Origin of the sequence: Lentzea alba (genome assembly GCF_047445655.1) — a bacterium.
GTDB lineage: Bacteria > Actinomycetota > Actinomycetes > Mycobacteriales > Pseudonocardiaceae > Lentzea > Lentzea alba_A.
The window spans coordinates 1-115,343 of sequence record NZ_JAJAEG010000022.1 but is presented as its reverse complement, the minus strand read 5'-3'; the positions used below and the strand labels follow the sequence as shown (position 1 = coordinate 115,343).

97 protein-coding genes, 1 tRNA gene and 1 pseudogene (1 of these 99 running past the window's edge) are annotated in these 115,343 nt (G+C 67.6%); 64 read left to right on the top strand and 35 right to left on the bottom strand.

Annotated elements, in window-relative coordinates; genetic code table 11:
* Nucleotides 1-1,386: the 5' portion of a phytoene desaturase family protein gene (locus LFM09_RS32465; protein ID WP_414100393.1), read on the bottom strand. Its footprint begins 192 nt before the window's first position; the window shows 1,386 of its 1,578 coding nt (coding positions 1-1,386); it begins with the start codon at nt 1,384-1,386; the stop codon falls past the left edge of the window.
* Between the two features lie 111 nt (nt 1,387-1,497).
* Between LFM09_RS32465 and LFM09_RS32460 the strand changes: the two genes are divergently transcribed.
* Nucleotides 1,498-3,249 (top strand): LuxR C-terminal-related transcriptional regulator, encoded by a 1,752-nt coding sequence (locus LFM09_RS32460; RefSeq protein WP_414100392.1) that lies wholly within the window; start codon nt 1,498-1,500, stop codon nt 3,247-3,249.
* Between the two features lie 196 nt (nt 3,250-3,445).
* Here the strand turns inward: LFM09_RS32460 and LFM09_RS32455 are convergent, their stop codons facing one another.
* From LFM09_RS32455 to LFM09_RS32440, 4 genes are read right to left on the bottom strand one after another with little or no spacing between them, the layout of a single operon-like run.
* The gene (locus tag LFM09_RS32455; protein ID WP_414100391.1) at nt 3,446-4,006 is read right to left on the bottom strand and encodes a LuxR C-terminal-related transcriptional regulator; all 561 of its coding nucleotides are present in this window, start codon (nt 4,004-4,006) and stop codon (nt 3,446-3,448) included.
* A gap of 21 nt (nt 4,007-4,027) precedes the next feature.
* Nucleotides 4,028-4,744, bottom strand: coding sequence for a MaoC/PaaZ C-terminal domain-containing protein (locus LFM09_RS32450; RefSeq protein ID WP_414100390.1), 717 nt, complete (start codon nt 4,742-4,744; stop codon nt 4,028-4,030).
* Entirely contained in the window at nt 4,744-5,913 is a 1,170-nt protein-coding gene (locus LFM09_RS32445) for an acyl-CoA dehydrogenase family protein (RefSeq protein ID WP_414100389.1), read from the bottom strand. Before LFM09_RS32445 ends, LFM09_RS32450 begins: the two co-directional genes overlap by 1 nt.
* 13 nt (nt 5,914-5,926) lie before the next feature.
* Nucleotides 5,927-7,072 (bottom strand): acyl-CoA dehydrogenase family protein, encoded by a 1,146-nt coding sequence (locus tag LFM09_RS32440; protein WP_414100388.1) that lies wholly within the window; start codon nt 7,070-7,072, stop codon nt 5,927-5,929.
* Between the two features lie 40 nt (nt 7,073-7,112).
* Between LFM09_RS32440 and LFM09_RS32435 the strand changes: the two genes are divergently transcribed.
* The 7 genes from LFM09_RS32435 to LFM09_RS32405 all read left to right on the top strand — a co-directional run bounded on the left by LFM09_RS32435 (nt 7,113) and on the right by LFM09_RS32405 (nt 14,233).
* Nucleotides 7,113-7,712, top strand: a complete 600-nt coding sequence (locus LFM09_RS32435; RefSeq protein ID WP_414100387.1) for a TetR family transcriptional regulator — start codon at nt 7,113-7,115, stop codon at nt 7,710-7,712.
* A 9-nt stretch (nt 7,713-7,721) separates the two neighbouring features.
* Complete coding sequence (gene ligD / locus LFM09_RS32430; protein ID WP_414100386.1) at nt 7,722-8,732, top strand: non-homologous end-joining DNA ligase; 1,011 nt, start codon at nt 7,722-7,724, stop codon at nt 8,730-8,732.
* A gap of 31 nt (nt 8,733-8,763) precedes the next feature.
* Entirely contained in the window at nt 8,764-11,346 is a 2,583-nt protein-coding gene (locus LFM09_RS32425) for an NACHT domain-containing protein (protein WP_414100385.1), read from the top strand.
* A gap of 30 nt (nt 11,347-11,376) precedes the next feature.
* A complete protein-coding gene (locus LFM09_RS32420) occupies nt 11,377-12,183 on the top strand; it encodes an aminoglycoside phosphotransferase family protein (protein ID WP_414100384.1) in 807 nt (268 codons plus the stop codon).
* A gap of 55 nt (nt 12,184-12,238) precedes the next feature.
* Nucleotides 12,239-12,457: a hypothetical protein gene (locus LFM09_RS32415; RefSeq protein WP_414100383.1), complete on the top strand. Its 219-nt coding sequence runs from the start codon at nt 12,239-12,241 to the stop codon at nt 12,455-12,457.
* A 90-nt stretch (nt 12,458-12,547) separates the two neighbouring features.
* A complete protein-coding gene (locus LFM09_RS32410; RefSeq protein ID WP_414100382.1) occupies nt 12,548-13,462 on the top strand; it encodes a DUF1996 domain-containing protein in 915 nt (304 codons plus the stop codon).
* A gap of 87 nt (nt 13,463-13,549) precedes the next feature.
* On the top strand, nt 13,550-14,233 hold the full coding sequence (locus LFM09_RS32405) for a DUF6319 family protein (protein WP_414100381.1): 684 nt from the start codon (nt 13,550-13,552) through the stop codon (nt 14,231-14,233).
* A gap of 697 nt (nt 14,234-14,930) precedes the next feature.
* Here LFM09_RS32405 and LFM09_RS32400 read toward each other — a convergent pair.
* A complete protein-coding gene (locus LFM09_RS32400) occupies nt 14,931-15,797 on the bottom strand; it encodes an EamA family transporter (RefSeq protein WP_414100380.1) in 867 nt (288 codons plus the stop codon).
* A gap of 121 nt (nt 15,798-15,918) precedes the next feature.
* Here LFM09_RS32400 and LFM09_RS32395 point away from each other — a divergent pair, with 121 nt between their 5' ends.
* Nucleotides 15,919-17,421, top strand: coding sequence for an alpha/beta fold hydrolase (locus LFM09_RS32395; protein WP_414100379.1), 1,503 nt, complete (start codon nt 15,919-15,921; stop codon nt 17,419-17,421).
* A 315-nt stretch (nt 17,422-17,736) separates the two neighbouring features.
* Here LFM09_RS32395 and LFM09_RS32390 read toward each other — a convergent pair whose 3' ends face one another.
* Both LFM09_RS32390 and LFM09_RS32385 read right to left on the bottom strand, forming a co-directional pair.
* Complete coding sequence (locus LFM09_RS32390; protein WP_414100378.1) at nt 17,737-18,801, bottom strand: ATP-dependent DNA ligase; 1,065 nt, start codon at nt 18,799-18,801, stop codon at nt 17,737-17,739.
* A gap of 17 nt (nt 18,802-18,818) precedes the next feature.
* Nucleotides 18,819-19,472, bottom strand: a complete 654-nt coding sequence (locus tag LFM09_RS32385; protein ID WP_414100377.1) for a dihydrofolate reductase family protein — start codon at nt 19,470-19,472, stop codon at nt 18,819-18,821.
* A 66-nt stretch (nt 19,473-19,538) separates the two neighbouring features.
* Here LFM09_RS32385 and zapE point away from each other — a divergent pair, with 66 nt between their 5' ends.
* The 3 genes from zapE to LFM09_RS32370 all read left to right on the top strand — a co-directional run bounded on the left by zapE (nt 19,539) and on the right by LFM09_RS32370 (nt 22,526).
* Complete coding sequence (gene zapE, locus LFM09_RS32380; RefSeq protein ID WP_414100376.1) at nt 19,539-20,543, top strand: cell division protein ZapE; 1,005 nt, start codon at nt 19,539-19,541, stop codon at nt 20,541-20,543.
* Between the two features lie 93 nt (nt 20,544-20,636).
* Nucleotides 20,637-20,882, top strand: a complete 246-nt coding sequence (locus LFM09_RS32375) for a DUF3040 domain-containing protein (RefSeq protein ID WP_414100375.1) — start codon at nt 20,637-20,639, stop codon at nt 20,880-20,882.
* A 48-nt stretch (nt 20,883-20,930) separates the two neighbouring features.
* Nucleotides 20,931-22,526 carry an ABC-F family ATP-binding cassette domain-containing protein gene (locus LFM09_RS32370; RefSeq protein WP_414100374.1) on the top strand — a complete coding sequence of 532 codons (1,596 nt, stop codon included), beginning with the start codon at nt 20,931-20,933 and terminating at the stop codon, nt 22,524-22,526.
* Here the strand turns inward: LFM09_RS32370 and LFM09_RS32365 are convergent.
* From LFM09_RS32365 to rocD, 3 genes are all read right to left on the bottom strand, one after another.
* Nucleotides 22,523-22,930, bottom strand: a complete 408-nt coding sequence (locus LFM09_RS32365) for a GNAT family N-acetyltransferase (RefSeq protein ID WP_414100373.1) — start codon at nt 22,928-22,930, stop codon at nt 22,523-22,525. The genes LFM09_RS32370 and LFM09_RS32365 overlap by 4 nt on opposite strands.
* Nucleotides 22,931-23,688: 758 nt before the next feature.
* The gene (locus LFM09_RS32360) at nt 23,689-25,068 is read right to left on the bottom strand and encodes a DUF2252 domain-containing protein (protein ID WP_414100372.1); all 1,380 of its coding nucleotides are present in this window, start codon (nt 25,066-25,068) and stop codon (nt 23,689-23,691) included.
* Nucleotides 25,069-25,147: 79 nt separating this feature from the next.
* Nucleotides 25,148-26,392: an ornithine--oxo-acid transaminase gene (gene rocD, locus LFM09_RS32355; RefSeq protein ID WP_414100371.1), complete on the bottom strand. Its 1,245-nt coding sequence runs from the start codon at nt 26,390-26,392 to the stop codon at nt 25,148-25,150.
* 140 nt (nt 26,393-26,532) lie between these two features.
* On the opposite strand from rocD, the gene LFM09_RS32350 reads away from it, so the two are divergent.
* The 9 genes from LFM09_RS32350 to LFM09_RS32310 all read left to right on the top strand — a co-directional run bounded on the left by LFM09_RS32350 (nt 26,533) and on the right by LFM09_RS32310 (nt 35,518).
* Nucleotides 26,533-27,363 carry a PPK2 family polyphosphate kinase gene (locus LFM09_RS32350; protein ID WP_414100370.1) on the top strand — a complete coding sequence of 277 codons (831 nt, stop codon included), beginning with the start codon at nt 26,533-26,535 and terminating at the stop codon, nt 27,361-27,363.
* Nucleotides 27,364-27,484: 121 nt separating this feature from the next.
* Nucleotides 27,485-28,564 (top strand): lactonase family protein, encoded by a 1,080-nt coding sequence (locus LFM09_RS32345; protein WP_414100369.1) that lies wholly within the window; start codon nt 27,485-27,487, stop codon nt 28,562-28,564.
* A gap of 77 nt (nt 28,565-28,641) precedes the next feature.
* Nucleotides 28,642-29,343, top strand: a complete 702-nt coding sequence (locus tag LFM09_RS32340) for an SGNH/GDSL hydrolase family protein (protein ID WP_414100368.1) — start codon at nt 28,642-28,644, stop codon at nt 29,341-29,343.
* Between the two features lie 75 nt (nt 29,344-29,418).
* On the top strand, nt 29,419-30,186 hold the full coding sequence (locus LFM09_RS32335) for a HipA family kinase (RefSeq protein ID WP_414100367.1): 768 nt from the start codon (nt 29,419-29,421) through the stop codon (nt 30,184-30,186).
* A complete protein-coding gene (locus tag LFM09_RS32330) occupies nt 30,170-30,556 on the top strand; it encodes a DUF3037 domain-containing protein (protein ID WP_414100366.1) in 387 nt (128 codons plus the stop codon). Before LFM09_RS32335 ends, LFM09_RS32330 begins: the two co-directional genes overlap by 17 nt.
* A 75-nt stretch (nt 30,557-30,631) precedes the next feature.
* Nucleotides 30,632-31,648, top strand: coding sequence for an LCP family protein (locus LFM09_RS32325; RefSeq protein WP_414100365.1), 1,017 nt, complete (start codon nt 30,632-30,634; stop codon nt 31,646-31,648).
* Between the two features lie 291 nt (nt 31,649-31,939).
* Entirely contained in the window at nt 31,940-32,671 is a 732-nt protein-coding gene (locus tag LFM09_RS32320; protein ID WP_414100364.1) for a 3-hydroxybutyrate dehydrogenase, read from the top strand.
* Nucleotides 32,672-32,681: 10 nt separating this feature from the next.
* Nucleotides 32,682-33,974, top strand: a complete 1,293-nt coding sequence (locus tag LFM09_RS32315) for an MFS transporter (RefSeq protein ID WP_414100363.1) — start codon at nt 32,682-32,684, stop codon at nt 33,972-33,974.
* The gene (locus LFM09_RS32310) at nt 33,971-35,518 is read left to right on the top strand and encodes a helix-turn-helix domain-containing protein (protein WP_414100362.1); all 1,548 of its coding nucleotides are present in this window, start codon (nt 33,971-33,973) and stop codon (nt 35,516-35,518) included. The genes LFM09_RS32315 and LFM09_RS32310 overlap by 4 nt, the downstream gene beginning before the upstream one ends.
* Here the strand turns inward: LFM09_RS32310 and LFM09_RS32305 are convergent.
* The 5 genes from LFM09_RS32305 to LFM09_RS32285 all read right to left on the bottom strand — a co-directional run bounded on the left by LFM09_RS32305 (nt 35,498) and on the right by LFM09_RS32285 (nt 41,395).
* Nucleotides 35,498-36,979, bottom strand: a complete 1,482-nt coding sequence (locus LFM09_RS32305) for an APC family permease (protein WP_414100361.1) — start codon at nt 36,977-36,979, stop codon at nt 35,498-35,500. The two genes, LFM09_RS32310 and LFM09_RS32305, sit on opposite strands and share 21 nt — an antisense overlap.
* Nucleotides 36,979-38,451, bottom strand: a complete 1,473-nt coding sequence (locus LFM09_RS32300) for a GMC family oxidoreductase (RefSeq protein ID WP_414100360.1) — start codon at nt 38,449-38,451, stop codon at nt 36,979-36,981. The genes LFM09_RS32305 and LFM09_RS32300 overlap by 1 nt, the downstream gene beginning before the upstream one ends.
* Entirely contained in the window at nt 38,448-39,890 is a 1,443-nt protein-coding gene (locus LFM09_RS32295; RefSeq protein WP_414100359.1) for an aldehyde dehydrogenase family protein, read from the bottom strand. Before LFM09_RS32295 ends, LFM09_RS32300 begins: the two co-directional genes overlap by 4 nt.
* Nucleotides 39,891-39,974: 84 nt before the next feature.
* Nucleotides 39,975-41,078 (bottom strand): NAD(P)/FAD-dependent oxidoreductase, encoded by a 1,104-nt coding sequence (locus LFM09_RS32290; protein WP_414100358.1) that lies wholly within the window; start codon nt 41,076-41,078, stop codon nt 39,975-39,977.
* A complete protein-coding gene (locus LFM09_RS32285; RefSeq protein ID WP_112272160.1) occupies nt 41,075-41,395 on the bottom strand; it encodes a bifunctional 3-phenylpropionate/cinnamic acid dioxygenase ferredoxin subunit in 321 nt (106 codons plus the stop codon). The genes LFM09_RS32290 and LFM09_RS32285 overlap by 4 nt, the downstream gene beginning before the upstream one ends.
* A 120-nt stretch (nt 41,396-41,515) precedes the next feature.
* On the opposite strand from LFM09_RS32285, the gene LFM09_RS32280 reads away from it, so the two are divergent.
* Complete coding sequence (locus tag LFM09_RS32280) at nt 41,516-42,286, top strand: IclR family transcriptional regulator (RefSeq protein ID WP_414100357.1); 771 nt, start codon at nt 41,516-41,518, stop codon at nt 42,284-42,286.
* Here the strand turns inward: LFM09_RS32280 and LFM09_RS32275 are convergent.
* Both LFM09_RS32275 and LFM09_RS32270 read right to left on the bottom strand, forming a co-directional pair.
* Entirely contained in the window at nt 42,271-43,248 is a 978-nt protein-coding gene (locus tag LFM09_RS32275; RefSeq protein WP_414100356.1) for an acyl-CoA dehydrogenase family protein, read from the bottom strand. The two genes, LFM09_RS32280 and LFM09_RS32275, sit on opposite strands and share 16 nt — an antisense overlap.
* Nucleotides 43,241-43,582: an MmcQ/YjbR family DNA-binding protein gene (locus LFM09_RS32270; protein WP_414100355.1), complete on the bottom strand. Its 342-nt coding sequence runs from the start codon at nt 43,580-43,582 to the stop codon at nt 43,241-43,243. The genes LFM09_RS32275 and LFM09_RS32270 overlap by 8 nt, the downstream gene beginning before the upstream one ends.
* A gap of 96 nt (nt 43,583-43,678) precedes the next feature.
* Here LFM09_RS32270 and LFM09_RS32265 point away from each other — a divergent pair, with 96 nt between their 5' ends.
* The 5 genes from LFM09_RS32265 to LFM09_RS32245 all read left to right on the top strand — a co-directional run bounded on the left by LFM09_RS32265 (nt 43,679) and on the right by LFM09_RS32245 (nt 49,667).
* Nucleotides 43,679-44,635, top strand: a complete 957-nt coding sequence (locus LFM09_RS32265) for a DUF4037 domain-containing protein (protein WP_414100354.1) — start codon at nt 43,679-43,681, stop codon at nt 44,633-44,635.
* Between the two features lie 143 nt (nt 44,636-44,778).
* On the top strand, nt 44,779-47,145 hold the full coding sequence (locus LFM09_RS32260; protein ID WP_414100353.1) for a GcvT family protein: 2,367 nt from the start codon (nt 44,779-44,781) through the stop codon (nt 47,143-47,145).
* Nucleotides 47,142-48,248, top strand: coding sequence for an N-methyl-L-tryptophan oxidase (gene solA, locus LFM09_RS32255; RefSeq protein ID WP_414100352.1), 1,107 nt, complete (start codon nt 47,142-47,144; stop codon nt 48,246-48,248). Before LFM09_RS32260 ends, solA begins: the two co-directional genes overlap by 4 nt.
* Complete coding sequence (locus LFM09_RS32250) at nt 48,245-49,357, top strand: aromatic ring-hydroxylating oxygenase subunit alpha (RefSeq protein WP_414100351.1); 1,113 nt, start codon at nt 48,245-48,247, stop codon at nt 49,355-49,357. The genes solA and LFM09_RS32250 overlap by 4 nt, the downstream gene beginning before the upstream one ends.
* 43 nt (nt 49,358-49,400) lie before the next feature.
* The gene (locus LFM09_RS32245) at nt 49,401-49,667 is read left to right on the top strand and encodes a hypothetical protein (protein WP_414100454.1); all 267 of its coding nucleotides are present in this window, start codon (nt 49,401-49,403) and stop codon (nt 49,665-49,667) included.
* A 55-nt stretch (nt 49,668-49,722) separates the two neighbouring features.
* On the opposite strand, the gene secA2 is transcribed toward LFM09_RS32245, so the two are convergent.
* The 5 genes from secA2 to LFM09_RS32220 form a co-directional block, all read right to left on the bottom strand.
* On the bottom strand, nt 49,723-52,008 hold the full coding sequence (secA2, locus tag LFM09_RS32240) for an accessory Sec system translocase SecA2 (RefSeq protein ID WP_414100350.1): 2,286 nt from the start codon (nt 52,006-52,008) through the stop codon (nt 49,723-49,725).
* A gap of 69 nt (nt 52,009-52,077) precedes the next feature.
* Nucleotides 52,078-52,470, bottom strand: coding sequence for a hypothetical protein (locus tag LFM09_RS32235; RefSeq protein ID WP_414100349.1), 393 nt, complete (start codon nt 52,468-52,470; stop codon nt 52,078-52,080).
* Nucleotides 52,467-52,787 carry a hypothetical protein gene (locus LFM09_RS32230; protein WP_414100348.1) on the bottom strand — a complete coding sequence of 107 codons (321 nt, stop codon included), beginning with the start codon at nt 52,785-52,787 and terminating at the stop codon, nt 52,467-52,469. Before LFM09_RS32230 ends, LFM09_RS32235 begins: the two co-directional genes overlap by 4 nt.
* A 53-nt stretch (nt 52,788-52,840) precedes the next feature.
* Complete coding sequence (locus tag LFM09_RS32225) at nt 52,841-54,136, bottom strand: MFS transporter (protein WP_414100347.1); 1,296 nt, start codon at nt 54,134-54,136, stop codon at nt 52,841-52,843.
* A gap of 10 nt (nt 54,137-54,146) precedes the next feature.
* Entirely contained in the window at nt 54,147-57,218 is a 3,072-nt protein-coding gene (locus LFM09_RS32220; protein ID WP_414100346.1) for a carboxyl transferase domain-containing protein, read from the bottom strand.
* A gap of 136 nt (nt 57,219-57,354) precedes the next feature.
* Between LFM09_RS32220 and LFM09_RS32215 the strand changes: the two genes are divergently transcribed.
* Nucleotides 57,355-58,134, top strand: coding sequence for a sporulation protein (locus LFM09_RS32215; RefSeq protein WP_414100345.1), 780 nt, complete (start codon nt 57,355-57,357; stop codon nt 58,132-58,134).
* An 87-nt stretch (nt 58,135-58,221) separates the two neighbouring features.
* Nucleotides 58,222-58,494, top strand: a complete 273-nt coding sequence (locus tag LFM09_RS32210) for a GlsB/YeaQ/YmgE family stress response membrane protein (RefSeq protein ID WP_414100344.1) — start codon at nt 58,222-58,224, stop codon at nt 58,492-58,494.
* Here LFM09_RS32210 and LFM09_RS32205 read toward each other — a convergent pair.
* Nucleotides 58,491-59,114: a TetR/AcrR family transcriptional regulator gene (locus tag LFM09_RS32205; RefSeq protein ID WP_414100343.1), complete on the bottom strand. Its 624-nt coding sequence runs from the start codon at nt 59,112-59,114 to the stop codon at nt 58,491-58,493. The two genes, LFM09_RS32210 and LFM09_RS32205, sit on opposite strands and share 4 nt — an antisense overlap.
* 92 nt (nt 59,115-59,206) lie before the next feature.
* On the opposite strand from LFM09_RS32205, the gene LFM09_RS32200 reads away from it, so the two are divergent.
* The 8 genes and pseudogenes from LFM09_RS32200 to LFM09_RS32165 all read left to right on the top strand — a co-directional run bounded on the left by LFM09_RS32200 (nt 59,207) and on the right by LFM09_RS32165 (nt 68,676).
* A complete protein-coding gene (locus LFM09_RS32200) occupies nt 59,207-60,352 on the top strand; it encodes an acyl-CoA dehydrogenase family protein (RefSeq protein WP_414100342.1) in 1,146 nt (381 codons plus the stop codon).
* 10 nt (nt 60,353-60,362) lie between these two features.
* Nucleotides 60,363-61,558, top strand: a pseudogene (locus LFM09_RS32195) (acetyl-CoA C-acetyltransferase).
* Nucleotides 61,558-62,316, top strand: a complete 759-nt coding sequence (locus LFM09_RS32190; RefSeq protein ID WP_414100341.1) for an SDR family NAD(P)-dependent oxidoreductase — start codon at nt 61,558-61,560, stop codon at nt 62,314-62,316. The pseudogene LFM09_RS32195 and the gene LFM09_RS32190 overlap by 1 nt, the downstream one beginning before the upstream one ends.
* Nucleotides 62,317-62,345: 29 nt before the next feature.
* Complete coding sequence (locus LFM09_RS32185; RefSeq protein WP_414100340.1) at nt 62,346-62,888, top strand: exonuclease domain-containing protein; 543 nt, start codon at nt 62,346-62,348, stop codon at nt 62,886-62,888.
* Nucleotides 62,889-62,938: 50 nt separating this feature from the next.
* Complete coding sequence (locus LFM09_RS32180) at nt 62,939-63,394, top strand: YbaB/EbfC family nucleoid-associated protein (protein ID WP_414100339.1); 456 nt, start codon at nt 62,939-62,941, stop codon at nt 63,392-63,394.
* Nucleotides 63,395-63,408: 14 nt separating this feature from the next.
* Entirely contained in the window at nt 63,409-63,720 is a 312-nt protein-coding gene (locus tag LFM09_RS32175) for a type VII secretion target (protein WP_414100338.1), read from the top strand.
* Nucleotides 63,717-68,186, top strand: a complete 4,470-nt coding sequence (locus LFM09_RS32170) for an RHS repeat-associated core domain-containing protein (RefSeq protein WP_414100337.1) — start codon at nt 63,717-63,719, stop codon at nt 68,184-68,186. Before LFM09_RS32175 ends, LFM09_RS32170 begins: the two co-directional genes overlap by 4 nt.
* Before the next feature lie 19 nt (nt 68,187-68,205).
* Complete coding sequence (locus tag LFM09_RS32165) at nt 68,206-68,676, top strand: hypothetical protein (protein WP_414100336.1); 471 nt, start codon at nt 68,206-68,208, stop codon at nt 68,674-68,676.
* A 46-nt stretch (nt 68,677-68,722) separates the two neighbouring features.
* On the opposite strand, the gene LFM09_RS32160 is transcribed toward LFM09_RS32165, so the two are convergent.
* Nucleotides 68,723-69,772, bottom strand: coding sequence for a DUF2855 family protein (locus LFM09_RS32160; protein WP_414100335.1), 1,050 nt, complete (start codon nt 69,770-69,772; stop codon nt 68,723-68,725).
* A 38-nt stretch (nt 69,773-69,810) separates the two neighbouring features.
* Here LFM09_RS32160 and LFM09_RS32155 point away from each other — a divergent pair, with 38 nt between their 5' ends.
* Nucleotides 69,811-70,386: a TetR/AcrR family transcriptional regulator gene (locus LFM09_RS32155; RefSeq protein ID WP_414100334.1), complete on the top strand. Its 576-nt coding sequence runs from the start codon at nt 69,811-69,813 to the stop codon at nt 70,384-70,386.
* On the opposite strand, the gene LFM09_RS32150 is transcribed toward LFM09_RS32155, so the two are convergent.
* Nucleotides 70,367-70,819 carry a MaoC family dehydratase gene (locus tag LFM09_RS32150; RefSeq protein WP_414100333.1) on the bottom strand — a complete coding sequence of 151 codons (453 nt, stop codon included), beginning with the start codon at nt 70,817-70,819 and terminating at the stop codon, nt 70,367-70,369. The genes LFM09_RS32155 and LFM09_RS32150 overlap by 20 nt on opposite strands.
* Nucleotides 70,820-70,821: 2 nt before the next feature.
* Complete coding sequence (locus LFM09_RS32145) at nt 70,822-71,574, bottom strand: SDR family oxidoreductase (protein WP_414100332.1); 753 nt, start codon at nt 71,572-71,574, stop codon at nt 70,822-70,824.
* Nucleotides 71,575-71,705: 131 nt separating this feature from the next.
* Here LFM09_RS32145 and LFM09_RS32140 point away from each other — a divergent pair, with 131 nt between their 5' ends.
* Nucleotides 71,706-72,506, top strand: coding sequence for an SDR family NAD(P)-dependent oxidoreductase (locus LFM09_RS32140; protein WP_414100331.1), 801 nt, complete (start codon nt 71,706-71,708; stop codon nt 72,504-72,506).
* Nucleotides 72,507-72,508: 2 nt separating this feature from the next.
* Nucleotides 72,509-73,480: a quinone oxidoreductase family protein gene (locus LFM09_RS32135; protein ID WP_414100330.1), complete on the top strand. Its 972-nt coding sequence runs from the start codon at nt 72,509-72,511 to the stop codon at nt 73,478-73,480.
* Between the two features lie 61 nt (nt 73,481-73,541).
* On the opposite strand, the gene LFM09_RS32130 is transcribed toward LFM09_RS32135, so the two are convergent.
* The 5 genes from LFM09_RS32130 to LFM09_RS32110 form a co-directional block, all read right to left on the bottom strand.
* Nucleotides 73,542-73,979 (bottom strand): DUF6319 family protein, encoded by a 438-nt coding sequence (locus LFM09_RS32130; RefSeq protein WP_414100329.1) that lies wholly within the window; start codon nt 73,977-73,979, stop codon nt 73,542-73,544.
* A 99-nt stretch (nt 73,980-74,078) separates the two neighbouring features.
* Entirely contained in the window at nt 74,079-74,294 is a 216-nt protein-coding gene (locus LFM09_RS32125; protein ID WP_414100328.1) for a hypothetical protein, read from the bottom strand.
* 1 nt (nt 74,295) lies between these two features.
* Entirely contained in the window at nt 74,296-75,453 is a 1,158-nt protein-coding gene (locus LFM09_RS32120) for a S8 family serine peptidase (protein WP_414100327.1), read from the bottom strand.
* A gap of 63 nt (nt 75,454-75,516) precedes the next feature.
* Complete coding sequence (locus tag LFM09_RS32115; RefSeq protein ID WP_414100453.1) at nt 75,517-76,668, bottom strand: cation:proton antiporter; 1,152 nt, start codon at nt 76,666-76,668, stop codon at nt 75,517-75,519.
* A gap of 26 nt (nt 76,669-76,694) precedes the next feature.
* Nucleotides 76,695-77,168 carry a cation:proton antiporter regulatory subunit gene (locus LFM09_RS32110; RefSeq protein ID WP_414100326.1) on the bottom strand — a complete coding sequence of 158 codons (474 nt, stop codon included), beginning with the start codon at nt 77,166-77,168 and terminating at the stop codon, nt 76,695-76,697.
* Nucleotides 77,169-77,186: 18 nt separating this feature from the next.
* On the opposite strand from LFM09_RS32110, the gene LFM09_RS32105 reads away from it, so the two are divergent.
* The 6 genes from LFM09_RS32105 to aroH all read left to right on the top strand — a co-directional run bounded on the left by LFM09_RS32105 (nt 77,187) and on the right by aroH (nt 83,925).
* A complete protein-coding gene (locus LFM09_RS32105; protein ID WP_414100325.1) occupies nt 77,187-78,290 on the top strand; it encodes a DUF1015 family protein in 1,104 nt (367 codons plus the stop codon).
* Between the two features lie 63 nt (nt 78,291-78,353).
* Complete coding sequence (locus LFM09_RS32100) at nt 78,354-79,298, top strand: hypothetical protein (protein WP_414100324.1); 945 nt, start codon at nt 78,354-78,356, stop codon at nt 79,296-79,298.
* Nucleotides 79,298-80,044, top strand: coding sequence for an ATP-binding protein (locus LFM09_RS32095; RefSeq protein WP_414100323.1), 747 nt, complete (start codon nt 79,298-79,300; stop codon nt 80,042-80,044). Before LFM09_RS32100 ends, LFM09_RS32095 begins: the two co-directional genes overlap by 1 nt.
* Before the next feature lie 8 nt (nt 80,045-80,052).
* The gene (locus LFM09_RS32090; protein ID WP_414100322.1) at nt 80,053-80,373 is read left to right on the top strand and encodes an STAS domain-containing protein; all 321 of its coding nucleotides are present in this window, start codon (nt 80,053-80,055) and stop codon (nt 80,371-80,373) included.
* An 80-nt stretch (nt 80,374-80,453) separates the two neighbouring features.
* Entirely contained in the window at nt 80,454-83,552 is a 3,099-nt protein-coding gene (locus LFM09_RS32085) for a S8 family peptidase (protein WP_414100321.1), read from the top strand.
* Nucleotides 83,553-83,562: 10 nt separating this feature from the next.
* Nucleotides 83,563-83,925, top strand: coding sequence for a chorismate mutase (aroH, locus tag LFM09_RS32080; protein ID WP_414100320.1), 363 nt, complete (start codon nt 83,563-83,565; stop codon nt 83,923-83,925).
* On the opposite strand, the gene LFM09_RS32075 is transcribed toward aroH, so the two are convergent.
* Nucleotides 83,903-85,885, bottom strand: a complete 1,983-nt coding sequence (locus tag LFM09_RS32075) for a hypothetical protein (protein WP_414100319.1) — start codon at nt 85,883-85,885, stop codon at nt 83,903-83,905. The genes aroH and LFM09_RS32075 overlap by 23 nt on opposite strands.
* 216 nt (nt 85,886-86,101) lie before the next feature.
* On the opposite strand from LFM09_RS32075, the gene LFM09_RS32070 reads away from it, so the two are divergent.
* Nucleotides 86,102-92,161: an RHS repeat-associated core domain-containing protein gene (locus tag LFM09_RS32070; RefSeq protein WP_414100318.1), complete on the top strand. Its 6,060-nt coding sequence runs from the start codon at nt 86,102-86,104 to the stop codon at nt 92,159-92,161.
* Nucleotides 92,139-92,444, top strand: a complete 306-nt coding sequence (locus LFM09_RS32065; protein WP_414100317.1) for a hypothetical protein — start codon at nt 92,139-92,141, stop codon at nt 92,442-92,444. The genes LFM09_RS32070 and LFM09_RS32065 overlap by 23 nt, the downstream gene beginning before the upstream one ends.
* 190 nt (nt 92,445-92,634) lie before the next feature.
* Here the strand turns inward: LFM09_RS32065 and LFM09_RS32060 are convergent, their stop codons facing one another.
* Entirely contained in the window at nt 92,635-93,567 is a 933-nt protein-coding gene (locus tag LFM09_RS32060) for a homocysteine S-methyltransferase family protein (RefSeq protein ID WP_414100316.1), read from the bottom strand.
* A 137-nt stretch (nt 93,568-93,704) separates the two neighbouring features.
* On the opposite strand from LFM09_RS32060, the gene cmk reads away from it, so the two are divergent.
* From cmk to LFM09_RS32030, 6 genes are all read left to right on the top strand, one after another.
* Nucleotides 93,705-94,391, top strand: a complete 687-nt coding sequence (gene cmk / locus LFM09_RS32055) for a (d)CMP kinase (RefSeq protein WP_414100452.1) — start codon at nt 93,705-93,707, stop codon at nt 94,389-94,391.
* The gene (locus LFM09_RS32050; protein WP_414100315.1) at nt 94,388-95,023 is read left to right on the top strand and encodes a lysophospholipid acyltransferase family protein; all 636 of its coding nucleotides are present in this window, start codon (nt 94,388-94,390) and stop codon (nt 95,021-95,023) included. Before cmk ends, LFM09_RS32050 begins: the two co-directional genes overlap by 4 nt.
* On the top strand, nt 95,020-96,441 hold the full coding sequence (gene der, locus LFM09_RS32045) for a ribosome biogenesis GTPase Der (protein WP_414100314.1): 1,422 nt from the start codon (nt 95,020-95,022) through the stop codon (nt 96,439-96,441). Before LFM09_RS32050 ends, der begins: the two co-directional genes overlap by 4 nt.
* 43 nt (nt 96,442-96,484) lie before the next feature.
* Complete coding sequence (locus tag LFM09_RS32040; protein WP_414100313.1) at nt 96,485-97,117, top strand: response regulator; 633 nt, start codon at nt 96,485-96,487, stop codon at nt 97,115-97,117.
* Nucleotides 97,111-98,226, top strand: coding sequence for a sensor histidine kinase (locus tag LFM09_RS32035; protein WP_414100312.1), 1,116 nt, complete (start codon nt 97,111-97,113; stop codon nt 98,224-98,226). Before LFM09_RS32040 ends, LFM09_RS32035 begins: the two co-directional genes overlap by 7 nt.
* A 173-nt stretch (nt 98,227-98,399) precedes the next feature.
* Nucleotides 98,400-98,473: transfer RNA gene (locus LFM09_RS32030), tRNA-Pro, on the top strand.
* Nucleotides 98,474-98,555: 82 nt separating this feature from the next.
* Here the strand turns inward: LFM09_RS32030 and LFM09_RS32025 are convergent.
* A complete protein-coding gene (locus LFM09_RS32025; protein ID WP_414100311.1) occupies nt 98,556-99,728 on the bottom strand; it encodes a tyrosine-type recombinase/integrase in 1,173 nt (390 codons plus the stop codon).
* A 237-nt stretch (nt 99,729-99,965) separates the two neighbouring features.
* On the opposite strand from LFM09_RS32025, the gene LFM09_RS32020 reads away from it, so the two are divergent.
* The 10 genes from LFM09_RS32020 (at nt 99,966) to LFM09_RS31975 (ending at nt 115,054) form a co-directional block, all read left to right on the top strand.
* On the top strand, nt 99,966-100,484 hold the full coding sequence (locus LFM09_RS32020; protein ID WP_414100310.1) for a WXG100 family type VII secretion target: 519 nt from the start codon (nt 99,966-99,968) through the stop codon (nt 100,482-100,484).
* Nucleotides 100,484-101,278: a hypothetical protein gene (locus tag LFM09_RS32015; RefSeq protein ID WP_414100309.1), complete on the top strand. Its 795-nt coding sequence runs from the start codon at nt 100,484-100,486 to the stop codon at nt 101,276-101,278. The genes LFM09_RS32020 and LFM09_RS32015 overlap by 1 nt, the downstream gene beginning before the upstream one ends.
* Entirely contained in the window at nt 101,275-102,720 is a 1,446-nt protein-coding gene (locus tag LFM09_RS32010; RefSeq protein WP_414100308.1) for a lipase family protein, read from the top strand. Before LFM09_RS32015 ends, LFM09_RS32010 begins: the two co-directional genes overlap by 4 nt.
* Nucleotides 102,717-103,169, top strand: a complete 453-nt coding sequence (locus LFM09_RS32005) for a hypothetical protein (protein WP_414100307.1) — start codon at nt 102,717-102,719, stop codon at nt 103,167-103,169. Before LFM09_RS32010 ends, LFM09_RS32005 begins: the two co-directional genes overlap by 4 nt.
* A gap of 61 nt (nt 103,170-103,230) precedes the next feature.
* The gene (locus LFM09_RS32000) at nt 103,231-103,683 is read left to right on the top strand and encodes a hypothetical protein (protein ID WP_414100306.1); all 453 of its coding nucleotides are present in this window, start codon (nt 103,231-103,233) and stop codon (nt 103,681-103,683) included.
* Between the two features lie 4 nt (nt 103,684-103,687).
* Nucleotides 103,688-104,086, top strand: a complete 399-nt coding sequence (locus tag LFM09_RS31995; protein ID WP_414100305.1) for a YbaB/EbfC family nucleoid-associated protein — start codon at nt 103,688-103,690, stop codon at nt 104,084-104,086.
* 169 nt (nt 104,087-104,255) lie between these two features.
* Nucleotides 104,256-104,714: a hypothetical protein gene (locus LFM09_RS31990; protein ID WP_414100304.1), complete on the top strand. Its 459-nt coding sequence runs from the start codon at nt 104,256-104,258 to the stop codon at nt 104,712-104,714.
* A gap of 177 nt (nt 104,715-104,891) precedes the next feature.
* Nucleotides 104,892-107,801, top strand: a complete 2,910-nt coding sequence (fxsT, locus tag LFM09_RS31985; protein ID WP_414100303.1) for an FxSxx-COOH system tetratricopeptide repeat protein — start codon at nt 104,892-104,894, stop codon at nt 107,799-107,801.
* Between the two features lie 15 nt (nt 107,802-107,816).
* Nucleotides 107,817-109,043: a glycosyltransferase family 4 protein gene (locus tag LFM09_RS31980; RefSeq protein ID WP_414100302.1), complete on the top strand. Its 1,227-nt coding sequence runs from the start codon at nt 107,817-107,819 to the stop codon at nt 109,041-109,043.
* Between the two features lie 1,019 nt (nt 109,044-110,062).
* Nucleotides 110,063-115,054 (top strand): LamG-like jellyroll fold domain-containing protein, encoded by a 4,992-nt coding sequence (locus tag LFM09_RS31975; protein ID WP_414100301.1) that lies wholly within the window; start codon nt 110,063-110,065, stop codon nt 115,052-115,054.
* Nucleotides 115,055-115,343: the final 289 nt, after the last annotated feature.

The window sequence follows — 115,343 nt, the reverse complement described above, 5'->3', positions numbered from 1 at the left end:
GCCGAACGGTGCGCCGGGGCCGCTGTTGACGTTGTGCGCCTTCAGCTCCGCGGGGGAGATGACGTGTCGGCCGAGGACGGCGCCCGGCAGGTTCGGCACGTGCTGACCGCAGATCTCCACGATCCGGTCGGCGAACCTGTTCTTCAGGTCCTCGGTCCACTCGCCGTCGGCGTCGATCTCGCCGGTCGCGTCACCGCGCGGGACCGTCGGCACCTCCAGGATCTGCAACCGCGCCACCGCCCGGCCTTCCGGGCACCTCGACGGGTCGAGACTTGAGGGCACGTCGAACGAGATCGTCGGAGAGGCGGGCAACAGGCCGCGCACCGCCTCGTTGAGCGCCTTCGACACCCCGTCGAGCCCGGTCGTGAAGTGCGGCTGGCCGACGCCTTGCAACGGTTCCGGATAGCAGGGCGGTTCCGACAACGCCAGGTGCACCTGCACGACACCGAGTCCGTAGCGGTACCGCTCGGCCTGCCTGCGGATGAGCGGCGGCACGGCGTCCGGTTCGTGCGCGAGAAGCCGCAGGTAGAGCTGGTCCGGGTTGACGCTCGCGACCACGGTGTCGCCGCCGACGAACTCGCCGTGCGCGGTCTCGACGCCGATCGCCCTGCCGTGCTGCAGGATGATCTTGTTGACCGGCGTGCTGGTGCGGATCTCCCCGCCGTTCTTGGTGATCACCGTGCTCAGGGCGTGGACGAGCTGCTCGGCGCCGCCCGCCGGAGTCGGCATTCCCGCCTGCTGCAACGCCAGCAGCACGAGGATCACCCACAGGCCGCTGTTCGCGTCGTCGACGCCGCGGCCGAGGTGCGTGGCCCACGGCGCGAACATCGCGCGCACGAGCGGTGAGCGGAAGCGCTCCTCCAGCAGGTGCCGCGCGGACATCATGAACAGGTACGCGAACTCGTTGTCCCCCATGAGTTCGCCGATCTCCTTGCGCGACTCGGCGAGGTCCTGCGCGAAGAGCCCGAACACCGGCCCGATGTACGGTCCGAAGTCCTCCAGCAACGTCGCCAGCGCCGCGCCGTCTCCGGGTGCGACCCGGTCGAGCTCGGCGACCGTCTCCTCGACGTTCGTGGACATGAACGTCGCCTCACCGCTGGGGAACGACACCCCGGTCGGCTTGGCGGTGTTGCGGAACTCCAGCCCCGCCCTGGTCAGGTCCTCGCCGAGGTCCGCCCACGCGGCCCCGGAGAGGAACAACGGCATCGCCGTCGCGTAGGTGTCGTGCCGGAAGCCCGGCAGCGTCAGCTCGTCGGTGCGGACGAACCCGCCGGCCCTGTCATTGCTTTCGAGGACCACCACACTTCGTCCGGCCCGCGCCAAGCACGCCGCCGTGACGAGCGCGTTGTGCCCTCCACCCACCACAACCGCGTCATAAGTGCTCACATTTCGAACGTATCCACGCCTGACGTTCTGATCGGATGCATTCCGCTCACCGGAACTTCTGCCGGTGCTTCTGCATGGCCCTTTCGGGCAACGGCCGATTACCTGGATGGCATGGTCGTCCCACGTCACAGCCTCGTCGGGCGCGAGCGCGAGGTCGCAGCCTTGACAGAGGCGCTCGGGAGCGGAGTGGGTTCGTGCCTGGTGCACGGTGCGGCGGGGATGGGCAAGAGCGCGCTGCTGTCCGTCGCGTCGTCGATCGCGGTGCGCAGCGGGTTGCGGCCGGTGCGCGGGCTGGGGCCGGGCACGTTGCTCGTGGTGGACGACGTCGAGCAGCTCTCGGCCGACGAGATCGAGCGGCTTTCGCGGTTCGAGGGCGCGGTGCTGCTCGCCGGTGACGTCGATCCGGTGTCGCCGCCGGAGGGGCTGGCGGATCTGCTCGCGGACGCCGTGCGGGTGCCGTTGCGGCCGATCGGCTCCGACGCGGTGGCCGAGATGGTCCGGCGCCGGTTCGACGTCGACTCACCGGAGCTGGCCGGCCTGCTTCTCGCGTACAGCGGTGGTGCGCCGGGCGTGGTGAGCGACGTGCTGGACCTCGTCACTTCCGCGGACTGCTTGCGCGACCGGCTTTCCGGGCTGCGGCTGCCGAGGTTGCTGCGGGCGGTGCGGCGGTACTGGCAGGGGTTGGACGCGGAAGCCGTGGCCGTTGCCCGAGCGTTGGCCGTGCTGGGGGAAGCGCCACTGGACCTGCTGGGCGAGGTAGCCGGGATGGGATCTTTTCAGGCGCTCGCGGCCTTTGAACGCCTTGTGGACGCACGACTCGCGGTGGATCAGCCGATGCGGCTCCGGTCGCCCGCCTTGGGGCATGCGATCCGGCACGAGGCGGCTCCTGAGGCTCGGGAACGCTTGCACCGCACGGCTGCTGAGGTGATGTACCGGCGGTGTGATCCGGTGACCGCGGTGGCCGAGCACGTTGTGGCGTGCGCCAGACCCGTTGGGGCGCAATGGGTGGCGCCGGTGTTGGGTGCGGCTGCGCGGTTGCACCGGGCTGCTGGAAGGCCGGAACACGCGGTGCGGTGTCTGCGGGCAGCTCTGCGTGAGCCGATGAGCGGCGAGACGGCCGCGCAGGTGGCGGAGGGAATGGCGGATCTCCATCTGCGGTGGGGGATTGCGCCGCACGCCGATGAGCTCACGAGGTTGTGGCGGTGGGTGCCCGACGCCGCGGACCTGCTCGCCGCTGTCGTGGTCGAGTGGCAGTGCGACGAGGACGTGCTCGGTGCCCTGGGCGGCGACGTGGGCGTCGGTGACTGGCCGGTGGCAGAGGAGATGTGGGCGCGCCGTGGCGACCACGCCGAGGTTTCCCGGTTGATGCAGGACCTCGCTGGTGACTCACCTTTGCGCGGCTGCGTGGCGCTGGGCGCGGCGGCGTTCGTCGCGTCCTGTGTGGACAGTGGAAGACCCGATGAGGCACGGGAAATGCTGGTGCGGCTCGGCTACCTGGGCACGTTGCCGCCGGCGCCGGTGTGCACGGTGTTGTTGCACCAACGGGCCCGTATGCATCTCGCGCTCGGGTCGCCGCGGGCCGCGCTGGCCGATGCGGAACGGGCCGGGGCGGCTGAAGTCGCCGAGCAGGCGCGGATTGCGTTGCAGGTGCCGCGGAAACCGGTGCGCGGGGCGGCGTGGGGGAAGCTGACGCCGCACGAGGCGAGGATCGTGCGGCTGGTGCTGGAGGGGGAGACGAACCGGGCGATCGCCACCCGGTTCAACGTTACGCAGCGCGCGGTCGAGCTGCACCTGACGAGGGTCTACCGCAAGGCCGGGATCTGCCGGCGGGTTCAGCTGTCCGCGGTCTTCGGCGCCATTTGAGACTCGTTGTCACCCAAACGGATGTGAACCGGGAGCCGTCGTCTCGTCGTTCTTCGCTTTCAACAGCGCCAAAACGACAGGAGCCGACGATGTCCGGTCAGAACGACGAACAGACCACGATCGTGCCCGCCGCGCCCGAACACGACGTGCACGACGTGCTGCTGGGCACCATCACCTGGGAGCAGTACTACGCGTCCTAGAGCAGTCCGGAGCGGAGCGCCCACGCGACGGCGTGCACCCGGTTGCGCAGCCCGAACCGGTCGAGCAGCTGGTGCAGCGCGTACTTCACGGTCCGCTCCGAGCAGAACAGCCGCGCGGCGACCTCCGCGATCGTCGCCCCGTCGGCCAGCAACCGCAACAGCTGCAGGTCGCGATCGTTCAGCACCCTGGCAGGTTCCTGCACCGCCGGACCGTTGACGAGCAGCTTGATCAGGCGTTCGGGGTTGACGTCCGCGCGCCGCAAGGGAACCGCGAGACCGGCCTGTGCGGCGATCGACGGCGTGAGGTCGTGCACCCGTGCCGCGATCACCACGATCTTGGGCGATCCGGTGGCTTTCAGTCGTGCCGCCTGTTGCGCACACAGCTCGTTGACGACGGCGAGCAACACGTGTGCGTCTGTCCGGTCCGGCACGACCCGCACGCGCGGTGTGTTCCTCAGCAGGTGCGTCACGCCGGCGGCGCTGATCAGGTCGCGGGACTCCACCGCCACCCGCACCGGTTCGATTCCGGAGTCCAGGGTTGCCAGGGCACTACTCATGTGGCCGATCGTGCGGGTTTTTCACGGCCGTCCACTTCGGAAAACCGAACCAATCAGCACCTGCCGATCGCCCGCCCACGTGCGGAACTCGCCGGTCGGCCAGTGCTCGATCCGCAGCTCGTCGCCGGGGAACACCGGGGCGGTGAACCTCGCGTGCAGCCCGATGAAAGCCTTGCCGCGCACGGTGATTCCCAGCGTGCACAGGCCGTGCAGGATGGGTTTCGGGAAGCCTGCTCCGCGTGCGAACTCGGCGTCGTGGTGCATCGGGTTGACGTCGCCGGTCTCGCAGTAGCGCAGCGCCTGGTCGTGGGAAGTCTTGAAGATGCTGGTTTCGGGCGTCTCGTTTGGTACCTCGAAGCGGTTTGTTCCTCCACGTGAACCGCCGAATCCGCCTTCGCCCTTGATGAAGCACGACGAGCGCGTTGTCGCGTACTCCGACTCCCAGGTGCTCACGACGAGTGCGCCGGAGCCTTTGTCGAAGAGATCGGTCACGGTCTTGGTGACGACGGTCGAGCCGTGTGCCGGGAGTTTTTTGTGCAGCCACAGCGACTGTTCGGCGTGCAGGACCTGGGTCATGTCCGCGCCGGTGAGGCCGAGCTGCGGACCACCCTGTTGCAGCAACGGGATGGCGAACGCGGGGGAGTAGCCGCCGACTGCTCTTGCGTACACCTCGGCGTCGTCGGCCGACCAGGTGCGGACCTGTCGTTCGACGACGCCGAGGACGGTGTGGTCGAGCATTAGCCCAGCGTGCCTCGAACGTTCGCGTGACCCTTGAGGAGGTTGCGGGCGATCGTGCGGCGCTGGATCTCGTCGGTGCCCTCGTAGATCCGCAGCAGCCGCAGCTCGCGGTACCAGCGCTCGATCGGCAGCTCGCGGGTGTAGCCCATGCCGCCGTGGATCTGCAGGACGCGGTCGACGATCTCGTTGGCCTTGATGCCGCCGTAGAGCTTGGCGATGGACTGCGCCTGCCGCGAGTCCTGCTTCTGGTCGACGAGCCACGCGGCGTGCAGCACGAGCCAGCGCAGCGCCTCGATCTCGACCGCGGAGTCGGCGATCATCCACTGGATGGCCTGGTACTCGGCGATGGGCTGGCCGAACGTGACGCGGTTCTTGGCCTGCTCGATCGACATCTCCACCAGGCGTTCGACGCTGCCGAGCGCACGGGCGGGCAGCAGGTAGCGGCCCTGGCCGATCCACTGCATCGCGAGGTTGAAGCCCTTGCCGAGCTCGCCGAGAATGTTCTCCTCGGGCACCCGGACGTTGTCGAACACGAGTGCCGCCGGGCCCCACTGGCCCATCGTCGGGATGGGCTCGGACTTCCATCCCATGTCGCGGTCGACGAGGAAGCACGTGACGCCGCCGTCGGCGCCCTTCTCCTTGTCCGTGATGGCGAAGACCATCACGAAGTCGGCCTCGTTGCCCTGCGTGATGAACGTCTTCTCGCCGTTGATGACCCACTCGTTGCCGTCCTTGACGGCAGTCGTGCGGATGGCCTTGGCGTCGCTGCCGGCACCGGGTTCGGTGATCGCGAAGCACGACACCCGTTCGCCGGAGATCGTCGGCAGCAGGTAGCGCTGCTTCTGTTCCTCGTTGCCGTGGAACAGGATGTTGTCCGCGTAGCCGCCGAACCGGAACGGCACGAACGACCTGCCGAGCTCCGCCTCGATGAGCGCGGTCATCATCGCGCCGAGGCCCATGCCGCCGTACTCCTGCGGTGTGAGGACACCGAAGAAGCCCGCGGCCTTCGCCTTCTCCTGCAAGGCTTTGAGCTCTTCCTTGGGCAGACCCGGCTGGCCGGCGCGTTCGCGGCGCAGCACCTCCGGCTCCAGCGGGATGATCTCCTTGCGCACGAAGGTCCGCACCCAGTCGCGGATCTCCTTCTGCTCTTCGTCGAGCGTGAAGTCCATGTCTCTCGTTCCTTTACTGGAATGCGTTGATGCCGGTCAGCGCGCGACCGATGAGCAACTTCTGGATCTGGCTGGTGCCCTCGTAGAGGGTGGTGACGCGGGTGTCGCGGAGGTACTTGCCCACCGGGTACTCGTCGATGTAGCCGTAACCGCCGAAGACCTGGATGGCGTTGTTGGCGACCCGGACCGCGGCTTCGCTGGCGTAGAGCTTGGCCATGCTCGCCTCGGTGCTGAACTTTTCGTTGCGGTCGGCGAGGTCGGCGACGCGCCAGGTCAGCAGCCTGGCCGCGTCGGTTTCCACAGCCATGTCGGCCAGGAGTTCCTGCACGAGCTGGAAGCCCGCGATGGGCTTGCCGAACTGCTCGCGTTCCTTGGCGTACTTGAGTGAGGCCTCCAAGGCGCCTCTCGCTGCTCCGACGCAGCCTGCGGCCACCGACATGCGGCCCTTGTCGAGCGCCTGCATGGCCAGCTTGAAGCCTTCGTCGCTCAGCAGGGCGTCGTCCGGGACCTCGACGTCTTCGAAGGTGATCTCGGCGGTGGCCTGGCCGCGCATGCCGAGCTTGCCCTTGATCTCGGTGGCGGTGAAGCCCTTGGTGTCCGTGGGCACGAGGAAGGCCGAGATGCCTTTCGGGCCTGGTCCTCCGGTGCGGGCGAAGGTGAGTGCCACGTCCGCCCAGGTGCCGTTGGTGATGAAGACCTTGCGGCCGTTGAGCAGGTAGCCGTTGTCCGTCTTGGTGGCCTTGGTGGCGAGGCTGCCCGCGTCGCTGCCGGTGCCGGGTTCGGTGAGGGCGAAACAGCCGATCTGGGTGCCCGCGGTGAGTCCTGGCAGCCAGCGTTGTTTCTGCTCTTCGGTGCCGTGTTTCGCGATCGACTTGGCGACCAGTCCGAGCGAGACCGAGATGATGCCGCGGACTGCTGAGTCGCCTCTGGCGATCTCTTCGAGCACCAGGCAGTACGCCAGGTTGTCGCCACCCGATCCGCCGTACTTCTCGTCGATGCCGAGCCCGAGGAACCCGGTGGCGCCGAGCATGGGGACCAGCGCCTTGTCGATCGCCTCCTCGCGATCCCAGCGCAGGGCGTGGGGGACGATCCGCTCCTCCGTGAAGCGGTGCGCCAGCTCCCTGAGCTGCCGGTGTTCGTCCGAAAGCGTCAGATCCACGGGTCCTCCCGATTAACCGAACAGTGTTAGGTTAACCCACATGCCCCGGCCGAGCACCCCTCTGCTGAGCCCCGATCGCATCCGGTCGGTGGCTCTGGACATCATCGACCGGGACGGCCTGGACGGCCTGTCCATGCGCAAGCTGGCGGCTTCGCTGGGCGTGCAGGCCGCATCCTTGTACGGGCACGTCCGCACGAAGGACCAGCTCCTGAACGACATCGCGTCGTCGATCCTGGCGTCCGTCGACGTCTCGGGTTTCTCCGTCGACTGGCGTGAAGGACTGCTCCGGTGCGCGCGCTCATATCGTGCGGCTTTGTCCTCACACCCGAACATCGTGCCTTTTCTGGCTTACGGCCCGGCCGGTCGTGACGAGTCTCTGCAACGGCTCGACCTGCTGCACGGCGCCCTGGTCGACGCTGGCTGGTCACGCCGCGAGGCCACGATGATCGCCGCCGGCCTCATGTACATCGTGTTCGGTTCGGCGCTGTCGTCGTTCTCCTCGGGCTTCTCCGCCGATCCCGCCGACTACTCCGGCCGGTATCCGCACCTGGACCGCGCCCACTTGCTGCCTGGGGTTGCCCGCGAGCTGGACCGCGACAGCTTCGAGTTGGCGCTCGCGGCGTTCGTCCGGGGCCTTTAGTGTTCTGGCGTGGCTGCTGCGAAGTCGAAGGCGATCGAGCTCCAAGTCGGTGACCAGCTCGTGCGGGTGTCCAACCCGGACAAGCCGTACTTCCCCGCGCGGGGCATCACCAAGGGGCAGGTGGTCGAGTACTACCGCACCGTCGCGCCCGTGTTGCTGTCCGTGCTGCGCGACCGGCCCGTGGTCTTGAAGCGGTACGTCGACGGTGTGGAGGGCGAGGCGTTCTACCAGAAGCGTGTGCCCAAGGGCGCGCCTTCGTTTGTGGAGACCGTGCAGGTTCGCTTTCCGTCCGGCCGCCCTGCCGACGAGATCTGCCCGACCTCCGAGGCCGTGATCGTGTGGGCCGCGAACCTCGGCACCTTCGACTTCCACCCGTGGCCGGTGCGTCGTTCCGACGTCGATCATCCGGACGAGCTGCGCATCGACCTGGACCCGCAGCCCGGGACGGATTTCGGTGATGCCGCTCGTGTCGCTGGAGTGTTGCGCGAGGTGCTGGCTGACGCCGGGCTGACCGGGTACCCGAAGACGTCCGGTGGCCGCGGAATCCACGTCGCCGTGCGGATTCGGGCCGAGTGGGACTTCATCGACGTGCGCCACGCCGTGATCGCTCTGGCTCGTGAGGTGGAGAAGCGGGCACCAACGCTCGCCACTTCGGCCTGGTGGAAGGAAGAACGCGGTGAGCGGGTCTTCATCGACTTCAACCAGGCCGCCCGTGACCGCACGATCGCTTCCGCGTGGTCGGTGCGGGGAACTCCCCGGGCCACCGTGTCGACGCCGGTCACCTGGGACGAGCTGTCCACTGTGGACCCTGATGACTTCGACGTGCTGACCGTGCCTCAGTTCCTGGAGGAGCGGGGCGACCTGCACGCTTCGCTGGACTCCGAGGCGTTCGGGATCGAGACGTTGCTGGAGTGGTACGCGGCGGATCCCCGTGGGGAGATGCCGTATCCGCCGGACTACCCGAAGATGCCGGGCGAGCCGATGCGGGTGCAGCCGTCCCGCGCCCGCAAGCAGGAGTAACGCCGGTCCGTTTGGTGCCGATCTTTTCGGCATGGTCGCAATCTCGTCCGTTGCCGCGGAGATCGCCGAGGCGGCGATCAAGCGCATGCCCGTCATGGGTGTCCCGCTGTCCGCGCTCGCCCGGCAGCGGGCAGAGGCCTACCTGCGCGGACCCAGTTGCAGCGGCCTGGTCGAGCTGCTCTGCAACTACCGCCACTCGCGGTTGAAGGTGCCCAGGAACGAGGGCGACGAGACACGTCTCCGCTCCGCGTTCCAGCACGAGTTCACCGGTGCGACGAAGCTCGCGAACGACGAGTCGCGCAGGTTGGCTCACCTGTTGTGGGAGGAAATCGAGGTGCTCGTAGTCGCCAGCACCGGCCGGATCGACCCGAGCGACAAGATCGTGATCAGGGTCTGCGGGCCCGAGCGGCCTCTCTCCGAACGCCTCGGCCTCGCGCTCAACCCCAAGCGCAGGGACTCGGCACTCGATGTGGCCGCGTCGATCCGGGAAGCGACGGCCGCGGCCGGGGAACGGATGGTGATGCCGCACGCCAAAGCGGACTACCGGTTCGCGATGTCGCAGATCTACGTGCCTCGCAAGGTGAGGCGTAAGAACCGACCTCCGATCGACGAGAACGCGGTGACCGCGCGCAGGTTCGTCGTCGTGGGTAATCCCGGCGCCGGCAAGAGCACGTTCATCCGCAACCTGATCCGCCGGGTGGCCCGTGACGACAGCGGTCTGGTGCCGATGCTCGTGATGTTCAAGCAGCACCAGTCGTTGACCGAGGATTTCGTCACGATCATCGCGCGAGAGCTCCGGCCGCTCGTGCAACGCGAGGTGCCTCGGCAGCAGGTGGCCGATCTGTTCGAGGTCGGGCGTGGGCTGGCGGTGTTCGACGGTCTCGACGAGGTCGGCGACGTGAACTCCCGCCGAGCCGCGGTCACCGCCATCGAGGCGTTCGCCGCGCGGTTTCCGTTGGCGCGCATCGTGGTCACGTGCCGGGAAGAGAGTTACCTGATCGCGAAGCTGGACGACGCGGCGTTCCCCGTCTTCTGGCTGCCCGACTTCGACGACGACCAGGTGGCCGAGTACATCCGGACCTGGTTCGAGCTGGTGCCGCATCACCTCGTCACCTCGGAGGAACGGGCGGCGGCGTTCCTGCGCGACAGCACCCATGTGCACGACCTCAGGTCGAACCCGTTGATGCTGTCGTTGCTCTGCATGCTTTACCAGCGCGAGGGTTATATCCCGGAGAACAGCGCGGACGTCTACCGCGAGTGCGCCGAGCTGATGCTGGTTCGCTGGGACTCGGTGTCGCACGTGCCCTCGACGACCCGGTCTTCGGTGCGGCTGGCGAAGCTTCTCGTGCAGGAGTTGGCCCAGCACTTTTTCTTCGCGCTGGACGGCCAGGGAGCGGAACAGGAATCTGCGTTGAAACGGCTCGTCGTTGCGCATCTGATGGAGCACGAGGAGGAGGACTCGCGCACGTATCACCAGCAGGCGCAGGACTTTCTCGACTACTGCGCCGAGCGCGCCTGGGTGCTCACGCAGGTCGACACCTCGCCTGACGGTGAGCGGATGTTCGGCTTCACCCACCGGACGTTCATGGAGTACTACACGGCCAACCACGTCTTACGCACGTGTGCGACCGCTGAGGAGCTCGTCTCCTGCCTGCTGCCGATGATCACGACGGCCAAGAGCCATGTTTTGCCCCGCGTTGCCTTGCAGCTGCGTGACGTCTTCCGCGCTGACGGCGGTGACGAGTGCGTGCAGGCGTTCCTTGAAGCGTCCGACGCCGAGTCGCTGCGGGTGCGGGTGGTGATCCTGCTCTTCTGCGTGTCGTACTTCGAGCACTACCCGCTGCGCACTGCCACCGCTGAGGCGCTGGTGGAGCGCGTCTTGGACGCACTTGGCGCCACCGGCAACATGGACCTGGCGGTGTCGATGGGAGGTATGCGCGGCAGGAAACTCGACAGGGTCACAGCCGTGATGGGCGACGTGATCAAGCGAACGTCGGCGGAACGCAAGCGGCACACGGACATCAGGCTCGGTGCCGGTCTGCTCTCTGGCGACCCCGCCCTGACGTATGAGGTCGTGCTGGGCAGAGTGCGGCACCTTGACGTTGATCCGGAGCCCTTCGTCCAGCACCACGGTGCAGGAGATCTGCTGTACGCCGAGCTTTCCAACGGGGAACTGGTGGCGGGCCCGCTCGTCCACGCCATCAGTGTGGTGACCGGCTCCTGGTCTCACCGCCTCGGCCGCGCTCTGGAGTTGCTGGCACCGGTGCTGCCCAACCTCGTGCCGATCCCTGCTTCGGTGCTCCCGGACATCATCGCCGCGCTCGGCAAGCCGGGGGTGAGCAATCTGTCGACCACGTTCGGGATGGGCAATCAAGGGTTCTGCGACCTGGTCGCAGTGGTCACGGCGGCAGCGGTGGAGGCAGGGCACCACTGGCCGGTGGCGGCGGAGTTGGTCGCGCTGTCCGGTGTGCCCTTCACCGGCGAATCGCTTTCGGAGGTCGGTGCGGCGCTGTCGAGGTACTGCCAACTGGCGGACCTGACTGACCGGCCGTTGCTGGCCTGCCTGGTGCGGTGGGCGGCCGGGGAGATGTCGTTCGTCGACTACACCCGGTAATTCGGTTGAGCGGTGGGTGAAGATCGCGGCATGGAACCTGACGGTGAACTGTTGCGTGATCGCCTCGGTCTGCGTGGTGACGTCACGCGGTTCTCGGAAGGCTCGCTGCCCGTGTTCGCCATCGGCGACGACCTCGTGCTGAAGCTGTGGCCGCCGGAGCACCACGACGAGGTGCCGACCGAGGTCGCGGTCATGGAGGCGTTGCACGGCAGGCTGCCCGTGCCGACCCCACGGCTGCACGCCACGGGTCTGCTCGATGACTGGGCGTACGTGCTGATGTCGCGATTGCACGGTGAGGAACCTTCCGTGCGAGATGTCGCGATCAGCGGGCAGGTCGGGGAGATGCTGGCCGCGCTGCACTCGGTCGAGCCGCCTGTCGTGTTGGGGCCGCAGGACTGGGATGCGTTCGTGGCTCGGCAACGCCAGGGATGCGTTGAGCAGCAACGGAAGCACAAGCTGGCCGAGCACTGGTTGGAGCAGATCCCGGAGTTCCTCGACAGCGTGGACCTTCAGGCGTCTTCTGGGGTGTTGTTGCACACCGAGGTCATGTCCGGGCACCTGGTGCAGCAGAACGGGAAGTTGTCCGGGCTGTTCGACTTCGAGCCGGCGATGCGCGGGGCGTTCGAGTACGAGTTCGTCGGCGCGGGCGTCTTCGTGACCAAGGGCGACCCGAAGTGTTGGAAGGCGCTGGTGGAGGCGTACGGGCGGACGCCTGACCCTCGGCGCGTGATGGCGTACACGTTGTTGCACGTGTACAGCAACATGACGTGGTTCATGGAGGGCATGCCCAAGGCGGACACGCTGGACGAACTCGCCATCCGGTGGTTCGGAGTGTGAGCCAACCGGCTGTATCGGAGGCTGATCTACTCGCCGACCTCGTACTATGGGAGGAATGCGAGAGGAGGTCGCCTTGTCCCAGCCCTATGTGGTGCGGTACGTCGGCGGTCCTCTCGACGGCCGGGTCGACTCGCTGCCGTGCGTGCCGGAGGACCCGAAGCAGACGGTGACGTACGTGCACCTGCACGGCGGTCCGAAGATCGTGCACGTCTACGACCTGTCGTACGCGGTCGAGTACGGATGCGAGTACCGGCTGCGCGCCGAGGAAGCCTGAGCAACCCTCACGTGGACACGCACTGGCAATGGGGTTTACCGTACCTGTCATGAGAGCGCTCTCACACACCGAGGTGCGAGAGGAGTTTCCATGCACGTGCGGATTCGAGGGGCGATCGGCATCGCGGCGGTGGCGGTGTCGCTCGTGGCGGCCGGCCTTGTCATAGATCAGCCGGGCGTGTCCCATGCGGGGCACAGTCACGTCTACAGCGCTGAGCAGGCGCAGGCGATGGTGGAGCAGCAGGCGATTCCGGGCTCCGAGTTCCGGGTGACGTGTGCGGCCAGTCATCGCAGGCAGGACGACCCGATCGTGTTCCAGAACCAGTCGGGTGTGTCGCACATGCACGAGTTCTTCGGCAACCGGACGACGGACGCGCGGTCGACTTTGACGTCGCTGCGGGCCGGTTCGACCAACTGCAATCCCGTGTCGGACAAGTCGGCGTACTGGGTGCCGACGCTGTACAAGAACGGGCAGGCCGTCGCGCCGGACAGCGTGACGATCTACTACCAGGGCATTCACGACCGGCAGAGGGCGGTCGCGCACCCGCAGGGGCTGCGGTACGTCGTCGGCAACTCGAAGGCGACGTCTCCGGACCAGAACCCGGCGGCGCGGTGGTCGTGCACCACGCAGTCGCCGTCGGACCGCAACTTCCTGAACTGCCCGCCGGGCACCAAGGTCGAGACGTATCTGGACTTCCCGACCTGTTGGAACGGCCGGGACCTCGACTCGGCGAACCACCGGGACCACATGGCGTTCGCGGTGGGTCTCGTCTGCCCGGCCTCGCACCCGGTCGTGGTGCCGCGGCTGGAGTTCCTGATCACCTATCCGGTGAACGGCACCGGGCTGTCACTGGGAGGCACGATCAACGGGGCGAACGTGACGAGCGCGCCCGGCTACACGTTCCACGGCGACTTCATGAACGCGTGGGAGCCCGCCGAGCTGGAACGTCGCGTGCGGAACTGCATCAACGCGGGCTACATCTGCGGGACCGACGGAAACCCGTAGTGATCTTGTCGTCGACCCGGTGCTCAGAATTGTCAGGGGTGTAGGGCATGCTGGGGCACAGGTGTTCGAACGGCGGGAGGCAGCGCGATGGCGAAGAAGAGCGGGCTGTCGGCGGAGGACGTCGACAGCCTGCGCTCGCAGCTGGACGGAGGTACCCAGCCGCTGGTGTGGTTCACGGCGGCCGCGGTGGGCATGGAGGCGGGGAAGTCGGCGAAGCTGCTGGCGTTCACCGATCCTCCCGAGGGCGATTTCATCCAGGTTCGCCCCACGGGGTCGAAGGACGAGATGACGTTCTCCCCGGCCGAGCTGACGCTGGAGAAACCGCCGCCGCGCAAGAAGCCGGCGGCCCCTCCTCCTGCGCCGCCCGAGCCGCCGCGCGAGACTGAGATCCTCTACCCCTACGTTCCGGAGGCGCCGGTGAAGCCCGCGGCCCCCAAGCCGAAACCCGCGGCTCCCGCCGAACCTGTGGTGGCGAAGCCCGCACGCAAGCCGTCGGCCAAGAACGCCGTGCCCGAGGTCACCGTGACACTGGTGTCCGCCGGCGAGGGCGAGTGGACCGTCGAGGTGCTGCAGGGCACGCGCAAGACCGTCCGCCCGACCCCGGTGTCGCCGGCGGCGGTCGCACAGGCCGCGAAACTGCTCACGCCCGAGGTCGCCGAGATCGTCGAGGGCGTCCTGAACGCGGCGCGTGCACAGCAGCTCGCCCGCGTGGAGCAACTGCGCGCCGAACTGGAGGCTGCTCAGAAGGCTTTGGACGACCTGGGCGCGTAGCGAGATCACGCGCTGCGACGCCTCGGTGGTTGTGCCGACGCGTTCGGGTGAGGGGGCTTCCCAGGGCTGGTGCCGGGGCGGACCGTGGGGTGCGCGGATGTCCCGCGCAGGTCCGGCTTGTGGAGGACGGGGAGGCCCTGATGGGTACGTGTGGGTGCTGTTCCGGGTGCACGGGGCCCGGCTGCGGCTGCTGTTCGAGCTGCTGACATCGAATTCGGGCAGGGAGCTTCCCCGCGCTTCACGGGCGGGGGAGGCTCCCTGCGTCGCGTCTGCCCGCGTTGTCGGACTCCTGAGCACGTTGGGCTCCACCGATCTGGTGACCTGAGCGTGGTTGCTTTTGGCGTCTGCGAGTACCGCCAACTCATGATCGAATCGCCTGTAACCACACCCAACCAGCTGGCGTTCGTCGACGAGTTGGGGTGTGGCTACAGGTCAGTTGATGTTGGGTTGGTGGTACTTGCAGACACCACAGCGGACTGCGCCGGAAAGCGCTTGCGAATCAGACGGTCTGCGGATCATGACGACCCGAAAGACCGATGCCGCCCAACCGGCCGGGCGTCCTGCGCCGCACACCCCTGGCAACGCCGAACCCGTGTGGTCCCAACGCATTCTGGAGCCCACCCTCGGGATCTCCCGCGCCGCCACGTTGGCGATCTACCGTCTCGGACAGGCCTGCCCGGCAGCCGGTGGTCCGAGACTAGACGTCCGGCCGAGCCGACCGGGTCGCGCCGACGGAAGCGATGACCACGCAACAAACAGCGACCCACTGCGCCGGCTTGAGGTGCTCGCCCAGCACCACCAGACCGGCCAGCGCGGCGACCGCTGGTTCCAGCGACATCAGGATTCCGAACACGCGCGGCGGCATCCGGCGCAGCGCCTCCAGCTCCAGCGAGTACGGGATCACCGACGACATCAACGCCACCGCGAACCCCGCCGCCAGCACGATCGGGTCGAACATCGCCGCGCCCGCCGACGTCACGCCGAACGGCAGCGCGATCAGCGAGCCCACGACCATCGCGAGCGCGAGGCCCTTGCCGTCGGCGGTCTTGCTGCCGAGTTTCGCCGCCAGCAGGATGTACGCCGCCCAGCACGCTGCCGCGGCCAGAGCGAACAGCACGCCCGTCCACATCAGACCGCCCTGAGCGCGGGTCAGCAGCAGCACTCCGGCACCGGCGAGCAGCACCCACACGCCGTCGAGCCAGCGCCGTGAACCTGCCACGGCCACCGCCAGCGGGCCGAGGAACTCGATCGTCACCGCCGCGCCGAGCGGGATGCGTTCGAACGCGTGGTAGATGCACAGGTTCATCGCCGCGAGCACCGTGCCGTAGCTGACAACGACCACGAACGTGCGGCGGTCCATCCGCAACGACGGGCGCCAGATCGCGAGCAGCACCAGCGCGGCGAAGACCAGGCGCAGCGTCACCGTGCCGGCCGCGCCCGCGACCGTGAACAGCTGCTTCGCGACGGCCGCGCCGACCTGGAGGCTCACGATGCCCAGCAGCACGAGCGCCGGCGGCGGGATCGCGCCCATGAGGCGGGCGGGGACCCGATCAGCGTGAGCCATGGTTCCAGTGTCGTCGCTTGACTCACCTTGTTCTCACCTGGGGCGTGCGAGGCTCATCGCACCCGGATCGTGAACGAGAGTGAGGACATCTGTGCGTCGCGCTGCCTTGGCCCTACTGGCAGTGAGCGTGCTGACGGCGTGCAGCGCGGGACCTTCGACCCGGCCGGTGATCGCGGTCAAGGGCGAGGAGAACCAGCCCGTCGACCAGAGCGCGCTCGCGGGGCCGCAGCCCGTGCCGCCGCTCGGCGAGTACCGGACGGACTCGCTGGGCTGGTCGCCGTGCAACGAACAGATGAAAGACCGCCTCGGCACCGACGTTCCACAAGGCGACCAGAAGTACGAGTGCGCGCGCATGACCGTCGTGCTCGACCCGCCAGGACGCCCCGGCCGCGGCACGCTCGGGGTCGCGTTGATGCGCGTCGGCACGGGCAAGAGCGCGCTGGTCGTCGTCAACGACCCCGGCGGCGAACCCGGCACGATGAAGGCCGCCCGGCTCGCCGCGACGTTGCCGAAAGAGCTGCTCAGCACGTACACGATCATCGGCATGGACCGCCGCGGCACCGGCCGCTCGGACGGCATGGCGTGCGTGCCGGCCGGAACCCGCGCGCAGCTCGTCGAGTACGACCCCGCCGAGACCGAGCAGTCGAACCTCGTCGTCGCCGCAGGTGAGGCATCGCAGGAGTGCGTGCTCGACCTCGAAGGCAGGCTGACCGCGTTCGACTCGTGGCGCGCCGCCGCCGACCTCGAACGCCTCCGCGACTACATCGGCACCGAGCGCCTCAACGCCATCGGCATCGGCGAGGGCTCGCGCGTCCTCACCACCTACGCCCAGCGCTTCCCGACCCGCATCGGCCGCATGGTCATGGACGGCGCCCCGGACCCGACGCTCGACCAGGTCGGCGTCCTGGAGTCACGGGCCATCGCCGCCGAGGCGACGCTCGACGCGTTCGCCCGCGACTGCAAGACCCGCGGCTGCGCGCTGGCGAACCCGCGCGAGGACGTCCGGGCCCTGCTGAACCAGCTGCGCACCAACCGGATCCGCGGCGAGTACGTCGACCTGACGCCCGGCTCCGCCCTGAACGCGATCGTGGCAGGCCTGGCCGAACGCTCCCGCTGGCCCGCGCTGGCCGACGCGATCGTGAAGGCCCGCGCCGGCGACGGCAGCGGCCTGTTCACCCTCCTCGACCCGATGGTCAACGACCTCGACGAGAACCCGCCACGCTTCGACTCCGGCCTGGTCATCGGCTGCAACGACACCGCGACCCGCATCCCGCCGGACCGCGTGAAGGCCCTCACCGCCGACTGGGCCAGCAAGCACCAGATGTTCGGCGCGCTGTTCGCCCGCCAACTGCTGCACTGCAACCCCTTCCCGCCGCCCAAGGCCGAGAAGGTCGACCAGCTCAAGAGCGCGCCGCCGATCGTGCTGCTCAGCACGGCCAACGACGTCGCCACCCCCGCCTCCGGCACCGAACACGCGGCGCAGCGCCTGCCGGGTTCGGCGCTGATCGGCTGGCAGGGCAGCGGGCACGGCGCGTTGGGGTTGTCGAGCTGTGCGACGACGGCGGTCCGCGAGTACCTGATCGACGCGAAGGTGCCGTCGAACGGCACGGTCTGCCCGCCCTGACCCGCCTGATAACGAAAACCACGGCGCCTGCTGGGTTCCCCGTGGGCGCAGCGTGCCGAGCTCCATCTGCTGGGCCTGCGCCCCGTCGCGCAACAACGGCAGCGCCTTCTCGTCGGACGAGGTCGCGTACTCGGTGAGCTCGCGGGAGCCGCACCGCGTCAGCGCGCAGGTCGGCCAATGCAGTGAGGTGATCGGCCGGCGCGGAGGAGCGGTCTGCCCGCCTCGACTCGCCCTGATAGCGACGCACCACACACACGGCGCCTGCCGGGTTCCCCCAATTTCGATTCTAGTGGCGGGGTCTGACAGCGAGCTCGGTCAGCGCGCCTTCAGCTCGCCCTTCAGCACCGACGCCACGTCGTAGCGCGCCGGGATCTCCAGCTGGTCGTAGCGGCACGACAACGGCTCGCGGTCCGGCCGCCACCGCGCGAACTGCCCGTTGTGCCGCAGCCGCACGGGCTGTTCGCCCTCGGTCTGGGTGTAGTGGATCTCCAGCACCCGCTCCGGCCGCAGCGCCACGTACTCCGCCTGCTTGCCGCGCCACCGGTTGATCTCGCCCGGAATCCGTTGCCCCGGCACAGGATTCGCCCACGGATGCGAGTCGGACTGGGTGATCAACGGCGCGAGCTCGGCGGCCAGCGAGCGGCGTTCAGCGGCCTTGAACGAGCCGCAGACCCCGATGTGGTGCAACAGGTCGTTGGAGTCGTAGACACCGAGCAACAACGAACCGACCGCGGTGCCGGGCTCGGTGTCCTTGTGCCAACGCAGGCCCGCCAGCACGACGTCGGCCGTGCGCGCGTGCTTGACCTTGATCATCGAACGCTTGCCCGGCGTGTACGGGCCGTCCGACGGCTTGCCCATCACGCCGTCCAGCCCGGCGCCCTCGAACAGCGTGAACCACTGACGCGCGGTCTCGACCGAAGTCGTCGCGGGCGTGATGTTCAACCCCGGTAGCTCCAGCAACCGCGAACGCCGCTCCACCGTCGGCGACTCCAGCAGCACGTCGGAACCCAGCGCCAGCAGGTCGAACGCGACGAACGTGGCCGGCGTCGACTCGGACAGCATCGTCACGCGCGACGCGGCAGGGTGGATGCGTTCGGACAGCGCGTCGAAGTCCAGCTCGTCGTTCTTCGCCACCACCAGCTCGCCGTCGACCACCGCCTTCGCAGGCAGCACCTCCAGCATCGAGGCGACGACCTCGGGGAAGTAGCGGTTGAGCGGCTTGCCGCTGCGGGACTGCAGGAAGACCTCGTCGCCCGAGCGGAACACCACGCAGCGGAAGCCGTCCCACTTCGGCTCGAACAGCAGGTCCGACGAGTCGGGGATGCCGTCCACAGCGGTGGCGAGCATGGGCTGCAACGGTGGCGTCAGCGGTAGGTCCACGCGTGCATCCTGCCCCTTCAGCTGGAATTTCGCCGCTGATACCGCAGCAACAGCACGTCGTCCGCGCGCAGCACGGACGCCAGCGTCAGATCCACGGGCGGGATCACCGCACCGTGCGCGATCCGCGACGAGTCCCCCACCGCCAGCAACGGCGACACCGTCAGGTTCAGCGCGTCCACCAGCCCTGAAGCGACCATCGTCCCGAACAACCGCGGCCCGCCCTCGAGGTTGATCCGGTGCAGCCCCCGCGCCGCGAGCTCGGCCACCGCCACCTTCAGATCGACCTCGGTGTCACCGGCGATGATCACGTCGGCGGGCAACGGCGGAAGCTGAGCAGACGCACAGGTGATCACGATCGGCGGCACCGAGGTGTCGGTGAACAGCGGCAGGTCCGCGGTCAAAGTTCCGCGCGCAGTCACCACGGCGATCGGCAACGGCTTGGCACGTCGCGCGCCGCGGTAGCCCTCGATCAACACGGTCCCCGCGCCCACCAGCACGACGTCGGAGAGCTCGCGGCCGAGCAGGTAGATCTGCTTGTCGGCGGGCGAGCCCAGGCCGGCCGAGCGGCCCTCGACCGACACCGCACCGTCCACGCTGGACACGAAGTTCGCGGTCACCCACGTGCGGTCCGGCGGATACGCGTAGAGCGACTCCAGGGCTGTGTCGGTCATCTCAACGCCCGGTGAGGGCCACAACATCTGCACGAACCCATCCCATCACGCCGATAGGCTGCGGGCATGCGCTTGTCCGACCGGGATCCCCAAGTCGGGGCCGACGAGTTGATCGAGAACCTGGTGCCGCCGCCGAGGTTCGACACCGTCAGCTTCGACAGCTACATCCCCAACCCGGACGAGCCCAGTCAGGCGGCCGCGGTCGAGGCCGGGCGCCTGTTCGCCGCCCGCGTGAGCGTGAAACGCAGCAAGAAGTGGTCGCTGTTCGGCTCCCGAACGGAAGACGAGGGCAAGCTCGGCCTCTACCTCGACGGCGGCTTCGGCGTCGGCAAGACCCACCTGCTCGCGTCGCTGTGGCACGCGGTGCCGGGTCCCAAGGCGTACGGCACGTTCGTCGAGCTCACGAACCTCGTCGGCGTCCTGACGTTCCCCGAGGCCGTGAAGCGTCTGTCAGGCCACAAGCTGCTAGCCATCGACGAGTTCGAGCTCGACGACCCCGGCGACACCATGCTCGTCACGCGCCTGATCAAGGAACTGATCGCGGCCGGCGTGTTCGTCGCCGCCACCTCGAACACGCTGCCGGACAAGCTCGGCGAAGGCCGGTTCGCCGCTGCCGACTTCCTGCGCGAGATCCAGTCGATGTCCTCGAAGTTCGACGTCGTGCGCGTCGACGGCCCGGACTACCGCCACCGCGGCCTGCCCGACGCCCCCTCACCGATGTCAGACGGTGAACTGGTTGTTAGAGCCTCTAACACCGAAGGCTCGACCATCGACGACTTCGACGACCTGTGCAAAGCGCTCGCCCGCATCCACCCGTCGAAGTACGGCCGCCTCGTCGACGGCGTGACCGCGGTGCACCTCAAGGACGTGAAGTCAGCACCGGATCAGTCGGTGGCGCTGAGGCTCGTGGCGTTCGGAGATCGGCTCTACGACCGCGACATCCCGGTCGCGGTGTCGGGGCAGCCGCTGTCGGAGTTGTTCACCGAGGAGATGCTGCGCGGCGGCTACCGCAAGAAGTACCTGCGCGCGGTTTCCCGATTGGTCGCGCTGAGCCGTGCAACACATGACTGATTGAACGATGCTTAGTTTGACTCCGGCGGCGTTCGAGTATCCACTGGGTGATGAGCGGGAATGATGACGTCCCGACGTCTTCCGGAGGCACCGATGCTGAGTGAAGCCGAACGCCGCTCGCTCGAGGAGATCGAGCAGCGGTTGCTGGCGGACGAACCGAGACTCGCCCGCACGATGAACCGCCAGGTGCGGCCCTGGCTGTTTTACGCCCTCCTGCTCGTCTTCGGCGGCCTCACGGTGTTGCTGACGGTGATCGGCGCGGTCGGCCCCGCCTTCGAGTGCCTGCTGGTCACGGCCGGCGTGCTGGTGCTGCGCAGGTTCCCGCTCAAGCTCCGCTAGCCGGAAACTCGCTGGCGTTCATGACCGGCGACCCACGACCATCGCCCAGTGGGTTATCTGGAAGCGAACGGGCTGGCGTACGCCCTGCCGGACGGCAGGGAGCTGTTCCGCGACGTCTCGTTCAAGGTGAGCGGCGGGACCGTGGTCGCGCTCGTCGGCGCGAACGGTGTCGGCAAGACGACGCTGCAACGGATCCTGTCCGGTGAGCTCACCCCCAAGCAGGGCAGCGTCCACGTGCAGGGCGGGCTCGCGGTGATGCCGCAGTTCATCGGCTCGGTGCGGGACGACAGCCTCGTCAGGGACCTGCTGCTCTCGGTCGCGCCCGAAGCGCTGCGCACTGCGACGAAGGAGCTCGACGAAGCCGAGCTCGCGCTGATGGAGACCGACGACGAAGCCGCCCAGATGCGGTACGCCAACGCCCTCACCGGCTACGGCGAGGCCCACGGGTACGACATCGAGGTCCTCTGGGACACCGTCACCGTCGCCGCGCTCGGCCTGCCGTACGACCGCGCGAGGTTCCGCGAGGTCCGCACCCTGTCCGGCGGCGAACAGAAACGCCTCGTGCTGGAAACCCTGCTCAGGGGCCACGAACAGGTCTTGCTGCTCGACGAGCCGGACAACTACCTCGACGTCCCCGGCAAGCGCTGGCTCGAAGAGCGGCTGAAGACCACCGACAAGGCCGTGTTCGTCGTCAGCCACGACCGCGAGCTGCTCGCCAACGCCGCCACGCACGTCGTCACGGTCGAGGCGCACTCCGCGTGGACGCACGCCGGCTCGTTCGGCACGTGGCACGCCGCGCGCCACAAGCGCATCGAGAAGCTCAAAGAGGATCACCGCCGCTGGAACGAGGAGCACGAGCGCCTCAAGGAACTCGTGCGAACGCTCCAGCAGCAGGCGAAGTACTACGAGTCGATGGCGCCGAAGTACCGCGTCATGTGTGCGCGCCTGGAACGGTTCGAGGAAGCCGGCCCGCCGCCGGAGATCCCGCAGGACGAGAAGGTCAACCCGCGGCTCAAGGGCGGCCGCACCGGTGTTCGTGCGATCACGTGCGAGCAGCTGGAGCTGACCGGGCTCATGAAGCCGTTCTCGCAGGAGATCTTCTTCGGCGACCGGGTCGCGGTGCTGGGGTCGAACGGCTCCGGCAAGAGCCACTTCCTCCGGCTGCTGGGCGGCGACGACGTCAACACCACCGGCGCGTGGAAGCTCGGCGCGCGCGTGGTGCCGGGGCTGTTCGCGCAGACGCACGAGCACCCGGAGTGGATCGGCCGCACGCTCGTGGACATCCTGTGGCACGGCGACGATCAACGCAGAGGCAAGGACCGCGGTGCCGCCATGTCCGTGCTCAAGCGCTACGGGCTCGACAAGGCAGGTGACCAGCGGTTCGAGAACCTCTCCGGCGGGCAGCAGGCGCGGTTCCAGATCCTGCTGCTGGAGCTGTCCGGGGCCACGCTGCTGCTGCTCGACGAGCCGACGGACAACCTCGACCTCGCGTCGGCGGAGGCGTTGCAGGACGCGTTGAACGACTTCGAGGGCACGGTCGTGGCGGTCACGCACGACCGGTGGTTCGCCAAGTCGTTCGACCGGTTCCTGCACTTCCGGGCGGACGGCAGGGTGTCCGAAGTGGACGAACCAGTCTGGACCTAGTCGAGGTCCCAGCTGACGAAGGCGCCGTCGTCGATCGACCCGCCCGCCTTCTTGTAGGTGGCCTGCGCCGCCGCGTCACCCGCGGCGGTGCCGGTCCACATCGCGTAGCAACCCCGTTCGGCCGCAAGGGCTTTCAACGCCTCGACCAGAGCGGTGCCGATGCCGCGGCGCAGGAACGCGTCGTCCACGCCCAGCTCGTAGAGGAACATCTCGGTGCCCTTGTCCGGGTGGGTCGTCTCCACTCCGGACACGAACCCGGCGGGCTGGTCGCCGACGTAGGCGATCAACAGGTGGCTGTGGTCCTGGGCGAGGAACCGCGCGGTCGCCTCCGGCACGGGAGGCGCGTCGAACAGGTGCCCGGCGGCGAACACGTCGTCGGGGGAGGCGGCGCGGCGGATCTTCATAACGCCAGGCTATGCAATTTTTCTGTTCACCTGCGTCGGGTACTACCGCTGGCGTGTCGGTTGACGCCTGCTGCGAACGCCTCGGGCCCGGGATCTGGGCCGAGCCGCTCAACGCGCTGACGAACCTCGCGTTCCTGATCGCCGCGCTCCCGAGCAAGCCGCGCCAACCCTGAAAGCACTCCCGATCCTGCCGCCGGCAGCAGGCCTCGCGAGCCTGGGCTTCCCGCACTCGCGACGCAGCTGACCAGGCCCGTGGAAGCGCGTTCATCGCGGTCTTCGTCCGGTACCACGCGGCGGTGTCCGCCCACTGCCGCCGGCAGATCCGCCGGCTGCTGGCGTGGATCGCGGCACGGTGCTCGTCGTAGTCGCGCGGGCTTGCTCGCGCGCGGCTTCCGGAATNGCCCGTGGAAGCGCGTTCATCGCGGTCTTCGTCCGGTACCACGCGGCGGTGTCCGCCCACTGCCGCCGGCAGATCCGCCGGCTGCTGGCGTGGATCGCGGCACGGTGCTCGTCGTAGTCGCGCGGGCTTGCTCGCGCGCGGCTTCCGGAATTGTCAGACCTGCCTGAGACGATTGGAGTGGGGACCCGATCCCCCCAGGGGGCCTGCCAGTCGGAATCGATTCCGCGCACGGTGGAGCGTGGGTGCGGTCGCTCGTCCTCAGCACGCTCGATGGCGCGCTCGCGGTAATCGACCCGTCGACGCCGCTTCCACATGGCACTCGCTCGGCGCCATGACGGTGCTCCTGTCTCCGAAGCGATCATTCGACGAGCGCGGGCAGCTTCCCGTTCTTGACCAGGTCGACCAGGGAGGCGTGGTCGGCCTCGGTCTGGTCGGCGTAGTCGAACGCGTACTTCGCGAACGCCTCGTCCAGCGCCTCGCCGTCGCCGTTCTGGAAGTACCCGGCCAGCAGCCGCGGGTCCAAGGACCGCGTGTGCGCGCGGGCCAGCAGAGCGCCGGCGAACCGGCCGTAGTCGTCGAGGTCGTCGCGCTTCAACGTGGTCGCGTCGATCTCGCCCTTGCGGTTGCGGAACTGCCGCACGATGAACGGCCGGCCCTCGATCGTCGTCCAGCCCAGCAGGATGTCGCTCTCGGCCTGCACGAGCCGCGCGCCGTGCACGATCCGCTTGCCCTCGTGCTTGGCGGCCTCGACGTCCAGGAACGGCTGCAGCGCCGACGGCCGGGCTTCCTTGGCCTGCAGCACGAGAGCCTCGGAGCCGTTGCCGTGCAACAGGATCAGGTAGTTGCGCAGGCCGACGCTGCCGGTGCCGACGACGCGGAACGCCACGTCCGACACGCCGTAGCGCATGATCAGGTTCGTCCGCGACTCGCGCAGGGTGTCCACGTAGGACGGCAGCGCGGCGATCACGGCCGCCTCGGTCTCCGGGGTGACGTCCGTGAACGTCGGCGGGTTCGTGATGAACCGCCACTTCTCGCCGTCGTGCGCGGTCCACTTCGCGGCGAACCGGGCGCTGGTGTTCTTGCGCGACTTCTCCGCGGCCTTGGAGAAGTCGTTGATCAGGTCGTCGGCCTTGACCTTCGACAGCGTCGACTCGTCGCCCAGCGCGGTCCACGAGTCCATGAACGGGATCTCCGCGAGGTGCCGGATCGTGCCGCGGTACGCCCGCACGGCGTCCTCGGCGGCGTCGCGGCAGCCCTTGTCGGACACGCCGCCGACCCGGCCCGCGAGCACCAGCGAGGCGACGAGCCGCTTGAGGTCCCACTCCCACGGGCCGGGCAGTGTCTCGTCGAAGTCGTTGATGTCCATGACGATCTGGCCCTCGGGCGTGCCGTAGAGGCCGAAGTTCGCTGCGTGTGCATCACCGCACAACTGAGCGTGCACGCCGGTCGCCGGTGCGGAGGCCAGGTCGCCCGCCTGAAGCCCGGCTGCACCGCGGAAGAACGCGAACGGGTTGGCGAGCATCCGCCCCACCCGCAACGGGATCAGGTGCTCCAGCCGCCCGTCGTTGCTGGCGTTCATGAACTCCAGCACGGAAGGGCGGCGAGCAGCGAGCGACGCGGACCGGTGCGCCTTGAAGTCCACAGAGGACCGCAGCGCCCGGCCCTGCGCGTAGATCTCCTCGGGCTCGGTCCACCTGCCCAGCGCGACAGCGGCCTCAGTACGCACCCGTTCACCCATACGGGTAACTATGCCTGCGGCGGACGAGCCACGTGGCCCGTCCGCCGCATTTGTGACCTACCAACGGAACAAAATCACCCTAAACGGGACGAACGACCTCAGCGATCGCCTGCACGCCCAGGTCGATCTCGTCACGGGTGATGACCAGCGGGGGAGCGACGCGCAGCGTGGTCGCCTGCGTCTCCTTGCACAGCACCCCGCGCGCGGCCAAGGCCTCGGACGCGGAACGCCCGACCGGACCGCCCGGCGCGATCTCGACACCGGCCCACAGCCCGCGCCCGCGCACCTCAGCGACCCCGGAACCGATCAATGAGCCCAGTGACGAGTGCAGGTACGCGCCCAGCTCGCGCGAACGCTCCTGGAACTCGCCGGTCTCCAGCAGTCGCACGACCGCGCGACCGACCGCGCAGGCGAGCGGGTTGCCGCCGAACGTCGACCCGTGCTCGCCGGGCTTCAGCACACCCAGCACGGCCTTCGACCCGACCACGGCGGACACCGGCATGATGCCGCCGCCCAGCGCCTTGCCCAGCGTGTAGAGGTCGGCGCGGATGCCCTCGTGGTCGAGCGCGAACAGCTCTCCGGTGCGCCCGAGCCCCGACTGGATCTCGTCGGCGATGAACAGGACGTTGTGCTCGTCGCACAGGCGGCGGATGCCGGCCAGGTACCCGGCGGGCGGCACGACGACGCCGGCCTCGCCCTGGATCGGCTCGATCAGCACGGCGGCCGTGCGCGGGGAGATCGCGGACTCGATCTCGTCGAGGTTGCCGTACTTCACGACCTTGAAGCCGGGCGTGAACGGCCCGAAGTCGTTGCGCGCCGTCTCGTCGGTCGAGAACGACACGATCGTCGTGGTGCGGCCGTGGAAGTTCGACCCGGCCACGATGATCTCGGCGGTGCCCTCCGGCACACCCTTGACCTGGTACGCCCACTTGCGCGCGACCTTGATCGCGGACTCCACGGCCTCCGCGCCGGAGTTCATCGCGAGCACCATCTCGGTGCCGGTCAACGACGCGAGCTCACGGCAGAACAGGCCGAACTGGTCGTGGTGGAACGCGCGGCTGGTCAGCGTCACGCGGCCGAGCTGCTCGACGGCGGCGGCCACCAGGGCGGGGTGGCGGTGGCCGAAGTTCAGCGACGAGTAGCCGGACAGGAAGTCCAGGTAGCGGCGGCCTTCGACGTCGGTGACCCACGCTCCCTCGCCGTGCGAGATGACCACCGGCAGCGGGTGGTAGTTGTGGGTGCTCCATTCTTCGTCGAGGGCGACGTAGTCAGCGCTAGCCAAATCAGTGGTTCCCGCGGTGTGGTGGTCAGCGATGGCGGTCATCCTCCAAGGCTAGGGGGCTGAACAAGCGATTTCATCCGCGATGCGTTGCAACGAGCCGTCAAACGTTGCGTAGATTCACTGGACAGTGGGTGATCTTTGCGCAACGGGCGGATACAACGGTTCATCGCTACGCTCCGGTGATGGCGAAGAAGTCGGTTCGTGAAGCCCTCCGCCTCGATGAGGTGGATCTCTCCACCCTCGACCCGGCCGGCCGTCCGATCGGTCCCAAGAACAAGAAGGAGGCGGCCGAGGACCTCACCGCCACCGGGGCCGAGCTGGACGAACTGCAGGAAGCGCTCTACGCGGAGAACTCTCGCGCGGTGCTGCTCGTGCTGCAAGGCATGGACACCTCGGGCAAGGGCGGTGTGGTCAGGCACGTCGTCGGCCTGGTGAACCCGCAGGGTGTGCGGATCGCGTCGTTCAAGAAGCCGACTCCCGCCGAACGCCGTCAGCACTTCCTGTGGCGGATCAAGAAGGTCCTGCCCGACAAGGGGCGCATCGGCGCGTTCGACCGCTCCCACTACGAGGACGTCCTCGTGCCTCGCGTGGAACGACTGCTGACCGCCGCGGAGATCCGCAAGCGCTACAAGGAGATCAACGCGTTCGAGCAGGAGCTCGCGGACGGCGGCATCACGGTGGTCAAGTGCTACCTGCACATCTCGCCGGAGGTGCAGAAGGAACGACTGCTTGCCCGCTTGGACGACCCGCGCAAGCACTGGAAGTACAACCCCGCGGACATCGACGTGCGTTCGAAGTGGTCGATGTACCAGGAGGCGTACACGGCGGCGTTGCGGGCCTGTTCCGACACGCCCTGGTACGCCGTTCCCGCTGATCGCAAGTGGTATCGCAACTGGGCGGTGAGCCGGCTGCTGCTGGAGACCATGCGCGAGATGGACCCGAAGTTCCCGCCGCCGGCCTACGACATCGAGGCCGAGAAGGCCCGGCTGATCTCCCAGGACCCGTTGCGCTAGACGCAATCTTGATTGCGCCTATTGCCTTGGCCTGATGGTCTAGGCCACTGTGGGCTGCGCCGCCGCTGAGTATCCCGGAGGTGCGGACGTGGGTGTGGACCGGCGACGTTTTCTCGGAGCCATGGGTGTGGGAGCGGGACTGCTGATGACCGGAGGAACCGCTGAGGCGGCACCTGCGACGCGGAGAGTGTTCTTCGGGGCTTACACGACGTGGAGCGGTGGCGCGCAGGGCATCGGCATCGGTACCTACGACACGGCTTCCGGCCAGCTGAAGTCGACCGGCGTGATCAAGGGCGTGGTCAACCCGTCCTTCGTCATCGAGTCGCGCGACGGCCGGTTCCTCTACGCCGTCAACGAGACCAGCAAGGGTGAGGTCACCGCGATCAACGCGGGCTCTCGCAAGGTGATCAACAAGCAGCCGACCGGCGGCGCGGACCCGTGCCACCTGACGCTCGACCCGTCGGGGAAGTTCCTGATCACCGCGGACTACTCGTCGGGCTCGCTGAGCGTGTTCCCGGTCAAGGCCGACGGCAGCCTCGGCGCGCGCACGCAGAAGGTGCAGCACAAGGGTTCCGGGCCGGACAAGGAACGTCAGGAAGGTCCGCACGCGCACCACATCGTGTTCGACCCGGCCGGCAAGCACGCGCTGGCGGTCGACCTCGGCGCGGACTCGGTGTTCGTCTACTCGTTCGTCGACGGCCAGCTCAAGCTCGTCTCGACGGCGAAGCTGAAGCCGGGCGCCGGACCGCGTCACATCGCGTTCCACCCCGGCGGCAAGGTCGCGTACGTCGCGAACGAGCTGGACTCGACGATCGTGGCCTGCGGCTACGCGGACGGGAAGCTCACCCCGGGTCAGGTGCTCAAGACCGCGCCGGCCGGTGGCGCGCGGAACTACCCGGCCGAGGTGGTGGTGTCCGGCGACGGCAAGCACGTCTACCTGTCGAACCGCGGGCACGACAGCGTGGCGCACTTCGCGGTCAACGGCTCGGAGCTGGCGCTGGTCGGGCACACCTCGGTCGGCGGCAAGTACCCGCGGCACGTCACGCTCGACCCGTCCGGGTCGTTCCTCTTCGCCGCCAACCAGAACTCGAACAACGTGACGTCGTTCGCGGTGGACAGGGCGACCGGCAAGCTGACTCCGTCCGGAACGCCGCTGCAGACCGCCATCCCGGTCTGCGTGCTGCCCACACGACTGGGTTAATGCCCTTCTAGTCGATCGTCCACAGTGGTACTCCGAGCCCTATGGGACTTGTGGCTGGAGTACTGGTTGTAGCTCTGATGGCGCCCGCACCGGTCGCGGGGGAGTACGTCGCACTCGGCGACTCCTACGCTTCCGGTGCGGGCGCTGGTTCCTATTTGGACGGCTCCTGTCGTCGAAGTTCGAACTCGTACCCGGCGTTGCACGGCAAGGGCTTCCCGTCGTTCAAGTTCGTGGCGTGCTCCGGGGCGACGACCAAGTCGTTGAAGTCGCAGTTCAAGGCGCTGACTCCGGCGACCTCGCTGGTCACGATCACCGTCGGCGGCAACGACCTCGGGTTCGTGGACGTGATGACCACCTGCACGCTCAACGGTGACAAGTCGTGCGAGAAGCGGGTCGGGAAGGCCAGGGACTTCGCCCGCGACCAGCTGCCCGGTCGGCTCGACGCCACCTACGCCGCGATCAAGACCGCCGCACCGAGCGCCCAGCTGGTCGTGCTCGGCTATCCGCGGCTGTTCACGCCGGACGACGGGTGCCGCACCCTGTCCGTGAGGAAGAGGCAGGCGCTCAACGACGCTGCCGACGAGCTGTCCGGGGTGATCGCTGCGGCGGCTTCTCGTGCGGGTGCGCGGTACGTCGACGTGAGGGAAGCGTTTGCGGACCACGGCGTCTGCGCGGACGAGCCGTGGATCAACGCGCTGGTCAGTCCGACCGACGACTCCTATCACCCCAACAAGGCCGGTCAAGCCGCGTACTTCGCTGCGTTGTCGCCGAGCAGCTGATGTCCCGTATCCGATATATCGGCTGGGGCGGAATTCGGCTCGGCTACCGGGCAGCCTTCGTGTGATCATGCGGGCGTGAAATCGTTGAGGGAGGTCACGGCCACCCGGTACGTGACGCCGTTCCGCGAGGGCGGCTCCATGCCGGGCCTGGTCGAGGCCGACGACCTGGGTATGTACGTGGTGAAGTTCCGCGGCGCCGGGCAGGGTGTGAAGGTGCTCGTCGCCGAGATCGTCGTCGGTGAGCTGGCGCGGCGGCTGGGCTTCCGGATACCCGAGATCGTGCTGGTGCACCTCGACCCCGAGCTGGCGCGTGCGGAACCCGACCAGGAGGTCCAGGAGCTGCTGCGGGCCAGTGGCGGCCTCAACCTCGGGCTCGACTACCTGCCGGGAAGCTTCGACTTCAACCCGATCGTGCGCGACCCCGGCACCGAGCTCGCGACGAAGCTGCTGTGGTTCGACGCGCTGGTGCTCAACGTCGACCGCAGCTGGCGCAACCCGAACATGCTGCTGTGGCACCGCGAACCGTGGCTGATCGACCACGGCGCCGCGCTGTACTTCCACTACTCCTGGAGCGAGGACCGTCCCGCCACCAAGGAGTACCGGTGGGACGCGTCGGACCACGCGATGCTGCCGGAAGCAGGCCCGGTGTCCGAAGTGGACGCGGAGATGGCCGCGAAGATCACGCCCGAGCTGCTCGACGAGGTGCTCGCGCTCGTCCCGGACGAGTGGCTGGAGGGTGATCCGGCCGAACTTCGGCAGCGCTACAAGGACTTCTTCACCTACCGCCTCGCCAATCGCGGCTGGGTCGACTCGCTGGAGGCCGCGCGTGCCGCACGTGTTTGAGTACGCGCTGCTGCGGGCGGTCCCGCGGCAGGAGCGTGGTGAGTTCATGAACGTCGGCGTGATCGTCTACTGCCGCGATCTGGATTTCCTGTGCGCGAAGACCTATGTGGACGGTGACCGGCTCAGGGCCCTCGACCCGCAACTCGACGTCGAGATGCTGGAAACCAGCCTCAAGCACCTCACGAACTCGTGCGACGGCACGCCCGATGCCGGTCCGGTCAGCCAGACAACGGTTGGGCAACGGTTCCGCTGGCTGACGGCACCCCGCAGCACGATCGTGCAGACCTCACCTGCGCATACGGGATTCACAGAAGACCCGTCGGCCGAGGTCACGAGGCTTTTCGAAGCGTTGGTGCTGCCACCCCGGTAGGTTCGTCGCAACCTGAACGGGCGCATTGCGTCCCTAGTTGCAAAGCGAATCTAAAGCGATCGGGGTTGGCGACACATGAGCGCTGGGTATCACCACGGCTACCAGCAGCCGCGGCGTCCCATGCCGCCGCAGCGGCCGATGAAGAAGAAGAGGCGTCCTGGACGCGTCATTCTGGTGCTGCTGCTCGTCCTGGTGCTGGGTGCCGTCGGTTTTGGTTTGTACGTCGACTCGTCGTTGAAGCGGATCGACGCGCTGCCGGACTACGAGGGCCGTCCCGCGGAGACGCCGGGAACCACGTGGCTGCTCGTCGGTTCGGACGCGCGAGATGGCCTGACGCAGGAGCAGAAGGACGCGCTGGCCACCGGCGACGCGGCCGGTCGGCGCACCGACACCATCATGATGCTGCACCTGCCGGACAACAGCGCCGCCAAGCCGGTGCTGCTGTCGATCCCGCGTGACTCCTACGTGGCGATCGAGGGCAACGCCCGCAACAAGATCAACGCGGCGTACGCGTTCGGCGGGCCGCAGCTGCTCGCGAAGACCGTCGAGGGTGCGACCGGCGTGCGGATCGACCACTACATGGAGATCGGCTTCGGCGGGTTCTCCGACATGGTCGACGCGGTCGGTGGTGTCGACATCTGCATCGACCAGCCGATCAAGGACCCGCTGGCCGGCATCGACCTGCCCGCGGGCTGCCAGGAGCTCGACGGGCCGCAGGCGCTCGGGTTCGTCCGGACGCGCGCGTTCGCGACCGCCGACCTGCAGCGAGTGCAGAACCAGCGGAAGTTCCTGTCCGCGTTGTTCGAGAAGGTCAAGAGCCCGGCCACGCTCGCGAACCCGTTCCGCGTCATCCCGCTGATGAACGCGGCGGCCGGCTCGGTGTCGGTCAACGAGAACGACCACGTGTGGCACCTGGCGAGCGTCGCGCTCAACATGAGCGACGCGACCAGCGGCACGGTGCCCGTCGGCGGGACCCCGACCATCGGCGGTCAGTCGGTCGTGCAGTGGAACAAGGAGAAGGCGTCGCAGCTGTTCGACCTGATCAGCAAGGACGAGCCGGTGCCGGCTGAGCTGATCGCCCCTCCGAAGTAACTACGACTTGACGGGCTCGGAAGTGGGCTCCGAGCTGGTCAACCCGGCCTCCTGTGCGATCTCTTCGAGCTCGCGCAGGAGGTCGTCGTAAATCGGCGTCGCTGACATGGTGTAGCCCCCTCTTATGGATCTTCCCCCGTTCAGGTGACGGGAGCTTACGCCCCTGTACCCGTTCTTCTCGCCTCCTATGCCACCGTGGCGCTAAATGTTGACTAAAGCCACGTGATGACCAGGCGTTATGTGGGCCAGCCACATGTTGATCACGCCGTGTGACGCCTACCGTTTCCGGTCATGTCGAGTGTCACGGGTCACACCGCGCTGGTCACCGGAGCCGCGAGCGGCATCGGCCTGGCCTGCGCCCGCGCGCTGGCCTCCGAAGGCGCCAAGGTCCATCTGGTCGACCTCGACCCCGGCGTGCGGGACATCGCGTCCGAGATCGGCGGGGTCGGGCACGTTCTCGACCTGACCTCGCCGGTGGACGCGTTGCCCGCCGAGGTCGACGTGCTGGTCAACAACGCAGGTGTCCAGCACGTCGCACCGATCCACGAGTTCCCCGCCGAGCGCTTCTCGGCGATGGTCGAGCTCATGCTCGGAGCCGCGTTCCGGCTCACCCGGCACGTGCTGCCGCACATGTACTCCCGCGGCTGGGGCCGGTTGGTCCACATCTCCAGCGTGCACGGGATGCGCGCGTCCGCGTTCAAATCCGCTTATGTCGCCGCGAAACACGGCCTTGAGGGGTTCTCCAAGGTCGCGGCTCTGGAAGGCGCGCCCCACGGCGTCACGTCGAACTGCGTCGCGCCCGGCTACGTGCGGACTCCGTTGGTGGAGAAGCAGATCGCGGACCAGGCTCGGGTGCACGGCATTCCCGAAGCTGATGTTTCGGAACAGATCTTCTTGCAGCGCAGCGCGGTCAAGCGCCTGATCGAACCTTCCGAGGTCGCGTCCGCCGTGCTGTGGTTGTGCGAGAACAGTTTTGTGACCGGTACGTCGTTGGCCGTCGACGGCGGCTGGACTGCTCAATGAGGAGTTGTCGATGATCAAGAAAGTGGTAGGCGCGTCGCTCATCGGAACAACTGTCGAGTGGTACGACTTCTTCCTCTACGGCTCGGCAGCCGCGCTGGTGTTCAACAAGCTGTTCTTCCCGACGGCGGATCCGTTGACGGGCACGCTGCTCGCGTTCACCACGTACGCGATCGGGTTCCTGGCCCGGCCGTTGGGCGGTCTCGTCTTCGGTCACTACGGTGACCGGTTGGGGCGCAAGAAGTTGCTCGTGTTGTCGCTGCTGCTGATGGGTGGCGCGACGATGCTGATGGGCGTGCTGCCGACGTACGCGTCGGTGGGCGTGCTCGCGCCGTTGCTGCTGACGTTGCTGCGCCTGGTGCAGGGCTTCGCTTTGGGCGGCGAGTGGGGCGGGGCCGTGCTGATCGTGTCGGAGCACGGCGATCCGGCGCGGCGCGGGTTCTGGGCGTCGTGGCCGCAGGCCGGTGTGCCGTGCGGGAACCTGCTGGCGACCGGTGTGCTCGCGGTGCTGGCCGCGGTGCAGTCGGACGCCGACTTCCTCGCGTGGGGCTGGCGGATCCCGTTCCTGCTCTCCGGTGTGCTCGTGGTGATCGGGCTGTGGATCCGGCTGTCGGTGTCCGAGTCGCCGATCTTCCTGGCGGCGCAGGCGAAGCGGGACAAGGAGCCGGTGCAGGAGAAGGCGCCCGCGTTGGAGCTGCTGAAGCACAACTGGCGCGAGGTGCTGATCGCGATGGGCGCGCGGTTCGCCGAGAACGTGTCGTACTACGTGATCACGGCGTTCATCCTGGTCTACGTGGTGACCGGGCTAGGGCTGTCGAAGTCGGTGGGGCTCAACGCGGTGCTGATCGCCTCCGCCGTGCACCTTGTGACGATCCCTGTGTGGGGTCACCTCTCGGACAAGTTCGGGCGGCGGTCGATCTACCTGGTCGGCGCGGTCGGCACGGGTGTGTGGATCTTCGCGTTCTTCGCGCTGCTCGACACGAAGGACCCGGTGCTGATCACGTTGGCCACCACCGTCGGACTCGTGCTGCACGGCGCGATGTACGGGCCGCAGGCGGCGTTCTTCTCGGAGCTGTTCGGGACGCGGGTGCGGTACTCCGGTGCGTCGGTCGGCTACCAGCTGGCGTCGATCGTGGCCGGCGCGCTGGCCCCGCTGATCGCGACGGCGCTGCTGCAGGCGTACAAGTCGTCGTTCCCCATCGCGATCTACGTGGTGATCACGTGCGTGATCACGGTGGTGGCCATCGCCCTGGCGCGTGAGACCCGTGGTGCGGATCTGGAGGAACGTGACAGGGTTGGGGTGTGACACGACGGCGTGAGGCCGAACTGGCGGCGTTGTTCGAGACCGCGTCCGAGCTCGCGGGCATGCGCGACCCGGACGCGGTTCTCCGCTCGATCGTGCGCAGGGCCCGCAGGCTGCTCGGCACGGACGTGTCGTACCTGTCGATGAACGACCCGGCCGGCACCTACATGCGGGTGACGGACGGGTCGTTCTCGCCGCTGTTCCAGAAGGTGCGGCTGGGGCTCGGCGAAGGCCTGGGCGGGCTGGTGGCGCAGACCGCCCGGCCGTACGCGACCTCCGACTACTTCGCGGACGCCCGCTTCAACCACACCAACCCGATCGACTCGGCGGTGCACGACGAGGGCCTGGTCGCGATCCTGGGTGTGCCGCTGAAGCTCGACTCGAAGGTCATCGGCGTCCTGTACGCGGCCGACCGGACCTCGCGGGAGTTCCCGCCGGAGGAAGTGGCTCTGCTGCAGTCACTGGCGGACCACGCGGCCATCGCGATCGACACGGCGTCGTTGTTCGCCACGATCCAGTCGCACAACGAGGCCATGAAACGGGCCGAGGAGGCACACGACCGGCTCACGGATCTGGTGCTGCGCGGTGGTTCCTCGGCCGAGGTGGCGGCGGCTGTGGGGGAGCTGCTCGGCGGACCGGTCGAGGTGCTGGAGTCCGTGCCCACGCTGGCGGTGCGGGCCAACGGGCGGGCCGTGCTGCTCGACGACGTGTGGGTGTGCGCGGTGCTCGCGGGCTCGGAGCTGCTGGGCGGCATCGCGTTGTCCGGCCGTCCTGACCTGTCGGACGCTGATCGGCGGGTGTTCGAGCGGTCCGCGGCGGTGACGGCGTTGTTGTTGCTGCTGCGCAGAACGGTGGCGGAGGCGGAGAACAAGGTTCGCGGCGAGCTGATCACCGACATCCTGGACGGGCGGGACCCGTCCGGGCTGCTGGCGCGGGCGCGGCGGGTCGGCGTCGAGCTGACCGAACCGCACGTGGTGCTGGTGGCGGACGGGAACCTCTCCGGCGCAACGCATTACGCATCGGTCTACAGAGGACTCGCTGGGTCGCGCGGCCGCGATGTGGTGCTGGCGTTGCCTTCGACGTCCACTGATGTCGCTCGCGAGGTCGCGAAGGCGCTGGACGCGACGGTCGGCGCGTGCGGGCCGGTCACCGGGCCGGTGGCGATCGCGGCGGCCTACGAGGAAGCCAGGCGGTGCTTGAAGGCGTTGCGGCAGCTGGGGCGGGAGAAGGAGGCCGCGACGCTGGACGACCTGGGGTTCGTCGGCGTGCTGCTGGGCGATCGCGCGGACGTCTCCGGGTACGTGCGGTCGGTGCTGGGGCCGGTGCTCGACTACGACGCCGAGCGCGGCACGGAACTGGTGCACACGCTGGAGATCTACTTCCGCTGCGGCGCGAACCTGAGCCGGGCCAAGGAGGAGCTGCACCTCCACGTCAACACGGTCACGCAACGGCTTGATCGAGTCTCGTCGTTGCTCGGCGACTGGCAGACGCCGGACCGGGTGCTGGAGGTGCAGCTCGCTCTTCGGCTACTTCGCTTGCTGGGCTAGCACGGCGTCTCCTGCTGGTGCGTCGGAGTTGCCGAACGGCTTGGCGATCACCATGTAGACCAGCCCGATGCCGACCACGAGCACACCGCTCAGGATCACGACGTAGTTGTCGTACCAGGGTGCGTCCGGGGTGCGCGGCCAGACCATGTTCACCATCGCCGCGACGCCGTACGCGAGCGCCAGGACGTTGACGATCAGGCCCCACCGGCCGAGCGTGAACTCGCCGGACGGCGTCCAGCCCTTGAGCCGGGCGCGGAGTGCGGCGAACACGACCATCTGGAAGCCCAGGTAGATGCCGAGCGTCGCGAACGACACGATCTTGTCCAGCGCGTTCGTGGACAGCATCGACGCGACCACGATGACCGCCGGGATGATGCCGGCGAGCGCCAGCGCGTACGGCGGGATGTGCCGCTTCTGGTTGAACTTCGCGAGTGCCTTGTGTCCGAACAACATCTTGTCGCGGGCGTAGGAGTAGGTCAGCCTGCTCGCCGCGGCCTGCAACGACATCGTGCAGGACAGGAACGAGATCAGCACGACCGCGATCACGATCTTGTAGCCGACCGGGCCGAACGCGTTGGTCAGGATGTTCGTGACGGGGTCCGCGTCGGTGCCATCGATGACCTTGCCGAAGTCCGGCACCGCGAGCAGCAGCGACAGGCACGCGAACGTCGCCGCCGCGCCGCCGATGTAGATGGTGCGGCGCATGGCCTTCGGGATGACGCGGCCGGGGTCCTTGACCTCTTCCGCGGTGTCACCGCAGGCCTCGAAGCCGTAGTACTGGTAGAGGCCGATGATGCCCGCCGCGAAGAACGCGGGCAGGTAGCTGCCGGAACCCTCCGCGCCGAAGCTGTCGAACAGCACGCCCAGGCCGTGGATCCGGTTCTCCACCAACAGCCAGATGCCGACCGCGAGCGCGCCGATGATCTCCGCGGCGAACCCGAAGATGGCGGCCCAGCTCAGCACTTTCGTGCCGGCGTAGTTGATCAGTGTGGAGACCGCGATGATCGCGATCGCGCACAGCACGGTGTTGCCGACGTTGGCGTTGTAGCCGAGAAGTGTTGCCAGATAAGGGCCCGCGCCGTAACTGACGGACGCGATGGTGACCAGCAGGGCGATCATGTACACCCAGCCGGTCATCCACGCCCAGCGCTTGCCCCACAGGCGGCGTGCCCAGGGGTACACGCCGCCCGCGACCGGATACTGCGCGACGAGCTCGCCGAACACGAGCGCGACCAGGAACTGGCCGACGCCCGCGACGACGAAACTCCAGATCATCGGCGGACCGCCCAGGGCGAGGGCCACGCCGAACAACGTGTACGTGCTGACCACGGGGGAGAGGTACGTGAAGCCCAGCGAGAAGTTCGCCCACGGGCTCATGTCCCGCTTGAACTCCGAGGTGTACCCGAGGTCCTTCAGCCTGTCTTCCGCTGTTAGCACCGGTTTCGGGGCTGTTGCTGTCACTACGCCTCCCTGATCAGGTCTGCGGCGCGTTCTCCAATCATGAGCACCGTGACCATCGGGTTCACGGTCGGCATGGTGGGGAACACGGACGCGTCGACGACCCGGAGGCCCTCGAGTCCGATGACTTTCAGCTCACCGTCCACAACGGACCCGATCGCGCAGGTGCCGGCCGGGTGGTAGACGGTGTGGGCGGCCCTGCGCCCGTACTCCGAGAGTGCCTCGTCGCTGGTGACGTCCGGGCCGGGCGCGATCTCGCGCTTCAGCCAGGACTTCAGCGGCTCCTGCTCGGCGATCTTGCGGGCGATCTTGAAGCCGTCGACGAGGGTCTGCTCGTCGTAGCCGTCCTCGTTGGTGAAATAGCCGAAGTCCAGTGCGGGCTTCTCGGTGGGGTCGTTGGACTTCAGCCACAGCTTGCCCTTGCTGTGCGGCCTGGGGATGTTCGGCGTCATGCAGACCCCGTGCTCCACCTTCGGGTAGCCGAGGCGTTCCGTGTTGGTGGTGAACGGGATTTGGTAGAAGTGGAACATCAGGTCCGGGCGCGGGTCGGAGGAGTCGCGCCGGATGAACAGGCCCGCGTCGGAGTCCATCACCGAGTTCTCCGGCAGCGGTTTCGTGGTCTCCCAGACGATGACCGACTCGGGGTGGTCGAGCAGGTTCTCGCCGACGCCGGGGAGGTCGTGCTTCGGCTCGATGCCGATGCTGCTGAGGTGCTCGGCGTCGCCGATGCCGCTCAACATCATCAGCCGCGGGGTGTCGATCGCGCCCGCGCAGAGCAGAACCTCTTTGTTCGCTTCGATGTAGCCCTTGTCGGTGTGCACGCCGATCGCGCGGTTGCCGTCGAACTCGATCCTGCCGGCCCAGGTGTTGAGCAGCAGGGTCAGGTTCTTGCGGCTGTCGAGGATCGGGTGCAGGTAGGCAGTTGAGGCGCTTGAACGTTGGTTGTTCTTCTCGGGGTGGTAAGCGATGGAGAAGAAGCCGACGCCGTCCTCGAACGGCTTGGCGTTGAAGTTGTCGATCTCCGGGACGTCCACGGCCTTCTGCGCGGCGGCGACGAAGTCCTTGGCGATCGGGTTCCGGTCCTTCTCCACCACCGGGATGATGTTGAGCTGGACCTTGTCGTAGTACGGGCCGATCGCGTCCCACGTCCAGCCGTGGCCCCAGTCGTCGAAGTCCTGCGGCAGCGGGTTGAAGCAGATCAACGTGTTGTGGCTGGAACAACCGCCCAGCACCTTCGCCCGGCTGTGCCGGATGTGCGAGTTGCCGCGCGGCTGCTCGACCGTGGGGTAGTCGTAGTCGTACTCGGTCTCGAGCAGGTTGATCCAGTTGCGCAGGTTCAGGATCTTCTCGTCGCCGACGTCGGACGGCCCGCCCTCGATGACCGCGACCGTGACGTTCTCGTCCTCGGTGAGTCGTGCTGCGAGCACGCAGCCCGCCGTACCGCCGCCGACGATCACGTAGTCATATGCGGTCACTGGCTGGAGTCCTTTCGCGCGAACCAGTTCTGGGCTTGAGGCTTGAGGTTCTGGTAAACGTGCTTGGGCTCCGTGTACTCGTGCAGGCCCGCGGTGCCGAGCTCACGGCCGACGCCGGAGCGCTTGAAGCCGCCCCACTCGGCCTGCGGCAGGTAAGGGCCGAACTCGTTGATCCACATCGTGCCGTGGCGGAGCTTCTTGGCGACGCGCTGCGCCTTGTCGATGTCCTGGCTCCAGACACCGCCGGCGAGGCCGTACTCGGTGTCGTTGCCGAGTTTGACGGCCTCTTCCTCGGTCTCGAAGCGTTCGGCGGTGATGATCGGGCCGAACGTCTCGTCCTGGACGAGCTTCATGTCCCTCGTGCAGTCCGCGTAGACCGTGGGGCGGAAGAAGAAACCGTTCTGCAGCTCGGGTTCGTCCGGCCGCTTGCCGCCGGCCTTGAGGGTGGCGCCCTCCTGCTTGGCGATCTCGACGTAGCTCTCGACCTTGGCGCGGTGCTCGGCGCTGACGAGCGGCCCGGACTCGGTGTCCTCGTCGAAACCGTTGCCCAGCTTGATGAGATCGGCCCTGCGCGCGACCTCGTTGACGAAGTCGTCGTAGATGTCCGTGTGCACGATGAGCCTCGTGCCGGACGAGCAGACCTGGCCGGCGTGGAAGAACGCGGCCGTCAGCGCGTAGTCGACGGCGGTGTCGAAGTCGGCGTCCGCGAAGACGATGTTCGGGTTCTTGCCGCCGAGTTCGAGCGCGACCTTCTTCACGGTCTTCGCCGCGGCCGCCATGATCCGCTGGCCGGTGGCGAGGCTGCCCGTGAACGAGATGAGGTCGACGTCCGGGTGTTCGCTCAGCGGCGCGCCCACCTCGGGGCCGGTGCCGAGGACGAGGTTCGCGACGCCGTCGGGCAGGCCGGCTTCCTGGAGGAGCTCGAACAGCTTGATGGTGGTGAGCGGGGTGATCTCGCTCGGCTTCGCGACCAGCGTGTTGCCGGCCAGCAGCGCCGGGGCGATCTTCCAGGACACCTGCAGCAGCGGGTAGTTCCAGGGCGCGATCATGCCGCACACGCCGACCGGTTCGTAGTCGATGCGGCTGATGACGTCGGGCGGGGTGCCCTGGACGATCTTCGGGTGCAGCAGCCCGGCGAGGTTGCCGTAGTAGCGGAACACGGCGCACACGTCGTCCACGTCGATGCGGCTCTCGACCAGCGTCTTGCCGGTGTCGAGCGTCTCGGTGCGGGCGATGTCCTCCTTGTCGCGCTCCAGGAGGTCCGCGACCCGGTTCAGCACGGCGGCGCGGTGCTCGGGGCTCGCGTGCTGCCAGTCGCCGTGGTCGAAGGCGTTTCTGGCCTTCGCGATCGCTGCGATCGCCTGTTCGCGGGTTTGGTCCTCGACCTCGGTGAGAACACTCTGATCGAAGGGGTTGATGATCTGCCGCACCGGCGACACGGACTGCCTCCCTGATTCGTGTGTCCACGAAGGACACTGGGGTGTAGCCGGTCGCCGGTGGCGTTAAACCGTGACGACCGTCTCCTACTTCAAATTCCTGCGCAGTCGGGTGAACATGCGAGCGTTGCTCATTGCGAGGATGCCGACGACATCCTCCGGGTTGTCACCGTCTCGATAGGTCGCCACGAACTTCCGGTCCTCGATGGACCCATCTTCGACGCGGACGTCGTTCGTCGCCCGTCCGATGAACTGGATCCGCACGCCGTACTGATCCGACCACACATAGCCGCCGTTGGTGTGCGTCGCGACCGTGTCGCCGGCGAGCAAGTTGCGGGTGGCGACTTGAGCCTGTTCGGTCGCCGACGTCCAGTGCTCGGCGCGGTGGCCCGCGCAGTTCGCGACGTCGCCGACGGCCACGACGTTCTTCAGGTTCGTCACGCCGCCCGCGTCGCACACGACGCCGTTGTCGACCTTGACCGGGCCGCCGGCGAGCCAGTCCGTCGCGGGGCGCACGCCGATGCCCGCGACGACGACGTCGGCGTCGACCTTGCGTCCATCACTGAGGTTGATTCCGCCGTCAATGTTGACTGAATCAACATTGATTCCGGTAATCAACGTTGATCCGTGGTCGCTGTGCAGTTGTCCACATGCAGCACCCATCTCGGCGCCCAGTACACGTGTCAACGGCGTCGGCAACGCCTCGACGACGGTGACCTCCTTGCCGAGTGCACGTGCGCTGGAGGCGATCTCGGCACCGATGAAGCCGGCGCCGATGACGCCGATGTGCTGCGCGCCGCCGAACGCCTCGCGGAGCTTGATGGCGTCGTCGAGCGTGCGCAGGACGTGTGTGCCGGGCATCGTGCGCGGGATGCCGCCCGTGGCGATGACGAACCCATCGGCTTCGACGTTCGTGCCGTCGCTGAGCGCGACCTCTCGTGTGGAGAGCAGTCCGGTGGCCTGCACGCCCAGGCGCCACTCGGCGTTGAGAGCGTCGAGGTCCTCCTGGTCGGCGAGCGGCACGGCCTCGCACTTGCCGAGCAGGAAGTCCTTCGAGAGGGGAGGCCTGTCGTACGGCAGATGCACCTCATCGCCGACGATGACGAGCCGTCCGTCGAACCCCTGCTGGCGCAGAGCCTGCGCCGACCTCAAACCGGCGAGCGAAGCGCCGATGATCGCGATCGTCCTCACGCCACGTCCTTGTTCACCTCGACATCGACATAGACCTCTCCATCCTTCACAAAGACGGGGTAGGTCTTCACCGGTCTTTTGGCGGGCAGACAAGTCGGCTCGCCGGTGCGAAGGTCGAAGGACGCGGCGTGCAGCGGGCACTCGACGAAGCACCCCTCCAGCCACCCCTCGCTGAGCGAGGCGTCCTGGTGGGTGCAGGTGTCGTCGATGGCGTAAAGCACCCCGTCGGCGTTGAAGACCGCTATGGGCGCATGAGGGCCGACGATGCGCACCGCCTCTCCCGGGGGCAGGTCCATGAGAGCGCAGGCGCGGATCATCGTCGGCCTCCGTTGCGTTACGCGGCACGCGTTCCGAATGACGCAACACAATGTGCGGCTCCGGCGACGCGCCGTCAAGAGTTCGAGCGGGTTGTTTTGCCTGCCGGTTACTGTTGCGCGATGAGCAACTCCGACTCGGCAGCTCAGGTGCAGTCCGTCGACAGAGCCATCAGCGTTCTTGAACTACTGGCGCAAGGCGAGGCCGGTATCACCGAAATCGCAGGTGAGCTGGGTGTGCACAAGTCCACGGTGTCCAGACTCGTCTCCGTGCTGGAGGCGCGTGGCCTGGTCGAGCAGCTCGGGGAAAGAGGCAAGTACGCGATCGGTTTCGGCGTGGTCCGCCTGGCCGGTGCCGCCACCGGCCGGATGGACCTGACCAAGCTCGGCCAGCCCGTGTGCCAAACCCTGGCCGACTCCTTCGGCGAAACCGTCAACATCGCCGTGCACGACGCCGGCGTAGCCATCAACATCACCCAGGCCCGCGGCTCGGCAGCCGTCTCGGCCGTGAACTGGATCGGCCAGCGAACACCCCTGCACGCCACCTCGTCCGGCAAGGTCCTGCTCGCCTACCTCCCACTGGACGAGCGCACGCGGCTCGTCTCCTTACCGCTCGACTCCTACACCGAGAACACCGTCGTCGACGCTTCGAAACTCTTGTCCGAACTGGAGGAGGTCGCGGCGCAGGGGTTCGCGGCGTGCTTCGAGGAACTGGAACTGGGCCTGCACGCGGTGGCCGTCCCGGTCCGCGGGCACCGCGGCGAGGTGGTGGCGGCGATGAGCGCCTCCGGGCCTTCGTACCGGTTGTCCCGGGAACGGGTCCAGCAGATCGTGCCTGCGATGTCGGCGGCGGCGGCCGACCTCTCGGCGCAGCTGGGCTACTTCGCGGGCTGACGAAGCCGATCGAGCAGCACTGCCCGGATCTCGGGCCGTGTCCCGAACACGAGCAGGAACGTCGCTTCACGGATCAGTCGCTGACCGTGCTCGTGCGACAGAACGGCCCGGCTCCCGTCGTGAACGACGAGGGCCGAGGCCGTCCTGAGCGCGAGCTCCGCCGCCTGCGCTCTGGCTGCCGGGATCTCGTCGTGGGCGGCCCCGTGCAGCCGCTCTCGCGTCGCGTTGAGCTCGGTTTCCTCATGCCCCATCAGCTTGATCGCCCGGCTCGCGACCCCGAGCGCGAGCGATCCGGTGAACCGCAGCGACTCCGGATCACCCCGTCGGTGTTCGGCGCGCGGGATCGTGGACGTGACCCGCTCGTGTGGCACGAACAGGCCGTCGAACCGGAGCGTCACCGTCCGGCTCGCCTGCACCGCGACCATCCGCAACGGCTTGTCTGCGACCAGTTCCGCGGTGTCCACCAGCGCCCACACCAGAACGTCGTGCTCATCCCGCGCCGCGACGTGCAGGACGTCGATCAGACCCCATCCGGTGACCCACGGCGCCTGGCCGTCGAACACCCAGCCTCCCGGCACGGCCTCGGCGGTGAGCTGCGGCGGTCCCGGTCGCACCGCGGCACCCGCCGCGAGTCCGGCGCGACGCGCCCCGGTGGTGAGCGGCGACAGGAACTCGTCGCGAAGGGCTTGGTTACCGGTGTCCGCGACGGCCCTGACTGCGCCGTGGTGCTGAACCCAGACGAACGTGGTGGTCAGGCAGCCACTCGCGAGTGTTTCCACGATGCGCTGGACCGTGGGGTAGTCCGGCACGTCGAGAGTGGACTCCGGCGACGCGAGGCCGTAGAAGCCGGCGTCGGCCAGCAGGTCCAGGTGGGGGACGCAGGCCCCCGCGTCGACCTCCGGCGCCGCGGGGAACAGCACCTCGCCGGCGATTCGCTCCGCCTCGCGGAGGGCCTCACTCACTGTCTCGCGCCTTGCGGAGCTTGGCGGGGGCCTTGAGCCGCCACGCCTCCTCGATCAGCTCGGCCAGCTGACCGGGGTCGACCTTCTCCAGGTCGACCAGGATCGCGCCGTAGCCGTCGTAGTGCGGCGTCGTGTAGAACGCCGGGTCGCCGGAGGCCAGCAGCGCGGCCTTCTCGTCCAGGTCGCACATCAGCACCAGGCCGCCCTCGGCCTCGGTCCGCAGTCGCGCGAACCCCTTGCCGGCGACCTTCAGCGACGGCGTCCGGAACCAGGTGGACTCCTCCACCTCCGGCAGCCGCCTGGCCGAGTCGACCACTTCGTCCCACGTTGGCATGGGTTCATCGTGACGGTCGTGGCCGACACTTGCCTTGTACGAATGGAAGCTGAATTCGGTCGCGCGCACGGAGGCTGCTCGGCCACGCTGCACGGCGTGGCACCTGAGTTCATCCCCGGTCTCGAACTGGCGGGCCGCTTCTACCGCGAGGCCGTGCGTCCGTTGCTGGACCGGCATTTCACCGGACTGGCCCACACCGCGGCGTTGATCGGGCCCGGTTCCGAGGTCCTCGGTTTCGACACCGCCCAGTCGACCGATCACGACTGGGGGCCGCGTCTGCAGCTGTTCCTGCACCCCGGTGACCTCGCGCGGTACGGCGCCGAGGTGCGGACCGTGCTCGCCCGGCACCTGCCCGCCGACATCGCCGGGTACTCGACCAACCTGGTCCCCACCGGCGAGCGCGGGACGGTGCACATGCGGCCGGTGGACGGGCTTGTCCGGCACGGGGTCGTCGTGGCCGGCCCCGCCGCGTGGCTGACCGACCGGCTCGGCTTCGACCCGTTCGGCGACATCACCGCGGACGACTGGCTGGCCACGCCCACCCAGCTCCTCGCGGAGGTGACCGGCGGCGAGATCTTCCACGACGGACTCGGCCTGGAGGCGGTCCGGCGGAAGCTGGCCTGGTATCCCGACGACGTGTGGCGGCGCGTGCTGGCCGGCCACTGGCGGAGTCTGGGCGATGAGGAGTCCTTCGTCGGCCGCTGCGGCGACGTCGGTGACGAACTTGGCTCCGCCGTCCTCGCCGCGCGGCAGGTTCACCACCTGATGTGCTTGTGCCTGCTGCTCGGCCGCGTCTACCCGCCCTACGGCAAGTGGCTGGGCAGCGCCTTCGCCCGCCTGCCCTGTGCGGCCCGGCTGGTGCCGGTGCTCAGCGCGGCCCTGGCGGCGACCGACTGGTGCGGTCGTGAGCGGCACCTCTGCGAGGCGTACGAGGTCGTCGCCGGCTTGCAGAACGAGTCGGGCTCGCCGCGCCGGTGGACCCCGGCACGCGGTGGTTTCACGACCGGCCGTACCGGGTGCTGGACGCCGGGCGGTTCGTGGAGGCGCTGCTGAACGTCCCGTAATGCCCGGTTTCACCGAGTGTCAGACCTCGCCCGCCCGAACGCGGTATTGACACCGGGTCGCGCGAGCCGCAATTTGTTGCTGATGGCGGAACGGGTTCCGTTTCGCGCAACGGCGGCGAAGGGGTGTCCGGCATGGCTGGAGAGGTGCCTCGCGTGGTGCTCGTGGGGGCCGGGATCGTCGGCTGCGCACTGGCCGACGAGCTCACCGAACGGGGCTACACCGACGTCACGGTGCTGGATCAGGCGCGGGGGCTTGCCGCGGGTGGTTCCAGCAGCCACGCGCCGGGGCTGGTGTTCCAGACGAACTCCTGCCGCAGCATGACCGCCTTCGCCCGCTACACGGTCGAGAAGTACACCGCGCTGGGCTGCTTCGACCAGATCGGTGGCCTGGAGATCGCAACTACCCCCGCTCGGCTGGAAGACCTCAAGCGTCGGCAGGGGTGGGCCACGTCGTGGGGTGCGGAGAGCCGGCTGATCGGGCCGGACGAGGTGGCGCGGCTGCACCCGTTGCTGGACCGCGAGCAGATCCTGGGCGGGTTCCTGATCCCGAGCGACGGGCTTGCGAAGCCCGTGCTGGCGGCGGAGTTACAGGCTCAGCGCGCCATCGCGCGGGGTGCGCGGTTCGAGTTCGGGCAGAAGGTCGTCGCGGTCGAGACCTCGGGCGACCGGGTCACGGGCGTGCAGACCGAGACGGACACCTACCCCGCCGACATCGTCGTGTCGTGTGCCGGGATGTGGGGGCCGGTGCTGGGCGAGATGGTCGGGCTGACCGTGCCGCTGGTGCCGATGGCGCACCAGTACGCGTTCACCGGCGACCTGGCCGGGGTCAGCACGGAAGCGCTTGCGCGGCAACCCATTCTGCGGCATCAGGAAGCTGATCTGTACTTCCGTTCGCACGGACAGGCGTTGGGGATCGGCGCGTACGGGCACCGGCCGATGCCGATCAGGGCGCACGACATCACCGGGTCGGAGCTGCCGTTCACCAAGGAGGACTTCGAGCCGTCGTGGGACGCGGCCGTCGAGCTGATTCCGGCGCTCGCCGAGGCCGGGGTGTCGAGCGGGTTCAACGGGCTGTTCTCGTTCACCAGCGACGGGATGCCGTTGCTGGGAGAGCATCCTCGGCTCGAAGGGTTCTGGGTGGCGGAGGCGGTGTGGATCACGCACTCGGCCGGCGTCGCGAAGTCGGTGGCCGAGTGGATCGTCGACGGCAAGCCGCAGCTGGACCTGCACTCCAGTGACATCACGCGCTTCGAGCAGGTGCAGCTGGCGCCGGACTACGTGCTGGAGCGCAGCTGCCAGAACTTCGTCGAGGTCTACGATCTGCTGCATCCGTTGCAGCCCATGGAAAGCCCGCGGCCGATCCGGACGAGTCCGTTCTACGGCAGGCAACAGGAGCTCGGCGCGTTCTTCCTGGAGGCGTCCGGGTGGGAGCGGCCGCACTGGTACGAGGCCAACGCGACGCTGCCCGAGGTCGCGGAGGTGCCGGAGCGCAACGACTGGGCCGGCCGGTACTGGTCGCCGATCTGCGGGGCCGAGGCGCTGGTGACGCGCAAGAGGGTCGCGATGTTCGACATGACGCCGTTGAAGCGGCTGGAGGTCAGCGGACCGGGGGCGCTGGAGTTCTTGCAGCGCATGACGACCAACAACCTCAACCGCAAGCCCGGCGCGGTTGTCTACACACTGCTGCTGGATCAGACGGGTGGCGTCAGGAGCGACCTCACGATCGCGCGACTCGACGCGACCACCTTCCAGGTCGGTGCCAACGGGAACCTCGACCTGGAATGGCTCACAAAACACGCTCCCGACAACGTCTTCCTCCGCGACATCACGGCCGGCACGTGCTGCATCGGTTTGTGGGGCCCGAACGCGCGTGACCTCGTCGAGCGGCTCCCGCACACGCTGGACACTCAGAAGGGTTACTTCACCGCGCAGAAGGCGTTCATCAAGAACGTCCCGGTGACCGCGCTACGACTGTCCTATGTGGGCGAACTCGGCTGGGAGCTGTACACCACGGCGGATCTCGGCCCGAAGCTGTGGGACACGCTGTGGGAAGCCGGGCAGGAGTTCGGGGTCATCGCGGCGGGGCGCGGGGCGTTCAACAGCCTGAGGCTGGAGAAGGGCTACCGGTCGTGGGGCACGGACGTGACCGACGAGCACGACCCGTTCGAGGCGGGGCTCGGGTTCGCGGTCCGCAAGGACAAGGAGTTCCTGGGCAAGGACGCGCTCGAACAGCGCACGAGCGGCAAGAAGCTCACCTGTCTCACGATCGACGACCCGCGGCAGGTCGTCATGGGCAGCGAACCTGTTTTCCACCAGGGAAAGCCGGTCGGTTACGTCACGAGCGCGGCCTACGGGTACACGACCGGGCTGAACATCGCGTACGCGTGGCTGCCCGACGGCGTCGACGAGGTGGAGATCGAGTACTTCGGCGAACGGGTCAAGGCGCGCCCGGCCCAGGAGCCGTTGTTCGACCCCGAGATGAAGCGGCTCAGAGGGTGAGCCACGACGTCATCGTGATCGGGCTCGGCGGCATGGGAAGTGCAGCCGCGTACCGGCTCGCCCAGCGCGGGAAACGGGTGCTGGGACTGGAGAAGTTCACGCCCGTGCACACGCAGGGATCGAGTCACGGCGGGTCGCGCATCACGCGGCAGGCGTACTTCGAGGACCCGGCCTACGTGCCGTTGCTGCTCAGGGCCCACGAGATGTGGGACCAGATCGAGCGCGACAGCGGTGAGCACATCTTCCACCGGGTCGGCGGGGTTCTCGTCGGCGCGCCGGACAGCCGTACGATCAGCGGCAGCCGGGCGAGCGCTGAACAGTACGGCTTGAAGCACGAAATGCTTGACGCGCAAGAGATCCGCGAACGCTTCCCCACGATGAGGCCCAGCAAGAACGAGGTCGCGCTCTACGAAGCCGGTGCAGGCCTGGTCGTGCCCGAGAAGTCGGTGAAGGCGCATCTCGAACTGGCTGCGAAAGCCGGTGCCGAGCTGCACTTCGAGGAACCGGTGACGCACTGGGAAGAAGGCCGGGTCACCACGGCTGAGGCGACCTACGAGGCCGACCACGTCGTCGTGTGCCCCGGCCCGTGGGCGACAGAGCTGTTGCGAGACCTGGAGATCCCGTTCGAGGTCGAACGACAGGTCCAGTTCTTCTGGAAGGCCACCGAGAACTTCGCCGACCATCCGACCTACATCTGGGAGGACGCGGCGGGGAAAACCTTCTACGGCTTCCCGGAGATGGACGGCGCGGTGAAGGTCGCGATCTTCGGTGGCGGGCAGATCTGCACGCCGGAGACGATCGACCGCACGGTCCACGACCACGAGGTCCAGGCGATGCGGGACGTCATGGCGCCCAAGATGCCGGGCATCGCGGGCACCTTCCAGCGCGCCGCCACGTGCATGTTCACCAACACCGCGGACGAGCACTTCGTCATCGCGCGCCATCCGGAGCACGACAACGTGACGGTGGCGTGCGGCTTCTCCGGGCACGGCTTCAAGTTCGTGCCGGTCGTCGGCGAGATCCTCGCCGACCTCACGATCGACGGGGCCACGCGGCACCCGATCGCACTTTTCGACCCTGCTCGCTTGAGAGGCGGAGCATGACCGGCAGCCTGATCTCCACCCTTGAGGGCCGCTACTACACCGACCCCGGGATCTTCGCGCAGGAGCAAGCGAACATCTTCGAGAAGATGTGGTTCTGCGCGGTCAAGTCGGGTGACCTCGCGAACCCCGGCGACTTCCGCACCGTGCAGGTCGGCCGCGAAAGCGTGCTGATCGCGCGGGACCGCCACGGCGCGCTCAACGCGTTCCTCAACGTCTGCCGGCACCGCGGCGCGCGCATCTGCGTCGACGAGGCAGGCAGCGTCAAGCGGGCGTTCCAGTGCCCGTACCACGCGTGGACCTACGCGTTGGACGGCAAGCTGATCGCCGCGCCGAACCTCACCTCGATGCCGGACGTCGACCGGGTGGAATACGGCCTGACGAAAGTCCATCTCCGGGAGTGGCTGGGCTACGCCTGGGTGAACCTCGCCGACGAACCGCCGAGCTTCGAGGACGACGTGCTCAGTGCCGTGACGGAACGCCTCGGCACGCTGGAAGGCATCGACGGCTACGAGATCGACCAGTTGTCCGTGGGCAAACGAATCGTCTACGACGTCAAGGCCAACTGGAAGCTCATCATCGAGAACTTCATGGAGTGCTACCACTGCGCGACGATCCACCCCGAGCTCACCGAGGTGCTGCCCGAGTTCGCCGACGGCTACGCGGCGCAGTACTACGTCGGGCACGGCGCCGAGTTCGGTGACGAGATCAAGGGTTTCACCGTCGACGGCAGCGAAGGCTTCGAAAAACTTGCGTCGTTGGAAGAAGAACGCGACCGGAAGTACTACGCGATCACCATCAAGCCGCAGGTTTTCATCAACCTCGTCCCGGACCACGTGATCCTGCACCGCATGTACCCGGTGGCCGTCGACCGCACGATCGTCGAGTGCGATTGGTTGTATGCAAAGGAAGTGGTCGACACCGGCCGTGACGTCTCTCGCTCGGTCGAGCTGTTCCACCGGGTGAACGAACAGGACTTCGAAGCCTGCGAGCGATGCCAGCCCGCGATGGCCTCCCGTGCTTACGCGCGCGGGGGAGTGCTGGTGCCCTCTGAGCACCACATCGGCGGTTTCCACGAGTGGCTCGTCCAGAAACTGGAATCAGCCGACTAGGGGATCGACGCGTCACCCGTGCACGCGAAAGCTTGCACGGGTGATGGAGCAGACGGACTTCTTGCTCCCGGACGGGGAGCACGATCTCCTCCGCCGCATCCGGCAACTGGCCGAGCGGGCGGAACGGACGGCGCACAACCGGTCCAACCTCGTTGGCCCGCCGCCGTCGCAGGAGCACCTGGACATCCTCGCGGAGATCAGAGCTCTCACCGAGGAGATGACCACCGGCTCTCGGACGGAGAGACGGGCCGAGGCGTTGCCCCGGCCCGCCAGACCTGCAGACGATCTGGTGACAGGAAAAATGCCATGAGGGTGACCTTCATGGACCTCAGGTCCATGAAGGTCACCCTCATGGCATTTTGCGGTCAGCGGCGCTGGCCGCGCACCATCTTGACGAGTCCCTTCATCGTCTCTTCCAGCCCGGAGCCGAACGGGTTGTCGTGCACCAGGTACGTCCACGTCGAGCTCGGGCGCTTCACCCCGGAGTCGGAGAGGTCGTAGCCGTCGTCGGTGATCTTCGCGGCCTCGTACTTCTCCCCGGCCTGCTCCCACGACTCCGGCACGATCTTGTTGAACGCCGGGATGGCCTCGCGGTGGAACTCGTCCAGCGGGTTCTGCCGAGCCAGCGCGCGCAGGTGGATGCCCTCGCGCAGGTCCGACAGGAACGTCAGGTGGTGCGTCCACAGGTCGTCGAGGTAGAACAGCGTGATCTTGCGGGCGGCGTCGATGGCCACCTCGTCGGACACGCCTTCCTTCTCGCCGAGCTTCTCGAACGCCGCGTCCGTGCGCAGCACCACGTCGCGGTGCTTGAGCAGCAGGTCGCGCTGGTGCTCGATCAACTTGTTGTAGCGCCACGTGTTGCGGTGGATCTCCAGGTTCACGCCCTCGGCGACGCGCTGGGCGTGCTCGAAGGTGTGCAGCAGGCCCTTGTCGCGCACCCGGCCGTCTTCGTCCACTTCGGACGGGTCCTCGGCGTCCGGCGCGTACTGGGTGATCAGCTCGTCGTGCATCGACGAGAAGAACACCGAGCCGCCGGGGTCGCCCTGACGTCCGGCACGGCCGCGCAGCTGGTCGTCCAGACGTGAGGACGAGTGCCGGCCGGTGCCGATCACGTACAGGCCGCCCAGCTCGGCGATCCGGTCGTGGTCCTCGCCCTCGTGGCCGCCGAGGCGGATGTCCGTACCGCGACCGGCCATCTGCGTCGAGACGGTGATGCGCCCGAACGAGCCGGCGTCGGCGATGATCGACGCTTCCTCGGCGTCGTTCTTCGCGTTCAGCACGACGCACTCGATCCCGGCGTCGTTCAGCTTCGAGGAGATGCGCTCGGACTCCGCGACGTCGAGCGTGCCGACGAGGATCGGCCGCCCGGTCTCGTGGACGGTCTTGATCTCCTCGACGATCGCCTCTTCCTTCTGCTCCAGCGTCGCGTAGAGGCGGAAGTGCTCGTCCTCGCGGATGTTCTCCTTGTTCGGAGGGATCACGAGGACTTCGAGCTCGTAGAACTCCCGCAACGTCTCCGCGACGGCGACCGCGGTACCGGTCATGCCGCACCGCGTCGGATACCGCGACAGCAGCGCCTGCACCGTCATCGAGTCGAGGATCTCGCCCGACTCGGTCGTCTGCACGTTCTCCTTGGCCTCGACCGCGGCCTGCAGACCGTCCGGCCACCGCTGCAGCTTCGCGACACGGCCGCGGGTGTCGTTGATCAGGTGCACCTTGCCGTCGCGCACGATGTAGTCGACGTCGCGGTGCAGCAGCACCTGCGCGTGCAGGGCGACGTTCACCTTCGACAGCGTGGAGGTGACGTGCTCCTGCGAGTACAGGTCGATCTCGCCGAGCGCGCGCTCGACGGCCTCGGAGCCCGCGCCCGTGAGGAAGACGTTGCGCTCCTCGTCGTCGATCTCGTAGTGCAGGTTCTGCCGGAGCCGCTTCACGAGGTCCGCGATGACGGGGTCGGCGGCCTCGGCACTGGTCGAGCCGGCCAGGACGAGCGGCACGCGGGCCTCGTCGACGAGCACCGAGTCGGCCTCGTCGATGAGCGCGACCTCGGGCTCGGGGACGATCAGGTCCTCGGGCTTCGTGACGATCCGGTCGCGCAGGATGTCGAACCCGATCTCGCTGACCGGCGCGTACGTGACCTCGCACTGGTAGGCCTCGCGGCGCTCCTCGGCCTTCGAGCTGCCGTTGATCCAGCCCACCGTGACGCCGAGCAGCCGGTACAGCGGCCCCATCCACTCCGCGTCGCGCTGGGCGAGGTAGTCGTTGACGCTGACCACGTGGACGCGCTTGCCCTTGATCGCGAACCCGGCCGCGGCCATGGCGCCCGCGAGCGTCTTGCCCTCACCGGTCGCCATCTCGACGACGAGCCCGCTGAGCATGCCCAGCGCACCCAGCACCTGCACGTCGAACGGACGCTGCCCGATGGCGCGCTCGGCGGCCTCACGCGTGAGGGCCACGAGCTCGGTGTCGTCGTGCTCCTCGCGCAGCTTCGCGGCCTTGGCCGTCAGCTCCTCGTCACTCAGCTTCGACAGGCCCTCCGCGTGTTTTTCCACGTCCTTGAGGAGTGCCTGGAACGGTGCGAGGTCAACCGACGCCGGTTTCTGCGCGAACCGGCGCATCCGCTGCTTGAAGCGCGCCATGAGAGTGGTCACGACGCAGCAACGTACGGCATCGCCTGTGTGTTCCGCAGATGTCTTGACTGTGAAGCCGGAAATGTCCGATCAGACGACGATCAACGGAACCTGCACGCCAACGGCATCGGCGAGTTTGCCCAGGTCACCGGGATCTGACGTGAGCACGGCGCAGTTGTGGCTGACGGCCGCGATGACGACGGCCGCGTCAACGACGTCCGAGGTGCCCGCCGCGGCCAGCAGCCTGCCCACCGCTTCCGCCACGTCCTCGGTGAAGGGGACTGACCTGTACATCCGGCGCAGCACCGACACCGGTGCCTGCTGAGGGCTCGCCCGCCACACCTGCGCCAGGACGACCGTCGGCAGCAACGCCGGGGTGCCCGCGTCCAGGACGTCTCGGCACGCTCCGTAGACACGGCCTCGTGGATCGCTCTCGACGTGGATCAGCGCGCCGGCGTCGAGCACGATTCCGCGTGGGCTCACCCCGCCCGCCTTTCGTTCGGCAGGCCCAGCAGCCTGGCGAGCGCCGCTGCTCGGGCGGCCGCGTCCGATGCTGCCTCGGGCGCGCCGACACCGGCGTCCGCGAGCTGTGCCCGGATCTCGTTCAGCTCTGCGGGGTCCGGTTCGCCGAACTGGGCCGCGTAGTCCTCCGCGGCTGCGCGCGCCTCGGCGAGGTCCGCGGCTGCTTCTGCCGCGTTGGCCAGCCACGTGGACAAAGGCAGGCCCTCGCGTTCTGCCGCGCGCCGAACCCGTGCGACCACGACGCCCGGCAAGGACACGCTCAACTTCTCCACCGCCATGGCTTGACGGTAACCCGGTTGGTGCTACCAGGGTAGCACCAACCGGATTGGACTCAAACGGGCCGGTGCGTCTCCGGCAGCTTGAGCGCCGAGAACAGCGTGGCCAGGCCCATCAGGCACAGGAACGCGGACACCGACATCGACGTCCCGGTCGCGCCCAGCAGCGCCGTCATGATGAACGGCGTGCCGCCGCTGACCAGGATCGACGCCAGCTGGTACGCGAGAGAGGCGCCCGAGTACCGGACGTGCGGCTCGAACAGCTCACCCAGGTACGCGGCGATCGGGCCGTAGACCAGCGACGACGCGATGCCGCCGACCGTGGCCGCGACGAACAGCCACACGAGCGAACCCGTGTCGACCAGCAGGAAGTACGGGAACGCCCACAGCGTGAGTCCGACGGCGCCCGCGATGATCAGCGGACGGCGGCCGAGGCGGTCCGACGCGTGGCCGGCCCAGAGGATCACCGGGATGCTCACGATCGACGACAGCAGGCTGACTACCAGCACCGACTCGCGTGACAGGCCGAGCGTGGCGGTGGCGTAGGACAGGACGCCCGCGATCGAGACGTAGAAGATCGCGTTCGAGGCGAACATCAGGCCGGCGCCGAGCAGGATTGGCTTGCGGTGTGTGCGCAGGGCCTCCTTCAGCGGTGCGTGGGCCACGGTGGGTGCGTCTGCGCGTTTGGCTTGCAGCTCACGGAACACCGGGCTGTCTTCGACCTTCATCTGGATGAAGAGCACCACGGGGAAGAGGAGCGCGGACGCCAGGAACGGCACGCGCCATCCCCACGACGCGAACGCTTCCGGCGAGAGAGACGTCGTGGCGCTGATGAAGGCGATGTTGCCGAGCAGCACGCCGATCGGGACGCCGGCCTGGCCGAACGTACCCGCGAAGCCGCGCTTCTTCGGCCCTGCCGTCTCGGTGAGCAGCAGGACGACGCCGCCCCACTGGCCGCCGACCGCGATGCCCTGCAGGAAGCGGAGCAGGACGAGGAGCAGCGGTGCTCCGACGCCGAGGGTCGCGGTGGTGGGGAGCAGGCCGATGAGGAACGTGGCGGCGGCCATCAGCGCGAGGCAGATGACGAGGGCGGGTTTGCGGCCGAACTTGTCGCCGACGTGGCCGAAGACCAGGCCGCCGATCGGGCGGGCGATGAAGCCCGCCCAGAACGTGCTGAACGACAGGAGCAGCGCCACGATCGGCGTCGCCTCTGGGAAGAACAGCTTGGGGAACACCAGTGCCGCGGCGGTCGCGTAGATGAAGAAGTCGTACCACTCCAGGGACGAGCCCACGAGTCCGGCTGCCATCAGCCTGCGCAAGGTCTTCTGTTCAGTCGGGGCAACACTGACCACGGCTTCTCCTTCACCACGTGTCGATGAACGGGCGTTTCTTCCCTGGGGGACGGGAAGTTGTGGGGGCCAGCGCGGTGGCGATCCAGCGGCGCGTGTCGGCCGGGTCGATCACGTCGTCGATCTCGAAGACACTCGCGACGTTCAGCGCTTTGCCGTGTTCGTAAGCTTTTGCGACCATCTGGTCGAAGCGTTGCTGGCGTTCGTGCGGGTCCTTGATGGCGTCCAGTTCTCGCTTGAAGCCGAGTTTCACGGCGCCTTCGAGGCCCATCGGGCCGAACTCGCCGGTGGGCCACGAGATCGCGAACTGGGGGACCTTGAGGGATCCGGCAGCCATTGCCTGGGCGCCCAGGCCGTACGCCTTGCGGGTCACGATCAGTCCGAAGGGGACGGTGAGGTTGGCACCCGTCACGACCATGCGGGTCAGGTGGCGCACGGTCGCCGTGCGTTCGGCGTCGGGGCCGACCATGAAGCCGGGGGTGTCGCACAGCGAGATGACCGGGAGGTCGAACGCGTCCGCGAGCTGGAGGAAGCGGGCGCACTTGTCGGCTGCGTCGGCGTCGATCGCGCCGCCGAGGACGGTGGGGTCGTTGGCGATCAGGGCGATGGGGCGGCCTTCTACGCGGACGAGGGCGGTGATGATCGCCTTGCCGAAGCCCTTGCGGAGTTCGAGGACCGAGTCGGTGTCCGCGAGGGTGGTGATCAGGGCGCGGACGTCGTAGGCGCGGAGGCGGTTCTCGGGGATGGCGTGGCGGAGGAGGCGCTGGTCCGCGCACTTCCACGATCCGAAATTGTCAGTGCCGGCTGGGATGATTGAGACAAGGGGACCCCCTTGCGACGCGGGTGAAGGCTGCGCGCTTGCGCGGGGGACGCCTGCGGGAGCGTGGGCATCTGCGGGCGGCTGGAAGTACGAGAGGTACTTCTTCGCGACCGCCACCCCTTCTTCTTCGGATGCCACCGCGATGTCCACGACGCCGTTGGGCACCTGCACGTCCAACGGCCCGATGTCCTCCGGGCGGAACATGCCGAGGCCGCCGCCCTCGATCATCGCCGGCCCGCCCATGCCGATGTTCGCGCCCTCGACCGCGATGATCACGTCACACGTGCCGAGCAGCACCGCGTTGCCCGCGAAGCACCGGCCCGCGACGACGCCCACCAACGGCACCTGACCGCTCAGCTGGGCGAACGCGTGGAAAGAACCGCAGTCCAGGCCGCTGACCATGCTGTGGTCGGTGTCGCCGGGCCGCCCGCCGCCGCCCTCGGCGAACAACACCACCGGCAGGTTCTCCTGTTGTGCCAGCGCGAACAACCTGTCCTTCTTGGCGTGGTTGCGCAGGCCCTGCGTGCCCGCGAGCACGGCGTAGTCGTAGGACATCGCGACGATGCGCGAGCCGTTCACCACGCCGATGCCGGCCACCATGCCGTCGGCGGGGGTGCGTTCGATCAGCTCGTCCAACGAGCGACGCTGCCGTTGCGCGGCGATGGCCAGGCCGCCGTACTCGACAAAGGAAGAACAGAGGTCCGCGATGTTCTCGCGCGCGGTCCGGCCGCCGGCAGCGTGCCGCCGAGCAGCAGCCTCAGGCCGGTCGAAATCGTGCCGCGCCAGCACTTCGGCGAGGTCCGGGCGGACGTGCGAAGGATCGACCGCCACTGAGTCCTCGGTGGACTCACCGGAACCGGAAGCGAGCAGCTGACCTTCGGCAACCGTGTCACCGACCGACACCAGGACATCGCCGGACACCCGGACGACGTGCTGCATCTTCATCGCTTCCAGCACCACGGAATCCGGCGTGACCTCCACGACGGTGCCCGCCAGCGGAGCCCTCAGGCCCGAAGGTTCCTCGACGACGAAGTCGGTCGTGGCACCCACGATGTCGCGTTCCAGCAACGACTTCAGGAAGTCCAGGTTCGTGGAGACGCCGTCGATCCGGAACTCGCCCAACGCCCGCCGTGCGCGGTTCAGGGCAACGTCCAGATCTTCGCCGTGCACCACGAGCTTCGCGAGCAACCCGTCGTACCGCGTCCCCACCCGATAGCCCACGTACCCGTGCGTGTCGACGCGAACCCCGGGCCCGGAAGGCAGGCCGAACGAAGAAAGCACGCCACCGGACGTCTGGTTCACGCGGACCTGCACGGCCGCGCCGCGGTCGGCAGGCGTGAAGTCGACTTCGCCGCCCCAGGCGAGCAACAACTGAGTCCGCACGAGGTCCACACCGGACACCATCTCGGTCACGGTGTGCTCGACCTGCAGCCGCGGGTTGGCCTCCATGAAGTAGAAGGAGTCGCCGGCCACGAGGAACTCCACCGTGCCTACGCCGGTGTAGCCCACGGCGGAGGCCAGCGAGGCGGCGGCGGTGTGCAACGCCTTGCGCATCAAAGGATCCAGCAGAGGCGCGGGAGCGATCTCCACGACCTTCTGGTGCCGCAGCTGCAACGAGCAGTCGCGGTCACCGATCACCGACGTGCCCACGAGCTGCACCTCGATGTGCCGGGCGGAGGGCAGCAACCGTTCGAAGTAGACGTCCCCGACCCCGAACGCCGCCAGCGCCTCCACCCGGCACGCCTCGACGGCGCTGTCGAGGTCCTCGGGCGCGAACACCGCCCGCATGCCTTTGCCGCCACCGCCCGCGACCGCCTTCACCATCACCGGGAACTCGCCGGGTGCCGCGTCCAGCACCGGAATCCCCAGCGACGCCGCCAGTGTGCGCGCCTGCCGCTTGTCGCCCAGCAGCTCCAGCACCTCGGGGGACGGCCCGACGAACGTCAGCCCGCGCTCGGCACACGCCCGAGCGAACGAGGCGTTCTCCGACAGGAACCCCCAGCCCGGATGCACGGCCTGGCAACCCTCGGCCGCGTCCAGCAGCTGTGCGACGTCCAGGTACGGCGAAGATCCACGCAGCGCGACGGCACGGTCCGCGAGCGTCACGTGCAACGAGGAAGCGTCGTCCTCCGCGTACACCGCCACGGTGCGGATTCCCAGGTCAGCGGCCGCGCGCAGCACGCGGACGGCGACCTCACCCCGGTTGGCGACGAGCAGCACGGCAATCCTCCTTAGCGACCGCTTAGTATGTGACGGCGGTCGCATGCTGCCATCTGAAGTCAACGGAAGTCCATACGGAACCGATCTGGGTGTTGAGGCGTCAACGGAACGCTTCAGGGCAAACCGGCGATTCAGTTGGCAGACTTCCCCGCAAACTTGGCAAGGGCTTCAGGAGGCCGCAGTGGTGTTCAAGAGGATGATGCGCGCGTTCGGCGTGGGCGGGCCGACTGTCGACACGGTGCTGACCAACCCGAACGTTCGGCCCGGCGAGGTGCTGAGCGGTGAGGTGCGGATCGCCGGTGGCGACCACCCCGCCGAGATCGACCACGTCACGCTCGCGTTGCTCACCCGAGTCGAGGTCGAGAGCGGCGACAACGAGTACAACACCAACATGGAGTTCCACAAGTTCTCCGTGGGCCAGCGGATCATGGCTCAGCCGCACCAGAACCTCTCGCTGCCGTTCCAGATCCCGGTGCCGATCGAGTGCCCGCTCAACGTCGTCGGCGGCATGCAGCTGTCCGGCATGCAGCTCGGCCTGCGCACCGAGCTGGAGGTCCGCGGCGCGGTCGACCCCGGCGACCTCGACCCGATCTGGGTGCACCCGCTGCCGTCGCAGGACGCGGTGCTGCAGGCGTTCGGGCAGATGGGTTTCCGCTTCACCAAGGCGGACAACGAGCGCGGCCGCATCCACGGCGTGCCGCAGCAGCTGCCGTTCTACCAGGAGATCGAGTTCTACCCGCCGCCGCAGTTCGCCGGCCGGGTCAAGCAGGTCGAGCTGACGTTCGTCACGACGCCGACTGAGCTGCACGTGGTCCTGGAGGCCGACAAGCGCGCCGGGCTGCTCCGCGCGGGTGGTGACGCGTACGGCCGTTTCGCCGTGTCGCACCAGCAGGCGGTCGGCACGGACTGGACCGCGACGATCAACCAGTGGATGAGCCAGGTCTCCGGTAGCCGCTGGTAGCGCTCGCGCTGCGGAAGGTGATGTGTGCCGGGATGATTTTCCTCTGAGAGACCTGGGTATATCCCGGGCGAGAAGGAGGAGGCGACCGTGACCATCGAAAGCATCATCGGCGCACTCATCATCGGCCTGATCCTGGGCTTCCTGGGCAAGCTGTTCGCACCGGGCAAGCAGGCCATTCCGATCTGGCTGACGATTCTGGTCGGCATCGCGGCCGCGTTCATCGGAACGTGGATCGCGAGGGCGTTCGGCGTGCAGGACACGCCGGGCATCGACTGGATCGAGGTGATCGTCCAGATCATCGTCGCGGCCGTCGGCGTGTCCATCGTCGCCGGCATGTACGGCCGCAAGCGCGTCGGTTAGCCGACGGGCCGCAGCATCCTCAGGACGAGATCGGCGTACAACGCGCCGATCTCGTCCGGGGTCCTCTTTCCGCCCGGCTGGTACCAGCGGGCGACGTCGATGCACAGCGACAGCACCGCCAGGGTCGCGCCCTTGAGGTCCGGCACCTCGAAGACGCCCTCGGTGACGCCGTCGGAGATGAACGAGCGCATCTGCTGCTCGATCTGCCGGCGCAGCTCCGCCACCTCCGCGTGGTGTTCCGGAGAGAGCGCGCCGAGCTCGTACTGCACCACCCGCGCCGTCGTGTGGAACTCCGCGTGCCACCCCGCGAACGCCGCGACCGCGTTCTTCAACCGCTCCAGTGCGTCTGCGCCCTGAATCGACGACAGCACGGTGAGTGACAGCTCGTGCCCGACGCGTGAGATGTTGAAGAGAAGCTCCTCTTTGGACCGGTAGTGGATGTACACGGCGGCCGGTGACATTCCCGCGAGCGAAGCGATGTCGCGCGTCGTCGTGGCGTGGTATCCCTTGCCTGCGAACGCGTGCGCGGCCGCGATGAGCATCCGGCGGGCGGCGTCCGGGGTGACCGCGCGCCACGTCTCGTCGAGCAGCGCGAACTCGTCCAGTCCGGTCGTCGTCATCGGGCCGCTCCTCGCGTGTTGACAGGTGATGAATCGTACTGCACGCTAAGCGGGCGCTTAGCGCTAAGCAACCGCTTAGTATGGAGGTAGTCGTGCAGCGGACGCTGTTCAACGAGGATCACGCCGCGTTCCGGGAGTCGGCGAAGGCGTTCGTCGAGCGCACGATCACGCCGAACGTCGAGAAGTTCATCGAGCAGCGCGTGATCGACCGCGACGTGTGGCTGGAGGCCGGTCGCCAGGGCCTGCTGGGACTTGAGATCCCGGAGGAGTACGGCGGCAGCGGTGCGAACGACTACCGGTTCAACACGGTGTTCGCCGAGGAGCTGTGCCGGGTCAACGCGGCTGTCGCCTCGTCGCTGGGAATCCACGGCGACGTCGTGGCGCCCTATCTCGTCGACCTGTGCACCGAGGAGCAGAAGCAGCGCTGGCTGCCCGGCATGTGCACCGGTGAGATCAAGACCGGCATCGCGATGACCGAGCCCTCCGGTGGTTCGGATCTGGCGGCTTTGAAGACCAACGCCGTGCGCGACGGTTCCGACTGGATCCTCAACGGCTCCAAGACGTTCATCACGAACGGCTACACCGCCGACATGATCGTCGTGGCCGCCCGCACCGACCCCTCGAAGGGCGCGCGCGGCATCACGCTGTTCGCCGTCGAGACCGGCATGCCCGGCTTCGAGCGCGGCCGCAAGCTCGACAAGGTCGGCCAGCACCCGTCCGACACCGCGGAGCTGTTCTTCTCCGACGTGCGCCTCACTGACGAGCACGTCATCGGCGAGGAGGGCCAGGGCTTCATCTACATGATGGAACGCCTGCCGCAGGAGCGGATCGGTGGCGCGATCTCCAACCTCGCGCACGCGCAGGGCGTCTTCGACGAGACGCTGGAGTACGTCAAGGAGCGCAAGGCGTTCGGGCAGGCGATCGGCAAGTTCCAGCACAACAAGTTCCAGCTCGCCGAGCTGCGCACCAAGCTGGACGTCACGCAGGCGTTCATCGACGTGCTGACGATGCAGCACACCCGCGGCGAGCTGACCGCGGTCGAGGCGGCGCAGGCGAAGTACTGGAGCGCCGACGTCGAGAACGAGGTCATCGACGCCTGCGTGCAGCTGCACGGCGGCTACGGCTACATGACCGAGTACCGCGTCGCCCGCGCGTGGATGGACGCCCGCGTCACGAAGATCTGGGCGGGCTCCAACGAGATCATGAAGGAACTCATCGGCCGCGACCTGGGCCTGTAAGGGGTGTTTTGTGGCTGAAGCAGTCATCGTCTCCACCGCCCGGTCGCCGATCGGCCGGGCGCGCAAGGGTTCTCTGGTTTCCCTGCGGCCGGACGACCTGGCCGCGCAGGTGATTTCGGCGGCGCTGGGCGACATCCCGGCCTCCGAGATCACCGACCTGCACCTCGGCTGCGCCGAGCCCAGGACGAGCACGGCCAGAACATCGCCCGTCGTGTCGCCGTGCAGCTCGGGTACGACAACCTGCCCGGCACGACCGTGAACCGGTTCTGCGCGTCCTCCGTGCAGACCGCGCGGATGGCCTTCCACGCGATCAAGGCGGGGGAGGGCCACGGGTTCATCTCGGCCGGCGTCGAGTGCGTCTCCCGTTACATGCACTCCGGTGTGCCGTCGTTCAACCCGTTGTTCGACGAGGCGCAGCAGCGGACGTTGGACACGGCCGCTTCCAACGCCCCGTGGACCGACCCGCGGCTGGACGGCAAGCTGCCGGACTACTACATCGCGATGGGCCAGACCGCCGAGAACGTCGCCACGCAGATGGGGATCTCGCGGCACGACCAGGACGAGTTCGCCGTGCGGTCGCAGAACCTCACGGAGAAGGCCATCGCGGACGGGTTCTTCGCCCGCGAGATCACGCCGGTCACATTGCCTGACGGCACTGTGGTCTCCACGGATGACGGCCCGCGTGCCGGGGTCACCTACGAGGCTGTTTCGTCGTTGAAGCCCTCGTTCCGGCCCGAGGGTACGATCACGGCCGGCAACTGCTGCCCGTTGAACGACGGCGCGGCCGCGGTGGTGATCATGAGCGATGTGCGGGCTCGTGAGCTCGGGCTGACTCCGTTGGCGCGCATCGTTTCCACGGGCGTTTCCGGGTTGTCGCCGGAGATCATGGGTCTCGGTCCGGTGGACGCCACGAAGCAGGCGTTGGCACACGCCGGTCTGTCCATTTCGGACATCGACCTGGTGGAGATCAACGAGGCGTTCGCGGTCCAGGTGATCGGGAGCCAGCGCCAGCTCGGTATCGACATCGAAAAGCTGAACGTGCACGGCGGTGCCATCGCGCTGGGCCACCCGTTCGGCTCGACCGGTGCCCGGATCATGACGACGCTGATCAACGGCATGCAGGCCCGTGACGCGCAGTTCGGTCTTGAGACGATGTGCGTCGGCGGCGGTCAGGGCATGGCGATCATCCTGGAAAGGCTTTCGTAGTGGGCATCCTGGACAAGTTCCGGCTCGACGGGAAGGTCGCGATCGTCACGGGCGCGTCCTCGGGTCTCGGCGTGGCTTTCGCGAAGGGCCTTGCCGAGGCCGGGGCGGACGTCGTTCTTGCCGCTCGTCGTGCGGACAAGCTGAAGGACACCGCCGCTCTGGTCGAGTCCGTCGGTCGGCGTGCTCTTGTCGTGCAGGCGGATGTTTCGCAGCCTGACGACTGCCGTGAGGTGGCGCGTGCCGCTGCCGAGTTCGGTGTGGTGTCGGTGCTGGTGAACAACGCCGGTGTCGCGTCGGCCGTGCCGGCTTCGCGCGAGACGCCGGAGCAGTTCCTCGGCGTCATGGACGTGAACCTCAACGGCGCGTACTGGATGGCTCAGGCGGCTGCCTCCGTCATGAAGTCCGGTGGGTCGATCATCAACATCTCCTCGGTGCTCGGGCTGGTGACCGGTGGCATTCCGCAGGCCGCCTACTCGGCTTCCAAGGCCGGGTTGCTGGGGCTGACGCGGGATCTGGCGCAGCAGTGGACCGGGCGCAAGGGCATCCGGGTCAACGCGATCTGCCCCGGGTTCTTCTCGTCGGAGATGACCGACCAGTACCCGCCCGGCTACATGGAGAAGATGCAGGCCGTGCTGCCCGCGGGTCGGATCGGTGACCCGGAGGAGCTGGCGGCGGCCGTCGTCTTCCTGGCTTCGCCTGCCGGTGGCTACGTCACGGGTGAGACCCTGGTCGTCGACGGTGGGGCCGTCATCGTCTAATCGTTGGACACGTCAGGGACGATCAGCACGTGATTTCGTTGGACCACGTGCTGGTCGTCGACGTGGAGTCGACGTGTTGGGAAGGATCTCCGCCGCCCGGTGAGGTGTCGGAGATCATCGAGATCGGGATCTGCCCGCTCGAGGTCGGTTCTGGCGTGCGCGGAGAGCGGCGCAGCATTCTGGTGCGGCCGACTCGGTCGTCTGTCAGTCCTTTCTGCACTCGGCTGACGACGCTGACGCAGGAGCAGGTCTCCGAAGGCGTCACGTTCGCCGAGGCGTGCGCGTTGCTGCGCAAGGAGTTCCGGTCGGATCGCCGCGTGTGGGCGTCATACGGCGACTACGACCGCAAGATGTTCGAACGGCAGTGCAAGGACCTGGGCGTGGGGTATCCGTTCGGGCCGAGGCACGTCAACGTCAAGACGCTCTTCGCTCTGAAACACGCGTTGCCACGTGAGGTGGGAATGGCCGAGGCCGTGCGCATCGCCGGGCAGAAGCTCGATGGCACGCACCACCGCGGGCACGACGACGCCTACAACATCGCCGGGCTGTTGAAGCTGATTTTGTCGAACTGATCCGCTGCCGCCGATCGTTTGGTTACCCTCCGAAGCGGGGAGGGGACGCCATGTTCGGAAAAGACCTCAGCCGGATCCTCGATCTGGGGGACCCGGAGGAGATGGCGCGGCGGCTCGACGAGCTGGACCGCAAGATGGAGCAGGCGCAGGCCAGCTACGAGCAGCTGGAGCAGGCCGCCGAGGGCATGCGCATCACCGAGACCGATCCGGCCGGTGTGAGCGCCACGGTGAACGTCGACGGACAGCTGACAGAGCTGGTCACCACACCGCAGATCACCCGGCTGACGCCCGAGCAGATCGGGCCGACGATCCTGGCCTGCATCACGCGCGCGCAGTCGCGCATCGCCGACCGTTACCGCGAGGCCGCCGAGCAGACCGGTAGCAACGACGACATGACGCGGCACGTCATCGAGTCCTACCGGCAGCGCTATCCCGCGCCGGAACCCGAGGACCCACGTCCGGAGACCAGCCGGACGATGAGGCTGGGGCAGCTCGAAGACGACTGATCGGGGGGATCAGGATGGCCGGGGGGTACGACGTTGCCGTCGAGGCTTTGGACAAGCACGCGCGCAATCTGGACGACCGGGCGGCCGCGGTGTCGGAGGCACTCGCGGCGGCCACATCGGTGAGCGTCTCCGAGGACGCTTACGGGATCATCTGCCAGTTCCTGCCACCGTGCATCAACCCGGTGGAGGACGAAGGCATCAACGCGTTGAAGGCCGCCGTCGAGTGTCTGCAGGAGGATGCGCAGGACATCCGTTCGACCGCTGCCGCTTACCGCGTGAGTGACGAGGCCAATGCCGCCGGGTTCGGCGCGGGGCTGACCGGATGACGGGGGATCTGGTCGCGAAGCCGGTCGACGAGACCAAGTGGTACAGCGGCATCTCGCAGCTCGAGGACGCCAAGGACCTCAAGGACTCCGTCGAGAGCGGTGACTGGCTCGAAGCCGGTATCGGGGCCGTCTCGCTGGGTGCGGACGTGGCCGCCTGCCTGACCGATCCCACCGCCGCGCTGGGGATGGTGATCGAGGCCGCGGTCGGCTGGCTGATGGAGCACCTCGAACCGCTCAAGGAGGCGCTGGACAAGCTCGCCGGCAACCCCGAGGTGGTCAAGTCCTTCGGCCAGACCTGGCAGAACGTCGCCGGCCGGCTCAACGCCGTCGCCGAGGACTACACGGCCAACGTCAACAACGACCTGGCGGAGTGGACCGGCGCCGCGGCCCACGCCTACCGCGCGGCCTCCGCCGACCGGGCCGACGCGCTGCGCACCGCCGCCGAAACCTGCGCCGGAGTCTCGTCCGCGGTCATGATGGCGGGCGAGGTCGTCGCCGCCGTGCGCATCATGGTGCGCGACCTGATCGCCGCGTTGGTCTCCGGCTTGATCGAGGCGGTCCTGCCGCCCGGCCCCGGCACCGCCCGCGCCGCGGTGAAGCTGATCCGCAACGTCCTGCAGAAGGTCGTCAAGCTCATCGGCAAGCTGATCCGCTCGCTGTCCAAGCTCGCCAAGAAGCTGCCCGAGCTGATCAGGCTGCTCACCAAGGTCGCCAAGCGCCTCAAGCCGACCCGCGGCCCGCGCGGGGGTGGCCCGCCCTCGACGAAACCGCGCGTCGACCCCCACTCGCCGAAGACCGACAAACCCAGCGACAGCACCACGACGTCGAGCGCGGACACGACCACCACGTCCTCGGCGGACACGCGCCCGCCACCGGACGTGAAGGGTTCGCCGGACACCACGTCACCGTCCAGCTCGACGACCCCGTCCAGCACCAGCACACCGGACACCGGCCGGCCGAACACCAAGGCCGACACCACCTCCCCGAGCAGCACGAAGACGGACACCCCGGCGAACCTTCCATCCACAAAGGACTCAGGCCTGCCGGGTAAGAAGGACACCTCGCCGAACCGGCCGGACAAGCCGAACGACACGAGGAGGCAGGAAAGCGAACGCCGGTGCAAGAACGACCCCATCGACGTCGCGACCGGCGAGATGGTGCTCGGCCAGGTCGACGTCGATCTGCCCGGCGTGCTGTCGTTGGTGCTGCGACGCACCCACCTGTCGACGTATCGGGCAGGTCTGTCGTTCGGCACGTCGTGGGCGTCCACAGTGGACCAGCGGATCGAGGGTGACGTGCTCGGCCTCGTGTTCGTCGCCGCCGACGGGATGCGTCTGGTCTACTCACGGCCGACTTCCGGCCCGGTGCTGCCGGAGGTCGGCCCGCGCTGGCCGTTGCACCAGATCGACCACGGCTACGCGATCACCGATCCGGCCACGGGTACGACGTGGCAGTTCACCTCGTCCACCGGCGCGACCCTGCCGTTGACCTCGATCACCCGCCGGACCGGGGATCGCATCGACTTCGAGCGCGACGACAGCGGCGCTCTCGCCGAGATCCGCCACTCCGGCGGCTACCGCGTCAAGGTCGAGAGCGCCGACGGGTTGATCACCGGCCTGCGGCTCGCGAACGCCGAGCCCGACGTGCCGATCGTCCGGTTCACCTACAACGCCGACCGCAGGCTCACCGAGGTCCGCAACTCCTCCGGCATTCCCACGCAGTTCGACTACGACGCGGACGGCCGCATCACCGGCTGGCAGGACCGCAACGGCAGCTGGTACCGCTACGTCTACGACGAGCAGGGCCGCTGCGTGCGCAACGTGGGCTCTGGTGGGTTCCTCGACGGCACTTTCGACTACCGCGACGGCGAGACGGTGTTCACCGACTCGCTCGGGCACTCGACGACCTACCACCTCAACGAGCTGAAGCAGATCGTGCGGGAGGTCGACCCGCTCGGCCACGTCACCGTCACCGAGTACGACCGGTACGACCGCGTGCTCTCGACCACGGATCCGTTGGGGCGCACGACCCGCCGCGCGTACGACGACGCGGGCAACATGGTCGAGGTCGTGCGTCCGGACGGCAGCCGCGCTGTCGCCGAGTTCAACGAGTTCGGGCAGCCGACGAAGATCGGTGCGCCCGACGGCTCCGAGTGGCAGTGGGAGTACGACCGGCGTGGCAACCTGACCACGGCGACCGACCCTGTCGGTGGCGTCACCCGTCACCAGTACGACGAACGCGGTCACCTCGCCGCGGTCGTCGACGCTGCGGGCGGAACTCGCCGGATAGGTAGCGATGCGGCCGGTCTGCCGTTCGCGGTGACCACGGTCGACGGCGCGACCACGCTCTACGGCCGCGACTTCTTCGGCAGGGTCACCTCGATCACCGATCCGGTGGGAGGCGTGACCAGGCTCGGCTGGACAGTCGAGGGGCAGCTCGCCTGGCGCACGTTCCCGGACGGCACGAGCGAACGCTGGCGGTACGACGGTGAAGGCAACATGGTGGAGCACACCGACGTGCTCGGCCAGACGACCCGTGTCGAGTACACCCACTTCGACCTGCCGACCGCCGAGATCGCGCCGGACGGTGCGAGGCTGGAGTTCCGCCACGACACGAACCTCCGGCTCGTCGGCGTGACCAATGCCAACGGCGATGACTGGAGCTACGAGTACGACCCGGCCGGTCGCCTGGTGGGCGAAACGGACTTCGCCGGCCGTCAGTTGACCTACGTGAACGACGCCTGCGGCCAGCTCGTGCAGCGACGCAGCGGCGTCGGTGAGGTCATGCGGTTCACCCGCGACCTGCTCGGCGACGTGATCGAACGCCGCAGCGGCGACATCGTGACCTCCTTTCAGCGCGACGCCGCCGGCCGCGTGATCCACGCGCGCAACGACGATGCCGAGCTCGTCTACGAACGTGACATCGCCGGACGGGTGCTCGTCGAGCAGGTCAACGGGCGAGCCGTCGTCTCGGCCTACGACGTGCTGGGCCGGCGAACTGTGCGCCGCACACCGTCCGGTCTGGACAGTCGCTGGACCTATGGTCCAACGGACAAACCGGTCGAGCTGCACGCGGCGGGCCGCACCATCCGTTTCAGCCATGACATCGCCGGACGCGAGACCGAACGGCGCTTCGGCTCAATGGCACTGGCCCAGACGTGGGACACCAACCACCGGCTGCGGACCCAGGCCGTCGTCGGCAAGGACGCGCAGCTGGCCCAGCGCCGGTCGTACAGCTACCGGTCCGACGGCCACGTCAGCACGATCGTGGACCAGCTGAGCGGCCCGAGGGAGTACGACCTCGACGCGGTCGGCCGGATCACCGGCGTCAAGGGCACTGGCTGGCGTGAGCACTACGCCTACGACCCCGCGGGCAACATCGTGTCGGCCGGGTGGCCGGGGGAGTCCGACGCGGAGGGCGGGCGTGAGTACACGGCGGGCGTGCTGCGCAGGGCCGGCAAGGTCCACTACGAACACGACGCCGAAGGCAGAGTGGTGCTGCGGCAGCACAAGACGCTGTCGGGCAAACCACGGACGTGGCGCTACGTGTGGGACGCCGAGGGCCGCCTCAGCGGCGTCACCACACCGGACGGGCATCGCTGGGCGTACCGCTACGACCCGTTCGGGCGCCGCATCGCCAAGCAACGGCTGGACGGCGACGAGGTCGTGGAACAGGTGGACTTCGCCTGGGACGGTTCCGTACCGGCCGAGCAGATCCACAGCAGCGGACACACCACGGCCTGGGAGTGGCATCCCGGCACGTTCCGCGTCGTCGCCCAGGTCGAACTGCGCACCGCGCCGCAAGAGTGGATCGACGCCCAGTTCTACGCCATCGTCACCGACGTCGTCGGCACCCCGACCGAACTCGTCACCGCCGACGGCGCGATCGCGTGGCACTCCCGGCCGACGATCTGGGGTGCCCCAGTGCCTGCACCGCGCACCGACGCGTACTGCCCCTTGCGATTCCCAGGTCAGTACCACGACCAGGAAACCGGGCTGCACTACAACCGCCACCGCTACTACGACCCCGAGATCGGGCGGTACGGCTCCAGCGACCCGCTCGGCCTCGGCCCCGCGCCGAACCCGTACACATATGTGTCCAACCCGACGGGGTGGATCGACCCACTGGGGCTCTCCGCGTGCGAGACCACGCCGATCTACCGCGTGTCGTCGAGGGATGCTGGACGCGATGAGCTCGACAACGGGTTCCACCCTGACAACTTCAGGGAAACACCGGACGGCGAGTACGACGGCTCAGCGCACTTCGGCAACCTGGCACGGGTCGAGGACTGGGCGAACAACGGTGGCTCCGGGCACGGTGTCGGAATTCGGGTGGACGTACCGACAGAATGGCTGAACCGAAACGCCGAGATCTGGGACAACTTCGACGATCAGATCGAGTACGTCATCCACAGGAGTCTCTTCGAGGAGTTCAACAGATTCCCCCGGCACGAATGGAATCCTTGACGTGGAAGGTCCAGCTGGTATGGAGAGCGAGCGCTTGAGGCGTTACGCCGTGGTGTCCGGGACGGTGGTCAGCCACCCGCCCTACGGGATCTTCTTGACCACTGACACAGGTGATCGCGCGTTCATCGACAGCGACTACGTGGCGGACGGTGGTGTGCGTCGGGACGAGTGGCCCCAGCCAGGTGAGCGAGTTCGCGGGATGGTGCTGGGGGTGACGCGAGACGGCCGGGTCCGGCTGTCCACCCGGCAGAGCGACGTCGACCTCGTCGACGAAGGTGTGGATGCGTCGCGTGCGATGGCGGCGTGGGATGCCTTTCGTCAAGCCGGAGACGCCGGCAGCGGCCAGGAACTGCTGGCGCTGCCGGACGCGGTCGCCGTTCTCCGGTGGGCGTTGCGACAACCTCCCGGGTGGAACCTGAAACCCAAGGTGCTCGGCTTGCTCGAGCACGCGCCGCCTGCGGTCCGCGAGGAGCTGGCACCGCTGCTGTGAGGCCGGCCAGGCGGACGCCACTGTCGCGGCGCCCGCCTCGGTCGGTTCAGAAGGTGATCACGTCGGCCGTGTCGGGGCTCACCTTGCCCTGCAGCACGGCTTGCCACACCTCGATGAGTTCCTCCGGGCCGCTGTGCTGGGCGATGCCGACCCAGCTGCCAGCCTGGGCGGTGAACGAACGCCAGGCCGTGCCGAAGCGCTCAGCGAGGCCCTCAGAGCCCCAGTCGGCGGTCCGCTTGCGCAGCTGCTCGGGAGCGAAGAAGAACTCCGAGCGCGGGTCCGCCGAGGCCTTCTGCTGGGTGAGGCCGATCGAGATGTCCTTCGCCAGCGAGGCGCCGAGGCGGTCGTGCAGCGCGGAACGGACGTCGGCTGAGCCGCTGAAGTCCAGGTACACCGAAGGTTCGACGTCCACCGATGCGTCGTAGGGGAGCACGGTGTCGTAGAGGCCGAGACCGGTGGTGAACTCGACGTTGCGCGGTGACGTGAGGCCGACCAGACGCACGCCCTTGCCCTGCAAGCACTGTGCGGTGCCGAAGGCGGTCTTGCTGGACGCCGAGGAGATCACAACGGTGCTGGCGCCGTAGAACTTGTTGTCCGCCAGTTGGTCGGCGAGCAGGTACGACGTGAGGAACAGCGGGCGGTACAAAGCCTGGAGGTCTTCCAGCGCAGGGTCGTAGGCCGGGTCCTGGGACGTGACCAGGTAGCTGTTGTAGACGGCCGGGAGGTCGGCGCGGTGGTCGGCCGTGTCCACGAAGCCGGACGACGTCAGCTTGGCGCGCACGACGAAGTGGCTGGCCATCGGCAAGTAGCCGTAGACGCGGGTGCCGGCGGGCACGGCGTCCAATGTGGAGTCCACGACATCGGCGAAGCCCCACACCGGGATCACGCCGCGGCCTTCGGGTGCGAAGGGGAAGAAGCGCCAGTAGCCGATCATGTCGCCGATCACGCCGTAGGTGACGTTGTTGGCGGTGAGGCCGACGTGGCTGACGCGGAGGAGGATCTCGCAGTCTTCGAGGTCGGTGGGGAGTTCGTCGTGCAGGACTTCGGTTTTGGTGAGGTCGTCGCGGTCTACGACGACGGTCCAGCGACTGATCATTGCCAGGATTCTCCTTGGTCGGGAGGTACGCTCCGGTCGTGACCGTGCCTGAAAGACTGATCGACGCCGCCACCCGCCTGTTCGCGGACAAGGGGTACGAGCGGGTCGCCGTGCAGGAGATCGTGGAGCGCGCCGGTGTCACCAAAGGCGCCATGTACCACTACTTCGGGTCGAAGGACGACCTTTTGCACGAGATTTACGGGCGGTTGCTGCGGATGCAGACCGAGCGGCTCGAGAAGATCGCGGACGGGGCCGGGGCGATCACGGACAGGCTGCGTGAGGCTGCGGTCGACGTGATCGTGACGAGCGTGGACAACTTCGACGCCGCCAAGGTTTTCTTCCGGTCGATCGATCACCTGTCGGCGGAGAAGCAGAAGGAAGTTCGCGCGGAACGGCGGCGGTACCACGAGCGGTTCCGCGGGCTGGTCGAGGAAGGGCAGCGGGACGGCACTTTTCGCGCGGACGTGCCGGCGGATCTGGCCACGCACTACTTCTTCGGGTCGTTGCACCACCTGGGCACGTGGTACCGCCCGGACGGGGAGATCCCGGCCGGGCGGCTGGCAGAGCACTACGCGGATCTGCTGATCCACAGTCTTACGGAACAATCACGCTGACGATCTCGGCCACGCACGCGGGCTTGTCGTTGCCGTCGATCTCGACGACGACCTTGGTCACGAGCTGCTTGCCCAGCGCGATGTCGGAGATGTCCAGCAGTTCGACGGACGCGCGGACGCGTGAGCCGACGAGGACGGGCTGCGGGAAGCGGACCTTGTTGCTGCCGTAGTTCACGCCCATCTTGATGTTCTTCACCGTGTAGATGTCGCGCACCAGGTAAGGGATGAGCGACAGCGTCAGGTAGCCGTGCGCCACCGGGCCGCCGAACGGGCCCTTCGCGGCCTTCTCGACGTCGATGTGGATCCACTGGTGGTCCAGCGTCGCGTCGGCGAACAGGTTCACCTGCTCCTGCGTGACCTCGTGCCACTCGCCGTGGCCGAGGTGCTCGCCCTTCGCGGCGACGAGCTCGTCAACACCTTCGAATACGCGCATCGTCAGTCCTTCGGTCCGCCGGCGACGTAGATGACCTGGCCGGAGACGAACCCGGCGCCCTCGCTGACGAGGAACGACGCGGTGTGCGCGATGTCCTCGGGCTGGCCGACGCGCGCGACCGGGATCGTCTGAGCGGCTCCGTTGATCAGGTCCTCGAACGAGATCTTCATGCGCTCGGCGGTCGCCTTGGTCATCTCGGTGGCGATGAAGCCGGGCGCGATCGCGTTGACCGTGACGCCGAACTTGCCGAGCTCGATCGCGAGGGTCTTCGTGAAGCCCTGCAGACCGGCCTTGGCGGCGGAGTAGTTGGCCTGGCCGCGGTTGCCGAGTGCGCTGGTCGAGCTGAGGTTGACGACGCGGCCGAAGCCTTCCTTCGTCTGGTACTGCTGGACGGCCTTGCTCATCAGGAACGCGCCGCGCAGGTGCACGTTCATGACCGTGTCCCAGTCCGCCGCGCTCATCTTGAACAGCAGGTTGTCGCGCAGCACGCCCGCGTTGTTGACCAGCACGGTCGGCGCGCCGAGCTGCTCGGCGACCTTCGCGACGGCGGCGTTGACCTGCTCCTCGTCGGACACGTCGACCTTCAGGCCGATGGCGCGCCCACCGCCCGCGACGATCTTGTCGGCGCCGTCGAGCACACCCTGCTCGTCGAGGTCGAGCAATGCGACGGCCAAGCCGTCCGCGGCGAGACGTTGCGCGACGGCGGCACCGATGCCGCGAGCCGCGCCGGTGACGATGGCAACCCTGTCGGCCACGGGTCCTCCTTCGTTGGGGGATGGTGAGCTAAGCAAGCGCTTAGTAACGTACCTATCAGTCCGCTTGACGTCCAGCGCCGTGCGGACGACCATACCGACTGGTCGGAATGTTCGCTTGAACGAGGAGGCAGGTGCCCGTGGAACTCACCGGCAAGGTCGCGCTCATCACGGGCGGGTCCAACGGCATCGGTGCTGCGGCCGCCCGGCGTCTGGCTGCCGCCGGCGTGCGTGTCGTCGTCGCCGACGTGGACGTTGACCAGGGCAAAGTCGTGGCTGACGAGGTCGGTGGCGTGTTCGTGCGCTGCGACGTGACGCAGCCGCAGGACTCGGCTGACGCGGTCGCTTTGGCCGTGCGCGAGTTCGGTCGGCTGGACATCGCCTTCTTGAACGCGGGCATCGGGACCGGGTGCTCGCTGGGCGAGGACTTCGACGTCGAGGTCTACCGCCGTGCGCAGGCCATCAACCTGGACGGCGTCGTCTACGGCGCGCACTACGCGTTGCCCGCGCTGCGTGCCACGGGCGGCCAGATCATCGCCACGGCGTCGATGGCAGGCCTCATGCCGATGCCCGGCGACCCCGTGTACGGCGCGAACAAGGCCGCCGTCGTCGGACTGGTGCGCGCTCTCGGCGGCGCTTACGACGACGTGCGCGTCAACGCGCTGTGTCCCGCGTTCGCGGACACCAACATCATCACGCCGCTGCGGTCGACGCTGGAGGACATCGGCATGCCGATCCTGCCGGTGTCTGCTGTGGTGGACGCGTTCATGTCCATTGTGGAAGGTTCGGGAACCGGCGAGGCCTGGTTCGTGCAGTCGGGGCGCGTGTCGGAGCCGTTCGGCTTCCGGAACCCGCCCGGGCCGCGCGCCGCTGACGGCTCGCGGGTCGAGGCCGCTCGCAAGGATCCGATTTCTATCGCGCTCAAGGAGAGCTGACGATGCGTGCCATTCAGATCACCGAGTTCGGCGGACCCGAGGTGCTTCAGCAGGTGGAGCTGCCTGACCCGGTGCCTGGTGACGGTGAGGTGCTGATCAACGTCTCGCGGGCCGGGCTCAACTACGCGGACACGCATCAGGCGGAGAACTCCTACCTCGCGAAGATGACTCTGCCGCTGGTTCCCGGTGGTGAAGTCGTTGGTACCACTGAGGATGGTCGGCGGGTCGTCGCGCTGACCAAGAACTCCGGTGGGTATGCGGAGAAGGCCGTCGCGCCTGCGTTGACGGTTTTCGAGGTGCCGGACGGGGTGGACGACCTCACTGCGCTGTCGTTGGTCGTGCAGGGTGCCACGGCTTGGTTGTTGCTGCGGAAGTCGACTCACCAGGAGCCCGGTGAGTCGGTTGTCGTGCACGCCGCGGCTGGTGGTGTCGGCACGATTGCGGTGCAGTTGGCCAAGTTGTGGGGTGCTGGCCGGGTCATCGCCACCGCTTCTTCTGATGACAAGCGGAAGTTGGCGTTGGACCTGGGTGCGGACGTCGCCATCGACTCGCGTGCCGAGGACATGACGGCTGCGCTCATCGAGGCCAATGGTGGGCGTCGGGTTGATGTTGTGCTGGACATGACTGGGGGTGCTACCACTGATCAGTCGTTGGTGGCGTTGGCTCCGTTTGGGCGGCTTGCGTTTTATGGGATGGCCTCGCGGGAAAGGCCGAAGCCGGTTGACCTCGGATCGCTGCTGGTGCACTCCACGACCGTTGCGGGTATGTGGCTGCCTCACGCTCTGAGGGTGCGGGATGCCGAGCACGGGACGCTTGCCCACCGCGCCATGGCGGAGCTGTTCCAGCTCGTTGTGGACGGCAAGTTGAAGGCCGTACCCGGTGGGGAGTACGGGATGGGGGAGATCCAGCAGGCGCACGAGGACCTGCGCTCCCGCAAGACCGCGGGCAAGCTGGTGCTCGACCCGTCGCGGTAGGTTCCTGAACAACGCGAAAGGGGCGGCCCGCTGATGCGGGCCGCCCCTTTCGGTGTTCGAGTTACTCGGAGAGCTCGGCGAGCTGGGCCTTCACCTTGGCCAGCTCGGCCTCCAGCTCCTCCATGCGGGTGCGGTGCTGGTCGCGCGCCGCCTCCAGCACGCCTTCGATGCCCTCCGCGATGTCCTCGTGCAGCTCCTTGGCCGCCTTGGCCACGGCGATGGCCGGGATGACCAGGCCCGACACGACGCGCTGCGTGCCGTGGACCAGGTCGGCCTGCCATTCGCCTTCGGCGGTGCCGGTCACCGTGAGCGTGAGCTCCACGGTGCGGGTCTTCTTCGCCGTGCTCTTGGGGCGGCCGGCCTTCGGCTTCTCCGCCTTGGGGGCCTCCGTCTTCGGCGCCTCGGCCTTGGGAGCCTCGGGAGCCTCCGCCACGGGAGCCGGAGTCTCCTCCACGACGGTCTCCTCGACTGCTTGCACCTCGGTGAGCGTGTCCGACACGATCAGGTTTCCTCTCTCGCAACGACGTGACCCCGCGCACAATCCTAGAACACGTGTTCGATCGGACAGCAATGGGGGGTCGTCGGAGAGCCTATCCAGTCAGTAGGGCGGGAGCTGCACGCGCCACTGCCGTTCGACGTCCAGGACGCCGGGTACGGAGAGCAGGGAAGGGATCGCGCGGACCTCGACGGTGCCGGTGACCACGCCTAGTGCTTCCAGAACGGTGTCCACGACCAGGCCGGCCTCCCGCAGGTCGTCCAGGACCCGCGGGAGGCTGCCTTCGGTCACGGAGACCATGACCTGGTCGACGGACATGTCAGGGGGCCTGGACCAGCCCGCTGCCGACGTCCGCGGACGGTAGGGACAGGCGCAGTGCCGTGGAGGAGAGGCGGGCCCACAGTTCGTAGCCGCGGGCGCCGGTCTTCTCGGCGATCAGCACGGCCACGCCCGCCGCGTGCGGGGTTGCCATGGAGGTGCCGCGCAGGCGGCGGTACTTGTCGGGCAGTTTGAACGACGAGTAGACGTCCACGCCCGGGCCTGCGAGGTCGATCTGGCCGATCTTGTCGGCGCTGCCGGAGGAGAACGACGCGATGGCGCGGTTCACGTCGATCGCGGCCACGGCGATGATGCTGGGGCAGCGGGCCGGGTGGCCGACCGGTGCCACGCGGCCGGGGCGGGTGGAGGCGTTGCCCGCGGCGGCGATGATCAGGGTGCCCTTGGCCATGGCGCGCTGGGCGACGGTTTCGTAGATCTGCGAGTACGGGGTGCCTGCCGGGACGTCCGCGCCCAGGGACATCGAGATGACCGCGCAGCCGTTGGTCACGGCCCAGTCGATGCCCGCCAGGATGCCGCCGTCGGAGCCGGAGCCGGCGTTGGACAGGACCTTGCCGGCGAAGATCTCGGCCTCGTGGGCCACGCCGTAGCCGGGGAGGGTGGCGGGCTTGCGCGGGCCCGCTGAGGTGCCGATGCAGTGCGTGCCGTGGCCGTGGCCGTCCTGCACGTCCTCGCCGGTGATGAAGGACTTGACCGTGATGGCGCGGCCGGCGAAGTCCGGGTGGTTCTGCTCCCAGCCGGTGTCGAGCACGGCCAGCTTGATGCCCTTGCCGGTGGCCGTGCTGGTGCTCGCGCCGGTCGCCTGCAGGCCCCACGTCAGGACGGACTCGTCCTCAGCGGCAGAAGGGTCTTCTTCCTCGGCCGGGGCGGCGAACACGTGCACGACGCGTTCCGGTTCGACGATCTGGACCGGGCCTGGGCGCTCGGCGGCGCCGTTCAGCTCGGCCAGCAGGTTCGGATCGCCGGACACCACGGCCACGCCCAGCGCCGGGAACACCTCCATGGTGTCCGAGTCCAGCTCGCCGGTGTTCGGGTCGAACCCGGCGATCGCGCCGAGCTCGGCCACCCCCTCCTCGATGGCGTCTTCCTGCAGCAGCACCAGGAAACGGCCGGTGGTCTCCACTTCCGCGGGTTCGGTCATGACGGTTCGCCCCTACTCTCCTGTAGCCCTACTAAAGAGAGTCGTCCGTCAGGGGCACTTGTTTCAGGCCATTTGCCGACGACGTTGGAAGAATTCCCCGATCGGCTCAACGTACTTGGCCGCGATCGGGCCCAGGATCGCCATCAGCAGGACGTAGGCGGTGGCCAGGGCGGCGAGCCTGTCGTTCACCTGACCGGACGCAACCGCCAGGCCCGCGATGACGATCGAGAACTCTCCGCGTGCGACGAGTGCCGCGCCCGCGCGCATTCGGCCCATCTTGCCGATGCCCTGCCGGCGTGCCGCCCACCAGCCCGTGACGACCTTCGTGACGGTCGTGACGGCGGCCAGTGCCACCGCGATTCCAAGAACGGGTGGAATCGACTTCGGGTCGGTGTTGAGTCCGAACACGACGAAGAACATCGCCGCGAAGAGGTCGCGCAGCGGTTCGAGCAGGCGGGTGGCGTTCTCGGCGGTGGAGCCCGAGATCGCGATGCCGAGCAGGAACGCGCCGACCGCCGCCGAGACCTGCAGCTGCGAGGCGATGCCGGCCACGAGCAAAGCGGAGCCGAGGAGCTTGAGCAGGAACACCTCGTGGTCGGGACTGTCCACAATGGCCGAGATGAACCGGCCGTACTTCAACGCCACCACCAGAACCACGGTGATCGCCAGCAACGAGATGCCGACCGACGTGAGCCCGCCGAGGAAGCTCACGCCCGACAGCACGGCGGTGAGCACCGGCAGGTAGACGGCCATCGCCAGGTCCTCGAACACCAGCACCGACAGCACGACCGGCGTTTCGCGGTTGCCCAACCGGCCCAGGTCGCCGAGCACCTTCGCCACGATGCCGGACGACGAGATGTACGTGACGCCCGCCATCGCCAGCGCCGCGACCGGGCCCCAGCCCAGCAGCAACGCCGCGATCGCGCCCGGTGCCGCGTTCAGCACGAGGTCGAGCACGCCGGCCATCCACGAGCGCTTCAGGCCGTTGGTGAGCTCGGAGGCCGAGTATTCGAGGCCCAGGAGCAGGAGCAGCAGCACCACGCCGATCTCACTGGCGAGATGCGTGAACTCCTCGATGCCTTGTAAAGGGACGAAACCGCCGACGCCGAACGCGAGCCCGCCGATCAGGTACAGCGGGATGGGCGAGATGCCGATCCGTCTGGCGACGCGGCCGAGCAGGCCGAGGCCGAAGAACACCGCGCCGAGCTGGATCATGGCGATTGTTGTCTCGTGCACTGTGCTTAACCGCCGTGGAGGATCTCAGCGGCGGCGTCGAGGCCTTCCGCGGTGCCGACGACGACCGCGAGGTCACCATTTTCGAAGATGAAGTCGGGGCCGGGCGACGGATGGGCGTTGCCCGAGCGCACGACGGCCACGATGGACACACCGGTCCTCGTGCGCAGAGCGGTCTCACCGAGCGTGCGGTTCGCGAACGCCGTCACCGGGAGCTGCCGGGTCGTGATGCCGGCGATGTCGCGGTGCTCCTCGCGCAGGTGGGCGACGAGCTGCGGCGCGCCGAGCAGGCCCGCCAGCGTGCTCGCCTCCTCAGGGGAGAGGGGTATCGAGGCGGCGCAGGAGTCCGGATCCGACGCTTTGGACAGGATCAGCTCGAACCTGCCGTCCCGATACGTGATCACGCCGACGCGGCGGCCGGCTCGGATCATGAAGTCCTGGCGCGTGCCGATTCCCGGCAAAGGCGTGATCTCTACGTTCACACAGATCATGATACGTGGATGCCGCTACGAGTACGCCCAGTGCGACGCGGGTGGGTGGTGCGCGACCGCGTGCCCGGCCCGGACGTCGACGAGTTCGCCGAGCCCGGTCAGGTGATCGGGGCGCTCGCCAGAGCCCCGCACGGCACGTTGCTGGCCGTGCAGCACCCCCACCGCACGCCGGCCTCGCTGGCGGCGGGGATCGGGCTGCTGGACGCGCTGCCGGCCGCGCGCGCCGAGCTCGCGGTGCTGGTGCGGCGGGCGTACCGGGAGGTCGCGGACGTGGTCGCGCCGTACCGGGTGGACGGACCGGACGGGACCGCGTGCGGGCTGCTGTGCCTGGTCGACCCGGACGCGATCGCGCACACCGAGGACGTCTACCCGGACGTGGTAGCCGAACGCGGTCAGGTGCTGGCCTCGCTCGGCATCGCGACGAGTGCCGCGATGCTGATCCCGATCACGCACCACGACGGCCTCACCGAGCTGGTGCTGGGCATCACCGAAGAGCCTGCTGTGTCCCTTGTGGACTCCGGTGGGCGCAGGCACTGGGTGTGGCTGGTCGAACCCGGAGAGCTGCAAGACGCGTTCCTCGAAGCGGCGGGCGCGCATCCGTTGCTCGTGGCGGACGGCAACCACCGGGTCGCGGCGGCCAGGGAGGCCGGACTGTCCGGACTGCTCGCACTCATCACGTCCGGCCCGGGCCTGCGCGTCGGGCCGATCCACCGCGCGATCGTCGGCACCGGGTTGGGCGCGTCCGATCTGGTGACGGCGTGGGAACGGGTCGGGCTGACGGTGTCGACGTTGCCGTACGTCGTCGATCCGGAACCGGGTGTGGTCGTGGTGCGCTGCGCGGACGAGGTGCTGAGGGTCGAACTGCCTGCGGGACAAGGGATCGACCACGCCGTGGTGGAGTCGTTGTTGCTGCACGAGGCACTGGGGCTGGACCCCGAGAGTCCCTGTGTGCGGCCGGTGGTGGACCCGTCGGTGGAGGCCGAGGCGGTGCTGCTGATCGCGCCGGTGCCGCTCGCCGAAGTGTTGGCAGGAACCAAGATGCCGCGGAAGAGCACGTACTTCACGCCCAAGCCGCGCAGTGGTCTGCTGCTCGCCGATCTGGCTCATCCTTAGGGCCCTGCCGGGCGGATTCGTTCGGCCCTGTTTAGCGACCGATCGTGCGGTGAGACTCGGGTGATGCACCACGAAGTGTCGCCCTCGCTCCCGCCGCCTCACTCGAAGATCGGACTTGTGCACGTCAGGCACCTGAGGGTGATGACCGCGGCGTTGCGCGCGGTCGACTACCGCTACGGCGGAGGGTCGTGCCGGACCCAGGTGCAGGCTCTGTTGTCCTGGTGTGACAAGGCGTTCGCGCACTCGGCCAGTGCGGTGGTCCGCCGTGAGTTCCGCTGCGCCATCGCGGAACTGCACGCGCTCGCGGGCTGGACCGCCTTCGACGCCGGGCTCGGCGGGTCCGCGCACCGCCACTTCCTCCTCGCCCTGGACTTCGCCCAGGACGAGGACCTGGTGGCGAACATCCGTTACCGGATGGGGCGGGTTCACCTGCACCACGGTGGACCCGCCGACGCACTCGGCATGTTCCGCCTCGCCGGTCTGGTCGCGACGAACCACCACACCAACGCGATCCTCGCCGCGAACCAGGCGTGGTGCTACGCCGAGATGGGGCAGCGGGTGGCCGCGCTGGCGTTGCTCGGACGTGCGCACGATGAGTTCGCACGCGCGGATGTCGACGGTGCGGCGCCGTGGGCTGCGTTCTTCGACGTGCACGACCTCGCCGGCATCACCGGTGCCGTCTACACCGCTCTCGCGCGCACCGTGGACGAGAGCTTCACGCGGCCGGCGATCACGGCGCTGGAGCAGGCCGTGGCGGGCTATCGCGACGACATGGCGCGCAGTCGCTCGTTCGCGCTGATCGCATTGTCGCTCAACCATCTCGTGGAAGGAGATCCGGACGAGGCGGCGGCGGTCGCGGCCCTGGCCGTCACGCAGTCCGATGACATCATGTCCGCGCGTACGCGCAAAAAGCTCGAACCGCTGCACGCCGAAGCGGGCAGACGGCGCGCGACCAGGCTGAGGGAGCTGATCACGCCCTTGCTGGCGGCTCCGTCACACGCGGCGTGATGAGCGCGCGGACCCGGTGGTTTCCTGCGGTTCCGGGGTCGTTGCCCGAGATCCGGGCTTTCGTGCGCGATCTGGCCGGAGAGTCCGGGTTGAACGGGGACGACGCGCGAGACGTGCTGCTAGCGGTGTCAGAGGCGGCGGACAACGCGGTGCGGCGCGCGGGGGCGTCCGTCGTGGGGGTGACGTGGGAGCCGCGTGATCACGCGGTGCTGCTGACGATCGAGGACGACGGGGTGTTCGACCTCGACGAGGGAACGTCCGCCCGGCCGCTGGGGCTGCGGCTGCTGTTCGGGATCGCCGACGAGGTGCACGTGCGTCCCGGCAAACCGACCTGGCCCGGCACGGTCGTGCGCGCACTCGTGCGGGTCTGGTCGCGTGCGGGTGTCCCGGATCTGCCCGCGCCTCCGGGACGCCCGCGCGTGCTGCTCGTCGACGGCGACCGGGTCTCCGGTCAGTCGCTGGCCGCGTTCCTGCACGCCGAGGGCTACGACGTCACGCTCGTGACCACGGTGGCGGCGGCCGAGTCGGCGCTGGAGTCCCCGCCCGCACTGGCGATCGTGGACCTGCTGACGTCTCATGGTGAGGGGACCAGGTTCGCGGCGGTGGCGCGGACGTTCGGAGTGCCGGTTGTAGCCGTTTCGGCGATCGAGCCGGCGCACCACGTTGCCGATGCTTACTTACCGAAACCAGCGCACCCACTGCGTGTACTCGCGGCGGTGCGCGACCTGCTGTCTCCCGATTCGTGAGGCACACGATGGAACCCGAGCCAGGCTTGCTGGAGGTGCGTCGCCGCGGGGCGGTGGTGACGCTGCTCGGCGAGGTCGACCTGAACACCAGTGAGCTGCTGCGGTCCGAACTGGCCCTGGCCTGCGAGTTCGGCAACGGCGCCGGCGATGTGGTGATCGACTTCACCGGGTTGACGTTCATCGGGTCGAGCGGTGTGCACATCCTGATCGAGACCGCGACGAACCTGGGGGAGCGGCGGCTGGTGCTGCTCGGCGGCGGGTGGGCGGTCTACGTCGTCAACCTGCTCGGTCTCACCCTGCGGTATCCGAACATCGTTGTGGACGGATGATGCTTCCTCAAAACTGACTGGCGCGTTAGTTTTCCCTCCTGCCGCGGTCGCTGGATGTCCCACCGATGGATGGGACGTACATGCGCAGACCCGTGCTCCTGGTCGTTGCCCTGGCTTTGCTGGGCCTACCCGCTGTTGCTTCCGCTTCGCCGCCCGCTGACCGGGTGATCACGTTGATCACCGGTGACGAGGTGGTGCTGACCGGGTCTCGGGTTGCCGTGCGGCCTGGTCCGGGACGGTCACACGTCAGCTTCCTGCAGCAGACCGGCGTTCCGGACATCTCGGTCGTGCCGTCGGACGCGGCGCCGCTGCTGCGGGACGGCCGGCTGGATCCCCGGTTGTTCAACATCTCCGAGCTGGAACGGCAGGGCTTCGTCGGTTCGGCGTTGCCGGTGATCGTGTCGGGGGCGGTGCCCGGGATGCGGGCCTCCCGGGCGTTGTCCTCGTTGAACGCATTCGCTTCCACGGCCTCCGTGGAGGTGTGGCAGGCGGCGCTGGCCGGGTCGGCGCGGGTGTGGCTGGACGGGCGCGCTCGGGTCGTGCTGGACCAGAGCACGCGCCAGGTGGGTGCTCCTGCCGCGTGGTCCTCCGGGATCACGGGCAAGGGCGTCACGATCGCGGACCTCGACGGCGGCTGGGATCCCGGCCACCCGGACCTGACCGGGGTCGCGGAGGCACGTGACTTCACCGGGACCGGCATCCGCGACGGGTACGGGCACGGCACGCACACCGCGTCGACGATCGGCGGCACCGGTGCGGGTTCCGGCGGCAAGTACCGCGGGGTTGCGCCGGACGTGCGGATGCTGGTGGGCAAGGTGTGCACGGACGACGGCGGGTGCCCCGAGTCGGCGATCATCGCGGGGATGGAGTGGGCGGCGGCTTCCGGTGCGGCCGCGGTGAACCTGTCGCTGGGTGGGCCTCCTACCGATGGCACTGATCCGATGTCGTTGGCTGTCAACGCTTTGACCGCGCGGTACGGGACGCTGTTCGTGGTGGCGGCCGGTAACTCGGGGGCTCCTCGGACGGTGGGCACGCCTGGTTCGGCCGATTCCGCTTTGACCGTGGGGTCGGTGACCAAGCAGGACGCGTTGAGCTCGTTCTCCTCGCGTGGGCCTCGATTCGGTGACTACGCCCTTAAACCTGACATCGCGGCGCCTGGGTCCTCGATCGTGGCGGCGCGGGCTTCCGGGACCTCGATGGGGACGCCGGTTGACGCGCTTTACACGTCGGCTTCCGGAACCTCGATGGCGACTCCGCACGTGACCGGTGCGGCGGCGTTGTTGAAGCAGGCGCATCCTTCCTGGCGTGCTGCCGAGTTGAAGGCGGCTTTGATGGCTTCTTCTTTCGAGCTGGGTCTCTCGGTGTACGAGCAGGGCGCCGGGCGGCTGGACATCGCGCGAGCTCTTGGTCAGTCGGTGACTTCGTCGCCGGCTTCGCTGTCGTTCCCGTTCGTGACGTGGCCGCGGACCGGGCCGATCACTCGTACCGTGACCTACTCGAACGCCTCGGCTTCGCCGGTTTCGTTGTCGTTGAAGCCGCCTGCTGGGCCGTTTTCGTTGAGCGTTTCTTCTCTGCTCGTTCCGGCCGGTGGCACGGCTTCTGTTGACGTGACGCTGACTCCTGGTGTTCAGGGTGGACAGTTCGGTGGTGCTCTCGTTGCTTCTGGCGCCGGGGTTGTCGTTCGGACGCCTTTGGGTGCTGTCGTCGAGGAGGAGAAGTACACGCTGTCGTTGGACGTTGTCGGGCGTGACGGTGCGGATCCCTGGTACGCGACCGTGCAGGTGATCGACGTGGCGACAGGTAAGTCGCACGGGTACTTCTTCACCGATGGTGCTCGTGGGTCTGTGCGCGTTCCCAAGGGGCGCTATGACGTGCACGCGATGGTGAACGGGTACAAGCGCGACACCACTTTGCTTTCTTCGCCAGAGGTTGTGGTCGGGGGAGACACGTCGGTTCGGTTCGACGCAAGGTCTGCTTCTGCGTTGCTGCCCAAGGTGGATCGGCCGGGTGCGAAGGCCGGGATGTTCTACCTCTCGCTGTTCTCGGGCAACGCGACCAAGTCCACCGGGATCGGGCTGATCTCCTCCGTCGGCGGGGACACGTTCGCCGCGCCGACTCCTCGGGTTTCCGGGCGGGTGTTCCAGTTCTGGTACCAGCCGGTGCTGGTCGCGGGTGACGCTGTTTACAACCTGATGTTCGTGCGAGACGGCGGGATCCCGGATCCTGCTTCGTTGGTGGTGCGTGATTCCTCGCTGGCGAGGGTTCACGCGACGTACCAGTCGCAGGGTGGTGCTCCGGCCGTTGGTGTGCGTGGTGGGTACGGTTACTACAAGGGCTTGGCGCCGAGCGTGACCGTGTTGCTGGACATGCCGGTGCCTACTACGCGGACCGAGTTCTACACGCCGGGGCCCGATGTCGAGTGGGACAGCACTTTCGGGTTCCGCGGTGGCGGTTGGGGCGAGTACCAGCGATCTCCTCGGCGTTCGTACTCGGCGCGTTCGTACACCGTGGTGTGGAACAGGTCGCCTCTCGGTCCTTCGTTGGGGTCCTATGAGGACAACTGGGGCCTGTCGCGGACCGGTGATGTCGTGAACGCGTCGATCCCGCTGTTCTCCACGGCTGGGGACTGGGCGTACACCGAGTCGTGGGGTTCCTACGCGAACGCTTCCACCACGTTGTCGTTGGACGGCAAGCAGATCGCTTCCTCGCCGTATCCGGGCTGGATCTCTGCTTCGGTGCAGGGTGCGGGCAAGTACACGCTGTCGACCGTGACCGACCGGCCGGCGCCTTACTCGGCGTTCGGGACGCACGCGTCGGCTTCGTGGACGTTCAACTCGCCTGGCACGACCTCCTCGCGGACGGCGCTGCCGTTGATGGTCGTGCGTGCGTCCGGAAAGACGGATCGGGATGGGCTGGCCCCGTCCGGCCGGGCTTTCGTGCTCGACCTGAAGGTGGAGAAGCAGAAGGGCGCTAAGTGCGGCCGTGTGGGTGTTCCACGCGTTGAAGTGTCGTATGACGACGGTAAAACGTGGGAACGTGCTCTCGTTGTGGGTAAGCACGCTCTGCTGTTTCACCCACGCGGCAAAGCGTTCGTATCGCTGCGTATGTCGGTGTCCGATTCGTTGGGCAACTCCGCGTCGCACACGGTGATCCGGGCGTACGAGGTCGTACCGCGCTAGTGTCGGTGACATGGCGGTACGAGCGATCAGGGGAGCCACGCAGATCGACGCGGACTCGCGCGACCTGGTGCTGGAGGCGACGGCCGAGCTGGTGCGCGAGGTGCTCTCTCGCAACAGCCTGACCGTGGATGACCTGATCAGCGTCGTGCTGACCGCCACACCCGACCTGACGTCCGAGTTCCCCGCCTACGCAGCGCGTCAGGCGGGGCTCTCGGACGTGCCGCTGTTGTCCGCGACCGAGATCGCGGTGCCGGGCGCGATGCCCCGCGTGATCCGGTTGCTGGCGCACGTCGAAACCGATCTGCCGCGTTCGTCCGTCAAGCACGTGTACTTGCGTGGAGCAGCGGCGCTCAGGACCGATCTGAACCACTGAAGTACTGCTGCAGCCTTTGGTGCCGGAATTCGTAGGCGGCTCCGACCTGCCGCAGGACGCCGCGCTTGTGCGCGTCTACGAGAAACTCCATGAGCCGCCACGGCAGCTTGCGGCCAAGCGCGAACCACACCCGGACGACGTTGAAGTTGACCCAGGCTCCCCAGTGCGGCCAGCACAACGCGCCAAGCATCACGAGGCCGACCGCAGGCGCAAGGACCGGGATGCTTCTGACGTCCAGGGATATCATGAGCACCAGCGCGGCAGTGCCCAGGATGGCCGGGGTCCACAGGGTCAACACGATGGTCGTGCGGCGATCGCCGATGAGACCGCCATGCGGGTCGACCGGGACGTCAACGGAGATCTTTTTCGCGCCGAGGCGGGCACCCACAGCCACGCCGAGCAGCGCTCCCGTGGCCAGCGTGACCGGTGCGATCCCCGACGCCAGCCATCCCACCGTCATCGCTCCCGCGACACCTACGAGCACGTTGATCATCACGTGACGCATGGCGGTTCGCCACTCCAGGTACGTCGGAAGAGGAACTGCGCCTTCCAGGCGACCGGCCACGGTGCCGAACACGGCAGCTGCGAGTACGAGCAGGCCTGCCTCCGCGCCAGTTGGCGATATGAGGTCGGTCAAGCTCGCGAACACGACGAGCACCGTGAAGAACACGGCGCCCGACCAGGCGGCCCGGGCTGCTCCGACGATCAGGTGAGGGCGAGGTAGCAGCAGGAACAGGCGCCACCACGCCAGGTTTCCTGCTTTCGGGCGTTCGGAGAGCCTGCGAGCGAGGAAGGAGAGCCACTTTCGCGCGTCGGCCGCGTCCTTTGCGGGGTACAGCGCCGGTAGATAAGCCTCCAGCAGGTGTCGCTCGACCGCGGACGCCGTTGGCAGGTCCAGCAGGTCTTCTGGACGAGTTGCCAGGGGCGTGAACGCGGTCTTCGCCAGGTACACCGCGAGCGGGGTGGACAACGCCCGCGCGAGCACGCCGTCCCGCTCCTGGCGCAGCCGTGCGGCGACCGGTTGCCACCGCCGATCCCCGTCGGGCGCGCCGGCCTCCAGATACCGCGCCGCCTCACCGGCCTCGATCGTTGCCAGCTCGACGACGGCCGCGCGGCCCACCGGCATCCCGGTCGAGCCGATCAACCGCTCGTAGTCGTCGGTCCTGCAGGTGAGCACCACCGGTTTGTTGCGGCCCACCACCCCAGCGATGCCCGCGATCGCCTCGACGCGCAGCGCCACCTCGTCCAACGCGTCCAGCACCGGCAGCACCATCCCTCGTTCGACGAGGTCGCGCGCCGCCTCAGGGCCGTGGGCGCCGCGCTTGCGGAACACGGGGTGATCCACCGCGATCCGCTGTGCCATCCAGGTCTCGAGGTCCTGTCCGGTCGGGTCCCACGAGGCGAGCGAGAACATCACCGGCACGGGGTCGCCCGGCTGCCTTTGGGCGAGCAGCCGGAGCGTCAGCAGGATCGCGGCGCTCGTCTTGCCCGAACCGGGCTCGCCCAGCACCACGAGCTGGTGGCCGGGCAGCTTCTGCAGCGCCTCGGCCAGGTCGCCGACGCCGCCGTGCAGCTTGAGCCGCACCGGCTTCGCGGCCATGGCCTCCGCACCGACGACCTCCGCCGCGCTCGGTGCGACCGGCCGTTCGGTGGACGCCCAGCTGACCTTCAGCGGTTCCTGGCGGGTGAGTCCGCGGGCACCGGCCTCGCGTTCCCACTGCCTGGCGACGAGCCGGGCGAGGTCCTCCAGAGCCGGGGAAGTGGGGGTGCGCGCGGCGTTGGCGCGCAGGCCCAGCACCACCGTGGCGACGAGGCCCGCGAGCGCGAGCAGTGCCCCCGTGATGCTGGCGAGCTTGTCGCCCTGGTCGAGCGCGTCGTCCGATCTGGACAGCCAGATCAGCACACCCGCGATCGCGACGACGAACGCCCCGAGCGCGAGCCACCACCTGCGTGAGTTCACCGGCACATGATTCCTGATGACCGGCGGAAACCTCGACTTCCCATGCAACCTGGAATTTCCGGACTGGCCCGAATGGCTGTGTTAATCCGGTTTGCGGACCGCTAGGAATGTTTTGAAACCACACGCCGATTTTGTGTCGCGCATTGTTCTGGGTCACTTGGGGATTGATCGTGACCGGCGCGCACCGGGCGGAACACCTTGGGGGCAGGGGGAACTGTGGGGGTTCGAGTGGCGCGCCGGTCGCGCCTGATCGCGTTGAGCTGTGTCGTGGTGGTGAGCGCGAGCTTGCTGCAGGCCGTGACGTTCGGGTCGGCGGCGGGTGCCGTGCCCGGAGTCAGCGCGGGTGCCGGGCCGGTCGACCGGCCGGCGCCAGCGTCCGCACGGCCGGACGAGGCCGTGTCACCGGACAAGTGGCCGCCGGTCGTGCCGCACGGCGTGAAAGCCGACGGCGCACCGGCCAAAGTGGACAGTGCTCGGCTGGCGCAGGTCAGAGCCGAGGCCGACGAGGTCTTCGCGAATGTCGAGCTGCGCTCGGGTTTCGTGCTCGGCGACACCTCGCTGGTGGCGTACTTCGACGTCAAGGACGACCCGCGGCCGTGGCAGTCGTGGCGGGTCAGGCTGTTCGAAGCCGGCAGCGGCACCGAGCAGGCCTCGACGACGCTGCCCCGGTCCGACCTGAACGTCCAATGTGGAGCGGTGCGGCAGTTCTGCCGGTCGTTCGGCGCCGCCGACGGCTGGGTGCTGGACCGCGAGAAGGACTACTTCGTCACGATCGCCGCGCTGCTGGACGAGGGCGGCGAGCTCGTGTCCGCGCCGAGCCCGAACAGCAGGCCGCGCACGACCGAGCTGCCCGATCCGCTGCCGGTCGAGCAGGTGTCCGGCTGCGGTTGTGGCGCGGCGCTGAGCAGCACCGGGACCAAGCCGGCGTTTCGCGGGGACGCCGTCAACACGGCGACCGGCGCGTTCAACCGGATCGAGACCGACCTGCGGATGGCCTCGTTCGGCATCCCGTTCACCACCACCCGCGTGTACTCGTCGAGCCTGACGATCCCGGGGCCGTTCGGGCCTGGCTGGGCCTGGTCGTACGGCATGCGGGTGACGCCGACGGACCAGGGCGCGCTCGTGCTCGCCGATGACGGCGCGCAGGTGCTCTACAAGAACGCCGACGGTGGCGGGTTCCAACGGCCGCCCGGTGTGCGGTCGACGTTGCGCAAGACGGCCGCCGGGTGGGAGCTCGTCACCCTCAACCAGATCACCTACGAGTTCGACGGCGAGGGCAAGCTGGTCGCCGTCCGCACGGCGCGCAACGTCGCAACGAGGCTCGCGTACACCGGCGAGGGCGTCGAGATCACCGACCCGTCCGGCCGCGTCGTCAAGGTGCGGGTGGAGAACGGACGCATCCGCTGGATCGCGTTGCCCGACCACCGCAAGACGTTCTACGACTACGACGACGCCGGGCGCCTGACGGCCTTCAAGGACGCACGCGGCTTCAAGTGGAAGTACCGCTACGGCGCGGACGGCCGGCTGACCGAGGTGCAGAGTCCGCAGGAGCACAAGCGAATCATCCTGATCCGCAACGAGTACGACGCTTCCGGCCGGGTTTCGAAGCAGTTCGACGCGCTCGGCAACACCACGTCGTTCGCGTGGAACGGTGAGACGCAGGAAGCCACCACCACCGACGCGGACGGCGTGATCGTGCGCGACGGATACCGCGGCAACGTGCTGCTCTACACGCGACGCGGTGCGGGAGACACGGACAACCACCGCTACGACAAGTCGCTGAACCGCGCGTTGGTCGTCAACGGCAACCACAACCAGCACGAGTCGCTCTACGACCTCAACGGCAACCCTGTCACTCGACGTGCGCCGCAGCCGATGGCGTTCGACGAGAAGACGAAGTACGACGCGCGCAACAACCCGATCGAGTTCACCGACGCCAACGGCAACGTCTGGAAGAACACGTACAACGAGTTCGACGAGCTGATCCGCACCACGGACGCCGAGAACCACTCCATCACCTACACCTACGACGAACGCGGACTGCGCACCAGCCAGACCGACCAGCGCGGCAAAGTGACGCGGTACGAGTACATCGCCGCCGGGCAGCCGAACTCCGGTCTGGTCGCCGCCGTCGTCTCGCCCGAGGGCAGGCGTTCCGAGGTGGGCTACGACAAGACCGGACGCCGCGTGACGGAAACCGATCCGCGCGGCACGGTGCCCGGTGCGAACCGCTGGCACTTCACCACGAAGACCAGCTACGACGAGCAGGACCGGTCCGTCGAGGTGCAGGAACCGGGCAAGGACCACTCGTGGCGCACCTTCTACGACGAGGTGGGCCGCCTTCGCGCGACCGTCGATCCGGAAGGCACCGAGGTCAAGCACCGCTACCTCGACAACGGGCGTCTCGACGAGGTCGTCGATCCGCGCAAGTCCACCAAGATCGTCTACACGAACGCGGGCCGGCGTGCGGCCGTGCGGATCGAGATGGGCGACGAGCCGGACCTCGTGACGACGTACCAGTACAACGCCAAGGGGCTGATGCAGTCCACCACGTCGCCGCGAGGCAACGTGCCCGGTGCGAACCCCGCGGACTTCACCACCACCTACCGCTACGACGCGAACGACAACCTGGTCAGGATGTCCCGGCCGTATCCGGGTGGCCAGGTCGTGCACCGCGACGTCAAGGTCGACCAGCTCGACCGCACGACGTCCACTGTGGACGAGTTCAACAAGACCTCGTCCAACCAGCGCGACAACAACGGACAGGTCACGTCCGCCACGGACACGCTCGGCCGTGAGCTGAAGATGGGCTACGACCGCAACGGGCGGCAGACCACGCAGACCGACGCGGGCGGCAACTCCTCGAAGTTCACCTACGACGAGGCCGGGAACAAGACCAGCCGCACCGACGCGTCCGGCGGCAAGACCACGTGGGAGTACAGCGACGACGGCCTGCTCGTCGCCACCACCGAACCACGCGGCAACGTGCCGGGCGCGGACAAGGAGAGGTTCACCTCCCACGTCGAGTACGACCTGGCCGGCAACCGCACCAAGGTCGTCGACGCGCTCGACCAGGCCACCACGTCGGCCTACGACGCGACCAACCGGTTGATCTCCGTCACCGACGCCAACAACCACACGACGCGCTACCGCTACCGGGAGGACAACCAGATCCACAGCGTCCATCAGGCGGACGCGAAGTACTTTCCGCACGCGCCGGACACCAACGCCACGGTGTACAGCTATCACGAGGACGGTCTGCTGAAGTCGGTGCGCGACCCGTACTTCCGCACCACCCGCATGGACTACGACCGCGCGGGGCGGCCGATCAGCACCGTGGATCCGTTGGGGCGCAAGGTCGAGGTGACCTACGACGCCGAGGACAACCTCACCACGACGCTGACCAGAAGACAGCACGAGCGGCTCACCGACGAGGAGCGGGCGCAGCGCACCGTCGTCAACACCTACGACATCGTGAGCCGGCGAGAACGCCGTGCGCTGGGCAACGCAGGTCCCGTCTACACGTGGGGCTACGACGCCAAAGACCGCGTGACGTCGTACGGCGATCCGTTGGGTGCCCGCGAGATCACCTACGACGACGAGGATCAGATCAAACGCGTTGTCCGCCGGGAAGCCGGTGGGCGCACCGAGACGTTCGACTACGACTACGACGTCCGCGGCGACATCACCACCCGCGAGTACCCGGACGGCACCCGCGTCACATCCGACTACGACAAGGACGGCCGGGTCACGAAGCTGACCGCGGGCGGCGCGACGTGGAGCTTCGGCTACGACGTCGCCGGGCGGCGGACGAGCACGACGCTGCCCGGCGCCACCGGCCTCGTGGAGAACCGGGTGTACGACGACGCGGGCCGCCTGACCGGCATCGGCACCGAGCGGGTGGGCCCGGCGCGACCGGACGTGCAGGATCCGGTGTCGCGTCATCAACTCGCGCTCGACCCGGTGGGCAACCCGACGAAGGTCGACACCACCCGTGGTGGCGTGACCGAGTCCGTCGCGTACTCCTACGACGAGGCGGACCGCGTGACGTCGGCGTGCTACGCGGCGGCGGACTGCGGCAAGCACACCCCGGCGGCGGGCAGGATCGACTACGAGTACGACCTCGTCGGCAACCGCACGTCGCAGAAGAGGTCGGGCACCGCGGGCGACGACGTCACCCGCTACCACTACGACTCGGCGAACCAGCTGACGAAGAAGATCTTCGATCCGCGTGGCGGCGGCCCGACGATCACCGACTACGACTACGACCTCAACGGCAACCAGACCAAGGCGGGCAAGGAGAAGTTCAGCTACCACCTGGACAACTCCCTCGCCACGGCCACGAACGCCGGAGGCCAGCAGACGTCGTTCTCCTACGACGCCACCGGATCCCGGATCGCCGGTGTCAGCGGTGACGCGACCCAGCGCTGGGCGTGGGACATCAACGGCACGCTGCCGCAGATCGCGGTGGACACCACGACCAACGCGGCCGGTGCCGTCGTGGAGAAGCGGGCCTTCGCCTACGGCCCTGACGACGAGCCGTTGGCGTTGATCGATCCGGTCGCAGGCGTGCACCCGTACACGCACGACTGGCTCGGCGGTACGGCGAACATGCTGTCGCCGGACGGAAAACCGGTGGCAGGATACGACTTCGACCCGTTCGGCAACCCGAGGCAGGGCGCGACCCTGCCACCCGGCAAGCCGGAAGGGCCTGCGAACCCGTTGCGGTTCAACGGCCAGTACCAGGACTCGAAGTCCGGTGAGGGCAACTACCACCTGCGTGCGCGCACCTACAACCCGGACACCGGCCGGTTCACCTCGACCGACCCGATGCCGCAGCCAGGCGCCGCCATCTCCGCCTACGCCTACGCGGAGAACAACCCGGTGGCGTTCAGCGACCCGACCGGCGCGGTGGTCGACGCGGGCGGAGGAGGCGGTTCGACGCCGGACGCGGGCACCGAGCCGACCGGCCCGAGTCCCGAGGACCTCGCGAAGGCGCAGCAGCTCCAGAGCAAGAGCGTGCTCGACGTGATCCTCGAGGCCGGCGGCCAGATCCTGATGGAGTTCCTGGGGATCAACGACCTCATGAACTGCCTCAAGGGCGACCTGGGTGCGTGCGTCTCGCTGGTCGTGGGCGCGCTGCCGTGGGGCAAGATCTTCAAGGCCCCGAAGATCGTCGCGGCGATCTTCAAGGCGGGCAAGGCGGTCGTCTCCTTCTTCCAGGAACTGAAGTGGGCACGCGCCATCATCCAGGGCGCGGAGAAGGCAGCGGAGGCGGCCAAGGCGGCGGCCGCGGCAGCCGCCAAGGCCGCGGCGGAGAAGGCCGCCAAAGCCCGTGCGGCGGCGGAGGAAGCGGCGCGCAAGGCAGCCGCCCAAGCCGCCGAACGTGCGAAAGCCGCGGCGGCCAAGGCAAAAGCGGCCACGAAGAAGAAACCTGATCCCTGTCCGGCCACGGCCAAGCACAGCTTCCCGGCGGGCACGCGGGTCCTGCTCGCGGACGGCACCACCAAGCCGATCGAAGCGGTTCAGCCGGGAGACACCGTCGTCGCGGGTGAGGTCTCGGGCAAGTCCGTGGACCAGCAGGTGTACTTCACCATCCGCACGGACCACGACAAGTCCTATGTGGACGTGACTGTTGCTGACGGCGGCACGATCACGGCGACGGACAACCACCCGTTCTGGTCGGTGACGGCCGGACGCTGGGTGGACGCGGGTGAGTTGCGTGCCGGCGACCTGCTGCGCACTGCGGCTGGCACGTTCGTGCAGATCACGGCGGTGCGTGCCTACACGGCCTCGCAGCGCACGTACGACCTGACGATCAACGGCACCAACACCTACTACGCACTCGCCGGCTCGACCCCGTTGCTGGTGCACAACTGCGGCACCGGTGGCAGTGCCAGCACCCCGACCCAGCAGGTCGGTTCCGGGAACGCGTACTCGGTCGCCTACGAGATGAACCTCCCGACCAGCGCCTACCCAGGCAAGTCGCGAGAGCACCACTTCAAGCTCGCGAACACCGATCTGGTGAACGCGATGGACAACGATCCGGCCTTCGGGAAGATGATGGAGAACCTCATCCCGGGGCTGCGCAACAACCTCGTCGGTCCCAGGGGCGGCATCAGCGACAAGTCGCCGGCGTCGCTGGGGTGGACGTGGCACCACCACGCCGATGCCGGAAGGATGCAGCTGGTGCCCAAGGTCCAGCACAAGGCGAAGGGCGCGCTGCAGGGTCTCTTCCACCCGGGAGGTGTAGGTGGCTTCAAGATCTGGGGCTGACTGGAGCACGCTGGGCGACGTCATCGCCGGCATCGCGACCGTGTCCGACGACCTCACGATCTACGCGGGGGAGGAACCGGCCGGTCCTTCGACGCGGGTGGTGCTGCTCGACCAGTCCGCGGGCGATCCTCCAGCCGATGTGCGATACCTGCTCGAGGTCGTGATCGCCAAGGAGGTTCTGGAGGTGTGGTCGGAGTGGCGGGACGGACGGCAGCCCACCCTGCCCGAGGCGTGTGAGGCAGTGCTCCACTACGCCAGTCACGACGCCTATCTGCCGGACTGACCACCTGTCGGCACATCGCGGCGCTGATCGCCGCGATGTGCCGGTGGCCGGTTCCACTGCAGCCGCCGAGCAGTGCACCTATCGGGCGCCCCGTTCGCGAGGAGGTGCTGTGGCCAGGAAGAAGCTTGGAGGACTTCGTCCGGTCCGTCTGGCGGATCCTGTTCCGGTTCACCACCAACGACCTGGTGCGTCAGGCTGGAGCTGTTCCCGCCACCACAGAGCTGATCTTCGCGATGTGCCGGTGGTCGGTGCCGCAGCAGCCGCCGAGCACCGTCAGCTGTGGGTGGTTGTTCCTGAGTCGCAGGTAGTCGGCCGCGAGTTCGTCCGGGTCGCCGCGGTCGAGCTGTTCCGCCTCGTCGAGCTCGGTGTGGCTGAGCTTGGACGCGTTGGCCCGGATGCCTTTGATGCGTTTCGTCCACGGCGCTTCGGGGTCGAGGACCGACGCGAAGTGCGTGGGGTGCGCGCAGTTGACCATGTAGTAGGCCGGGTAGCTGTTCGTGGCGCGGTCGGTGGCCTCGATCGCCTCCTTGAGCGTCTCGCCGGTCGGCAGCGTGCCGTCGGTCTCCACGGTGAACGAGATGACCACTGGCAGGTTTTCCTGACGTGCGGCGTCGGTGATGCCGGTGGCCTCCGGCACGTTGGTCATCGTGATCGCGGTGACCAGGTCGGCCTCGGTTCGGGCGAACGTCTTGATCTGCTCCGCGTGGTAGTTCCCGGCTTCCTCGCGGCTCATGATCGTTTCCGGGTGGTAACCGTCGTGCCGCGGGCCGACGCAGCCGCTGATGACGACGGGGATCGCGAACCTGCGCCGGATGTCGAGCAGCAGGTCGACGGCGGCCCGGTTGGCCTTGTCGAGACTCTGGGAGTTGTAACCGCGGCGCTCCGCCCAGTCCGGGTTGGCCCGCCAGGTCGGGGTCTCCAGCACGATGCCCACGCCGTCCCGTTCCGCGATGGAGGCGTACCGGTCGAAGTAACGGACCAGAGCCGAGCGGCCGTCGGGGTCGTCGAGCAGCGGGAACGCGGCGAAGTCGGGCAGGTCGATGCCGTCGTCGAAGACGAGCGTGGTCTCTATGCCGCCGTCGGTGAGGAAGAGGTCGGCGTCCAGTTGCGGCAGCGCTGGCATGGTGGCCTCCTGTTCGTCGGCTGCAGTGTGCGCCTCCGACAGCGGTCCCGCCTGCGGTGTGAGCGTCCGCACCAGGCACAATGTCGGCCGTGGGGATCTCGGAGGGAGCAGCGGTGGGCCAGGGTCAGTTGCGCGGCGTGGTGGCACTCGACGGACCGTCCGGGACCGGTAAGTCCACCGTCGCGAAGCGCCTGGCGATGGCGCTGGACGCGCGCTACCTCGACACCGGCTCGATGTACCGGGCGATCACGGTCGCCGTGCTGCGCGCCGGGGTCGACCCGACGGACGAGGTCAAGGTCGGCGAGGTCGTCGACAACGCCGTGCTCGTGGTGGGCACGGATCCGGCCAGGCCCGGCATCACGCTGGACGGCGACGACGTGGCGGTCGAGATCCGCGGGCCCGAGGTGACGCTGGCCGTGTCGCCGGTGTCGGCGACCAAGCACGTGCGGGAGCTGTTGGTCGAGCAGCAGCGCGCGATCATCGCGGACGCCGTGGACAACGTGGGCGGCATCGTCGTCGAAGGGCGCGACATCGGCACGGTCGTGTCGCCGGACGCGCCGTTGAAGGTTTACCTGACGGCCTCGGAGGACGCGCGCGCTGCCCGGCGGACCAAACAGGACAACGCGGCCGGGCGGGAGTCCACTTTGGACGCCGTGCTCAAGGACGTGCAGCGGCGCGACAACTACGACTCGTCGCGTGCTGTGTCGCCGTTGAAGGCTGCTGAGGACGCGGTCGAGGTGGACACGACCGAGCTCGATCTCGCGGGCACTGTGGACGCGTTGCTGGACCTCGTGGAACGGCGTGGTCTGCGGGTGACCGGGTGAGCCAACCCCAGGGCAGCCTGCCCTGGCTGACCGATCTCGGCAGGTGGATCGCGCGTCGGCCCTATGCGTGGCAGTTCCGGATTCGGGTGCACGGGCGTGACCGCGTACCCTTGAGCGGCGGCGTGGTCGTCGTCGCGAACCACAGCTCGATGGCTGATGGGCCGATCCTGTTCGGAGTGCTGCCGCGGCGCGTGACGTTCCTGATCAAGCAGGAGATGTTCGCGAACGCCGTCGTCGGCTACCTGCTGGGCAAGATCGGGCAGATCCCCGTCAAACGGGGAGAAGCCGACCGCACCGCGCTGACCAGCGCGTTGGCCGTGCTCAAAGCCGGTGGCGTGATCGGGGTCTTCCCCGAGGGCACGCGTGGTGAGGGCGACGTGGCGAACGCGCAGAACGGCGCGGCGTGGCTGGCTCGGGTCGGCGGCGCGGTCGTGCTGCCGGTCGCGTGCCGCGGGACGTACCAGGCCAAGGGCTGGCGGCCCCCGGTCGACGTGCTGATCGGTGAGCCGTTCCACCTTCCCGAGGGGAAGGGACGGGCCGCCCTGGGCGTTGCCACCGAGCAGGTGCGCGATCGCCTGGCGACACTGGTCGCCGAACTTGATGGACTTCGTATGAGTGAGGGAAGACGATGACGGACCTGGACGGCACCTGGGAGGACGAGGCCGACTGGTCAGCCTTCGACGACCTTTCCGACGACGCCGAGGAGGCCGCGCCACCGCAACCGGTGCTCGCGGTGGTCGGACGGCCGAACGTCGGCAAGTCCACGCTGGTCAACCGCATCATCGGCCGTCGTGAGGCCGTGGTGCAGGACGTGCCGGGCGTGACGCGTGACCGTGTCGCGTACGACGCGCTGTGGAACGGCCGCAAGTTCACCGTGGTCGACACGGGCGGCTGGGAGCCGGACGCGGTCGGGCTGCAGGCCTCCGTGGCCGCGCAGGCCGAGCTCGCGATGGCGACCGCGGACGTGATCCTGCTGGTCGTGGACGCGTCGGTGGGCGCGACGACGACCGAGGAGGCCGTCGCGAAGGTGCTGCGCCGGTCGAAGAAGCCGGTGATCCTCTGTGCGTCCAAGGTGGACGACGACCGCCTGACGGCCGACGTCGCCTCGCTGTGGTCGCTGGGCCTGGGCGAGCCGTACCCGGTGTCCGGCCTGCACGGCCGCGGCTCCGGCGACCTGCTCGACGTGATCCTGCAGAAGCTGCCGGAGACCCCGCGCGACGACTTCCGCGGCGGTGCCGGTGGCCCGCGCCGCGTCGCGCTGGTCGGCAAGCCGAACGTGGGCAAGTCGTCGCTGCTGAACCGCCTGACCGGGGAGAACCGCTCGGTCGTCGACTCGGTCGCGGGCACGACGGTCGACCCGGTCGACTCGCTGGTGGAGCTCGACGGCGAGATCTGGCGCTTCGTCGACACGGCCGGCCTGCGCAAGCGGGTGAAGTTCGAGAGCGGCGCCGAGTACTACGCCTCGCTGCGCACCAAGTCCGCGATCGAGACCGCCGAGGTCGCGATCGTGCTGCTCGACGCGCACGAGCCGTTGTCCGAGCAGGACCTGCGCGTTCTGACAATGGTCGTCGAATCCGGCCGCGCGTGCGTGCTGGCGTTCAACAAGTGGGACCTGGTCGACGAGGACCGCCGCAACGAGATGGTCCGCGAGCTCGAACGCGGCCTGGTGCGCGTGCCGTGGGCCGACAAGGTCAACATCTCCGCCCTGACCGGCCGCGCCGTGCACAAGCTGGCTCCCGCGCTCCGGACGGCCTTGAACTCGTGGGACACCCGCGTGCCCACCGGTCGGCTGAACCAGTGGCTGTCGGACCTGATCGCCGCGACCCCGCCCCCCGTGCGCGGCGGTAAGCAGCCCAAGGTCCTGTTCGCGACCCAGGCCTCGACCCGCCCGCCGACGTTCGTGCTGTTCACGACGGGTTTCCTGGAGGCGTCGTACCGCCGGTTCATCGAACGCAAGCTCCGCGAGGAGTTCGGCTTCGAGGGCAGCCCGGTCCGCATCTCGGTGCGCGTGCGCGAGAAGAAGAAGGCCGGAGCTTCGTCCAAGAAGTAGCGCTTTTGTTGCCCTTTGGCATGAGGTGCGGTTGGTTGGGTTCGTGGCCGTACGAGTGGTTCTAGCCGACGACGAGGCCCTGCTGCGGCGGGGCCTGAAGGTCCTCCTGGAAGCCGACGGGCGAGTGGAGGTGGTCGGGGAGGCCGCCGACGGCGCCGAACTGGTCGAAGTCGTCCTCCGGTGCCTGCCGGACGTGGTGCTGGTCGACGTCCAGATGCCGGGCGTGGACGGCCTGGAGGCGGTGCGGCGGCTTCGCACCTGGGCCACCCCACCAGCGATCGCCGTGCTGACCACGTTCGACCTGGACGACTACGTGGCGACCGCTCTCGATCTGGGCGCTCAGGGCTTCCTGCTGAAGGACGCCGAACCCGAGGCCCTGGTGCGCGCTGTCGTGGACCTGGCGGCCGGTGGCGCCGTCCTGGATCCGCGCATCACGGCACGTCTGTTGCCTCGCCTGCGTGGTTTCCGGGCCAACCGACAGCTCGACTCACTTTCGGCGCGCGAACGCCAGGTGCTGGAGCTGGTCGCCGGCGGCCGTTCGAACCACTCGATCGCCGAGGAACTCTGCCTGTCCGAGGCCACGGTGAAGAGCTACGTCTCCACCGTGCTGACCAAGCTGGGCGTGGAGAACCGGGTGCAGGCGGCTCTGGTCGCCCATCAGGTCGGTGTGTGGTGAAGGCTGTCTACCGCGAGGTTCTGACCGTCGGAATCACCACGGGCGTCGTGCTGCTGACCCAGGACCGCCCGTTCCCCTGGTCCCTGTGGGCCGCGGTGGGCGCTTCTCTTCTGCTGCCCGTACGCCTCCGCTGGCCGTGGCTGGCCTCTCTCTTGTGCATCCCCGCCGTCGCCGGCGGCCTGGGGTGGGCGCCGGCCCTGGTCGCCCAGTTCCGCTTGGGGCGCAAGGAGAAGTCCATCCCGGTCCAGTTCTTCTGGGTTGGTTCACTGACCGTCGCCGCGATCGCGCCCGTGCTGCTCACCGAAACCATTCCGCTCGGTTCGTTGCTCCTGGCCACCGCCTTCGCGTTCGGTCTCGCCGGCGCACCCACGGCGTTGGGCGCCTTGGTGACGACCCGCAAGGAGCTGACGCAGTCCCTGTACGAAACCCGGCGGGCCCGCGCCGCCGAACTGGAAGCCCAGGAAACCTCGGCCCGTGCCGCCGAACGAGCCCGCATCGCCCGTGAAATCCACGACGCCGTAGGTCACCACGCCACCTTGATCGCCGTGGAGTCCGCCGCCCTGGCCGCCACCGCCTCGGATCCTGCGGTGCGCGAGACGGCGTTGCGTTTGCGTTCGCTGGCAAAGGAATCGCTGTCGGAGATGCGCGCTGCACTTGGTTTGCTGAACTCCGACACGTCCTATGCCTCTTTGCAGGAGCTGGTTGATCGCGCCCGTGTCGCAGGTGTGTCCGTGACTCTGTCGGAGACTGGGGACTCGGTGTTGTCGCCGGCTGTGTCGCGTGCTCTGTTCCGGGTGGTCCAGGAGGCGCTGACCAACGTGACGAAACACGCGCCCGGTGCTGCCGTGGCGGTGACCGTGGACCGTTCGTCGCCCGTGCGCGTGTCGGTGGTGAACGGGCCTGGCGACCTGCCCTCTCTCGGGGACGGCGGTGGCGCGGGGTTGCACGGGTTGTCGGAGCGCGTGCGGCTGGCCGGAGGCACCCTGACCACCTCGTACCGCGCGGACGGCGGGTTCGCCGTGTCGGCCGTGCTACCGCCCGGTAAGTCGAAGGTTGACGGACAAGACTCGACTTTCGGCGGTGGTGCACGTTCGTCGGCCAACGCATAGTTCTTGGTGTCGGTCGAGGATCGGGGGATCGGTCGGACCGAGGGACGCGGGGACCCGAACTTCGGGTCCCCGCTGTATATCCGCAGGTGGATCGGTGTGCGGGGGCCCGTTTTTGATCTCTGTTCGCGGTGTTGTAGGATTCTTTCTGCACGCCGGGAGACCGGGAGTGTGGCCGGGACGTGGCGCAGTTTGGTAGCGCACTTGACTGGGGGTCAAGGGGTCGCAGGTTCAAATCCTGTCGTCCCGACGGCCAATGACCAGCGGGTTTACCTTTCGAGGTAGACCCGCTGGTGTCGTTTTTGCCCGATTGTGGTCGCAAAGTGGTCGCGCTATGCCGCCTCAGCTTCTTTCAATGCCGTCTCGATCGCCTTCACCGCGTCGAGTGCGACGTGCCGGAGCAGGTGGCCGTAGATCTCCGTCGTTGTCGACAAGGTCGAGTGACGCAGCGTCTTGGACGCCATGGCCAGCGGAACCTGCGAGCTGAGCATCGTGGTTGCGGCGAAGTGACGCAGGTCGTGGACGCGGATCTTGGACAGTCCTGCTTGTTCGGTGAGCTTGTGGAACCGATGTAGTACGTACTCAGGCCGTAGTGGTTGTCCTCCGCGCCGGGTGAACACGAGCGCACGGTCGGGTTGGCGCTCGGCTTGATTCTGGAGTGCAGCGGTGACCCGGTCGGACAGTCCGATCCAAGCGAGGCTGCTCTTGGTCTTGGGAGTGGTGAAGACCGGGGTGGTGTTGTTGATGTTGGACAGCGTCTGTCGCACGAACAGCACGTGTTCGTCGAGGTGGATGTCGGCCCAGTGCAATGCGAGAGCCTCGCCTTTGCGCATGCCGGTGCCGATGATCAATTCGAAGAGGTTGGTCAACGGTTCGTTGCTCTCAGCGCAGTACTTGAGGAACTGCGCGGCCTCGGCAGGAGACCAGCACGTCGGCTCGTACTTCGTGGGCCGGGTGACGGAGACGTACTTGGCCGCGTTGTATGGCAGGCGATGCTGCCGCACGGCGTCACCGAGTGCGCTGGAGAGCGTTGCGACGCAGCGGCGCAGTGTGGTGTGCCCGCGGCCAGCCTCCAGTTGGTTACGGACGTAGAGCACGACGTGTTGGTGGGACAGATCTTCAAGTCTGATCAATCCGACGTGTGGGATCAGATCTTTGTGGACATACGCGTGGTAGTTCGCCATTGTCGTTGGCTTGAGTGCCAACGCCTTGGCGCGCAACCAACTCACGAGGTAGTCGGCGACCGTCTGCCGGTCGTCGATGATGATGCCAGTGCGTTCGTACTCGAGTAACTTGCTCAGTGCGACTTGAGCGTCTGCCTTCGTCGCGAAACCACTGCGGCGTCGTGTCCGCCGCTTCCCGTCGAGCGTCGGTAGATCGACTGCGTAGGTCCAGATTCCGTGCTTGCGATTGGTCAACTTGGGGCAGCGGGCGCCGAGCTGGCGACCATCGGCACCACGGCAGGCGCAACGGCGATAGACGCGACCGCGGTTCGGATTTTTCATGACTACTTCCTCCGGTCTTCCCTGGCGTCTGCTCCTGGTGAGCAGCGCAGGACCGGAGCATGAGTCGGGTGCGACCACAGCGCGACCACAGGCCGCATTGTCGCTGGTCCGGCCGATGCCACTCGTGGCTACGACAACCGACTGTGCTTGCTGAGTAGAAGCACGCATCTTCGGGCGAAGAGCGTGCGCGTCCACGCCCTGTCATGATTTGCTCGCTGTGAGTGAGGGGTGGAGTGCATGTACGGGAACCCGGACGAGCTGGACCGGATCGCGGGCGAGATCGAGAAGCGCGCTGATGGCGTGCGGGATCGCGCGAAGAAGCTCGACGACGACGCGCGGAAGATGGAGTGGCACTCTGTCGCCGCAGAACGCTGCCGGGAAACCGTCGGCGGGGACAAGCGGCAGCTGGAGAAGGCTGCGGACGGGCTGACCGAGGCCGCCGCGCTGTTGCGCCGACACGCGCAGGAAGTGCGCGAGTTGATCGCGATGATCAAGAAGATCTCCGAAGCCGTGGTCGGCTGGTTCACCAGCGCGATCGACCGGTTCAACCGCGCGGTCGACGCGTTCAACCAGGCAGCACGGGACTTCGCGAACGGTGTCGCCGACGTGCTGGGTTTCGGCGGTAGCCAGCCGCCGTCACCTCCGCAGCCGCCATGGACCGGCTGGAAGTGGGGACCCGACAACCTCCCGCCCGCAGGGGACAAGGCGTGGCTGGAGGCGGGCGAGTACCTGCGCGGGCAGGGGGTGCCCGCGTGATGTCGGCACCGCACAGGCTGGTGCTGACCGCCGGTGAATTTGCGTACCTCGTCGAACGCACCGGTGTCGACCTGCCGCCGGCCTGGAGGCCTTCGGCGGACATAGGTCCTGCCGAGGCGGGTCTGATCAAGAAGCGCGTGGTCGACGGGGTAGGCGGCGAGATCCACCGGTCGGTGATCAAGAACCTGGAGATTCTGGCATTGCCGATGGTCATGCTGGACACCGTCGCGGCGATCGACGGCAAGGGGCTGCACAGCATGCACGCGATCTCCGGCCCGTTGGGTGCGTCGTTGTTCGAGCTGGGTGACGGCGCGGTGGAGATGTCGATGTTCGCCTCGGCGGACCTGGGCGAGGAGCTGATCCGGGCGGTTCCACCCGAGAGCCAGGACGCCAACGCCGGGATCGAGTCACGCCTGGGCGGAGGCGGACCGGAGCAGGCTCCGTTGCGTGGCCGGCTGCCGCTGGCGGCGCTGCAGGAGATGGGTACCGCCCGTCTGTTCCGCGATGCCGACCCCGGCGGTCCGGCTGCTGTCGTTGCCAGGTTGCGACTGTCCGGCGACGAGGCGGCGCTCGCTCGACAGGTGGCGACCGAGACGGACGGGGCGTTGCGGTGTTTCGTCGTCGGTCGTAACGGGATGGCGTCTCAGGTCAGCTGGGTGCACACCGACGGTGGCTGGAGCGGGCTCGATCCCGAACCGGACGGTTCAGGCCGTCGAATCGTGCGACTGGAACCGGCTGATCGTGAGGATCTGGGCACGTGGGTCGCCCCGGCAGTGGCAGGAGCGTTGGCATGAGTGACGAGCCTGTGGAGCCCGGCGCTCCGACGGCACGGGATGTGGGGATCGCCCCAGTCGCGGACATCCAGGTCAGTGGCGGTGCCGGCGGTTTCCGGGCCAAGGGCGAGGACCTCGTGGCTATGAGCGCTCTTACCGATGAAGTCGCCGGTGACACGCTCAAGACCGCGTTGGCCGGGCACAAGTTTCTCGCTGAGCCGGACGTGCTCGCTTCAGCTCTGCTGAATCCGTCCGGTGTGGTGAGGTTTGAGGCGGCCATGGCTATGGCGCTTGACGGGCCTAACGGTCTCACCGCCACGTCCGCGGCCATCGGTCTGCGCGGTGATGCTCTGCGCGCGACGAAGTTGGCGTACGAGGCTGCCGACGAACTCGCGGCTAGGGGACTCGACGCCTCGCGCTGGATGGCGGGCCTGGCGGTCGCGTCGGCGCCAGGTGGTGTCGTTGCCGCTGGACTCGCAACAGGTACTGCTATTGCCGCAGATGTGTACGCCAACTACGACGGTGACTGGGAGAAGTGGCTGGTCGACCATCCCGGCATGATCGACACCCTGACCGGTATGTCACCCGGCATGCTGTCCTCGCTCGGCGTACCCGTCGACCTGGCTACCACCTTGGACCTGCTGGCCGCGACGTATGCCGACGGCAACGCTCATGTCACCGCTTTGATGCCATTGCCTGACCCTGGGCCGCACAACTTGCGTGAAATCCTGTTGGGTCTTGACGTGCGCAACGATCCGAACAATGACCAGGACAACAGCAACCTCGATGTGCGGGTCATCAAGGACGCCAACGGCAAGGTGACCGGCTACATCGTGGACATCCCTGGCACCAAGGACTGGAACGCGCCGTGGGATCCCAAGAGTGCCAACGACTCAGGCGTGAACGTCGACGCCATGGCGGGGAACAGCACCGTCCTGCAATTGGGGATCGAGAGGGCGCTGCGTGAGGCAGGTGCGCAGGGCAGTGGCGTGCCGGTGATGCTGGTCGGCCACAGCCAGGGCGGCATCGTCGCCGCGCAATCGACCAACGACCTCGTCGCGAGCGGGTACAACGTGACACACGTGGTCACCGCTGGCTCGCCGGTCGGTCGTATCGACATTCCCGGCAACGTGCAGATGCTGTCGCTGGAGAACAGGAACGACATCGTTCCGCGCCTTGACGCCAGCGACAACCCGAATACAGCGAATCGCACGACGGTCACCTTCGAGAATCAGACTGGGACCATCGGCGGCAACCACAGCATCGGTGGACACCGGTACGACGAGAGGCACCGTGACGAGCCGCCTGTCGATCACAACTACGTTGCCGTGGCTGGGCAGTTGGACGGGAGTTCGGATCCTTCGGTGCGGCGATTCTTGGACAGCACGGGTGCGTTCACCCAAGGCAGCGGGCTTGATTCGGAGCTGCTGCGTTATCGAGTGTCGCGGGAGGGCGTGAATTGAGCGCGGCGGTGAGGTTTACAGGCCTGGTTGCCCTCCTGATCGGCTTGTTGGCGGGGTGCAGCGTGCTCGAGCAGCGTCACGACGACGTGGAGGATCTCGGCAAGAAGATCGTGGCGGACTGGAGGGAACAGCCAGAGGTCGCGGAGGCGAAGTACGACTACCGGCACGGGATCGACCAGGGACAGATCATGTACATGGTGGTCATCGTTCGCGCGGAGTCGGTCTCGAACGAGGTCGTCGACAAGCTGAAGGACATCGCAAATCGCGACTTCTGGGATAGCCCGGCGTATGACCGCGACGACCTGTCGTTGCGGTTCGTCGCTTACTCCTCGGACAACCCGCCCGTAGACGGGCAGCCGGAACCCGACAGGTCGATTCGCAGAGAAGGTCTTGGTGTGCCTGAGAAAGTCGGGCTGGAGAAGTACGGACCGAGACCGTCCAAAAGGTGAGTGTGGATGAGGCCGGGGGACTCTGAGGCACGTCCTCGCTGAGGGTGTGGGAGGAAGTGAAGTGAGCACCGCAGTGCGTTCAGCTGTGCTGGGCAGCCTGTTCGTCATAGTGGGCTTGCTGACCGGGTGCAACGTCGCCGACCAGTACTACGAGGGAGTGGACAGCTTCGGCAAGCAGACGGTCGCTGACTGGAAGGCGATGCCGGAGGTGGTCGAGGCGACATACGCGTACCGCCATGGGCTGGATCAGGGCCAGGTGATGTATCTCGACGTCGCGATCCGCGGGGATGTCGACAAAGACCAAATGATCGGCCAGTTGCAGGAGGTCGCCCGGCGGAATCTCTGGCAGAAGACGTCGTCGAACGACGTCAAGGTCAACCTGGCGGTGCACTCCGAGGGCAGCGGGCTCGGTGGCGGGTCCGCAATGCCCGGTCCTCTGATCTACCAGGGTGGGCTCGGCCAGGGTTCTGGATCTCCCGAAGAGAAGTACGGGCCGAGAGCGACGACGAGGTGAGTGGATGATGACGCCGGACGAATGGCTGGCTGATTTCGAGGCCAAGACGGCTGAATTGCAGCGCAACGCGGTCGCGTTTCGCCGCAACCTGGAGGCTGCAGGGCAGACCGTTACCTCCGAGGACAAGGCGTTGACGGTGACGGTGGCGCCGAACGGTGCTCTGCTTGATCTCAGGATCGCGCAGGACCCGGAGCTCGCTGCGAGGCTCATGGCGTTGGTGCGGCAGGCGAGGGAAGGTGCCGCGGCCAACGTGCTGGGCGAGTTCCGTAACGCGGTCGGCGGACAGGCGGGACAGCTCGACACCGATGTGTCGGTGCCTGCGTTCGGTGCTCCTGAACCGCGGAAGCCGAAGCCGGTTGAGGACGAGGACTTCAGTGACAACTCGATCTACCGGCGGCTGTAGTGGTTGGGTAGCGGGCGTCCCAGTACCACCGCCAATCGCACGACGGTTACTTCGGAACCAAGATCGATCAGAGTTCGGATCCGTCCGCTCGAAGGTTTCGCGGCCGCGCAGCGCTTTATTGGAGACGAACCGGGTTGACGCCGGCCTGTCACGGGAAGTGGGAGTGAGCGTGGCAAGGCGTGTGGCTGGTGTCGTGGGCCTGGTTGTGCTGCTGGTTGGGCTGCTGTCCGGATGCAATCTCTTCGTGCAGTACTACGAGGACGTGGACGAGCTCTGCAAGAAGATCGTGGCGGACTGGAAGGCGCAGGCTGAGGTAGTCGACGTGAGTTACATCTACGTGCATGGCATCGACTCAGGACAGCAGATCGATCTCGAGGTCATCGTCCGCGCAGAGTCGGCCACGGCCGAGGTCTGGGAAAGGCTGGAGGACATCGCGAACCGCGACTACTGGCTAAGCACGGCGTACGACCGGGAGGGCCACATGTCATTTCAGTACGTCGTCTACTCCTCGGACAACCCGCCGGCAAAGGGTGGAGTGGAACCGTCTAAGTCGATCGGCCAGGGCGATATTGGTGTGTCGCCGAAAGTCGGGTTGGAGAAGTACGGACCAAGACCGACGACGAGGTGAGCGGACGATGACCCGGACGAATGGCTGACCAACTGAGCACGGGCTGCTGAGCTGGGGTTTCGTCGTTGCTGTGGGCTGATCTGTCTCGCTGATGTGGAATCCGTGACTGGATTCGCGGATGTTCTCGACGGGCGACCGTTCCGGTGACCTGCTTGTCAGAAGCACGTTGGCGGCAGCATGGTGTTCGCAGGGTCGCTGCGGCTCGGTCTGGAGGCGTCCATGCACCAAGATGGCACGGATGCCGAGTCTGGCCGGTCCAGAAAAGACTTCTTCATCAGCTACACAGGGAGCGACGAGGACTTCGCGCAGTGGATTGCCTGGCAGCTCGAGAAGTTCGGCTACACGACCATCCTTCAGGCGTGGGACTTCGCCGCAGGCAGCCACTTCGTACACGAGATGCATGAGGCGGCGCAAGCCGCAGACCAGACGATAGCGGTTCTCTCCCGCACATACCTCCAATCGAACTATGCGGCGGCCGAGTGGCAGGAGGCGTGGCGTCGGGATCCCACCGGCGCCGGTCGAAGGTTGATCGCCGTGCGCATCGAGGACTGCGAGAGGCCCGGCCTGCTCGGTCAGCTGGTGACGGTCGACCTGTTCGACGTCGACGCCTCGACGGCAAGTGCTCGCTTACGTGCAGCTATCACCAAGGCGCGCGCGAAGCCGCTGCGAGAGCCGAGTTTTCCGTCGCGACGCAGCCGAGGCTTTCCGGGTGGATGGCCGAGGACCACGAACCTCCCTCGGCGCAATCCCCATTTCGCAGGCAGGGAACGCGAACTCGATCGCCTCGACGAGCTGCTGTCTGGCGACCGGCCTGCGTCCGTGGTGACCATTTGCGGCATGGGTGGGGCCGGCAAGACGCAGCTCGCGATCGAGTACGCCCACCGCTCCTCGTCCAGGTACGACACCGTCTGGTGGATCAGCGCACAACAGCCCGTGATCGCCGTCAACAACCTCGCGAACCTCGCCGAGAGGTTCGACCTGCGTCCAGACAACTCGCGAAACGTCACCGTCCTCGAACTCCTGTGGGAGCAGCTGCGCACGTCCGATCGCTGGCTCCTGATCTTCGACAACGCGGAGTCGCCCGCCGGGCTTCGCGACTACCTGCCTCATGGGCCGGGGCATGTGCTTGTGACTTCGCAACTGCGCGAGTGGGGCCAGCTCAGCCGCGTCGTTGAACTGGGGGTGTTCAGTCGACAGGAATCCATCGAGCTCTTCAGATCGCACATCCGGGACTGCGACAGTGGACTCGCTGCGGAGATCGCCGAAGAGCTGGGTGACCTGCCGATGTTCGTCGCGCAGGCCAGCAGCTACGTCGCGACCCGCAGGCTGCCGTTGGACACCTATCTGAGACTCCTGCGGTCCTACGGTGATCAAGTACTCGCAAAGGGCGAAGCCATGGACTACCAGCACGGCATCGACACTGTGTGGTCGATGTTCATCGAGCGTCTCGAGACCGAACAGCCAGTCGCCGTGCGGGTGTTGGAACTCTGCGCGGCACTCGCACCGGATGCGGTGCCGCTGTCGCTTTTCACCGCGCACCCCGAGGTTCTCACTGAGCCTCTGCGCAGCGCTGTCAGCGACGACGTGCAGTTCACCGAGGCGGTCGGGGAACTGGCCCGGTGCTCGCTGGCAACTCGTTCGGACGACGTCATCCAGGTTCACCGCATGCTACAAGCGGCCATCCTACGGCGGCTTGACGAATCCGGCCGGGCACGCACCACCGCCACAGCGGTCGACCTGCTCGCTGCGGCCGATCCCGGTGACCCGGAGGACCACCGGCACTGGCTGAGTTATGCCCAGTTGTTGCCCCACGCGTTGAAACTTCAGCACGAGGTAGGCACCGATGACTTTCGACGGCTGCTCGTGAACATCGGTGGTTACACATTGGCCCGTGGGCAACTCCTCGCCGCCAACGAGTTCCTCATCGAACTGATCGCGCTCTGGACGTCGTCGCTCGGAGAGGACGCACCAGATGTGTTGGCTGCGCTCAATCGTCTTGCGGCAACGTTGCGCGCACTTGGCCAGTACCGCTCGGCACTGACCATCGACCAGGACGTGCTGGCACGGCTGCGAGGCGCTGCGGACGCACGGGATCCACGAGTCCAACAGGTGGCTGAGACGACGGCGAACGCGCTGGACGACGTCGGGCACTACCAGGAGTCCATGGAAGCCCACAGGGTGCAGTACGAAGAACGAATGGCCGCCTACGGCCCGGATGACCTGATGACCCTGAAAGCGGCGAGCGGTCTCGGCCATGCCCTTGTCTCGTGCGGATACTTCACCGAGGCTGTTCGCCTGCTCGAGGACACGTTGCGTCGACGCAGCCAATATCTCGGGCCCCAGCACCAAGGCACGATCTTCACCAGTACCGGGCTGGCCGCGGCCTTGGCGAACTCGGGACGGGAACAACGCGCGCTGGAGCTCGACACCGAAGCAGTCGAACTGCGCAGGCGCGTGCTGGGCGGGCACCACCCACACACATGGATCGCACAGCATTGCGCCGCATCGGACCTGTGGCTGCTCGGCCGAATGGAAGAAGCTCTCGCCCTGTTCGAGGAGACGTTACGTGAACGGCGTTCGGCGCTCGGTTCCCGACACCCTGAGACGTTGCAGTCCGCGACGAGCGCGGCGACTGTTTACTCGGCTATGGGCGACCCCGAGGCGGCGCTCGCCGAACATCGACGCGTCTTGCGCGAGTACGAGCAAGCCCTCGGAGCCGAACACCCCACAACCCTGCAGTGCTCCAACGATCTGGCTGTCGACCTGCAGGAAACGGGAGCAGCGGGCGAAGCTGTCGCACTGCACGAACAGACTTTGGCCCGAAGGACCGCCCTGCTGGGGCCTGCACATCCGGACACAGTGCAGTCACTGAACAATCTTGCCGCGTGTTGCGCGGACCAAGGAGATGCGGAGACGGCGGCGAGCCTGTTCCGGGAGGCTCTCCGCGCGTGCGACGCCAGGCTGGGATCCGAGCATCCCGACGCGATCCTGATCAGCGACAGCCTGGATCTCGTGTCACAGGGCAACTGGCGCAGGAACCAGGGCAGGCACGCGAGGCTACTCACACGGGCGAATCACAGGTACTGAACACGCGGGGGTGAAGTGAGACTCTTGTTCTACCCAACAGGTCTGCGTATCTGTGGGAGCCACATCAACGCCGTCGAGGTCGCCGGCGCGGTCTCCCGCCAGGGACACGACGTCGTGATCTATGGGCAGGGCGGTCCGCTCGAAGAGATGGTCGCCAGGCTGGGCATCCCGTTCGTCCGCGCGACGAGCACGAGCCTGCAGCTCGAGACCAAGGTCGTGCGCGAACTGGCGGACGTGGTGCGGTCGCACCGCACCGATGTGGTGCACAGCTTCGAGTGGCGGCCGACCGTCGACGCGGTGCTGGCCGCACAGATCCCGTTCCGGGTACCGGTCGTCTCAACGGTGTACTCGATGAGCGTGCCGCAGTTCTTCCCGACGCACGTACCGTTGGTGGTTGGTACACACGTGATCGCGGATGCCGCTAGGAGAAGGCAGCGCGCGAAGGTCTCGGTGATCGAACCGCCGGTGGATCTCACCGTGCACCACAACGCCGAACCAAGCCATCGCGACGACCTCGACACCGTCACCGTCGTCATCGTTTCGAGGCTGCACCCGACGCTCAAGCTGACCGGAATCCTCGAGGCCGTCGAAGCCGTCGACCAACTGGCACAACTGCACCCTGAAAGGTCGGTGGAACTCGTCGTGGTCGGCGACGGCCCGTCGTCCGACGCTGTGCGCGGTGCCGCGGAGGCAGCGTCGGCACGGGGACACGCGGCTGTCCGCATGATCGGCGCGATCCTCGATCCAACACCGTACTACCGCATGGCGGACATCGTGATCGGCATGGGCCACTCCGCGCTCCGTGCCATGGCGTCGGGGAAACCGACAATCATCCAGGGCGAGGACGGTTTCTGGGAGTTGGTCACGGCGCTCAGCGCTCCGACCTTCCTCCGAACAGGCTGGTACGGCATCGGATCCGACGAACAGGGTCCACGAGGACTGTCGAAGTTGCTCGGGATCCTCCACCGCCTGGTGCAGGATCCTGCATGCCGTGCGCACTCCGCAGAGACCGGCCGCAGACTCACGGCGGAACGGTTCTGTCTCGAGCGCGCGGCTGCCAGGCAGATCGCCATATACGAAGCTGCTGTGCGCCAACGACCTTCGCGTGCAGTCGCCCTCGTTGAGGCGGTGCGGATGTTGTCAGGGATCACGCTGCACAGCGTTCGATCACGGCTCAGCGGCGATGACGAGCCGTGGGACTTCAACCGGAAGCACGTGCAGCCGCTGGCCAGCTTCCGGTAGTCCAGGACGGTGTGGATCGTCGTCTCAACGCTGCTTAAACGCGACGGCGAATGCAGTTCGGCGACGTGTGGTTCAACGGCTACGGCCATCTGCTCGATGTCGAGGACTTCGGCTCCAAGGGCGGGAACGGTTCACCATCGCGCTGGTGAACCAGAACATCCCTAGTAACAATGCGTTCGCGGGCCCCAGCGTGGAGGTCGGCTGCATAGCCGATCTCGGTGATGGCTCACTCCGCCGTTGAGAACCACCGCGCCGCGGACTTCCTTAGAGGTGTACTGGCCGTGGTGGCCTACGTCGAGCGGGACGGTGGTGTGGTGTTGGTAGATCGCCGCACACTGCACCGGGGTACCCGGCTACGAACAGCTGCTGGTGGCGGGACTCGTAGGCAGGGGTGAAGGAGCGGATCTTGACTGGCTGCCCAACATGGGGTCGACGCACCTGATTGGCAGTCAAGTGCGCCGAACTGCGGTCAACGTGTCTGTTTATGCAGGTCAGCGGCCCGTGAACCCGTATCTGGGGGGTCAAGTGCACTCAACTGCGTTGAAGCAACGTAGCTGCGGCTTGCTGGCTTGTGAGACGACAACAGGTAGCGCAACTGCGTCATTGGCACGTCTCAAGCAGGGACTGTCGCGAGGTGACTGCCCTCTCCGTGCTATGTCGATCTTGTGTCATTTACGCGTCACCCGCACGATGCTGATCGGTCCGTGGCGATTCTCTGGGCTATTGGTTGTGAGATCAGGGGGTCAGTCGTGCGTCTCTGATTTCCTGAACGCAGCCGACTCGGAAGCCGGGCTTTGGTCACGTGTGACCAAGTGCGGGTGTGGGCGCCGTTGTGCTGACCAGGTGAGATGTGTCTGGCCACACTTTGGTCACACTGCCGCCTGATAGTCCGAATGGTCGCTTGTTGGTGGTTCGTCGGTGGATGAAGCTGGCTGTCGCTAGTTGAGGGGCCGGCGTCGGGGGATTGCCGGTGTCGTGTCGGTGGTTGGCGCGGCAGGGTCTATGTGGGGGGCTTCGTTTTGAGACGCGCCGGGGAGGCGCAGGGTGTTGTCCTGCGCGCGTTCGTGTCGTTGATGGTGATTTCGACGTTCGTGGTCGCGCCTGCGAAGGCGGCTGAGCCGGAGTGTGCGGACTCGCAGCAGACCGCGTCGGCGGCAGTTGCGATGGCGGCGCGCTGTGACCGCCGGGTTGAGGCCGTCGAGTTGCGTACGGAGGATTCCCAGACGTTCGCGAAGCCTGGGGGTGGCTTCACGATGGAGCAGTCGGCTGAGCCGCGTTTCGCGCGTAGGTCTGACGGTTCCTGGGCGCGCGTCGACACGAACCTGCGTGTTGTGAACGGCAAGGTGACGCCGGCTGCGGCTGTGTTGCCGGTGGAGTTCTCGGCGGGTGGCACCGGGCCTGCGGCTCGGTTGCGTGATGGTGATCGCGAGTTGTCGATCACGTGGCCGCTGGGGGCGTTGCCGGCGCCGGTGTTGTCGGGTTCGGATGCCCTGTACCGCGAGGTGCTGCCCGGGGTCGATCTCAAGCTGACCGCGTCGTCGCAGGGCTTCTCTGAGGTTCTGGTGGTGAAGACGCGGGAGGCGGCGGCGAACCCGAAGCTGGCCAAGGTGACGTTCGGCTTCGCGACGGTGGGCGTCACGGCGCACAGGGCCGGTAGTGGTCTGGAGGCGAAGGACTCGGCCGGCAAGGTCGTGTTCACGTCGCCGACGCCGGTGATGTGGGACTCGGGTGGCACCGGGTCTGCTGGCGTTTCCGCGAAGACGTCGATGACCACGGAGTCGGCTCAGACCGACAGCCCGGAGAAGCGCACGGCGACGATGCCGGTCGCGGTGGAGAACGGCCAGATCTCGGTCGTCCCGGACGCCGCGATGCTCAACGACACGGCGACCCGCTACCCGGTGATGATCGATCCGTCGTGGACGGGCCGGGTGCACGAGAACTCGTGGACGCTGGTGTCGGAGAAGCTGCCGGACTACGGCTATTGGCAGGGCGGCGGTTACCTCAGCAATCCGGCCGAGCTGGGTGCCGCAGGTACGGGTCGGACTTGTGACAGCGTCTCGCGGGCGGGTAGCTGCCTGAGCCCGACGTACCGGATTCGGTCGTACTTCCGGATGGACACGTCACAGGTGAAGGGCAAGATCATCCTTGGGGCGTCGCTGCGGATCGAGCAGCGGTGGGCGTGGACGTGCAACAACGGCGGCTCCAACGTCACGGCGCGGGCAACGAACGATTTCGACGGCCACACGACGTGGAACAACCAGCCGGCGTGGTGGGGTGACAACGCGGCGAAGTCGGCACCGGCCAACCGCAAGGTCGGCGCGGTCCACGGGTGTGACGGTCCTGGTGACGTCGAGTTCAACTTCACCGACACCGTCGCGCACGCCGCGGCCAACAACTGGAACTACTTCAACGTGGTGATGCACGTCGATGAGAGCAGTGTCAACTACTGGAAGCGGTTTAACGCCGGCACCGCGGTGCTCGCGATTGACTTCAACTCGGTCCCGAACACGCCGGAGCACCTCAGCGCTGACGGCAAGACGTGTGCAACCGGTGCTGCTCGGCCGATCGTGCCGACTGCGACGCCGACGTTCCGTGGCCATGTGAGCGACCCTGATCCGGCGGACGCGATGAACGCCCGTTTCGAGTGGCGACGCATCCGCCCCAACGGATCGATGGGCCCGATCTCTTCTGCTGACCGTTATCCGTGGGGCAACGGCACGACGGCCGAGTACACGCCGTCCAAGCCGGAGAACCTCGAATCCGGCGTGGTGGAGTGGTCCGACAGTCCCGTGGGCACCGGTGACTGGGACAACGACGGCCACCCAGACATCCTGATCCGCGACACAGACGGCTTCCTGTACCTGCTGCCGACCGTGGTGGTCGACAAGGTCGGCTACCGGTCGGGCGTCCGTGTAGAGCTCGGCTTCGGCTGGAACGGTTTCACCATCGCCGGTGTCGCGGACTGGGATGGTGATGGCCACCAGGACGTGGTGGCTCGTGAGGACAGCACCGGTGATCTGTACGTCTATCCCGGCGACGCCGGGCACGGCGCCTTGAGCCAGTCGCGGGCCCGGATCGGTTGGGGCTGGGGTGGTTTCACCTTCGCGGGTGTCGCGGACTATGACCGTGACGGCAAGCAGGACGTGATCGCCAAGGACGCTGATGGCGTGCTGTGGTTGTACCCCGGCGAGAGCAAGCGTTCACCGTCCACTCAGGACCGTGCGCAGCTGGGCTACGGCTGGAACGGGGTCACCTACGTCGGTGTCGTTGACCGCACCGGCGACGGTAAGCCGGACGTGTTGGCCTACACCGACGACGGCAAGCTGTGGCTGTACTTGGGCAGCGGCACGCGTTCGGCCTACACCGGTACTCCGTACCGGCACGAGATCGGCACCGGCTGGCAGGGCGCAATCGCCCGCACCATCGGCGACCTCAACTGGGACGGCGCGCCCGACATCGTCGCCAAGGTTCCGTGGTCGAGTGACTGGTCTCTCTATCCTGGCGTGGTCGGCACCGGCCCCGGCGGCAACCGGTGGGCGATCGCGGGCCAGGGTCTGACCACCGGCGACTATGCCTACCGCATGACCGCCGGTGACTGGCAGCGCTGGGGTGAGGCGACGATCTGGTGCGAGTTCACTGTCGACATCACCAAGCCCCAACCGCCGGCGTTCAGTTCTTCTGTTTACAAGGACAAGTCAGCGGGTTGCCCGGCCGAGGGCTGTGGTTCGCTCGGCATCGCGGACACCTTCCTGTTCTCCAGCACGTCGGACGATGTGGTGAAGTACCGTTGGGGCTTCACAGATCCACCGTCGATGACGGTCGCCGCTGGCACCCCAGTGCGTTGGACGCCGCCATCGGACAAAGCGAAGATTCTGTTCGTGGAGGCGGTCGACCGCGCGGGACTCGCATCAGTCCGCAGCACCTTTGGATTCAAGGTGGCGGGCGCCAAGGCCAATGACGCGTCGTGGTTCTCCAGTGATGACCCGGCAGCTGATGCCACCGGCAATGGCCACGATCTTTCTTTGACCGGCCTGGACACCGCCAGTAGTGGACGTACTGCGGGTGGAAACAGTGCTGTTGGTTTTAGCGGCACGGTTGCGAACGGCGCCACGACCGGCAAGGTGGTCGACACGGGCAAGGGATTCTCGGTCTCAGCGTGGGTTCGCCTAGGTGACGACACGGTTAGCCGCACGGTGGTGAGCCAGCAGGGCTCGGCGACCTCGGCGTTCCGGCTCGGATTCGACTCCACCTCGCGCAAGTGGACGTTCTCCCTGGCCGAGAGCGACGCTGCGAACGCCGCACAGAAGAGCGCGGTGTCTGACGCCTCGGTCACGAAGGGCGTGTGGACGCATCTGACCGGCACCTATGACGAGCTGCACCGTGAGGTCCGGTTGTACGTGGATGGTGCGTTGCAGCGCACCATTGCGGTGGTGGACAACGGCTTCAGTGCCAACGGTCAGCTTTGGATCGGCAAGGCGCTGCGCACGTCCGCGGTTGAACCGTGGAACGGTTCCATGGCTGAGGTTCGTGCATGGAACCGCACGGTCACTCCGGAGGAGGCCTTGGCGATGGCCGATGCAAGACAGGTCAGCGAGGTCGGGAAGTGGCAGTTCGATGAGGGAGACGGGTCGACTGCCCGCGACACCTCGCCGTACGGCCGTGATCTCACGCTCAGCCTCGATGGAGCCAGCTGGGGCGAGGGAGTCGAGCAGACCAGCGGTCTCGAACTCAACGGTGTCGACAGTTCCGCGAGCACGAGCGAGAAGGTGCTGAACACAGATCAGTCGTTTTCTGTCGATGTGTGGGCCAAGCTCGACGGCTCCGGCACGCCTCGCACCGTCGTTTCGCAGAATGATTCGACTGCAGTGGACATGTTCGCGCTGAGGTACGACGGTGCGCAGTGGAGTGCGGAGATGCGGAACGCGGCGAGTTCTCCGTCGTGGTGGCAGGCCAAGGCTGATGCGGTGGTGAACAAGTGGACGCATCTGGTGGTCACCTATGACGCGAGCGCGCGGACACTCAAGTTGACGGTTGGCCATGAGGACAGCCCGGACACGTTGAAGAGCACGGTGACTGGTGTGACCGGTGCGAACTCGGATGGGGTGCTTCGGGTTGGCCGTAGCCAAGCGGGTGAGTTCTTCAAGGGCAATGTCGACGAGTTGAAGGTGTGGCAGGGAGTCCTGGCGCCCAGGACTCTCGACGACACGCCGCGCACCGGGGCGTCGATCTCTGGCGATCCGCATGATGAGGCACTCGCTGTCGACACGGATGGCAAGGTTCGCGCGTTCCTCAATCTCGGCACCACCCTCGCCGACACGTCGCAGGACCTCGCCTTCGGCTGGGCACAAGGGCGCACGTGGTTCGCTGACATCGACGGCGATGGCAAGTCCGAGATCATCGGTGTCGACACGAACGGTGTGATCAAGGCGTTCAAGAACGTCAACGGCATGAACGGGGCCACGTTCAGCGGCAATCCGACGATCATCGGCTCCGCACCGGGCGACGCTGTGCGGATCCGGTTCGCCGACATCGACGGCGACGGCCGAGCGGATCGAGTGTCGCTCGACGCCGATGGCCGGGTCCGGGTGTACCGCAACCTGTTCGGGATGAACGAACGCGGCCAGTCCACGGCGTTCTCGACCACCCCGGTGATCATCAAGGTCACCACGGCGACACCGGACAGGATCCGGTTCGCCGACATCGATGGTGCTGGCGGGAAGGCGGAGTTCATCACGGTGAACGCCGACCAGACCGTGTCTGCCTTCCACAACCTCAACGGACTCAACTACGGCAGTTACGACACCTCGCAGGAGATCGGTACGGGCTGGACGCCGGACCGCACCTGGTTCGCTGACATCAACGGTGACGGCAGGGCCGAGATCATCAGGGTCAATACGGACGGAACCATGTGGTCCTGGACGAACGAACACGGCCTCAAGGAATGGCCGTACGCAGGGTCCACGCAGATCGGTTACGGGTGGCACGACCCCGCCCAAGTCTTCTTCAGCTGACAGGCCAATCCACCCCAGAACTGGAGTTGTGCAATGCCCACAGCCCGATCCAAGCGTGGACTGGCCGTCGCACTTGCCGCGTCACTCGTCGCCACCCTGCTTACCGCTTCACCCACGCCTGCGGCGCCGTACAAGCCTCCGGCGCCGCAGAAGGAACGCGTGATCGCGGGTAAGAAGACCGGTCTGGTCAAGACCGGGGACGTCCGCACTGGCAAGGCCTTCACCGGCAGCGCGCCGGTGTGGCCGAGGGACTGTAAAAAGAGCGGTGTAACTCCCGATCATGGAAGTG

What these genes read in the sequence shown, in the direction of transcription:
- LFM09_RS32460 (WP_414100392.1), top strand. Translation starts at nt 1,498, where the DNA reads ATGGTCGTCCCACGTCACAGCCTCGTCGGGCGCGAGCGCGAGGTCGCA.
- LFM09_RS32455 (WP_414100391.1), bottom strand. Translation starts at nt 4,006, where the DNA reads ATGAGTAGTGCCCTGGCAACCCTGGACTCCGGAATCGAACCGGTGCGG.
- LFM09_RS32450 (WP_414100390.1), bottom strand. Translation starts at nt 4,744, where the DNA reads ATGCTCGACCACACCGTCCTCGGCGTCGTCGAACGACAGGTCCGCACC.
- LFM09_RS32445 (WP_414100389.1), bottom strand. Translation starts at nt 5,913, where the DNA reads ATGGACTTCACGCTCGACGAAGAGCAGAAGGAGATCCGCGACTGGGTG.
- LFM09_RS32435 (WP_414100387.1), top strand. Translation starts at nt 7,113, where the DNA reads ATGCCCCGGCCGAGCACCCCTCTGCTGAGCCCCGATCGCATCCGGTCG.
- LFM09_RS32425 (WP_414100385.1), top strand. Translation starts at nt 8,764, where the DNA reads ATGGTCGCAATCTCGTCCGTTGCCGCGGAGATCGCCGAGGCGGCGATC.
- LFM09_RS32420 (WP_414100384.1), top strand. Translation starts at nt 11,377, where the DNA reads ATGGAACCTGACGGTGAACTGTTGCGTGATCGCCTCGGTCTGCGTGGT.
- LFM09_RS32415 (WP_414100383.1), top strand. Translation starts at nt 12,239, where the DNA reads ATGCGAGAGGAGGTCGCCTTGTCCCAGCCCTATGTGGTGCGGTACGTC.
- LFM09_RS32410 (WP_414100382.1), top strand. Translation starts at nt 12,548, where the DNA reads ATGCACGTGCGGATTCGAGGGGCGATCGGCATCGCGGCGGTGGCGGTG.
- LFM09_RS32405 (WP_414100381.1), top strand. Translation starts at nt 13,550, where the DNA reads ATGGCGAAGAAGAGCGGGCTGTCGGCGGAGGACGTCGACAGCCTGCGC.
- LFM09_RS32400 (WP_414100380.1), bottom strand. Translation starts at nt 15,797, where the DNA reads ATGGCTCACGCTGATCGGGTCCCCGCCCGCCTCATGGGCGCGATCCCG.
- LFM09_RS32385 (WP_414100377.1), bottom strand. Translation starts at nt 19,472, where the DNA reads ATGACCGACACAGCCCTGGAGTCGCTCTACGCGTATCCGCCGGACCGC.
- zapE (WP_414100376.1), top strand. Translation starts at nt 19,539, where the DNA reads ATGCGCTTGTCCGACCGGGATCCCCAAGTCGGGGCCGACGAGTTGATC.
- LFM09_RS32375 (WP_414100375.1), top strand. Translation starts at nt 20,637, where the DNA reads ATGCTGAGTGAAGCCGAACGCCGCTCGCTCGAGGAGATCGAGCAGCGG.
- LFM09_RS32365 (WP_414100373.1), bottom strand. Translation starts at nt 22,930, where the DNA reads ATGAAGATCCGCCGCGCCGCCTCCCCCGACGACGTGTTCGCCGCCGGG.
- LFM09_RS32360 (WP_414100372.1), bottom strand. Translation starts at nt 25,068, where the DNA reads ATGGGTGAACGGGTGCGTACTGAGGCCGCTGTCGCGCTGGGCAGGTGG.
- rocD (WP_414100371.1), bottom strand. Translation starts at nt 26,392, where the DNA reads ATGACCGCCATCGCTGACCACCACACCGCGGGAACCACTGATTTGGCT.
- LFM09_RS32350 (WP_414100370.1), top strand. Translation starts at nt 26,533, where the DNA reads ATGGCGAAGAAGTCGGTTCGTGAAGCCCTCCGCCTCGATGAGGTGGAT.
- LFM09_RS32345 (WP_414100369.1), top strand. Translation starts at nt 27,485, where the DNA reads ATGGGTGTGGGAGCGGGACTGCTGATGACCGGAGGAACCGCTGAGGCG.
- LFM09_RS32340 (WP_414100368.1), top strand. Translation starts at nt 28,642, where the DNA reads ATGGCGCCCGCACCGGTCGCGGGGGAGTACGTCGCACTCGGCGACTCC.
- LFM09_RS32325 (WP_414100365.1), top strand. Translation starts at nt 30,632, where the DNA reads ATGAGCGCTGGGTATCACCACGGCTACCAGCAGCCGCGGCGTCCCATG.
- LFM09_RS32320 (WP_414100364.1), top strand. Translation starts at nt 31,940, where the DNA reads ATGTCGAGTGTCACGGGTCACACCGCGCTGGTCACCGGAGCCGCGAGC.
- LFM09_RS32315 (WP_414100363.1), top strand. Translation starts at nt 32,682, where the DNA reads ATGATCAAGAAAGTGGTAGGCGCGTCGCTCATCGGAACAACTGTCGAG.
- LFM09_RS32285 (WP_112272160.1), bottom strand. Translation starts at nt 41,395, where the DNA reads ATGATCCGCGCCTGCGCTCTCATGGACCTGCCCCCGGGAGAGGCGGTG.
- LFM09_RS32280 (WP_414100357.1), top strand. Translation starts at nt 41,516, where the DNA reads ATGAGCAACTCCGACTCGGCAGCTCAGGTGCAGTCCGTCGACAGAGCC.
- LFM09_RS32270 (WP_414100355.1), bottom strand. Translation starts at nt 43,582, where the DNA reads ATGCCAACGTGGGACGAAGTGGTCGACTCGGCCAGGCGGCTGCCGGAG.
- LFM09_RS32260 (WP_414100353.1), top strand. Translation starts at nt 44,779, where the DNA reads ATGGCTGGAGAGGTGCCTCGCGTGGTGCTCGTGGGGGCCGGGATCGTC.
- LFM09_RS32250 (WP_414100351.1), top strand. Translation starts at nt 48,245, where the DNA reads ATGACCGGCAGCCTGATCTCCACCCTTGAGGGCCGCTACTACACCGAC.
- LFM09_RS32245 (WP_414100454.1), top strand. Translation starts at nt 49,401, where the DNA reads ATGGAGCAGACGGACTTCTTGCTCCCGGACGGGGAGCACGATCTCCTC.
- LFM09_RS32230 (WP_414100348.1), bottom strand. Translation starts at nt 52,787, where the DNA reads ATGGCGGTGGAGAAGTTGAGCGTGTCCTTGCCGGGCGTCGTGGTCGCA.
- LFM09_RS32220 (WP_414100346.1), bottom strand. Translation starts at nt 57,218, where the DNA reads ATGCGACCGCCGTCACATACTAAGCGGTCGCTAAGGAGGATTGCCGTG.
- LFM09_RS32205 (WP_414100343.1), bottom strand. Translation starts at nt 59,114, where the DNA reads ATGACGACGACCGGACTGGACGAGTTCGCGCTGCTCGACGAGACGTGG.
- LFM09_RS32180 (WP_414100339.1), top strand. Translation starts at nt 62,939, where the DNA reads ATGTTCGGAAAAGACCTCAGCCGGATCCTCGATCTGGGGGACCCGGAG.
- LFM09_RS32175 (WP_414100338.1), top strand. Translation starts at nt 63,409, where the DNA reads ATGGCCGGGGGGTACGACGTTGCCGTCGAGGCTTTGGACAAGCACGCG.
- LFM09_RS32170 (WP_414100337.1), top strand. Translation starts at nt 63,717, where the DNA reads ATGACGGGGGATCTGGTCGCGAAGCCGGTCGACGAGACCAAGTGGTAC.
- LFM09_RS32165 (WP_414100336.1), top strand. Translation starts at nt 68,206, where the DNA reads ATGGAGAGCGAGCGCTTGAGGCGTTACGCCGTGGTGTCCGGGACGGTG.
- LFM09_RS32160 (WP_414100335.1), bottom strand. Translation starts at nt 69,772, where the DNA reads ATGATCAGTCGCTGGACCGTCGTCGTAGACCGCGACGACCTCACCAAA.
- LFM09_RS32150 (WP_414100333.1), bottom strand. Translation starts at nt 70,819, where the DNA reads ATGCGCGTATTCGAAGGTGTTGACGAGCTCGTCGCCGCGAAGGGCGAG.
- LFM09_RS32135 (WP_414100330.1), top strand. Translation starts at nt 72,509, where the DNA reads ATGCGTGCCATTCAGATCACCGAGTTCGGCGGACCCGAGGTGCTTCAG.
- LFM09_RS32125 (WP_414100328.1), bottom strand. Translation starts at nt 74,294, where the DNA reads ATGTCCGTCGACCAGGTCATGGTCTCCGTGACCGAAGGCAGCCTCCCG.
- LFM09_RS32120 (WP_414100327.1), bottom strand. Translation starts at nt 75,453, where the DNA reads ATGACCGAACCCGCGGAAGTGGAGACCACCGGCCGTTTCCTGGTGCTG.
- LFM09_RS32115 (WP_414100453.1), bottom strand. Translation starts at nt 76,668, where the DNA reads ATGATCCAGCTCGGCGCGGTGTTCTTCGGCCTCGGCCTGCTCGGCCGC.
- LFM09_RS32105 (WP_414100325.1), top strand. Translation starts at nt 77,187, where the DNA reads ATGCCGCTACGAGTACGCCCAGTGCGACGCGGGTGGGTGGTGCGCGAC.
- LFM09_RS32100 (WP_414100324.1), top strand. Translation starts at nt 78,354, where the DNA reads ATGCACCACGAAGTGTCGCCCTCGCTCCCGCCGCCTCACTCGAAGATC.
- LFM09_RS32095 (WP_414100323.1), top strand. Translation starts at nt 79,298, where the DNA reads ATGAGCGCGCGGACCCGGTGGTTTCCTGCGGTTCCGGGGTCGTTGCCC.
- LFM09_RS32090 (WP_414100322.1), top strand. Translation starts at nt 80,053, where the DNA reads ATGGAACCCGAGCCAGGCTTGCTGGAGGTGCGTCGCCGCGGGGCGGTG.
- LFM09_RS32085 (WP_414100321.1), top strand. Translation starts at nt 80,454, where the DNA reads ATGCGCAGACCCGTGCTCCTGGTCGTTGCCCTGGCTTTGCTGGGCCTA.
- aroH (WP_414100320.1), top strand. Translation starts at nt 83,563, where the DNA reads ATGGCGGTACGAGCGATCAGGGGAGCCACGCAGATCGACGCGGACTCG.
- LFM09_RS32060 (WP_414100316.1), bottom strand. Translation starts at nt 93,567, where the DNA reads ATGCCAGCGCTGCCGCAACTGGACGCCGACCTCTTCCTCACCGACGGC.
- der (WP_414100314.1), top strand. Translation starts at nt 95,020, where the DNA reads ATGACGGACCTGGACGGCACCTGGGAGGACGAGGCCGACTGGTCAGCC.
- LFM09_RS32025 (WP_414100311.1), bottom strand. Translation starts at nt 99,728, where the DNA reads ATGAAAAATCCGAACCGCGGTCGCGTCTATCGCCGTTGCGCCTGCCGT.
- LFM09_RS32020 (WP_414100310.1), top strand. Translation starts at nt 99,966, where the DNA reads ATGTACGGGAACCCGGACGAGCTGGACCGGATCGCGGGCGAGATCGAG.
- LFM09_RS32015 (WP_414100309.1), top strand. Translation starts at nt 100,484, where the DNA reads ATGTCGGCACCGCACAGGCTGGTGCTGACCGCCGGTGAATTTGCGTAC.
- LFM09_RS32010 (WP_414100308.1), top strand. Translation starts at nt 101,275, where the DNA reads ATGAGTGACGAGCCTGTGGAGCCCGGCGCTCCGACGGCACGGGATGTG.
- LFM09_RS31995 (WP_414100305.1), top strand. Translation starts at nt 103,688, where the DNA reads ATGATGACGCCGGACGAATGGCTGGCTGATTTCGAGGCCAAGACGGCT.
- fxsT (WP_414100303.1), top strand. Translation starts at nt 104,892, where the DNA reads ATGGTGTTCGCAGGGTCGCTGCGGCTCGGTCTGGAGGCGTCCATGCAC.